At 61.3% G+C, this 88,695-nt stretch carries 67 protein-coding genes, 1 tRNA gene, 1 rRNA gene and 1 other RNA gene; 55 read left to right on the forward strand and 15 right to left on the reverse strand.

The window, feature by feature from the left end; all coding sequences use genetic code 11:
- A 5S ribosomal RNA gene (gene rrf, locus AB5Z14_RS04835) occupies positions 1-109 on the forward strand; the annotation flags it as partial.
- A gap of 133 nt (positions 110-242) precedes the next feature.
- Here the strand turns inward: rrf and AB5Z14_RS04840 are convergent.
- Positions 243-710, reverse strand: a complete 468-nt coding sequence (locus tag AB5Z14_RS04840) for a hypothetical protein (protein WP_368130511.1) — start codon at positions 708-710, stop codon at positions 243-245.
- Between the two features lie 277 nt (positions 711-987).
- Here AB5Z14_RS04840 and AB5Z14_RS04845 point away from each other — a divergent pair, with 277 nt between their 5' ends.
- Positions 988-1,419, forward strand: coding sequence for an Hsp20/alpha crystallin family protein (locus tag AB5Z14_RS04845; RefSeq protein ID WP_035138719.1), 432 nt, complete (start codon positions 988-990; stop codon positions 1,417-1,419).
- Positions 1,420-1,501: 82 nt separating this feature from the next.
- Here AB5Z14_RS04845 and AB5Z14_RS04850 read toward each other — a convergent pair whose 3' ends face one another.
- Positions 1,502-2,311, reverse strand: a complete 810-nt coding sequence (locus AB5Z14_RS04850; protein ID WP_368130512.1) for an MBL fold metallo-hydrolase — start codon at positions 2,309-2,311, stop codon at positions 1,502-1,504.
- Between the two features lie 48 nt (positions 2,312-2,359).
- On the opposite strand from AB5Z14_RS04850, the gene tilS reads away from it, so the two are divergent.
- From tilS to AB5Z14_RS04875, 5 genes are all read left to right on the forward strand, one after another.
- Positions 2,360-3,901, forward strand: coding sequence for a tRNA lysidine(34) synthetase TilS (gene tilS / locus AB5Z14_RS04855; RefSeq protein ID WP_368130514.1), 1,542 nt, complete (start codon positions 2,360-2,362; stop codon positions 3,899-3,901).
- A 147-nt stretch (positions 3,902-4,048) separates the two neighbouring features.
- Positions 4,049-4,597 carry a hypoxanthine phosphoribosyltransferase gene (hpt, locus tag AB5Z14_RS04860; protein WP_117774133.1) on the forward strand — a complete coding sequence of 183 codons (549 nt, stop codon included), beginning with the start codon at positions 4,049-4,051 and terminating at the stop codon, positions 4,595-4,597.
- 61 nt (positions 4,598-4,658) lie between these two features.
- Positions 4,659-6,737 (forward strand): ATP-dependent zinc metalloprotease FtsH, encoded by a 2,079-nt coding sequence (gene ftsH / locus AB5Z14_RS04865; RefSeq protein ID WP_368130515.1) that lies wholly within the window; start codon positions 4,659-4,661, stop codon positions 6,735-6,737.
- A gap of 171 nt (positions 6,738-6,908) precedes the next feature.
- Positions 6,909-8,099, forward strand: a complete 1,191-nt coding sequence (locus tag AB5Z14_RS04870; protein WP_368130517.1) for a pyridoxal phosphate-dependent aminotransferase — start codon at positions 6,909-6,911, stop codon at positions 8,097-8,099.
- Positions 8,100-8,258: 159 nt separating this feature from the next.
- On the forward strand, positions 8,259-9,080 hold the full coding sequence (locus tag AB5Z14_RS04875) for a phosphatase (RefSeq protein ID WP_368130518.1): 822 nt from the start codon (positions 8,259-8,261) through the stop codon (positions 9,078-9,080).
- 66 nt (positions 9,081-9,146) lie between these two features.
- On the opposite strand, the gene rlmD is transcribed toward AB5Z14_RS04875, so the two are convergent.
- Positions 9,147-10,541, reverse strand: coding sequence for a 23S rRNA (uracil(1939)-C(5))-methyltransferase RlmD (gene rlmD, locus AB5Z14_RS04880; RefSeq protein WP_438265652.1), 1,395 nt, complete (start codon positions 10,539-10,541; stop codon positions 9,147-9,149).
- A gap of 389 nt (positions 10,542-10,930) precedes the next feature.
- Here rlmD and AB5Z14_RS04885 point away from each other — a divergent pair, with 389 nt between their 5' ends.
- From AB5Z14_RS04885 to AB5Z14_RS04900, 4 genes are all read left to right on the forward strand, one after another.
- Entirely contained in the window at positions 10,931-11,791 is an 861-nt protein-coding gene (locus tag AB5Z14_RS04885; protein WP_368130519.1) for a transporter substrate-binding domain-containing protein, read from the forward strand.
- Positions 11,791-12,444 carry an amino acid ABC transporter permease gene (locus tag AB5Z14_RS04890; protein ID WP_368130521.1) on the forward strand — a complete coding sequence of 218 codons (654 nt, stop codon included), beginning with the start codon at positions 11,791-11,793 and terminating at the stop codon, positions 12,442-12,444. Before AB5Z14_RS04885 ends, AB5Z14_RS04890 begins: the two co-directional genes overlap by 1 nt.
- A complete protein-coding gene (locus AB5Z14_RS04895; RefSeq protein ID WP_118081730.1) occupies positions 12,437-13,201 on the forward strand; it encodes an amino acid ABC transporter ATP-binding protein in 765 nt (254 codons plus the stop codon). The genes AB5Z14_RS04890 and AB5Z14_RS04895 overlap by 8 nt, the downstream gene beginning before the upstream one ends.
- A 310-nt stretch (positions 13,202-13,511) precedes the next feature.
- The gene (locus AB5Z14_RS04900) at positions 13,512-15,587 is read left to right on the forward strand and encodes an elongation factor G (RefSeq protein WP_368130522.1); all 2,076 of its coding nucleotides are present in this window, start codon (positions 13,512-13,514) and stop codon (positions 15,585-15,587) included.
- A gap of 135 nt (positions 15,588-15,722) precedes the next feature.
- On the opposite strand, the gene AB5Z14_RS04905 is transcribed toward AB5Z14_RS04900, so the two are convergent.
- Both AB5Z14_RS04905 and AB5Z14_RS04910 read right to left on the reverse strand, forming a co-directional pair.
- Positions 15,723-16,703 (reverse strand): DNA/RNA non-specific endonuclease, encoded by a 981-nt coding sequence (locus tag AB5Z14_RS04905; protein WP_368130523.1) that lies wholly within the window; start codon positions 16,701-16,703, stop codon positions 15,723-15,725.
- 119 nt (positions 16,704-16,822) lie between these two features.
- Entirely contained in the window at positions 16,823-17,833 is a 1,011-nt protein-coding gene (locus AB5Z14_RS04910) for a LacI family DNA-binding transcriptional regulator (protein WP_040359542.1), read from the reverse strand.
- A gap of 415 nt (positions 17,834-18,248) precedes the next feature.
- On the opposite strand from AB5Z14_RS04910, the gene AB5Z14_RS04915 reads away from it, so the two are divergent.
- The 6 genes from AB5Z14_RS04915 to AB5Z14_RS04940 all read left to right on the forward strand — a co-directional run bounded on the left by AB5Z14_RS04915 (position 18,249) and on the right by AB5Z14_RS04940 (position 24,245).
- Positions 18,249-19,721 carry a PTS fructose transporter subunit IIC gene (locus AB5Z14_RS04915; protein ID WP_368130524.1) on the forward strand — a complete coding sequence of 491 codons (1,473 nt, stop codon included), beginning with the start codon at positions 18,249-18,251 and terminating at the stop codon, positions 19,719-19,721.
- A gap of 144 nt (positions 19,722-19,865) precedes the next feature.
- Positions 19,866-21,140 carry a class II D-tagatose-bisphosphate aldolase non-catalytic subunit gene (locus AB5Z14_RS04920; protein WP_368130525.1) on the forward strand — a complete coding sequence of 425 codons (1,275 nt, stop codon included), beginning with the start codon at positions 19,866-19,868 and terminating at the stop codon, positions 21,138-21,140.
- Between the two features lie 124 nt (positions 21,141-21,264).
- Positions 21,265-21,948, forward strand: a complete 684-nt coding sequence (gene fsa, locus AB5Z14_RS04925) for a fructose-6-phosphate aldolase (protein ID WP_368130527.1) — start codon at positions 21,265-21,267, stop codon at positions 21,946-21,948.
- Between the two features lie 64 nt (positions 21,949-22,012).
- Positions 22,013-22,843 (forward strand): transketolase, encoded by an 831-nt coding sequence (locus AB5Z14_RS04930; RefSeq protein ID WP_368130528.1) that lies wholly within the window; start codon positions 22,013-22,015, stop codon positions 22,841-22,843.
- Positions 22,843-23,781: a transketolase family protein gene (locus tag AB5Z14_RS04935; RefSeq protein ID WP_368130529.1), complete on the forward strand. Its 939-nt coding sequence runs from the start codon at positions 22,843-22,845 to the stop codon at positions 23,779-23,781. The genes AB5Z14_RS04930 and AB5Z14_RS04935 overlap by 1 nt, the downstream gene beginning before the upstream one ends.
- An 11-nt stretch (positions 23,782-23,792) precedes the next feature.
- The gene (locus AB5Z14_RS04940; RefSeq protein WP_368130530.1) at positions 23,793-24,245 is read left to right on the forward strand and encodes a PTS sugar transporter subunit IIA; all 453 of its coding nucleotides are present in this window, start codon (positions 23,793-23,795) and stop codon (positions 24,243-24,245) included.
- Between the two features lie 307 nt (positions 24,246-24,552).
- On the opposite strand, the gene larE is transcribed toward AB5Z14_RS04940, so the two are convergent.
- Positions 24,553-25,431 (reverse strand): ATP-dependent sacrificial sulfur transferase LarE, encoded by an 879-nt coding sequence (gene larE, locus AB5Z14_RS04945; protein ID WP_368130531.1) that lies wholly within the window; start codon positions 25,429-25,431, stop codon positions 24,553-24,555.
- Positions 25,432-25,596: 165 nt separating this feature from the next.
- Between larE and AB5Z14_RS04950 the strand changes: the two genes are divergently transcribed.
- The 4 genes from AB5Z14_RS04950 (at position 25,597) to AB5Z14_RS04965 (ending at position 30,463) form a co-directional block, all read left to right on the forward strand.
- Positions 25,597-26,247, forward strand: coding sequence for an HAD family hydrolase (locus AB5Z14_RS04950; protein WP_195535445.1), 651 nt, complete (start codon positions 25,597-25,599; stop codon positions 26,245-26,247).
- A 219-nt stretch (positions 26,248-26,466) separates the two neighbouring features.
- On the forward strand, positions 26,467-27,951 hold the full coding sequence (locus AB5Z14_RS04955; protein ID WP_368130532.1) for a rhamnulokinase: 1,485 nt from the start codon (positions 26,467-26,469) through the stop codon (positions 27,949-27,951).
- A 198-nt stretch (positions 27,952-28,149) separates the two neighbouring features.
- Positions 28,150-28,980: a rhamnulose-1-phosphate aldolase gene (gene rhaD / locus AB5Z14_RS04960; RefSeq protein WP_368130534.1), complete on the forward strand. Its 831-nt coding sequence runs from the start codon at positions 28,150-28,152 to the stop codon at positions 28,978-28,980.
- A 55-nt stretch (positions 28,981-29,035) separates the two neighbouring features.
- Positions 29,036-30,463: an arabinose isomerase gene (locus AB5Z14_RS04965; protein ID WP_368130535.1), complete on the forward strand. Its 1,428-nt coding sequence runs from the start codon at positions 29,036-29,038 to the stop codon at positions 30,461-30,463.
- A gap of 107 nt (positions 30,464-30,570) precedes the next feature.
- Here the strand turns inward: AB5Z14_RS04965 and AB5Z14_RS04970 are convergent, their stop codons facing one another.
- Entirely contained in the window at positions 30,571-31,221 is a 651-nt protein-coding gene (locus AB5Z14_RS04970; RefSeq protein WP_368130536.1) for a LacI family DNA-binding transcriptional regulator, read from the reverse strand.
- A gap of 186 nt (positions 31,222-31,407) precedes the next feature.
- Between AB5Z14_RS04970 and AB5Z14_RS04975 the strand changes: the two genes are divergently transcribed.
- The 10 genes from AB5Z14_RS04975 to rhaM all read left to right on the forward strand — a co-directional run bounded on the left by AB5Z14_RS04975 (position 31,408) and on the right by rhaM (position 44,958).
- Positions 31,408-32,661 carry an oligogalacturonate lyase family protein gene (locus AB5Z14_RS04975; protein ID WP_368130538.1) on the forward strand — a complete coding sequence of 418 codons (1,254 nt, stop codon included), beginning with the start codon at positions 31,408-31,410 and terminating at the stop codon, positions 32,659-32,661.
- 535 nt (positions 32,662-33,196) lie between these two features.
- The gene (locus AB5Z14_RS04980; protein ID WP_368130539.1) at positions 33,197-34,771 is read left to right on the forward strand and encodes an MFS transporter; all 1,575 of its coding nucleotides are present in this window, start codon (positions 33,197-33,199) and stop codon (positions 34,769-34,771) included.
- Positions 34,772-34,964: 193 nt separating this feature from the next.
- Positions 34,965-36,659, forward strand: a complete 1,695-nt coding sequence (locus AB5Z14_RS04985; protein WP_368130540.1) for a polysaccharide lyase family protein — start codon at positions 34,965-34,967, stop codon at positions 36,657-36,659.
- Positions 36,659-38,581 carry a GDSL-type esterase/lipase family protein gene (locus AB5Z14_RS04990; protein ID WP_368130541.1) on the forward strand — a complete coding sequence of 641 codons (1,923 nt, stop codon included), beginning with the start codon at positions 36,659-36,661 and terminating at the stop codon, positions 38,579-38,581. The genes AB5Z14_RS04985 and AB5Z14_RS04990 overlap by 1 nt, the downstream gene beginning before the upstream one ends.
- 88 nt (positions 38,582-38,669) lie before the next feature.
- Positions 38,670-40,250, forward strand: a complete 1,581-nt coding sequence (locus AB5Z14_RS04995; protein ID WP_368130543.1) for a GDSL-type esterase/lipase family protein — start codon at positions 38,670-38,672, stop codon at positions 40,248-40,250.
- 90 nt (positions 40,251-40,340) lie between these two features.
- Positions 40,341-41,459 carry a beta-galactosidase BglB gene (bglB, locus tag AB5Z14_RS05000; protein WP_368130544.1) on the forward strand — a complete coding sequence of 373 codons (1,119 nt, stop codon included), beginning with the start codon at positions 40,341-40,343 and terminating at the stop codon, positions 41,457-41,459.
- Positions 41,460-41,473: 14 nt separating this feature from the next.
- Positions 41,474-42,304, forward strand: coding sequence for a sugar phosphate isomerase/epimerase family protein (locus tag AB5Z14_RS05005; RefSeq protein WP_368130545.1), 831 nt, complete (start codon positions 41,474-41,476; stop codon positions 42,302-42,304).
- A 10-nt stretch (positions 42,305-42,314) separates the two neighbouring features.
- Complete coding sequence (locus AB5Z14_RS05010; protein WP_368130546.1) at positions 42,315-43,208, forward strand: polysaccharide deacetylase family protein; 894 nt, start codon at positions 42,315-42,317, stop codon at positions 43,206-43,208.
- A complete protein-coding gene (locus AB5Z14_RS05015; RefSeq protein ID WP_368130547.1) occupies positions 43,208-44,551 on the forward strand; it encodes a glycoside hydrolase family 28 protein in 1,344 nt (447 codons plus the stop codon). Before AB5Z14_RS05010 ends, AB5Z14_RS05015 begins: the two co-directional genes overlap by 1 nt.
- 65 nt (positions 44,552-44,616) lie before the next feature.
- The gene (gene rhaM / locus AB5Z14_RS05020; RefSeq protein ID WP_368130548.1) at positions 44,617-44,958 is read left to right on the forward strand and encodes an L-rhamnose mutarotase; all 342 of its coding nucleotides are present in this window, start codon (positions 44,617-44,619) and stop codon (positions 44,956-44,958) included.
- Between the two features lie 75 nt (positions 44,959-45,033).
- Here rhaM and AB5Z14_RS05025 read toward each other — a convergent pair whose 3' ends face one another.
- Positions 45,034-46,146, reverse strand: coding sequence for a LacI family DNA-binding transcriptional regulator (locus tag AB5Z14_RS05025; protein WP_368130549.1), 1,113 nt, complete (start codon positions 46,144-46,146; stop codon positions 45,034-45,036).
- A gap of 556 nt (positions 46,147-46,702) precedes the next feature.
- On the opposite strand from AB5Z14_RS05025, the gene glmS reads away from it, so the two are divergent.
- Positions 46,703-48,550: a glutamine--fructose-6-phosphate transaminase (isomerizing) gene (gene glmS / locus AB5Z14_RS05030; RefSeq protein WP_368130550.1), complete on the forward strand. Its 1,848-nt coding sequence runs from the start codon at positions 46,703-46,705 to the stop codon at positions 48,548-48,550.
- A gap of 113 nt (positions 48,551-48,663) precedes the next feature.
- Here the strand turns inward: glmS and AB5Z14_RS05035 are convergent, their stop codons facing one another.
- On the reverse strand, positions 48,664-49,365 hold the full coding sequence (locus AB5Z14_RS05035) for a GntR family transcriptional regulator (RefSeq protein WP_050766156.1): 702 nt from the start codon (positions 49,363-49,365) through the stop codon (positions 48,664-48,666).
- Between the two features lie 193 nt (positions 49,366-49,558).
- Between AB5Z14_RS05035 and AB5Z14_RS05040 the strand changes: the two genes are divergently transcribed.
- The 3 genes from AB5Z14_RS05040 (at position 49,559) to AB5Z14_RS05050 (ending at position 52,738) form a co-directional block, all read left to right on the forward strand.
- On the forward strand, positions 49,559-50,593 hold the full coding sequence (locus AB5Z14_RS05040) for a YeiH family protein (RefSeq protein ID WP_368130551.1): 1,035 nt from the start codon (positions 49,559-49,561) through the stop codon (positions 50,591-50,593).
- Positions 50,594-50,860: 267 nt separating this feature from the next.
- The gene (locus tag AB5Z14_RS05045; RefSeq protein ID WP_368130552.1) at positions 50,861-52,078 is read left to right on the forward strand and encodes a helix-turn-helix domain-containing protein; all 1,218 of its coding nucleotides are present in this window, start codon (positions 50,861-50,863) and stop codon (positions 52,076-52,078) included.
- A gap of 84 nt (positions 52,079-52,162) precedes the next feature.
- Positions 52,163-52,738, forward strand: a complete 576-nt coding sequence (locus AB5Z14_RS05050) for a hypothetical protein (RefSeq protein WP_368130554.1) — start codon at positions 52,163-52,165, stop codon at positions 52,736-52,738.
- 176 nt (positions 52,739-52,914) lie between these two features.
- Here AB5Z14_RS05050 and AB5Z14_RS05055 read toward each other — a convergent pair whose 3' ends face one another.
- Positions 52,915-53,436 carry a nitroreductase family protein gene (locus AB5Z14_RS05055; protein WP_368130555.1) on the reverse strand — a complete coding sequence of 174 codons (522 nt, stop codon included), beginning with the start codon at positions 53,434-53,436 and terminating at the stop codon, positions 52,915-52,917.
- A gap of 294 nt (positions 53,437-53,730) precedes the next feature.
- Here AB5Z14_RS05055 and AB5Z14_RS05060 point away from each other — a divergent pair, with 294 nt between their 5' ends.
- The 4 genes from AB5Z14_RS05060 (at position 53,731) to AB5Z14_RS05075 (ending at position 58,432) form a co-directional block, all read left to right on the forward strand.
- Positions 53,731-54,021: a CDP-alcohol phosphatidyltransferase gene (locus AB5Z14_RS05060; RefSeq protein ID WP_368130556.1), complete on the forward strand. Its 291-nt coding sequence runs from the start codon at positions 53,731-53,733 to the stop codon at positions 54,019-54,021.
- 181 nt (positions 54,022-54,202) lie between these two features.
- On the forward strand, positions 54,203-54,703 hold the full coding sequence (locus AB5Z14_RS05065) for a MarR family winged helix-turn-helix transcriptional regulator (protein WP_368130558.1): 501 nt from the start codon (positions 54,203-54,205) through the stop codon (positions 54,701-54,703).
- Positions 54,703-56,427 carry an ABC transporter ATP-binding protein gene (locus AB5Z14_RS05070; protein ID WP_438265650.1) on the forward strand — a complete coding sequence of 575 codons (1,725 nt, stop codon included), beginning with the start codon at positions 54,703-54,705 and terminating at the stop codon, positions 56,425-56,427. The genes AB5Z14_RS05065 and AB5Z14_RS05070 overlap by 1 nt, the downstream gene beginning before the upstream one ends.
- A 1-nt stretch (position 56,428) precedes the next feature.
- Entirely contained in the window at positions 56,429-58,432 is a 2,004-nt protein-coding gene (locus tag AB5Z14_RS05075; RefSeq protein ID WP_368130560.1) for an ABC transporter ATP-binding protein, read from the forward strand.
- A 111-nt stretch (positions 58,433-58,543) separates the two neighbouring features.
- On the opposite strand, the gene cysE is transcribed toward AB5Z14_RS05075, so the two are convergent.
- Positions 58,544-59,248, reverse strand: a complete 705-nt coding sequence (cysE, locus tag AB5Z14_RS05080) for a serine O-acetyltransferase (protein WP_117635598.1) — start codon at positions 59,246-59,248, stop codon at positions 58,544-58,546.
- 224 nt (positions 59,249-59,472) lie between these two features.
- On the opposite strand from cysE, the gene AB5Z14_RS05085 reads away from it, so the two are divergent.
- Positions 59,473-60,120 (forward strand): DedA family protein, encoded by a 648-nt coding sequence (locus AB5Z14_RS05085; RefSeq protein WP_368130561.1) that lies wholly within the window; start codon positions 59,473-59,475, stop codon positions 60,118-60,120.
- Between the two features lie 290 nt (positions 60,121-60,410).
- On the forward strand, positions 60,411-61,463 hold the full coding sequence (locus AB5Z14_RS05090; RefSeq protein ID WP_022093821.1) for a branched-chain amino acid aminotransferase: 1,053 nt from the start codon (positions 60,411-60,413) through the stop codon (positions 61,461-61,463).
- 584 nt (positions 61,464-62,047) lie between these two features.
- On the opposite strand, the gene AB5Z14_RS05095 is transcribed toward AB5Z14_RS05090, so the two are convergent.
- Positions 62,048-62,599, reverse strand: coding sequence for a LemA family protein (locus AB5Z14_RS05095; protein WP_089573514.1), 552 nt, complete (start codon positions 62,597-62,599; stop codon positions 62,048-62,050).
- Positions 62,600-62,811: 212 nt separating this feature from the next.
- Between AB5Z14_RS05095 and AB5Z14_RS05100 the strand changes: the two genes are divergently transcribed.
- Positions 62,812-63,396: a TetR/AcrR family transcriptional regulator gene (locus AB5Z14_RS05100; RefSeq protein WP_117757518.1), complete on the forward strand. Its 585-nt coding sequence runs from the start codon at positions 62,812-62,814 to the stop codon at positions 63,394-63,396.
- Positions 63,397-63,399: 3 nt separating this feature from the next.
- Here AB5Z14_RS05100 and AB5Z14_RS05105 read toward each other — a convergent pair.
- Positions 63,400-63,489: transfer RNA gene (locus AB5Z14_RS05105), tRNA-Ser, on the reverse strand.
- Positions 63,490-63,540: 51 nt separating this feature from the next.
- On the opposite strand from AB5Z14_RS05105, the gene tadA reads away from it, so the two are divergent.
- From tadA to AB5Z14_RS05135, 6 genes are all read left to right on the forward strand, one after another.
- Positions 63,541-65,322 (forward strand): tRNA adenosine(34) deaminase TadA, encoded by a 1,782-nt coding sequence (gene tadA, locus AB5Z14_RS05110; protein ID WP_368130562.1) that lies wholly within the window; start codon positions 63,541-63,543, stop codon positions 65,320-65,322.
- An 85-nt stretch (positions 65,323-65,407) separates the two neighbouring features.
- Positions 65,408-65,503: signal recognition particle sRNA small type (gene ffs, locus AB5Z14_RS05115), an RNA gene on the forward strand.
- A gap of 341 nt (positions 65,504-65,844) precedes the next feature.
- Entirely contained in the window at positions 65,845-67,719 is a 1,875-nt protein-coding gene (locus tag AB5Z14_RS05120; protein ID WP_368130563.1) for an ABC transporter ATP-binding protein, read from the forward strand.
- The gene (locus AB5Z14_RS05125) at positions 67,720-69,579 is read left to right on the forward strand and encodes an ABC transporter ATP-binding protein (RefSeq protein ID WP_368130564.1); all 1,860 of its coding nucleotides are present in this window, start codon (positions 67,720-67,722) and stop codon (positions 69,577-69,579) included. It begins immediately after the preceding gene.
- Positions 69,580-69,901: 322 nt separating this feature from the next.
- The gene (gene bilS, locus AB5Z14_RS05130; RefSeq protein ID WP_368130565.1) at positions 69,902-70,453 is read left to right on the forward strand and encodes a flavodoxin family protein BilS; all 552 of its coding nucleotides are present in this window, start codon (positions 69,902-69,904) and stop codon (positions 70,451-70,453) included.
- 873 nt (positions 70,454-71,326) lie between these two features.
- Positions 71,327-75,355, forward strand: coding sequence for a fibronectin type III domain-containing protein (locus AB5Z14_RS05135; RefSeq protein WP_368130567.1), 4,029 nt, complete (start codon positions 71,327-71,329; stop codon positions 75,353-75,355).
- A 430-nt stretch (positions 75,356-75,785) separates the two neighbouring features.
- Here AB5Z14_RS05135 and AB5Z14_RS05140 read toward each other — a convergent pair whose 3' ends face one another.
- Positions 75,786-78,086, reverse strand: a complete 2,301-nt coding sequence (locus tag AB5Z14_RS05140; protein WP_368130569.1) for a sulfatase-like hydrolase/transferase — start codon at positions 78,084-78,086, stop codon at positions 75,786-75,788.
- A 214-nt stretch (positions 78,087-78,300) separates the two neighbouring features.
- On the opposite strand from AB5Z14_RS05140, the gene AB5Z14_RS05145 reads away from it, so the two are divergent.
- The 5 genes from AB5Z14_RS05145 (at position 78,301) to AB5Z14_RS05165 (ending at position 84,060) form a co-directional block, all read left to right on the forward strand.
- A complete protein-coding gene (locus tag AB5Z14_RS05145) occupies positions 78,301-79,176 on the forward strand; it encodes a nitroreductase family protein (RefSeq protein WP_368130571.1) in 876 nt (291 codons plus the stop codon).
- A gap of 169 nt (positions 79,177-79,345) precedes the next feature.
- Positions 79,346-81,373 carry a KUP/HAK/KT family potassium transporter gene (locus AB5Z14_RS05150; RefSeq protein WP_368130572.1) on the forward strand — a complete coding sequence of 676 codons (2,028 nt, stop codon included), beginning with the start codon at positions 79,346-79,348 and terminating at the stop codon, positions 81,371-81,373.
- 61 nt (positions 81,374-81,434) lie between these two features.
- Entirely contained in the window at positions 81,435-81,605 is a 171-nt protein-coding gene (locus tag AB5Z14_RS05155) for a hypothetical protein (protein ID WP_368130573.1), read from the forward strand.
- A 111-nt stretch (positions 81,606-81,716) separates the two neighbouring features.
- Positions 81,717-83,342, forward strand: coding sequence for a sensor histidine kinase (locus tag AB5Z14_RS05160; RefSeq protein WP_368130575.1), 1,626 nt, complete (start codon positions 81,717-81,719; stop codon positions 83,340-83,342).
- Positions 83,343-83,346: 4 nt separating this feature from the next.
- A complete protein-coding gene (locus AB5Z14_RS05165; RefSeq protein WP_195534825.1) occupies positions 83,347-84,060 on the forward strand; it encodes a response regulator in 714 nt (237 codons plus the stop codon).
- A gap of 93 nt (positions 84,061-84,153) precedes the next feature.
- Here AB5Z14_RS05165 and rlmKL read toward each other — a convergent pair whose 3' ends face one another.
- Positions 84,154-86,724 (reverse strand): bifunctional 23S rRNA (guanine(2069)-N(7))-methyltransferase RlmK/23S rRNA (guanine(2445)-N(2))-methyltransferase RlmL, encoded by a 2,571-nt coding sequence (gene rlmKL, locus AB5Z14_RS05170; protein ID WP_368130576.1) that lies wholly within the window; start codon positions 86,722-86,724, stop codon positions 84,154-84,156.
- Positions 86,725-86,799: 75 nt separating this feature from the next.
- Here rlmKL and AB5Z14_RS05175 point away from each other — a divergent pair, with 75 nt between their 5' ends.
- Positions 86,800-87,627 carry an HAD-IIB family hydrolase gene (locus AB5Z14_RS05175; RefSeq protein ID WP_368130577.1) on the forward strand — a complete coding sequence of 276 codons (828 nt, stop codon included), beginning with the start codon at positions 86,800-86,802 and terminating at the stop codon, positions 87,625-87,627.
- 210 nt (positions 87,628-87,837) lie between these two features.
- Positions 87,838-88,542, forward strand: coding sequence for a transaldolase (locus AB5Z14_RS05180; RefSeq protein ID WP_368130578.1), 705 nt, complete (start codon positions 87,838-87,840; stop codon positions 88,540-88,542).
- The last annotated feature ends 153 nt before the right edge of the window (positions 88,543-88,695 follow it).

An 88,695-nucleotide genomic window follows, 5' to 3' on the forward strand; every position in this document is an offset into this window, starting at 1 on the left:
GCCAGAGCATGGGGGGCACGCCCGGTCCCGTTCCGAACCCGGAAGCTAAGCCCCATCGCGCCGAGAGTACTGCGGGGTCAGCCCGTGGGAGGCCAGGGCGCCGCTGACCGGTGGACGGCACCGAGCCGTCGGATGACTTGAAGAAGGGGGAGGCCTCGCGGCCTCCCCCTTTTTTTCGTTAACACTTCACAATATAGTTGCATCTCACCTGTAACCCGGTTGGGCTTATGGGTAATGAGCTTTTATTTAAAGACAATAAATCGAATCACAAGGGCAACTGCTATGACCACAATGATCAAAAGTAGGAATTGGAGTCGATGCTGCTTACGTCGTTTGCTTGATGAAACGAAGATCGTTTTCCCTTGTTTTGGCGTTTCGAGATAACGAGCCGAATGCGTTAAGGTTTGCTTAGGTCGGGGACCTCTTTGCTGCCGAGTTATGGGCGTTTTCGTCGGGTCGTCATTGATTGCGCTGTTTTTTGATAACGGTGCATCTTTCAGATATACGGGATCGCTCGATGCGACGCCCATGTGCTTACGTCCCGTTTGGGCATCCTCGAGCGTTTGATATCGATTTCTCGTCACATATTCGGGCTCTGCATCATTAATGGGCTCTTGCGAGATGTGGGGGCGATGGAACCGTGGCGGCTGCGTGGAAATATCTTCCCCCTGCGTCGGCATAAACATATTGTTCTGGTTTTGGTCGTCCATGATGCCCTTTAGCTCGTTACCAACAACGTATACGCGCCCATTGTAAGCCCCTTGTTATTTGTGGCTGCGGACATACTCGTTATTTAAGCTCTGGTTCAAAGAACCTTAACCTTCCTAATACCTGAGTCATATGCACTTAGATATGCTTATAGTATTGGACTTAAAAAACTTTATAGTCGATGTATATATAAGCACCGGGTGGGCATATATAAGTGCGTCAAAAGAAGTCCCAGTCACCTAGAAGATGACTCGGCAGTCCTATAAAGGAGTGGTAAACATGGCAAGCATGGTTCCTTATCGTTCGGTTTTTGGCGTTCGTCCCTCTGCAAGCTCGCTGTTCGATCTGTTTGATGATATGAGCGACCTAGCGAACAGCTCGATTGCCTCTAAGGCGTTCCCCGTTGACGTTGAGGATAAGGGCGATGGCTATGAGGTCAAGGCTTATCTGACCGGCGTCGCCAAGGACGATATCGATGTCGAGCTTAACGAGGGCCGTCTGTCCATTAGCGTGAATGTCGAGGAAGACGAGGAGAACGAGGGCAAGAACTTCCTGCAGAAGGAGTTCAGCTCGTACAGCGCGACGCGTGGTGTGTATCTCAAGGATGCTTCGAGCGAGGGTCTCTCGGCTAAGTACGCCGACGGCATCCTGACCGTTACGGTTCCCAAGATTGTCGAGAAGAAGAACGTTACGAAGATCTCCATCGACTAACTTCGTTGGTGTTCTGCGCTATTAAAAGATAACAAAAGGGGCTGGGAAGCGATTCCCGGCCCCTTTTGCTGTCTAGGACAGTCTATTGAATGGTTGCTGGCCGATACTGGCTTGCGGGGCGTATCGAGAGATTTCGCGATCCTTGGAGAAGGGTGGCGGAGCTGCCGACCCCGTCATCCAGGGTTGCGGCTAGAGCTTTGGCATAGCTTTTGACGGTAAGACTCGGGCGATTGTTATCTTGGCTGATATGCATGGCAATGAGCTGTTCGGTGCGATCGGTAACAAGCTCACGTGCGGCTTCGGCGGCCTGATCGTTGGACAGATGCCCTTTTGTAGATAGGATGCGCTCCTGAAGAAAGCGGGGATATTCTCCCTCGCGCAGCATGGTCACATCGTGGTTGCTTTCGAGCGCGAGGACTCGACAATCTTTGAGGGTGTTCATGGCCTGGCTCGATAGCTCTCCGGTGTCGGTGGCAAAGCCGATGGAATCATCGAGGGCGTCGAATCGATAGCCGACTGGATTTATGACATCGTGTGATGTTGAGTAGGTTTGCACCTGGATGCCGGCAATGGATAGGGTGTCACCGGGATCGAATTCCTCGACAGGCAGATGCGAAAGATTTTCTTTGCTCGAAAGTGTGCCCCTGCTGGCAAAGAGGGGGCCGTGCCAGTGCTTGCACCAGACATCGAGGCCCTTGATGTGATCGGTATGCTCATGAGTAATGAGAAGAGCCGAGACGTTGTCTGCCGAGAGCCCCAGTTCTGTCATGCGCTTTAATGTCTCGCGGCGAGAAAGACCGTCGTCAATCATGATGAGCCCCCGGGGGCCTTCGATGAGCGCGCAGTTGCCTTTTGAGCCGCTGCCAAGGATATGAAGGTGCAGACGAGACATAAGATTCCAAAGGATACAATGGGTGCGAACGAATAGAGGAGGAAGCAAATGCCAACGGTATCTCAGCATTATGGACACCATGCTGCATCGTGGGCTGATGATAAAGCTCTGGCAACGCGGCAGACGGCTGCCCCCGTGGTGCTCATGGTATCAGGTGGTGCGGACTCGACGGCTTTGCTCCTTATGGCGTGCACATCAAAGTTGGATATTCAGGATGGGCGTGGTGTAGCTCCCATCGCGCGCGAGCGACTGCACGTGCTGCATGTGAACCATCATCTGCGCGGTGAGGCATCCGATGGCGACGAGGCCTTTGTGCGCGGCCTATGCGCACAATATGGCTTGCCGCTGTGTGTTGAGCATGCCTATTTTGATGATGAATCGGGCAATATCGAGGCGGCTGCCCGCGAGGTGCGCTATGCCGCGGCGCGGAGGTATGTTCGTGAGCTCTGCGCCCAGACGGGGGCACCGCGAACGGCGGCTCGTATCTGCACCGCGCACACGTCTTCGGATCGCGCGGAAACGTTTTTGATGAACGCGATTAAGGGTTCGGGGCCCGCTGGTCTATCGAGCATTCCTCGCCGGAGGAATATCGTGGTGCGTCCCTTGCTCGACCTGACTCATGATGAGCTCGTGGGCTATCTGCAGGTGCATGGTCAGCCGTGGCGAGAGGACGAGAGCAACGAGGACGTGTCGTACTTGCGTAACTACGTGCGTCATCGAGTGATGCCGGTGGTGGCGCAGCGCAACGCGAGCGTCTGTAAGACGATTGGCGCCGCTTGCGAAATTCTGGGCGATGAGGACGCCTTTCTTTCCCAGCTTTCCGCGCAGGCGTTTCGAAGCTGCCTGCGCAAGGAGGCGGCGGGTGCACTGGTCCTTGACGCTCGCCGACTGGCCGCGGCCGAGGTGGTGATTGCTCGGCGCATGGTACGACTGGCAATTAAGCGTATCGACCCCGACGCTCGCCCGGAGATGCGGCATGTGGAGCGCGTGCTCGCCTGTGTCGCCGAAGGCTCGGGTTCGGTCACGCTGCCGGCGGGAATCGATGTGCGCGTGGAGTTTGGCATGCTGTCATTCAAGGCCCCGGCGGCGCGCGAGGGGTTAGTTGCCGATTGGGTCACCATTCCCGGTCGATTGCCGCTGGGGGCGGGCCGCATCCTGGTGGCAGAGCCAATGGCCGTCGAGCCGGGGTGCGATATTGTGCGCCGTGCCCGCGAACTCGCGGGTGCCGGAGGGGTGGCCGCTATGGTGGATGCCGCGACGCTGGGCTTTGCCGATCGCGATAGCGAACGGATGCTCGCCGGCTCGCGCGGGGAGATTCCCGCCGAGGCGCGTTTGGCACGTCTGTGGGTAGACGGACCCGCGCCGGGGGATGTGATGTGTCCGTTGGGCATGAGTGGGCGAAGTAAGAAGGTGTCCGACCTGCTCAACGAGGCTCGTATTCCCGTCTCTGAGCGCGCAGGCGTTCCTGTGGTGAGAACGGCTCCGGGAGGTGCCGTGGTATGGGTCGCAGGCGTTCGCACGGACGAGCGTTTTAAATGCACGGCCGCAACGCGCGTGGCGTATCTGCTTCGTGTGGTCGATGCGGAATAGCATCCCACGCCAGCTATTCTGTGCGACGTTGACGGTATTCCCGCGCTGATGGCGTACGGGCTGGAAAATATACCCCGTGCGCTGCTAGAATGTGAAGTTCGCGTCCATACGGCGGTGTGTGGGCGATAAGCACAAGAAAGGGTTGTCATGGCTTCTCAACATCCGGATATCGAGAAGGTTCTGTTTACGCAGGAGGATATCGACGGTATCGTCTCTCGCCTAGGCGAGCAGATTACTCGCGACTACGCGGGTAAGGATCTGGTGCTGATTGCGGTCCTGCGCGGCGCCGTGGTCTTTATGGGCGACCTGATGCGCAAGATCGAGCTGCCGACCAACATCGATTTCATGGCTGTTTCGAGCTATGGCGACGGCGTGAAGTCCTCGGGTATCGTGCGTATCATTAAGGACCTGGATATCGACATCCGCGGTCGCGACGTGCTGATCGTCGAGGACATTCTGGACTCGGGCCTGACGCTCAAGTATCTGATGAAGAACCTCGAGAGCCGCAAGCCAGCTTCTCTGGAGGTCGCCGCCTTCCTGTGGAAGGACGTTGAGGACCGTACCTCGGCCATCACGCCCAAGTATGTTGGAACCCATTGCCCCGATGCCTTTGTGGTGGGCTACGGCCTCGACTATGCCGAGCGCTATCGTAACCTTCCGTATCTGGGCATTTTGAAACCGGAGGTTTATTCGTAAGATGCCCGACGACCGTAACGATAACAATTCCCAGACTCCCCGGGAGCCTAAGATCCCGGGGATGCCCGGAGGCAAGAAGCCCACGCGTACGGGCTGGCTGTATTTTATTTTGGCTTGCGCGCTCCTGGGCTACGCCTTCTTTAACATGGGCTCCGGCTTTGCCAATTCCAGCAATACCGTTAAGCTCGCGACGAGCGAGATGGTGAGTGCCATCAAGCAGGATCGCGTCGAAGATTTGACCTATACGGTTCAAGACGGAAGCGTGACGGGTCATTACTGGAAGACGAAGAAGGACAAGGGCGATACGAGCGAGCTCAAGAGCTTCTCCTCGACCTATGTCGGCTCCGATTCGCTTGCCGAGCTTATGGCGGAGCACCCCGATACCAAGTACATCGTCAACACCAACGATCCCGATTTTTGGGGCGACCTGGCGATGAGCGTGCTTCCGACGATCGCCCTGATCGCCATCATGTTCTACTTTATGCGCCAGATGATGGGCGCCAACAACAGGAACATGCAGTTTGGCAAGACCAACGCCAAGACCAACGAGGCCACGCGCCCCAAGGTCAAGTTTGAAGACGTTGCCGGCGTGGACGAGGCGGTCGAGGAGCTCGAGGAGATTCGCGACTTTTTGAGCGATCCGGATCGCTATCGCAAGCTGGGTGCCAAGATCCCGCGTGGCGTGTTGCTGGTGGGCCCTCCGGGCACCGGTAAAACGCTGCTGGCCAAGGCCGTTGCCGGCGAGGCGGGCGTGCCGTTCTTTAGCATCTCGGGTTCCGACTTTGTCGAGATGTTCGTGGGTGTCGGCGCCAGCCGTGTGCGCGACCTCTTTAAGGAGGCCAAGTCCCAGGCCCCGTCGATCATCTTCATCGATGAGATCGATGCCGTGGGACGTCAACGCGGAGCTGGCTTGGGCGGCGGTCACGACGAGCGCGAGCAGACGCTCAACCAGCTGCTGGTCGAGATGGACGGTTTTGAGGAGAGCGAGTCGGTCATCCTGATCGCTGCGACCAACCGTCCTGACATCCTGGATCCGGCATTGCTGCGCCCCGGTCGTTTTGACCGTCAGGTTACGGTCGACCGTCCGGATGTGAAGGGCCGCGAGCAGATCTTGCGCGTGCATGCCGAGAACAAGCCGATGGACGAGGACGTGAAGTTTGAGAAGCTCGCCCAGATGACCGTTGGCTTCACCGGCGCCGATCTGGCAAATCTGCTCAACGAGTCTGCGCTGCTGGCTGCCCGCCGCCATCGTTCCGTGATCTCGATGGACGAGGTCGAGGAATCGATGGAGCGCGTGATTGCCGGTCCGCAGCGCAAGGGTCGCGTGATGACCGAGGCCGAGCGCACCACGATTGCCTACCACGAGAGCGGCCATGCCCTGGTGGGCCACATCCTGGAGCACTCCGATCCGGTTCACAAGATCTCGATCGTCAGCCGCGGCCAGGCGCTGGGCTACACGCTGCAGCTTCCGCAGGAGGACCACTTCCTTAAGACCAAGAACGAGATGCTCGACGAGCTTGCCGTGTTCTTGGGCGGTCGCGTTGCCGAGGAACTCATGTGCGACGACATCACGTCGGGCGCGAGCAACGACCTGGAGCGCGCGACCAAGATGGCGCGCGAGATGGTCACGCGCCTGGGCATGAGCGAGGAACTTGGAACGCAGGTGTTTGGTGAGGCGCAGCATCAGGTATTCCTGGGCCGCGATTACGCCGATCACCAGGATTACTCCGAGGAGACGGCGCGCCGCATCGATATCGAGGTTCAGCGCATCATGCGCGAGGCCCATCGTCGTGCGGTCGAGATTTTGGATGCCCGTCGCGACCAGCTCGATTTGATGGCCAAGGTACTGCTTGAGCGCGAGACCGTCGAAGGCGACGCCGTGAACGCCCTGCTCGACAACGAGTGGGACGCCTACCTTGAGCGCGAGGGCGATATCCTGGCGGCCAAGGAGGAGCGCAATGCCAAGGCGGCCGGTATGCCGACCAAGAAGCGCGCGCCTCGTATGAGCGAGGAGGAGCTGGCGGCTGATGCCGCAGCCTTTGCGCAGGCGGCCATGCAGGAGGATGCCGAAGCCGCATCCGATGATGCCGGCGATGACTGTGCCGCCAATGCCGGTACCGACACCGACGCCGACAAATAGCCTTTGTGGCGAAAGCCTCTGCGGGGAAACCTGGGGAGGCTTTTTCTTTTTGTTGATTGGGGACAGACTTAAATGAGCGTTTTCACCCATTTAAGTCTGTCCCCAATCAACATTGCTGCGGCGCTTTGCCCGACTAAAGCGTACAATAGCGCCTATGCGAAAGGGGAACAGATGATCAACGAAACTATGTATGCTCGCGGTGCGGAAAGCTCCATCATCCGCGAGATTTTTAGCTATGGCCTTGAGCGTAAGGCGCAAATCGGCGCGGAAAACGTGTTCGATTTCTCGCTGGGCAACCCGAGCGTTCCGGCGCCCGCTGCCGTCGCGAAATCTATCAAAAAGGCGCTTGAGCTGCCGAGCGATCAGCTGCATGGCTACACGCCCGCACCGGGCCTGCCGCAGTGTCGCTCCGCCGTGGCCGAGTCGCTCAACCGTCGCTTTGACACGAGCTATGAGGGCAAGGACGTCTTTATGACCGTGGGTGCGGCGGCTTCGCTCACCTGCACGCTCAACGCCATCACTAATCCGGGCGATGAGGTTATCGTTATCGCGCCGTATTTTCCGGAATACTGCGTGTGGATCGAGAAGGCTGGCTGCACGTGTGTCGAGGCGCTTGCCAACGAAGACACATTCCAGCTGAGCGTGGGCAACGTTCTTAAGGCCATTACCGACAAGACGGCAGCGGTCATTATCGACTCACCCAACAACCCGACCGGCGCCGTGTATACGCGCGATACCCTGACGCGCCTGGCTAATGTTTTACGCGAGGTCAACGCCAAGCGCGATCCCGAGAACCCGATCATGCTGATCTCGGATGAACCGTATCGCGAGATCGTCTATGGTGCCGAGGTGCCGTGGGTGCCTTCGATCTACGAACACACCATCGTGTGCTACTCGTATTCCAAGTCGCTTTCGCTGCCGGGCGAGCGTGTGGGCTGGATTCTGGTTCCCAATACGAACCCTCAGGCAGCTCGTCTAATGCCCGCCGTTGCCGGTGCCGCCCGTACGCTGGGCTTCGTGTGCGCGCCGGCGCTCTTCCAGCGCGTAATTATCGACTGCATCGATGAGCCGAGTGACGTTGAGGCCTATGCACGCAACCGCACCGCGCTTACCGATGCACTAGCGGAGTACGGCTACACCTATGTTGAGCCGGATGGTGCATTCTACCTGTGGGTGAAGGCGCTGGAGCCCGATGCGAACGCTTTCTGCGAGCGCGCGAAGAAGTATGAGCTGCTCGCGGTGCCCTCGGACAGTTTTGGCATGCCGGGCTGGTTCCGCTTGGGCTACTGCGTGAGCTACGAGACCATCGTCAATTCGTTGCCTGCCTGGAAGCAACTGGCCGACGAATATCGTCGAAAGTAAAGCGCTCTGCTTACAATGTTTTACGTGAAACGGGGTTTGGTGTTAAGCCGGACCCCGTTGTCTGTGCCGTTGTGTGATTGGGATGAAGCGGTTTTACGACTGCCGAAGGCTATGCGTACAATGAATATACGCGACGGCCATACTGGACAAGGAGACCTGATGCCCTACCTTCTTTCTTGTGATATTCATACTCATACGTTGTTCTCCGCGCATGCGTACTCAACCATTGAGGAGAATGTGTACTGGGCGGCGGAACGTGGCCTGCAGGTGCTCGGATCTGCCGACCATCTGAGCTCGATGGTTACGGCTTGCCCCAACGACCTGCGCAGTTTCCAGTTCTTTATTAACCAGGATATCTGGCCGCGTATTTGGAGCGGCGTGCTGGTGCTTCGCGGCGCCGAGGCCGATATCGTTTCGCTGGACGGAAGCCTGTTTGGCGAGGACATTCCCGTGTCGCTCGATATTGCCGGCGATTCGTACAGTCACCAGCATTCGCTGTTCGATTTGGTGACGCGTAATTTGGATTATTTGGTGGCAAGCGTGCATAATCCGCAGTTTGCCGAAGGCGCGACGCTCGCCCAAACGACCCAGATGTATATCAATGCCCTGGAGCATCCCAAGGTGTTCATGCTTGGGCATACGGGTCGTTCGGGCGTGCCGTTCGATATCGATGAGGTGCTACTGGCGGCCAAGGCCAAGCACAAGATTATCGAGATTAACAACCATAGTCTTGAGCATGGTGCCGACACTGAGCATTGGGCCGTATGTCGCAAGATCGCCGAGCGCTGCGCCGAGCTGGGCGTGGGTATTGGTGTGTCGACCGATGCCCACATTGGTATGGCCATTGGCAAGCTCGAGCACGCCCGCAAGTTGCTCGACGAGATTCACTTCCCGCTGGACCTGATCGTGACGCGCGATCGCGAGACGCTACTGCACGAGATGGCGGCAGCCGGCGTGTGCGACCTGCGCAAGGGGATGTAACGAGACTCATATGCCCAATGAAAGGGGGCGGTCCAGGCGGGCCGCCCCCTTTCCCGTGCCGGAGAATTAGCGGCGCTCGAGGACCGCGACGGTCTCGGTGTGGTCGGTGTGGGGGAACATGTCGACCGGCGTGATCTTGAGCAGTCGGTAGCCACCGTCGAGGAGCTGGTGTAGGTCGCGCTCTTGGGTGGCGGGATTGCAGCTGATATAGGTGATGCGGCGCGGCTTAAGTGCGCAGGCGGCCTCGAGGAACTCGAGGGTAGAGCCGGCGCGCGGCGGGTCGATGGAAAGGACGTCGACGCGCTCGTTGTTATCGGCGGCATCCAGGATGTAATCGGTGGCATCGTCGGCCATAAACCAAGCGCTGCGGGTGAGGCCGTTGAGCTCGGCATTGCGACGTGCGTCGGCAATGCCCGCCGGGTTGCGCTCCACGCCGAGCAGCATAATGCCGACACCTCTGTCCTGGGCATCCTTCGCGGCGCACAGACCGATGGTGCCGCTGCCGCAGTAAGCGTCCATAAGAATGTCACCCTTCTGCAGGTCCATGCCGTCAATTGCGAGCTGATAGAGCAGCTCGGTCTGCTGCGGATTGGTCTGATAGAACGCGGTGGGGGAGATATCGAATTCGCAACCGAGCAGCTGGTCGCGCATGCACTCGGCGCCATAGACGACACGAGTCTCCTCACCCAAGATGGCGTTACCGGGACGGCCATTGATATTTTGGGCAACGGTGACGATATGCGGATCGATCGCCGCGACAGCCTCAAAGAACTCCTGCGCATGCGGTAAGTCACGCTGGGCGGTCACGAGCGTAACCATGACCTGGTCTGTACGCCAGCCGCAGCGGACGACGGCATAGCGAAGCAAACCAAGATGCTTGTCCTCATTAAAGGCGGGAATATGCAGCCGCTCAGCTTCGCGTGCGATGCCGTTGAGAATCTGACGGGCACCCGGCGCCTCGACAGGACACTCGGGTACGGCAACGATCTTGTGCGTGCCGCGCTCAAAGAAACCGCAACGGACAGCGCCCTCCTTACCGGGAGCAAAGGGGGTGGCAGCCTTATGGCGAAAGCCACGCGGCGCAGGATATTTACCCGGATCGCCCAGGGTGACGCCCATACCGCGAATAGGGTCAACGGCGATACCCTCACGCTCACAAAGCGAAGCAAAAAGCTCCTCCATAGCAGCCTGCTTAGCTGCCAGCTGCTTTTTATAAGGACGATTGAGCGCCGTGCACCCACCGCAAGATTTCATGATGGAACAAGGCGATTTGGGATCCACGGTTTTACGAGTAGGCTGAGCCGAATCCTTGCGCGAGCCCTTGGAACGAACGTGAGACGCCTTATCCCCGCCCTGACGAGAGCCAGAGCGCTTGGCCTTAGCCGACTTGCTTTTTGCAGCTTTAGAAGACTTGGATTTCGTAGAAGATTTCTCCTCCTTCAACCCCTCAGCCGCCTCCACCAAAGCACGACGAGCCCTACGCTCCGCACGAGATTCTGCCATCAATAACTCCACTAATTTATAAATTGAAATCTGCAAGCATTGTACCGTGCCAAGCTAGCAGACGATATGCAAGCGTCCATTTCATGTCAGTGATAAGTCCAGCGATGTTTGCCCGGCGTGGGCGGGGAGCGGCGCGTAATTAAGTTTATCGCGAGTTCCGCACGCAAAGGAAAGCACTTAATGTGCTTTCCGTCTTGCGCAGGACTGTAGAGCAGGAAACTTAATTACGCGCCGCTCCCCGCCCACGCCGGGCAAGCCCTCCCTTGTACTCCATCTCACTAAAGTGTATGATTCTGAACGTTACATGACTCACTTTACCTAACTAAAGTGCTATCAAGGGGGATACCATGAATACCGATATGTCTCGTCGTCAGTTCGTTGGTCTAGCCGGCTCACTCGCCACGGTGCTTGGCCTTGGTCTTGTCGGCTGCGGCGGTGGTGCCGGCAAGGGCTCCGCTGCCGGTTCTGCCGCAGCCAAGGACGTGAAGGGCGCTGCGGAGTCCAAGAAGCTCGTCGTGGGCTTTGACAAGTCCTATCCTCCGTATGGCTTTGTAGGCAACGATGGCGAGTACACCGGTTTTGACCTCGACCTTGCCAAGGCCGTTGCCGACAAGCAGGGCTGGGACGTTGAGTATGAGGCTATCGACTGGGATGCCAAGGACACGCTGCTCAACTCGGGTGCCATCAACTGCATCTGGAACGGCTTTACCATGGAGGGCCGCGAGGACGACTACACGTTCTCCGAGCCTTACATGCTTAACGGGCAGGTGCTCGTGGTCAAGAAGGACGCGGGTATCAAGAGCTGGGACGATCTTGCCGGCAAGACCGTGATTACCCAGACTGATTCCGCCGCACAGGATGTGCTCGAGGGCGACCAGAAGGATCTGGCCGCGACGTTTGCCACGCTCGATACCATCGGTGAGTACAACACGGCGTTTATGCAGCTTGAGAGTGGTGCAGTCGATGCCGTTGCCTGTGACCTCTCGATCGCCCAGTATCAGCTTGCCGCCAAGCCCGATGCTTATACGCAGCTCGACAAGCCGCTGTCCAGCGAGCACTACGCCGTTGGCTTTAAGAAGGGCGACACCAAGTCGGCCGACGCCGTGACCGAGTCGCTCAAGGCACTCTACGAGGATGGCACGGTCAAGGACCTCTGCGATAAATATGCAGATTACGGTCTGTCTTTCGATAATTGGGTGCTCAAGTAATGTCTATCCAAGTCATGATGCAGATGCTTGGCCAGGGATTCTTGGTCAGTCTGCAGTTGTTTGTGCTAACGCTGCTGGGGTCGATTCCGCTGGGAATCCCCGTTGCGTTTATGCGCATGAGCAGAATTGCGCCGCTCCGTTGGATCGCGCGCATCTATATCTCGATTATGCGCGGCACCCCGCTCATGCTGCAGATGTTCGCCATCTACTTTGCCCCGTACTACGTGTTTGGCATTTCGCTCACGCCCGATTCCAAGTGGACGGCGTGCGTCGTGGCGTTCATCATCAACTACGCCGGTTACTTTGCCGAGATCTATCGCTCGGGCCTGCAGTCCATCCCGCGCGGCCAATACGAGGCTGCCGAGGTACTGGGCTATTCGCGTATGCAGACGTTTCTGTATATCGTGATGCCCCAGGTCGCCAAGCGCATTTTGCCGGCAATGGGCAACGAGATTATCACGCTGGTCAAGGACACGTCGCTGGCGTTTGCTATCGGCGTGGGCGAGATGTTCTCGACGGCCAAGGCGCTGGTTGCCTCGCAGGTGAGCATGGTGCCGTTTGCGATCGCGGCGCTGATCTACTGGGTCTTTAACTTTGTGGTCGAGATGCTGCTGGGTGCTGCCGAGAAAAAATTGGATTACTACCATGATTAATTCGGTAATGAATATAGCGAACGCACGCAAGGCGTTTGGCGGCAATGAGGTGCTCAAGGATATCTCACTCGAGGTCAAGCGTGGCGAGGTCGTGGCGATTATCGGACCTTCGGGTGGCGGTAAGTCCACGCTGCTGCGCTGCGCCACGCTGCTCGAGACGCTCGACGGCGGCTCGCTCTCGTTTGGCGACCTTGCCGTCGCGACGGATGCGGGTTCGGGCGCGGTGTACGCAAAGGGCGATGTACCCAAACAGGCGCGCTCGCGGTTTGGTCTGGTGTTTCAGAACTACAATCTGTTCCCGCACTATACCGTGATGAAAAACATCACCGATGCGCCGATTCGCGTGCTTAAGCGTCCGCGCGAGCAGGCGGAAGCCCGCGCTCACGAGCTGATTGCGCAAATGGGGCTGACGGGCAACGAGAACAAGGTGCCGTGTGAGCTTTCGGGCGGTCAGCAGCAGCGCGTGAGTATTGCCCGCGCCCTGGCGCTCGATCCGGAAATCCTATTCTTTGACGAGCCGACCTCGGCGCTCGATCCGGAGCTGACGGCCGAGGTTCTGCGCGTCATTAAAGACCTTGCCGCGCAGAATATGACGATGGTGATCGTGACCCATGCGATGCAGTTTGCGCGCGATGTTGCCGATCGTGTGGTCTTTATGGACGGCGGCCGCATTGTCGAGGAGGGGCCTGCCGAGCAGGTCATCGATCATCCGCGCGAGCAACGTACCCGTGAGTTCTTGAGCCGTATCGAGGGGTAGGCTCAGCTATTTGCTCAACTATTAATTGAGGCGAAGCCGCCGCAGGTCTTACGGCCTGCGGCGGCATTTTATTTGCATCGGCGGGGTCCAATAATCGCCTCGCATACTCGCCTCCTCCTCTCGCCGCCCGTATTCATACGCGTGCCGAAAGGTCTGCATGGACAGGCGACTGCAAGGGTAGGGTGGTGGCATAGGACATTTGGAGGGTGAGTCGGCTCGGCTGCCGACCGTGCTGCTCCCGGGACGGCATCGACCGCGAACTCTCCCCGTTGGCGTCGCGCATCGCGCGCGACCCTGCAAGGAGGTCATCATGGGTGCTCCCAAGACCGGCAACGTAAGGAACGTGGTTCTCGTAGGCCAAGGCGGGGTGGGCAAGACTTCACTCGCCGAGGCCATGCTCCACCTTTCCGGTAAGACCGCCCGCCTGGGCGGCCACGACGGCACCAAGCCCACGCTCGACTATGACCCCGAAGAGGTCAAGCGTTCATTCTCCATCTCGACGACCATCGCGCCGATCGATTGGAAGGGCGCCCGCATCAACGTGCTCGATGCCCCGTGCTACCCCGATTTTATCGGCGACGCCTTTGCCGCGATGAGCGTCTGCGAGACGGCGCTGTTCGTGGTCGACGCCGAGGCCGGCCCGCAGCCCACGACGGTTAAGCTTTGGTATGCAGCCGAGGACCTGCGCCTGGCGCGTGCGGTGTTCGTGAACCGCCTGTCGCGTCCCGAGGCCAGCTTTACGACCACGATGGGCCTGCTGCAGGAGCGTTTTGGTACGCGTTTGGGTGCCGTGACCCTCCCCTGGGGCGAGGGCGAGGACTTTGACGGCATTATCGACCTGGTGCGTATGAAGGCGCGCCACTGCAACGGCGCCGAGGCAGTTGAGTCGGAGATTCCCGAGGAGTATCGTGCCCAGGCCGAGGAAGCCCACGACCATCTGTGCGAGCTGGTGGCCGAGGCCGACGATGAGCTGATGATGAAGTACCTGGAAGGCGAGGAGACACTGACGCAGGAGGAGCTTGAGGGCTTGCTGTCGAAGGCGATTGCCGAGCGCATCTTTGTGCCGGTCTTTGCGGGCGATTGCATTAAGGAGCAGGGTGTCAACTCGCTGATGGACGACATCGCGACGTACTTCCCGGCGCCGACCGACTACGGCGAGATGCCGCTTATCGACGGCGATTCGCTCAAGATTTCGAGCGACGATGACCGTCCGGTGGCGTTTGTGTTTAAGACCCTGGCCGATCCGCAGCAGGGTCGCATCAGCTTTATCAAGGTGCTGACGGGTACGCTTGAGCCGGGTCTTGAGCTGATCAACGCGCGTACCCGCAAGGGCGACCGTCTGGCTCACCTGTATGTGATGTGCGGCCGCGACATGACCGAGGTCGGTCACGCCTATGCCGGCGACATTATCGTGGCACCCAAGCTGGCGGCCGAGACGGGCGATACGCTCTCGATTACCGGCAAGGTCGAGGCTGCGGCGTTTAAGTTCCCCAACTCGCAGTATCGCATCGCTATCGAGGCCGAGAACCGCGGCGACGAGGAAAAGCTCTACACGTTTATCGAGAAGGCCTGCAAGGCCGATCCGACCATGAGCATCGATCGCGACGAGGAGACGGGTCAGACCATTATCTCTGCTGTGGGCGAGGCGCAGGTATCGGTGCTGCTCAACCGCCTGGAGGACCGCACCAAAGTCGCGGCCAAGAGCGTACCGATCCGCATCCCGTACCGCGAGACTATTCGCCGCACGGCGAGCGCTCAGGGCCGCCACAAGAAGCAGACCGGCGGCGCCGGTCAGTATGGCGACTGCTGGCTGCGCGTGGAACCGCTCACTGGGCCCGACGGTACGAGTGACGGCTATGAGTTTGTGGACGAGGTCGTGGGCGGCCGCATCCCGCGCTCGCTGATTCCCGCCGTGGACAAGGGTGTTCAGGAGACCATGAAGGACGGCATTATCGCTGGTTATCCGCTTACGGGCATCCGTGTTGCCGTGTATGACGGTTCGTATCACAGCGTCGACTCCAACGAGATGGCCTTCCGCGCGGCGGCCCGCATCGGCTTGCGCAAGGCGTGCGCCGACGCCGATCCGGTGGTGCTGGAGCCCATCGAGGAGGTCACGGTGACCATCCCCGAGAGCTATGCCGGCGCCGTGATGGGCGACATCTCAGCCTCGCGCGGTCGCGTAACGGGCATGGAGACCGACGAGCGCGGCGATACCGTGGTCATTGCCCAGGCGCCTCTTGCCGAGCTGACGGATTACTCGACACGCCTGCGTTCCATCACGCGCGGCACGGGCGACTTTACCATGAAGCCGGCTGGCTATGAGCAGGTGCCCTACGACGTTCAGGCCAAACTGGTCGAGCGCTACGAGGAGGGCCGCGCTAAGTAGCGTGTGATTTTGTCTGAACCATAAGTGCTGACAATAAGGCCGCCCTGGGTAACCGGGGCGGCCTTATTTGGTCCCTTGGGGACGGAGGAAAACGGATCATTTTTGGCTTTGGATGATGTGGCGGCGTGGTCGACTCTAATCCCCCGAAGCCTGATTGCGGCCAGTGCCGTAGTCGATCTGCACGTGCGGCTGCAAGTTATAGCAGTACACGTGGAAGCAGAGCGTCTTGCCATGGTCCTCGACCGATTGCGCCTCCAGACGAACGCCACGGCAGACAAGTTCCTCTTCGTTATACATGGGCGTGACGCGGTAGAGCACGTGGTTACCTGTCTCGCGGATATAGCCGAGAATCTGCTCCTCAAACGGCAGCATGCCCGTCTCGTTGAGATAACGCGTGCCGGTGAGGAGATTCTTGCGGTTGGCGTTTTCGCCGCAGAGCGACCAGGCGATGAGGTGGCAGCGGTTGTAGAGGCTCTGGCCTGGAATAAAGTCGTAGCGTTGCTGGCGCCAGCCGGCGGGGTGGATACGCGAGATGTCGCCGCGCTTGCCCTGTCCGAGCGACTCGGGGCCCACGCAGGCGAGCGCCTTGCGGGTGCGGCCCAGGCTGTCGAGTTTGGAGAACTTCTTAAAGCAGCCTTCCTCCGTGGCGCGCTCATATTCGTCGAGCGTAAACGAGGGCGTGCCCAGCGGGTGGGTGCTATCGGCACGCAGGGTGACGTAGGGGTTGCCCGTATAGTCGGGGATGCTGCTGAGGTATACGCCGCGGGCGCGGTTGAGGTCGGGGTTTTCGACCTCGTCGATGGGGGTGGCGGCGCTATTCGGGGCAGTGTCGCCGGTGTCGGTTGTGGTGGCCTCAGTGCCATCGCCGGTGTCCTCGCCGCCATCGGAGTCCGCGGAGCTCGCTGTTCCCGATTCGAGTCGGGCGACCAGGTCGGCCTCGTCGTCGGTGCGGCTGGGGCTCTCGTTTTGCTTTTCGGCCAGAGCCGCCGCCTGCTCATCGCTTTGCGGCGACAACAGCTTGGGCGCTCCGTCGATCGATCCCGTAAACAGCGCAAACCCCAGCACCACGGCGGTGCCGATGGAAAGTACTTGCTTGTAGGTGGACTTGCGCGACATTGAGGCTCCTGGATGGACGGCTGGGAATCTACCAGTCTAGCAGGAGCCGCCGAAGGTCGTTCTATCGAACAAATACTCAAGATTTGGGATAGACGCTACTGATTAATTTGTCCCGCGGTCTAGATCGAGGTGGAGTCGAGCCAGTTGAGCTTGCACTCGAGAATGCGCTGCTCGCCGGGTTCGCTGCTGCCGTCAAGTAGGGCGAGCAGCATCTCGGCTGCTTCGCGACCTTCCTGGTCGACGGGCTCGATGATGGTGGAGACGGTCGGTGTGGTGAGGTTGGTCCAGTCTTCGCAGTTGAGTCCCAAAAGGCCGATTTGCTGCGGAAGCAGATGGGCCATGGGCTGAAGTGCCTTGTAGACGCGGGGGAGCGCCCATTGGTTTTGGACAAAGATGAGCGTACGCTTGGCGGGATTGAACTTGAATTTAAAGTACTCGGTAAGCTCGTTGATTGACGGCTTGTTGTGGTCGATGGGAATCGCTTTGTAGAGCTGTCCGTTCGCTGCCAGTGCCTCGGCATACCCCTGAAAACGCTCCATGCGGGTGCGCATCTCGGTCATGTTGGCGGCAATGGAAAAGAAATCTTCGTAGCCGGCGTCGAGGAGTGCCTGTGTGGCGTTGTACACGCCGTCGTAAAGGTTGGTTTTGATCCAGCTGGTACCTGGGCTATAGATGGCCGCATCGAAAAAGACGACCGGCTTGCCGGCGCGTCTAATGCGGTCGTGCACGGCTTTGAAGTTTGCCGTGGGCTGGATGATAAAGCCATCGACGCCCAGCGAGAGCATCTTGTCGACGTACATTAGCTCGGTCTCGGGGTTAAAGTTGCTCGTGCAAACGACCGTCTGGTAGCCCGCGGGGAGCATGACCTGCTCCATGCCATTGAGAACGAGCCCCGCCCATTTGTTGGTGTTATCCAAAATGATGATGGCGATGACGTGGGTTTGTTTGCCGGTGAGCGTTTGCGCCTGGGCATTGGGAACGTATCCGAGTTCCTTAATGACGCGCGCGATTTTGTTCTGCGTCTTTTCGCTAAGTTTTTCTCGTTTGTCGTTGAGGTAATACGAGACGCTTGCCGTCGAGGTTCCCGCCTCTCGAGCGACGTCTGCGATCGTAACGCGCTGTTTTGCCACAGCGACTCCTTCCGACAGATGAGCATTTTCCAACATGATGACTTTGAGTCTTGGTGAGGGATACGCTTCGGTGAGCGACCCTTTCCTTTCATATGAGTATGCAACAAATGAGGTATACGGGTGGGGTCGAAATTTGTGACCGGCATGCGCATCTGCCGTCTACCGAGAAAATCAAATACTTCTTGACTTTTGAAATCGAGGGTAAAATCGCAGGATTCATTTTTGGTTAAACGCATAACTAAATCGCATAACCAACGCTCTGACCTGCGCGTTTACCGAAATAAGCTGGCATTAAGAAAAACGAGCACCTATATTGGTCTTGTCGAAAAGACAGCAAGTCCAAACGGCAGGGGATGCTCCGGAGGCCTCCGCAAACGGTGTCTTGCGCACGCAACTCTATGAAAAGAGGGAAGCAATGAAGATCGTAGGCGTTGCCGCCTGTACCGTGGGTATCGCCCACACGTATATGGCCCAGAAGGCGATTCAGGATGAATGCGCCGCCCGTGGCATCGAGTGCAAAGTTGAGGCTCAGGGTGGTCTGGGTATCGAGAACGAGCTGACGCAGGAAGACGTGGATTCCGCCGACCTGGTGCTCGAGTCCGTCGACGTGGGTGTCGAGAACGAGGACCGTTTTGAGCAGAAGATGGCCGAGGGCAAGTTCCTGAAGGTCGGTACCTCGGATGTGATCGCCGATCCGGTAAAGATTATCGACCAGGCCGTTGAAATCATCAAGGCGACGGGCGGCGCCGTTGACGCGCCCAAGGCCGAGGCCAAGGCAGAGAAGAAGGCCGTCTCCGCTGCCCCGCAGGCCCCGACACCGGCGTCCAAGCAGTCCATCTTTGCCGATCCTGGCAAGACACTGCTCAATGCATTCAATACCGGCGTTTCCTATTTTATCCCCATTGTCGTTATCGGCGGCGTGTTCCTTGCCTTCTCGCTGGCATCCGGCACCGCCGGCGCCAATGGTATGGAGGTCACGAACCCGCTGATGGTGAGCCTTAACACCATCGGTATGGCCGGCATCTCCATGATGATCCCGGTGCTTGCGGCATATATCTCCTACTCGATGGCCGGCAAGCCCGCGCTCGCCCCTGGTTTTGTCTTGGGCTATCTGGTCAACAACGCGGTCGTTACCCCTAGCGGCAACAGCGTTTCGACTGGTTTCCTGGGCGCCATGATCATGGCGGTCATTTGTGGCTACTTTGTTCGCTGGATGAAGACCTGGAAGGTCAACAACACCATCCAGACCATCATGCCCATCCTGATCATCCCGATCCTGACCTCGCTTGTTCTGGGCATGGCCTATATCTACATCCTGGCCACGCCGCTTGGCTTTGTGATGGACTGGCTTACCAGCGTGCTCGGCAGCCTGCAGGGCGGTTCCGCCGTTGTCCTGGGTCTGGTCATTGGCGTTATGACCGCCTTCGACATGGGTGGCCCCATCAACAAGACCGCCTCGACCTTCACCATGGCCATCATGGCCTCCGGTATCTACGGTCCTAACGGTATGTTCCGCGTCGCCGTCGCCGTTCCCCCGATCGCCTGTGGCCTCGCTGCGCTCATCGCCAAGAACAAGTTCGATGACGCTGACCGCCAGATGGGCATCTCCGCGCTGTTCATGGGCTGCATCGGTATTACCGAGGGCGCTATCCCCTTCGCGGTCAAGGACCTCGGTCACACCCTGCCCGGCATTTGCATCGGCTCTGCCGTGGGTGCGGCACTTGCCGCCTTCCAGGGCATCGACTGCTACGTCCCGCACGGTGGCTTTATCGTCGCCCTTGCCACCAACAACGTCGCGCTGTTCTGCCTGGACATCGTGATTGGCGCCGTGGTCGCCGCCGCAATCCTGATTGCCATGAAGCCCACGCTCGATAAGCAGGCCAAGTAAACCTTTAAGGACTCTGGTTGTGCGGAGGGATGGATTTGACTCCGCACAACCGCTCCTACACAACAAAATCCATCTGCACTGATAGGGCCCGTATCTGGGTCCCAGGGAACTTTTGTCAATAAACCTCTGGAGAAGGAGAACAAAATGTCCAATCTCACCATCCGTCAGGCCGTTCAAGGCATGCTCAAGCTGCAGGACAGCGGCGATCACGCAACTATGGTCGGCATTGGCCCCATGAGCCCCAATCTGATCCAGGCCGTGTTCGAGCTTGCCCGCGACGAGGACTTCCCGCCCATGTTCATCGCCAGCCGCAACCAGGTCGATATGGACGAGATGGGCGCCGGCTACGTGAACGGTTGGGACCAGACGCGCTTCGCCGCCGACATCAAGAAGGTTGCCGACGAGGTTGGCTACACCGGTCCGTACTACCTGTGCCGCGACCACGGCGGTCCGTGGCAGCGCGACGAGGAGCGCAACGCCCACCTGCCCGAGGATGAGGCCATGGAGCTTGCTCGCAAGTCCTTTGTCGCCGACATGGAGGCCGGCTTCGACCTGCTGATGGTGGATCCGACCAAGGACCCCTATCAGATCGGTAAGGTTATCCCGCTCGACGTGGTGCTTCGCCGCACGATCGATCTTATCGACTACCTTGAGCAGTACCGTCGCGAGCATAACCTGCCCGAGGTCGCCTATGAGGTCGGTACCGAGGAGACCAATGGCGGCCTGACCTCCACCGACAAGTACGAGGAGTTTATCTCTCAGCTGCAGCCCGAGCTCGAGAAGCGCGGATGCCCCATGCCCACCTTCATCGTCGGTCAGACCGGTACCCTTACCCGCTGGACGGAGCAGGTTGGCCACTACAACTTCAAGAACGCTCGCGAGCTTGCCGATATGGCCAAGCGCTACGGCGTGGGCCTGAAGGAGCACAACGCCGACTACCTGGACGACGCGACGCTGCTCGAGCACATCCCGGCACACGTGACCGCCTCCAACGTCGCTCCGCAGTATGGCACCGAGGAGACCCGCGCCTACCTCAAGCTCTGCGCCACCGAGCAGATCCTGGTCGACAACGGTCTGTGCGATGACCCCTCCGACCTGTACCACACCCTGCTGGTCAAGGCCATCAAGACCGAGCGCTGGCGCAAGTGGATGACTGGCGACGACGTCAACCTGCAGGTCGACGACATCCTTGCCGACGATGAGCTCAGCCTGAAGATCCTGGATGTTTCCGGTCACTATGCGTTCAATGACCCCGAGGTCAAGGAGCAGGTCGAGAAGCTCTATCGTAACCTCGCCACTCAGGACATCGACGGCAAGCGCTTTGTGGTCGAGCACATCAAGCGTCCGATCAAGCAGTATGTCGTGGGCCTGAATCTTAAGGGCGTCACGACCCGCATCGAGGCCGCTCTTGCCGAGTAAGTAGCTTTTCCTACGCGACGCCGGGCCTGGGGCAAGTCCCAGCTGCAGGCCCAGCACATGGGACAAAGGGGCAGTTCCTTTGTCCCATTCTTTTGAGTTTTAGATTCCTTTGAAGGGGTTCACCATGAAGTTCTTTATCGATACCGCCAACCTGGACGAGATCGCCGAGGCCAAGAGCTGGGGTTGCCTGGCCGGTGTTACCACCAACCCGTCCCTGTACGCCAAGACCGGCGGCAAGCTTGCCGACTTTGAGCCTCATATGCTCAAGATCGCCGAGCTCTGCGAGGGCCTGCCCGTTTCCGCCGAGTCTACCGCTACTACGGCCGAGGGCATGATCGAGGAGGGCAAGCGCCTTGCCGCCCTCGCCCCCAACATCGTGGTCAAGCTTCCCGTGTGCGAGGCCGGCCTCGCCGCCTGCCGTGCACTGGCCGATGCCGGTGTGCGCGTCAACATGACGCTCGTCTTCTCGCCCACGCAGGCCCTTATGGCCGCTAGCGCCGGCGCTCGTTACATCAGCCCGTTCGTCGGTCGTTTCGACGACATCGCCGAGGACGGTATCTCGCAGCTCGACAACGTCGTGACCTGCATTAAGAACTACGACTGGACGGGCAAGAATGTCGACGACACCGTCGAGATCATCACCGCTTCGGTCCGTACGCCCAACCACGTGACCCAGGCGGCTCTCCTTGGTGCCGACATCGCGACCGTGCCCATGGCGGCTCTTAAGAAGTGCCTGCACCATCCCCTGACCGATCAGGGCCTCGCGAGCTTTGAGGCCGACTGGCAGAAGGTCGTCAGCGCCCAGTAACGATGGTTTCGCCTGCCCGGCATTTGTCCATGCCGGGCAGGCGCGCTCAAGAGAGGAAATCCCCATGACCAATCAGGAGCTGGCGAAGGTCGCCAATGAGGTCAGGAAGGGCGTCGTCACTGGCGTGCACGCCGCCAAGTCGGGACACCCGGGCGGATCGCTTGGCGCTGCCGACATCATGACCTATCTCTATTTTGCAGAGATGGATGTCGACCCGGCGGATCCCCGCCGCGCCGACCGCGATCGCTTCGTGCTTTCTAAGGGCCACTGCGCCCCCGCCCTCTACGCCGTGCTTGCCGAGCGCGGATTCTTTGGCAAGGAAGAACTCGAGACGCTCCGTCATATCGGCAGCCGCCTGCAGGGTCACCCCAATATGAACGACACCCCGGGCGTCGACATGTCCACCGGCTCGCTCGGCCAGGGCATTTCCGCTGCGGTTGGAATGGCCCTTGCCGCCAAGCATTGGGGCGACAGCTACCGTGTCTACACGCTGCTGGGCGATGGCGAGTGCGAGGAAGGACAGGTGTGGGAAGCGGCCATGTTTGCCGGTAACCATGCGCTCGACAACCTCGTGGCGGTCGTCGACCACAACGGCTTGCAGATTGACGGAACGATCGACGAGGTTAACTCGGCGATGCCGCTCGCAGATAAGTTCCGCGCCTTTAAGTGGTATGTGATTGAGCTGGCCGATGGCAACGACATGGAGCAGATTGCGGCTGCTTTCGCCGAGGCTCGCGAGGTGAGCGGCGCGCCTGTGGCCATCATCGCCGAGACGGTGAAGGGCAAGGGCGTCTCCTTTATGGAGAACCAGGTGGGCTGGCATGGCAAGGCGCCCAATGACGAGCAGTTCGAGCAGGCTATGGCCGAGCTCACGGCAGCAGGGGAGGAGCTCTAATGGCAGAGGTCAAAAAAGTCGCCACGCGCGTAAGCTACGGCGAGGCGCTTGTCGAGCTGGGCAACGAGCGCGATGACTTCGTGGTTCTCGATGCCGACCTGGCGGCCGCCACGCAGACCGGCAAGTTTAAGGCCGCCCATCCCGAGCGCTTCTATGATGCCGGCATCGCCGAGAGCAACCTGATGGGCCTTGCCGCCGGCATCGCGACCACGGGCCGCGTCGCCTTCGCGAGCACCTTTGCCATGTTTGCCGCCGGTCGCGCCTACGAACAGGTCCGCAACTCCATCGGCTACCCGCACCTCAACGTCAAGATCGGCGCTACTCATGCCGGCATTTCGGTGGGCGAGGACGGCGCCACGCACCAGTGCTGCGAGGATATCGCACTCATGCGCACGATTCCGGGTATGACGGTGGTCGTTCCCGCCGACGACGTCGAGGCTCGTGCCTGTGTGCGCGCCGCCTATGAGTTTGAGGGCCCGGTTTACATGCGCTTCGGCCGCCTGGCAACACCGGTCATCAACGATCACGAGGACTATGAGTTCAAGATTGGTCGCGGCGTGGTCGTGCGCGAGGGGTCCGATGTGACCATCATCGCTTGTGGCCTTATGGTCGCCGAGGCGCTTGAGGCTGCCGAGGCGCTCGCTGCCGATGGTATCGATGCCGAGGTCATCAACATGCACACGATCAAGCCGCTCGATGAGCGCCTGGTGGTTGCCAGCGCCAAGAAGACTGGTCGCGTGGTCACCGCCGAGGAGCATTCGATTATCGGTGGTCTTGGCGAGGCTGTGGCCTCGGTGCTCGCGGAGCAGTATCCGGTGCCGATGCGACGCGTCGGCGTGCGCGATGTGTATGGCGAGTCCGGCCCTGCGGTCGATTTGCTGCACAAGTACGGTTTGGACGCCGACGGTATCGAAGCTGCGGTCAGGTCTGTGTTGTAAGGAAGGTTTCCATGGGATTTGTATCTGCCAACCAAGTGACGATAGGGTATACCGCCGCCTCGCGCGAGGACGCCCTGCATTATTTGTCCGAGCAGGCTGTCGAACTTGGCTTTGCCGATGACGCGTCTGCCGTAGAGGCCGCCTTTATCGCTCGCGAAAATGAGGCCGAGACCGGTCTTGTCGCTGGCTTTGCCGTTCCGCATGCCAAGAGCGATGCGATTCATACGCCGGGCGTGGCCGTGCTCAAGTTGACCGAGCCTGTTGAGTGGCCAAGCTTTGATGGCGTGCCGGTCGACGTGGCGCTCGCGCTGTATGTTCCTGCGGGCGAGGCTGGAACCACGCATCTGCGCCTGCTTTCCAAAGCAGCCGTGATGCTGATGGACGCCGGCTTCCGCGACAAAGTGCGCGAAAGCACCGATCCTGTCGAGATTGCCGAGCTCATCAACGCCGGCCTCGAGGGCTAGAACGGTCTTTCCGTTCAATCAATCGATCCTTCTCCAAGGAAAAGGGCCGCGACGCCGTATGGGTGTCACGGCCCTATTTGCGTTTCCCCAGATAAAACCTGCCAAAATAAACCTGTCCCTTATTGACAGGTCAGTTAACGCAGTCCAGGTTGAGCATATGCGAGCGAGCGGGCTCCGGGTGCGGTAAGGTGACGTGAAACAAGCGGGCGCTGACCTTTTGGTCGCGCCCGTGAAGTTGAACGTCAGATTGTCGTGCCCGGGGCCTGCGCAGCGCCGAGCAGTTACGCCGTTTGTAAAACGGCGTAACCTAAAGGTTCATGTTGCCGTGGATGTAGGGGGTGACCTCGGGGGAGATGTCGTTGCAGCCTAGACTGCGTAGGGCCGACTCGATGGCGGCGGGCAGCGGGGTTTTGCCCTCGGCATCGACCGCGGCGCCACCGAGGGCGGCGATTTTGGCGACGTCGGACGGGGCGGCCTCGATATGCATGCAGCCGCCGACCAAGCGTGCGCGGACCTGCGAAAGGTCAAGGTCGTGCAGGTAATCCTCGCAGGCGCGGATCAGGTCGACCTTCTCGCGCGTAAGCTTCTCGCCCGTGGGGATGCGCGTGGCAAGGCAGGCGCCGGCGGGTAGGTTCCAAACGGGATAGCCCCATGCGCGCAGCAGCTCGCGCTCCTCGTCCTTGGTAAAACCGACCTCCATAAGAGGCGAGCGTACGCCGAGTTCCTCAGCAGCGCGCATGCCGGGGCGGTAATCGCCACGGTCGCTTGCGTTGCTGCCGTCGATGACGGTGGGGAAACCCAGTGACTTGGCGTGGTTGACGATGGCGGTGAAGCCGGCGCGCTTGCAGTGATAGCAGCGGTCGGCGTCGTTGCAGGCAACCTGCGGAAGTTGGAGCTGGTCAACCGAAAGATTAAGCACCGGAAGCTTAAAATGCGGGCCCTCATCGGCTTGTCCGTCAACAGATCGCTCAAACGAAGCCTGCTCGGGCGTGCCGATGAACGGCGTGGTGAGATGGACGAGAAGGGTGTTAGCGGGCATGATGCGGGAGCAAACGGCAGCCAAAAAGCTGCTGTCGACGCCGCCGGAAAAGCCGATGGCGACGCGTCCATATGCCAAAAGCAGCTCTTCGAGTGCTGCGAGTTTGTTCTGAAGCTCCTCTGCGGGTGCGGTGGTGTCTGAAAGCATGAAACGTTCCTTACAGTTAAAAGCTCGGACGAAACTATAATCCTACCGAGCCGCTCGCCATAAGACATCTATCTATGTAACGAAAGTGCAATATGTATATACGTTATATACAAGTTTGTAAAGTGCGGTAGAGTAGCGGCAATGCAAGCCGATGGGGGGACCGAAATGATCAAGGCTGTCATTTTTGATATGGACGGAACGCTCGTGGACACCGAGCGCTTGGGTATTAAGGCGTGGAAAGCGGGTGCCGTTGAGCTGGGACTCGCGATTGATGAGGCGCTGATTCATCAGTTTATTGGTCGCACGCTGCCCGATGTCATGGGCATTCTCGAGGAGCATTACGGCAGCCACGAAACTGCCGACGCGCTCTATGTTCGCCACAAGGAGATTCGCGACGAGATGGTCAAGACCGAGCTGGAGCTTAAGGCCGGCGCTGCCGAGTGCCTGGACGATCTTTTGGCTGCGGGCTATCACGTGGGCCTTGCGACGTCTTCGCGCCACGTTACCGCCGAGCGCAACCTTAAGGCGTTCGGTCTCTTTGACAAGTTTGAGACCGTGACTTGCGGCGAGGACGTCGTGCACGGCAAGCCCGATCCCGAGATGTATCTGCTTGCCTGCAAGCGCGCGGGCTTTGCCCCCGAGGAGTGCGCCGTGGTCGAGGATTCGCGCAACGGCTGCGTCTCGGGTATCACGGCGGGCTGCCATGTCTTTGCCGTGCCCGATATCGTCCCGCTGCCGCAGGACGTGGTGGACGGTTGCGACGCCGTGCTCGACACGCTGTTCGATCTGACGGCGGCGGTCAAGGCCGTGCGCTAGCGCTGGCATACCATCTATTTCAATTTCATTTTAAAAGGCGGTCGTCCGCGTTATGCGGGCGGCCGCCTCTCTGTCTGTGTGGAAGATTCTGACCCAGAACTACCGTTCACCGGCTAGAAACAACCGCTCGCCGGACTGAAATTGACTCATATTGAAATTGAAACGATTCAAATAATAATGAAAACCGTAAATGAACCGCTTCAAAAAAGGGGAAAGCACATGGAGAGTCGCATCGAGTCCAAGCATTACGCAGCGGTCGATATCGGTGCTTCGAGCGGTCGTGTTCTTGCCGGCTGGGTCGAGGACGGCAAGATGTCCTACCAGGAGGTCTACCGCTTCGTTAACGAGCAAAAGCGCGTTAACGGACACGATTGCTGGGATGTCGAGGCCCTGTTCGACCACGTTGTCGCAGGCCTGCGTGCCGTTAAGGACCAGACCGGACAGGCTCCTGCCACCATCGGCATCGATACCTGGGGCGTCGACTTTGTGCTGCTCGACGAGCATAACGAGATCGTCGGCGACACGGTCGCCTATCGCGACGCCCGCACCGATGGCCTCTACGAGGTTGCCGACCAGATTATGGACCCGGCCGAGGTCTATGCGCGCACCGGTATTCAGCGTCAGCCCTTCAATACCCTCTATCAGCTGCTTGCCCTTAAGAATGAGCATTCCGAGCAGCTCGAGGCCGCACGCACCTTCCTGATGATTCCGGATTACCTCAACTGGCGTCTGACCGGCATCAAGGCCAACGAGTACACCAACGCAAGCACCACCGGCATGCTCGATGCCGAGAAGGGCACGTGGGACACCGAGATCCTCTCGCGCTTTGGCATCCCCCAGGGCATCTTCCTGGAGCCTACCATGCCCGGCGCGGTGCTCGGCGAGATCACGGCCGACATTTCCGAGAAGATCGGCTACTCCGCAACCGTCGTGCTGCCCGCCACGCACGACACCGGTTCCGCCTTTTTGGCCGTGCCCGCCAAGGACGACAACGCCGTCTATATCTCGAGCGGCACGTGGAGCCTGCTGGGCGTCGAGAACCAGCACGCCATTACCAATGAGCTCGCCCGCAAGCAGAACTTCACCAACGAGGGTGGCTATCTCAAGCGCTACCGCTTCCTCAAGAACATCATGGGCTTGTGGATGAACCAGTCCGTACGTCGCGAGGTCAACGGCGTCGACTACGTCGAGGGCAAGACCTCGCACAAGGCGCTCATGGACCACAAGGTCGGTTTTGACGAGCTCCGCACGCTCTGCCGCGAGGCCGAGCCCTTCGAGTCCTACGTCGATGTCGACGACGACTGCTTCTTGGCTCCCGATTCCATGATCCAGGAGATCAAGCGCGCTTGCGCCGAGGGCGGAGAGCCTGTCCCGCACACCGTGGGCGAGATTATGCGCACCAATTACTGCAGTCTGTCCCGTTCGTATGCCAAGGCCATCGAAGGCCTGCGCGAGCTTTCGGGTCACGATTACACGAGCATCAATATCGTGGGCGGCGGCTGCCAGGATTACTACCTCAACCAGATGACGGCCGACACCTGCGGGCTTCCCGTGTTCGCCGGCCCCATCGAGGGTACCTGTATCGGCAACTTTATCGTGCAGATGATCGCCGGCGGCGACTTTACCGACCTAGCCGATGCCCGCGCCTGCGTTGCCCGCTCCTTCGATGTTAAGCGCATCGACCCCAAGGGCACCCAGGCCTAACCGAGAGGGGAGATACGCCCCTCGTTACGTACCTACTCCCAGCCCCGCGGACGGCAATTGACTCCTGCTGTACACGAGCGGCTCTCTCCGATGACATACGGCGCGGAGGCCCTACACGACACCATGCTCCGCGCCGCCGTCAATCGGCTTATCACGTTTTTTCAATTGGGCCTGCGGGCCCCGGAGAGGAGAAAAACAATGGCAATGGAAGATCTGGCGTTCATCAAGGGCTTTTGCCGCCTGTGCGACGATGGCTTTAAGCAGGGCTGGCATGAGCGCAACGGTGGAAACCTCACCTATCGCATGACCGATGAGGAGGTCGCCGAGGCCAAGCCGTTCTTTGAGGAGCCCCGCGAGTGGGTCAAGATGGGCGTGCGCGGCGAGAACCTCGCCGGCCAGTACTTCGTGAGCACCGGCTCGGGCAAGTACATGCGCAACGTCCTGGAGGATCCGCATGCCAACATCGGCATCGTCGAGATCAACGAGACCGGCGACGCGTTCCGCATCGTCTGGGGCCTTGCCAATGGCGCCCGTCCGACCAGTGAGTTCGAGAGCCACTACATGAACCACTGCGTGGCTGCCGCCCGTACCGATGGCGCCGACCGCGTGATCTATCACGCTCACACCCCCGGCATCATCGAGATGTCCTTCGTGGTGCCGCTGGAGGATCGCGCCTTCACGCGCATCCTGTGGCAGATGATGACCGAGTGCGTCGTCGTCTTCCCGACCGGCGTGGGCGTTGTGCCCTGGATGGTCCCGGGTGGCCCGGCCATCGCCGAGGCGAGCTCAGAGCTCATGAAGACCTACGACACCATCGTCTGGGCTCACCACGGTCTGTTCGCGGCCGGCCCTGACTTCGATACGACCTTTGGCCTGGCGCACACCGTCGAGAAGGCCGCCGAGATCTACCTGGCCGCACGTGCTGCCAACGGTGGCTCGGACGACTTCCTCAACAAGATTAGCGACAAGGGCCTCAAGGACACCTGCCACGACTTCAATATCGCCATTAACGAAGCATTCGTTGACTAACAGGTAAGAAGTCCCGCCTGCTTGCAATCATTACCTTTTCTCATTGGAGGAAATCATGCTCGTTAATACCAAGGCCAAGGTTGGCGTTTTCTCGATCGCCCTCGGCGCCTATCTTCCGCAGTTCCCGCAGCTCGTTCCCAATTTTGAGCAGCAGTACGAGGACTTTAAGGCCACGCTGCCCACGACCGTCGAGCTTATCGACGGCGGTATGGTGACCACCAAGGAGCAGGCTCAGGTCGCGGGCGACAAGTTCCGTGCCGAGGATGTCGACCTGGTCATCCTGCAGATGCTCACCTATGCCACGAGCTACAACGTGCTGCCGGTCGTGCGTGACCTGGACGTGCCCGTCGTCGTGGTCAACGTGCAGAAGAAGGCTCAGCCCGATTACGCCAACACCGATATTCCCACGTGGCTGGGCGACCTGTACGCCTGCGGCGCCCCCGGCGAGGTCGTGGCCGACCTTAACCGCGCCGGCAAGCGTCACGCCGTGGTGACCGGCGTCGTCGAGGGTGGCGACCCGGCTGTGGCCGAGCAGCTCGAGCAGTGGTGCCGCGCCGCTCAGGTCCGCCGTCGCCTGCGTCGCACCAACATCGCCCAGATCGGCCGTCCGTACCCGGGCATGATGGACCTCTACATCGACGAGACCAACCTGTACAACCGTCTGGGCCTCTACACCAAGCAGTTCGACTGGGAGAAAATGTGGGCTATCGCCGACAACATCGACGACCAGGCTGCCGTGGACGCCAAGGCCGCCGAGATTCTCGACACCTTTGACGTCGAGGGCGGCGCCAAGGTTTCCGACGAGCCCATCCAGGAGATGGCCAAGTACGTCGTCGCCTTTGAGCAGTGGGTTAAGGACGAGGAGATCGGTCTGGTCGCCAGCCACTACGACGGCTACGCCAAGGGTCAGGCCGGCGTGCTCGACTCCATGCTCATCCCGGCGTTCTCTATGCTCATCAAGCAGGGCACGAGCTGTGCCGTCGAGGGCGATATGAAGGTCGCCATCGCCATGAGCATCCTCAAGACCATCTCTGGCACCGGTCAGCTCTCCGAGATGTACTCCATCGACTTTCCCGAGGACATTGTCATCATCGGCCACTCCGGCTCCGGCGACGCCGACATCTCGACTGCCAAGAAGCCGACACTCAAGGTCGTGCCCGTGTTCCACGGCAAGACCGGTGGCGGCTACCTCACCCAGTTTTACCCCGGCCACGGCACCATCACCTTCTTGGGCATCACTCAGGACGGCGACGGCAACTTTAAGTTTGTGGTTGCCGAGGGCGAGAACGTCGACGGCCCGATCTTTACCTTCGGCGACACCAACATGCGTATGAAGTTCTCGATCGGCGCCCGTGAGTTCATGGACCGCTGGAATGAGACCGGCCCGACCCACCACATGGCCGCCTGCCTGGGAAGCCAGACCGACACGATCCTCAAGGTCGCCAAGATCCTGAACGTGCCTGTGGATGTCGTCTGCCGCTAACTGACAGACGTGCGGGTTTAGTTCCGTCCGCACCGAGAGCTGTATAGCCACACGCTTAGCGCCCGACAGGCCTTATGACCTATCGGGCGCTTTGTCTGTTTACCCGGTTATGTGCAATGTTGGAAGCCCGGGCGTGGACGGTGTTGGGTTAAGCGGATGGGGGGGGGGGGGAGCCTGTCCAGGATCTGATCGAGATCTGCGTCGATGGGAAGGATGGCAGTGGGGACGACGGTATCCACGGGGTCGCCGTCTGCTTCGAATCCGACGAGCAGTGCGGCGATGATATCGTGCGGGCCAAAGGGGCTGGGCGCGGCGGCGAGGTCCTTCACCTTCGCGACCCTGTTCGGCTGGACGATGAGGGCTTCGCTTCCGCGTGCGTGGCACGCATCCACCGTGCGCGAGAGCAGCGATGCGACGCCTGGCTCGGCGATATCGCGAACGACGATGCCGACGCACGGAGATGCCCCGTGGCCTCGTGACAGGGCGCTCGCCGCTGCGTTCGGCCGGTAGCCGGTGAGGGCGATGGCCTTTTTGATGCGGGCTTTGGTAGGATTGGACAGCAGGTTCGTCTGGCCGTTGATGTAGCGGGAGACCGTGGTCTTCGAGACGCCGGCTGCCGTCGCGACGTCGGTTATGGTGGCATGTTCCCGTTTCATGGCGGGCAACCTCTTTTCCGGACGTTGATGGCGGGCCTGCTCCTGCAGCCCGTTCCTTCGAACTGTCGGATTCCATGATAGTCGGTCGATGGGCGCCGGCATCGCGTGCGCTCCGTCGGCGGGCGTAGGCGAGCGGCAACGGTTGGCCTGCAACGATTGAAACCGGTTCCATTCTTAGGGAGTTCCATGCCGTTTGCCGAGGCGGATGAGACGGGGCGCTGGGCAGGGAAATTGTATTGCGGGATATTCATCGAACTATGAACAATTTGAGGAAGCGAGGGAGTACCGATGTCATCGGTGATTGGAAAGATCGTCCGCGGCGAGTTCACGCCGCATAAAGATATCGAGACGGATGCCCAGGTTCTGCGCCTTACGTGCGGGACCCATACCTGCCACCACATCTATCCGACGATGCGTTCGACGACGAGCGACGGGATGTTCTTGCTGCACTTTCGAGAGCTCGGGCGGCGGCGTCAACTCTATGCGATGAATCTGGAGACGGGCGACTCGCTCCAGCTGACCAGCGGCCGCGATGTGGACGATTACCATGCGGCGTTCTCATGCGATGACCGCCATATCTTCTTCCTTCAGGCAAACACCATCTGGAAGATGGACGCGCTCAACCTGATACGCGAGGAGCTCTACCGGCCCCGGGGCGATTGGAAGGTCCGCGAGTTCAACTTTACCGATGACGACCGCTATATGGTGACCTGTGAGGTCTTGGCGGGGGGCTATGAGGTGTCCCTGTCGGGTTTGACCGACTGGAGCACCTTCGCCCTCGATTCGCTCCGCGCGCCGCGCAACCGCATCGTACTGATCGATCTGCAGAGCGGCGAAGCGTCCGTGCTCGTCGATGAGGAGTGCTGGCTCGGCCGGCCCTGTTTTCGCCCGGGCGACCCGACTACGATCATGTACTGCCATGAGGGTCCATACGACATGATCGATGCGCGGATGTGGCTCGTCCAAAGCGATGGCACCGGCAAGCGCTGCTGTCGCTCGCAGGACAACGACACCGTCCTCACTTCGGAATTCTGGTTTCCCGATGGGTCGGAGTTGGGTTTTCTCTGCTGGCGTCCGCATTCGGACGAAGCCGAGGAGCTCCATGCCATCGATCCGGTGACACTCGAGGAGCGAACCGTCTGCACATGCCCGGCCTATGCGCATTGCGCGGTGGGTCCAAACGGGAAACTGATCGTGGGCGATGCCCTCTCGACCAACGATCCCGTGCATATCCATGCCTCGGCCGTATCGGGACGCGTCTCGGCATTCGGGGAGGATGACGATTTCATCTACCTGTCCGATCTTGGGACGGGGGAGGCCATCAGACTGTGCCACCACGGGTCCTCGTATCTGCCAAAGTACGGAAGGGTGTTCGACTCGGAGCCGCACCCGGTCTTCTCGCGCGATGGCCGCTCGATCATCTACGTCTCGGATGCCGAGGGACGTCCGAGTATCTACCGGGTCAAGCTGGCGCGCTTCCTGTGGGAGCGCGCGGCGAAGCGCGACGAGTCCTACGCCTATGGGATCACGGCGACGTTCTAGCCGGTCGCGGTTGGGCCCGGTCGAACGGCCGGCGGCTTGGGAAGCATGGGGCGGGTTCGTCTGAATGGGATCGTTCCCATATCTGTTTGACCGAGAAAACGGGACGGCGATGGGTGGCTTGCTGTTGCGTAGTGTCTACAACATAGAGTCCATGCGAGGAGATAAACCGGTTTATTCACCACCCACCCCTTACATCGCCTCGGGCGTCTCCCTGTCGCAGGGCGTCAACTTCGCCTTCGGTATCGCGTTCGTGCTGCTCTTCATGTGGGTAAACAACAAGGTCGGCGCGCCGCGCACGACCGTTCGCGGCCGTTTAGCGGTCCGTGCGGTTTATGGGAACGGTTACATTGCCGGTCACGGAGTGAAACGCTTCATACATGGAAGGGTCCGTTCTACGCCTGCGAGTCCACCATATAGTAAAGCCGTCAGATAAACCGGTTGACTACTGGGTTGCACTGGGAGGTGCCCCAGCGGGTGGGGACGGTGGGCTCGGCCTGTGCCCGACTATCCGGGCTTTCCAAGGAGGGAATACGGTATGGCAAATAAAACGGTAACGGACCTCAAGGGCAAGTTGCCCTGGCAGGCCAAGCTCGGATATGGCGGCATCGGCCTCCATACGATGGGCACCGTCATGTTCTCGACGTGGCAGATGTACTTCTACACGACGTTCGCAGGTCTCGACATCCTGGCTGCCGGCACCATCGCCTCGGTCGGCACCATCCTCGCGGCCTTCACGGCGCCGGTCTGGGGTTACATCTCCGACCGACTCTACGCCACCAAGATCGGTCGTAAGTATGGGCGTCGTCGCCTGACGCTTGCCATCTCGCTGCCGGGCCTCTTCTTCAACCTCGCGCAGTTCGTCCCTGGCCTGCCCGCACTGGCCTATGGCATCACCAACTGCCTGGCCATCATGCTCACGGCCGGCATCTCGACGGTCCAGTACGTGCTTCCGTCCGAGATGAGCTCCAACCAGCAGGAGCGCGCCCAGCTCGTCGGTATCAACCAGATCACCGTGGCTGTGGCCAACATCATCGTCTCCATCACCAGCACCCTGCTGTTCAGCGTGTGGGGCCAGGACCACTGGACGACGTTCTTTTGGATGCTGCTCATCTACAGCGCCGCTTCGGTCGTCGTCCTGATCGTCACCATCTGCACCATTCGCGAGCGTCCGTTCGACGAGACCACCGACCTCGCCCAGGCCGACTCGAACACCGGCTCGGGTGACGAGAAGGTGCCGCTGCTCAAGCGTATCCCGCTCATCGTCTGGAACTACGTGTCCGCCTTCTCCGTCAAGGAGTTCCGCAACTATCTCGGTATGTACCTGTGCCAGGCCCTGTTCCGTTCGGTCCGCGGCGCCATCCTCACCTACTTCCTGATCTTCGTGCTCGGGCTGCAGGCATCCGACGTCTCCATCTCCCAGGGCGTGAGCTTCGCTTTCGGCATCCTGCTCGTCGGCTTCTTCATGTGGCTCAACTCCAAGATTGGCGGCACGAACTCCTACCGCTTGGGTGCCCTCGAGACCATCGTGGTGTTCCTGCTCATGTTCGCCCTCGCCAAGTTCCACACTTCGATCGGCCGTGCCGGCACCGTCACCCTGTGGATCGTTCTCACGCTGGCGCTCAACTTTGGTATCACCGGCGTCGTGAACGCCTGCGACCTGCACTTCTCGTTCATGCCCGACGTCGACGAGATCCTCACCGGCAAGCGCCGCGAGGCCCAGTACGCCTCCATCAACTCGACGATCGACAACATCTTCTACTCCATCGAGAAGATCGCCATCGCCGCGGTCCTGGCCGGTGTGGGCTTCGTCGAGAACGCCACCAGCCAGCCTGAGCCCGTGGTAAACGCACTCACGATCATCTTCTGCTTCGTCCCGATCGCGCTGTGCTTCGTCGGTCTGTTCTTTAGCTTCCGCGTAAAGCTGAACGACGACAACCGCAAGATCCTGAGCGCCGAGATCGAGCGTCTGCGCAACGGCGGCTCCAAGGACGACGTGACCCCCGAGGCCAAGGAGGTCGTCGAGACCCTCACCGGTTGGAAGTACGAGCACTGCTGGGGTAACAACCGTGTGGTGAACTTCACCAGGCGGATTGAGAACCCCGCGAAGTAAGTTAGATTCCCCTTACGCGCGGGACGGCTGCTCCCCAAGCCGTCCCGCGCCTCCGTCGTCCGTGTGGAGCTGCCCGGCGACAATAGGTTGCATGCGCGTCTCGGCGCATCATGGGTGCACCGAGACGCGCATGCAACGTGCTGCCGTGCTTTACGGCCGGCATGTATCCGCTTTTGTATGGAAAGGACCAGTCATGGCATCGCTTGCGATCGAGGGAAACGCCTGCACCATCGAGAACGACCTTTTAGCGGTGAGGTTCTCGGAGGACGGGAAGGCGACGTCCGTGGTATATGACGGACGCGAGCTGCTCAAGAACCTCTCCGGCGCGGCGGGCGACCCCGATCGCGAACATTGCTTCTACTGCGACTACCATGTGAACGGCAAGACGCGCAATCTCGTCCCCACGCGGCTCGAGGTGATCGAGGACACGCCGGAGCGCGTGCACGTGGCCTATGTCGATGATGAGAGCGCGCTCAAGCTCGCCTACCATCTCGTCGTGCTCGAGGGCGAGCCGGCGGTCTACGGCTATGTGGTCGCGGCTTGCGATGAGTCCGAAGTCACGATCAACGAGCTGCGCACGGTCTATCGGTTTGACTCGAGCCTGTTCCTCACGGGGTACACGGGCCGCAGGCAGGGGTTGCAACCTCAAGCCGAATACATGGCCGCGGTGGGCGAGAAGCTGCAAGACGAGACGTTTCGCTTTGCCGACGCCTGCCGCTACACCAACTCCGACGTCTACTCGAAATACGATTATGCGGGCTATTTTGCCGACAACGATCTGTGGGGCCAGTACTCCGGCGATCGCACGGATGACGAGTGGGGTGCCTGGTTCATCCCGCTCGACAAGAGCTGTTACCCCGGCGGGCCGCTCAAGCAGGAACTGCTCGTGCACTATGACGGCATCATCCTGAACTACATGACGGGCGCCCACTTTGGAACCGGCGACTTCGACGTGCCCGAGGGATGGCGAAAACTCTACGGCCCGTGGTGTGTCTACTTCAACCATGGATGCGGTGTCGTCGCGGACGCTCAGAAGCGTGCCGCGGCTGAGCGCGCCGCGCTGCCCGCTGCGTGGCTGCCCGATTCCGAGCTTTACACGAGCTCCTATGCGAGCCTCTCCGGAACGCTTGCCCTCGCGACGCCCGTCGAGCACCCGCGCGGATTGACGGTGGTGGCGGCGAGCGAGCCCGGCGATTATTTCGAGCAGAAGGCCGGCCGCATCTATTACGCGACGGCGGAGGACGGTCGCTTCGAGCTCTCCCGGATGCAGCCCGGCCGCTATTGGCTGCACGCCCGTCTCAACGCGACGTCAGACGAGCATGAGTATGACCTTGGATGCTTTGAGGTCGCTCCTGGGGAGGCCCGTGAGCTGGGCGTGCTCTCGGTCGACAACCGCCCGCTGCCCGTGGTCTGGCAGCTTGGCTATGCCACGGGGACCACGGAGCCGTTTACCTTTTGGGATCAGCCGCGCAACTATGTGTGGATGAACATGACGCCCAAGAATCTGACGTGGCGCGCCGGGTCGGATGACACTTGGTGCTACCTGCAGCGCGCCGGGGGCACCTGGTCCATCACGTTCCCGCGTCCTGTGGACGGGGCCGACCGATACGTGCTCACGGTGTGCCTGGCGGGCGCCACGGCCGGCACCATGGTCTCGGGCCGCGCGGACGTGGGATTCGCGGTGTCCTTGAACGGCGCGCTGCTGCGCGACTGCTCCTTCGAGAACGATCGCGCCGCATACCGCTCGTCGGTGACGGGCGGACACGGGCAGACGGTGCGCGTCGAGATCCCGGCGGCCGATCTGGCCGACGACAACACCGTATCCTTCGAGACGACCGGTTACGTGATGTATGACATGGTCAAGCTCGAGGCGGAGGTCGATGCGTGATGAACGCCGGGAAATTGCCGAGCGGCTACGAGGCCGTCGGGCGCTCCTTTGGCGAGGATTTTGGCTGGAGCGAGGGGATTTTTTCCGACCGCGCCGTGACGGACGAGCTTGTTCCGGAGGAGCGCGGCCCGCGCGGCGGTGTCGTGCTGAGGACGCGCCGTTGGGTCGAGGACTCACCGTCGCTCGATGGGACGCAGGCGACCGTCGGCACTTATGATCGCGTGGAGGGCACGCTCGTGCGTTGCCCGTCGCGCGCCGTGAACGTCGAGGTGCGGGCGTGTCTGGCATCGGCTGACGGGAATGCGCAGACCGGCAGTCTGATGGTCGATGGCTTTGCGGTCGCGTCGTGCACGGTTCCCGCGGAGGGAGTCGTCGAGGTCGAGGCCACGGCGCCGCTCACGCGCCGCGCCTGTGAGGTGACCTGGGCTCCGGAGCTCGGTCCGTCCGCTGGAGACGCTGTGTCCTCCCCCGTGCGCGATGAGGCCGCGGCGGTCGTCGAGCTCGTCTCCCTCTCGGTCGAGGAGCGCCCGCGCGAGATGGCGGGGGAGCGTACGGTCTTTATCGCCTCGGACTCGCTTGCGCAGACGTATACGGATGCGGTGCGCCCTCAGGCGGGCTGGGGCGAATACCTCGCCCGCTATCTTGGGATCGAACCCTGCTTGGTCGAGCATGACGCACGGTTTGGCTATGCGGCAGCGACGCGCTACACGGGCGGGGACGGCACGCGGTCCGTGGTCAACGCGGCCATGGCTGCGCGGAGCGCGCGTTCCTTCATCGCCGAGGGAAAACTCGGACAGGTGCTTTCGCTCCTGGGGCCCGGGGACGTGCTGCTGATCCAGTTTGGGGCGAACGACGCGACGCGAGCCCGTCCCCTGCGCTATTCATCGCCAGCGGAGTTCATGGCCTTCCTTGAGCGCTACATCGACAGTGCCCGCGACCGTGGGGCGATTCCGGTGGTCGTGACGCCGCCGCCCCGCTATCGCTTCGATGCCGCGGGTGCGCCGCTTGCCGATTTCGTCCCGTATGCCGAGGCCGAGCGCGAGCTCTGCCGCCGCACGGGTACGCCTTGCATCGATCTTGCGGCTGAGGGCGCCCGGGTGCTTTCCGAGCTCGGTCCCCAGCACGCCCGCGCCCTGTATCTCAAGCTCTCGGCGGGACAGTATCCCGCCTATCCCGAGGGCGTGGACGACTCGACGCATCTCTCGCAGCTCGGTGCGCGCGTCTTCGCTCGCATCGTCGCGAAGGGGGTCTCCGGGTCCGCCGATGGGTTTGAATTCCACGACGAGGAGGCCCCGGCGGCGTTGGAGGCCCCGCGTCATCTTGCCGCCCGCTCGCACGACGACGGGGATGACCCGTGTCTCGACCTCTCTTGGGAGGGCGTCCCGGGTGCCGCGTTCTATACGGTCGCGCGTCGCGGGGGCGATGCGGGATGCGTTGTGGTGCTCGAGCCCCGTTTTCGCGACCAGGTCGAGCCGGGCCGCCCCGATGCGGTGACGTATGAGGTCCAGGCTTGGCGCGGGCGGCTCTCGGGCCCGGCCGCCGTGATCGAGGCGGTGCATGCGTTTGCGGCGGAGGGTCGTGACCGCGCCCGTCATATCGTGGGCGTCGACCTTTACGAAGTCGATGCCGCGAACATCGCCGACAGCATCGGCTTCTCGGTCCGCTTCCGCGCGCTTGCCGGGGTGTCGGGCTACCGCGTGCTCGCACGAAACGCGCAGACCGGCCAACGTCTGGTGCTGGGGCGGATCGCAGTCGACGAGGTCGACGGGCTGCACGGCTATCGGGTTACCCGCGAGCCGGGCTGGCGCATCTTCGTGGAGGGCGACGGAAAGGACGGTCTGTGCACTTCCGACGAGATTGAGCTGCCGTGGGCCCCGCCCGATGCCGAGCATGCCCGCGCGAGCTGGGAGGTTCCCTTTTAACGGATGGTCCCGACCGCATACTGAACGGCCTGCGCGTCGCTTGCGCTCGCGGGGAAGAGTTCGAGAATGAGATTGAAAGGAGATGTGCATGCATACGACCGATTGCTTTGGTAAGACGCTCAAGATGGTCGAGCGCGCATATCCCGACCCGGCGCAGGGATGGGTGGACGGCGCGCACCTTCGCCGCGAGGCGCATCTGGCCACGCGGCCGGTCCGCTTTGGCGCCGAGGGCATAACCCTTGTCGCCCGTCGCTTTGCCGAGGAGTCCGAGCCCTTAAACGGGGTTGCGGACTCCATCGCGCGCGATACCTATTACGAGGGGTCGTTCGTGCGCATGCCGATCGAGGCGCGCGATTGGTACTTGGCTTTCGAGGTGGCGGGTGCCGAGCGCGGCCAGCGCCTGGCCCTCGTGGTGAACGGGGAGGAGCGTGCGCGCTTCGACCTCGCCGCTCGTGCGGTTCGCAGGCTGGAGGTCACCGTGCCGCTGACCTCCCGGATCCTCGAACTCGGCTTTGTCCCCGCTGATGACTTGCCGGGGACCGAGATGTCCGAGAAGGCCGCGGTCGTGCTCCGCGCGCTCGAAGCCACCGCGGTGGAGCGCGAGCCGGCGCCGTCTCCGCGCATCCTCATCGCGGGCGACTCGACCGTGCAGACGTATTTCGACGAGGAGCGACCGCAGTCCGGTTGGGGCGAATGGCTCGCGTGGCATCTCTATCGCGATCATGCCGCGACCGTCGCGAACGATCCGTCGAGCGACGCCAAGCAGGCGCGCGTCTTCACGGGCACGGGGCCGACGGTCTTCAACCGGTCGCTCGGGGGGCGCGGATTTCGCACCTATCTATCCGAGCATCGCTTCGATAGGCTGCTCGGCGTGATGAGGCCCAAGGACATCGTGCTCATCCAGTTCGGCCTCAACGATACCTCGAAGGAGCGCCCGCAGCGCTATATTCCTCTTGCATCGTATGCCGGCTGGATCGACCGCTACGTGGCGAGCGTCGTCGACCGCGGCGCGACCCCGGTGCTCATCACGCCCCAGCCGCAGTACCGCGCCCCCGGCCGCGAGGACGGCCGCTCGGTGTTCGACGACTACGCCGACGTCCTGCGCTCCTATGCGCGGGAACACGATGTGGCCCTGATCGACCTGCGCGCGGAGGCTGCCGCGTATCTCGCGGAAGTTCCCGCCGAGAACCGCTCGGCGTACTACCTGCAGGCCGACCCCTTCCAGTGTCCCAGCCATCCCGACGGCGTGCGCGACAACGTGCACCTGAGCTGCTTGGGTGCCTTCGTCTGCGCAGGCATCGTCGCCCGCCGTCTTGCGGAGCTTATGCCTGGGCTGGATGTCGAGATCGAGCCGCAGGCGGAGCCCGTGCCGGTTCGCGGCCTTACCGCGACGAGCGTGCGCGGCAACGTGGGCCTGGAGACCGACCTACGTTGGGAGCCCCAGGGCCCCGATGCCTATTACGTGGTGAAGAAGCTCAACGCGGCGACGGGACGGGTCTATCGGCGCGCCGTGAGTGTCCAGTCGCGCTATCTCGATCTGCCGCTGCCGGGCCAGGCGCGCGATGTGGTGTATACCGTGACCGCTTGGGTCGCCGGGCACCACGCCGATCCCGTTCGCATTCCCTGCGCTCTACCGCCCGACGATGATATCGTCTGCGATCTGTCCTAAACGAACCATCGTCCCGCTGGCTTCGGCCGGCCGATACCAGCGGGACGCCCGACCATCGACTTTTTACTCCCAAACAAGAAAGGATCCGGCATGGAAACCGCCTGCAAGCCCACCGTCGCCCTGCCCAGCAAGGAGCAGCTCGAGAAGACCATCGACCTGCTGCTCAACTGCCTCACCAAGATCGACGACACCTCGGGCGACTACCTGCTCGACTTCGACGGTCTCAAGGTCGACGACAAGAGCTGGTGCGTGTGGAACTGGCCCCAGGGTGTCGGTCTCTTTGGAACGTACATGAACTACCGAAACACCGGCAACGCGAAGGCGCTCCGAATCGTGACCGAGTGGTTCGAGGCCCGCATGCGGGAGGGCGCACCTTCCAAGAACATCAACACCATGGCGCCGCTGCTCACGATGGCCTGCCTCTACGAGGACACGGGCGACAGCCGTTACCGTCCCTACCTCGAGCGCTGGGCGGACTGGGCCATGCATGACCTGACGCGCACCGACGAGGGCGGCTTCCAGCACGTGACCTACGGCCCGGCGAACACCAACCAGCTGTGGGACGACACCCTCATGATGGCGGTGCTGCCGCTTGCCAAGATTGGCAGCCTGCTCGGTCGCCAGGACTATATCGACGAGGCCCGCTATCAGCTCATGATCCACATCAAGTATCTCGTGGACCGCAAGACGGGCCTGTGGTTCCATGGCTGGAGCTTTGAGCGCCGCGACAACTATGCCGAGGCGCTGTGGTGCCGCGGCAACTGCTGGATCACCATCGCCTTCCCCGTGCTGATCGAGGTGCTCGACCTCAAGCCCGAGGACGAGCTCTATCGCATGATCGTCGAGGTGCTGCGCGCCCAGATCGCCGCGCTCGCGCGCTACCAGGACCCCGAGACCGGGCTGTGGCACACGCTGATCGATGACGCCGATTCCTATCTGGAGACCTCGGGCTCCGCGGGGTTCGCGTTCGGTATCCTCAAGGCCGTGCACATGCGTCTGGTTGATCCGTCCTATGAGGACGTGGCGAACCGTGCCGTCAACGGCGTGATTTCGCAGATGGGCGATCACGGTCAGCTTGCCGGCGTGTCGGTGGGCACGGCTCTTGCCGACGACCTTGACTACTACCGTACGGTCGACTTGACCGACATGCCCTATGGCCAGTCGCTGAGCGTCCTCGCGCTGACCGAGGCGCTTGTCTCGTATTGCTAGGGGTGTAGGGCCGTATGATCGATTTCGGTTGCCGCGGACACGACGTCGCGTTCGACGGGACGCCCGATGGGCTGGGTGCGGCGCTTGAGTTCCAGGGCGTGCGCAACGTGCAGCTCGCGCTCGCCCGCTCGTTTCCGCAGGAGGCGGACCCGGAACGTCTGAGCCCAGGCTTGGGCGCCACGATCCGCCGTGCGCTCGCCGCCCACGGAGTCGAGGTCGCGATCCTCGGGTGCTACGTGAACATCATCCATCCCGATCTTGACGAGCGCGAGGCCGCGCTTCGTCGCTTCGAGGCCTATCTGGCGCATGCGCGTTTCTTCGGCGCGCCGATCGTTGCGACGGAGACCGGGTCGGTCGACCCCTCCTTCGCCTACACCGAGGACAACTTCACGCCCGGGGCGTTCGAGGCGGCCGTCGCCTCGATTCGCCGCCTGTGCGCGACCGCGGAGCGCTATGGGGTGGTCGTCGGTATCGAGCCGGGTGTGAATCACCCTATCCACGACGTGGAGACCACGCGCCGCCTCATCAAGCGCGTCGACTCGCCCGCCCTCGGCATCGTGCTCGATCCCACGGCGCTCATCACGCCGCAGCTTGCCCCGCGGCAGCTTGATATCGTGCGCGATGCGCTGGAGAGTTTCGGCGATCGCGTGGTGGCGACGCATCTGGTCGACTACCGTGTCGAGGGCAGTGCGATCGAGCGTTGCGATATCGGTGCGGGCGTGCTCGATGTGGAGGGCGTGCTCGCTCAGGTTTGTGCGGTAAAGCCCGGCGGGTACGTGATCACGGAGTTCACCGAAGGCGACGCCATCGGTCGCGTGGTTCGGCGGTATGGAGATCGCTTCTGAGGGGATCGATATGCTCAGGTTACGCGAGGATATCCCGCTTTGGCCGGGCGGCCGCATGAAGTGCTGCACGCTTTCGTTCGATGACGGGACCGTCGAGGATGTCCGTATCGCCGAGATGCTTCGGGAGCGGGGGCTGCGCGCCACGTTCAACCTCAACACGGGGCTCATGGGCCGCTCCGACCATCTGGAGCAGGCGGGGTTCGCGGTCGAGCACAAGAAGTTGCCGGCCGAGCGCATCGCCGATGTCTACAGGGGTTTCGAGGTCGCCGTGCACGGTCACACCCATGCGCACGTGGGATGCGTGCCGGCGTCCATGGCGACCTATGAGATCGGCCGCTGCAAGGCGGAGCTCGAGGAGCTCGTGCATGCGCCCGTGCGGGGCATGGCGTGGCCCATCAACTACCGCGAGCGCGATGACGCACGGGCGGCTGCGGCTGCATGCGGGATCGTCTACGCCCGCACGACGCGCCGCACCTATGATTGCGTCGGCCTGCCCGATGACTGGCTGGCGTGGGACGCGGCCTGCAGCTATGTGCAGCCCGAACTCGACGTCGTGGTCGAAAAGTTCCTCGCCCCGCTCGATGCGGCTGTCTATCGCGAGCCGTATCTGCTGTACGTGTGGGGTCACGGCTATGAGGCCACCGGGCGCGGGGCATGGGGTGCGCTCGAGCGATTCCTGGACCGCGTCTCCGGCCTCGACGAGGTGTGGTACGCCACCAATATCGAGGTGTACGACTATGCGCAGGCGGTGCGGGGGCTCGTCTACTCGTCCACGGGCGCTTATATCTACAACCCCGCGCGGATCGACGTTTGGATGCTCATCGACGACACCCCGCTGTGCATCCCGAGTGGTGAGACCGTGACGGTCGAAGATCCGACGTCTGATGGAAGGATGGCGATGTGATGGCTAAAGAGGCGAAGGCTCCCCCGGCCACGGGCGAGGCCGCGGCCGCCGGCGGCACGCCTGATGTCTGGCCGGACGGCACGCCCATCGATGCATGGTTTGCGTGCACCGATGGGCCCCGGCTGGAGGACCTTGGTGCGCGCTACGTCCTCACCAAGCACGGCATCTTGGACGACGGGCGCATCCATACGGCCGAGATCCAGACGCTGATCGACCGGGCCGCGGCCGCTGGCGGCGGCGTCATCGTGGTGCCGCCGGGTGTTTATCTCACCGGGTCGCTCTTCTTCAAGCCGGGCGTGAACCTGTATGTCGCCGCGGGTGGCATGCTGCGCGGCAGCCGCAGCCTCGACGACTACGCCATCGGTGAGACGCGCATCGAGGGCGAGACCGCGATCTATGTCCAGGCGCTCATCAACGCCGATGGCTGCGACGGGTTCACCATGACGGGTCCGGGCACCATCGACGGCGCGGGGCTCGATGCGTGGCGGTCTTTTTGGCATCGGCGTACCTGGAACCCCGATTGCACCAATAAGGACGAGCAGCGTCCGCGCCTCGTCTACATCTCGAACTCGAGTGACGTGACCATCGCGGGGCTCTGCTTGCAGAACAGCTGGTTTTGGACGACGCATATCTATCGCTGCGACCACGTGCGCTACCTGGGGTGCCGCATCTTCTCGCCGGTCTCCCCGGTCAAGGCGCCGTCGACCGATGCCATCGACATCGACGCCTGTACCGATGTCCTGGTGCGCGGCTGCACGCTCGAGGTGAACGACGACTCGGTGGTTCTCAAAGGCGGCAAGGGCCCTTGGGCGGATATCGCCTCCGAGAACGGCTCTTGCGAGCGGATCCTCATCGAGGACTGCATCTATGGGTTCTGCCACGGTTGCCTGACCGTTGGATCGGAATGCGTGCACGCGCGCAACGTGCTCGTGCGCCGCCTGACCGTGCGCGATGGCAAGAACCTGCTGTGGATCAAGATGCGCCCGGACACGCCGCAGCGCTACGAGTACATCACGATGGAGCAGGTGCGCGCTACGGTGGACAACGGGTTTGTCGTGCGGCCGTGGGCGCAGTTCTTCGACCTTAAGGGACGGGATGACCTGCCTCCCTCGGTGCTCGAGAACGTGACGTTGCGCGATTGCGACCTCGAGTGCGCGGTTCTGTTCGACGTGCACGAGAGCGACCGGTATTCCCTGCGGGATATCACTCTTGAGCGCCTGCGAGGCACCGCGTGCGAGCGGGGTGCCGATCTCTCCAACGTGGAGGGTGCACGTGTCGAGGACGCCACGGTGTGTATAACCGGCGAGCCGCTGTCCGAGCGCGCGCTGGAGCCCCAATACTGACCGGGGCCTATCGAAAAACAACAACTCTTCCGCACCGGCGGGGGATGGAGTGAAAGGAAGATATCATGACGGTTCGTAAAACGGGCGAGGGCAAGACCATCAACGGCTTCAAGATGAAGCTCTATCCGGGTTTTGCCGATGAGTACGAGAAGCGTCACAACGAGCTGTGGCCCGAGATGGCCGATATGCTCCACGAGTACGGTGGCCACAACTACTCGATCTTTGTCGACGCCGAGACCAACACGCTGTTTGGCTATATCGAGCTTGACGACCCCGAGCGCTATGCCGAGAGCGCCAAGACTGAGGTCTGCAAGCGTTGGTGGGACTTCATGGCGAGCGTTATGGAGACGAATCCGGACAACTCCCCGGTTTCTGTTGATCTGCGTTGCGCCTTCCACCTGGACTAGCGTAGACGACTAGCTTAGAAAGGCCCGCTTGGCTGTGATGCCAAGCGGGCCCTTTTGTTAATGTCGGTGGTTGGGTTACAGATATGCGCCGAGGTTAATAGCGGTAGCCTCGGCTTGTTCGCTTCCTTGCGTGCTGGCGCGCTCGAGCAAAAACGGGCGTACGATTTCCTGGCGGTTGATGTCTTCGGTGGCGGTGACGGCGGTCACGGTTCGGGCGGCAGAGCCGATACGGATGTGCTTGGTCTTGGCCGGCGCCTTGTTCTCGATTTGCTCCATAAGCAGCTGGACGCCCTTACGGCCAATCTCGTAGCCCGGGGGCGCCACCGTGGTGAGCGGGACCGAACCGCTCCAGGCAAGCGGGTTGCCGTCGCAGCCGGCGACGAGAATCTGGCCGGGAACGGAGATGCCCTTGTCGACCAGCGCCGAGATGATGCCCGAAGCCAGTACGTCGGTGAGGCCGATCACAAAATCGGGACGCTCGTCGGCCGCGCGCTCGGCAATTTGCGCGCCGATGCTATAGCCGTCTGCCGCGGTGTTCCATTCGCCGGCATCGATGACCTCGATTTTGATATCGGGGCGCATCGCGAGCGCCTTGTGAATGCCAAGGACGCGCAGGGTGAGCTGCATAAAAGCGGCGCGACCGACGACGACAATGTGGCGTGCGCCGCGAGTGATGGCGAGCTCGGCGATAATGCGGCCCTGTGCCTCGTTGTCGGCGGCAACGTAGTAACCGGGCTCCAAGCAGTGGATGTCCAGATGGACGATGGGGACGGGCATCTTGGCCATGGCGGGGTGCCAGTCGGGGGATGCCATGGGCTGCACCATGACGCCGGACATCTGGGTGCCCATAAAGTAGCGCAGGTAATGGTCCTCGAGAATGTCGTCGTTGTCGGCGTTGGCGATGAGTAGGTCATAGCCGTGCTTGCGTGCCTCGTTGTGGGCGCCGCTGGCGATCTGGAGCGAAAAGCCGTGGTCGAGGCGGGGGAGCACCAGGCCAAAGGACTTGGTGGTACCGCCGGCCAGCTGTCGGGCGCTTTGGTTGGGCAGGTAGCCTAGGCGATTGATGGTTTCGTTGATGAGTTTGAGGGTCTCGGGGCGCAGCTTTTCGGGATGGTTGAGCGCGTTGGAAACCGTGCCCAGCGAAACCCCGGCCTCGCGCGCGACGTCGCTGATTTTTACCTTTGCCATAGCGGCCCCTTTGATGCGTTTCAAGTACAAGCCAGATTGTAGCATCGCCCGCCCCTGAGGTGTCAAAACCTGCCAATTAGGGACAGGTTTATTTTGGCAGGTTTTATTTGGGGAAACACAGCTGCCAGCTCGACCACCACGAAGGGGGCAGGGGGGCAGGCACCTTTGTGGTGGTTTTTGCTGTTCCGGCCTTCAATTGTCTCGATCTGTAACATCTGGACGGTGAAACCGGCTCTACGTGTTACAGATTGAGACAAAACGTCGAGGTCGGACGGAAAATCTCGATCTGTAACAGTTAGCCCGCTTTCGGAGCCCTAGATGTTACAGATCGAGACAAATTGCCGGGACGGGCCGCCGCCCCGGTCCAAACCACCACGAAGGTGCCTGTCCCCTTCGTGGTGGTTTGAGCATGTGTGCATCGGGTGGTATCCAAGTTGAGATACCACTTCTGGTATATCAGCTTGCGTTTGCGTGAGTACAATACTCGAACGTTGTACGTCTCAGCGCCCCTTGTGCGTGGACGTCTTGCAGTCACGCGAACGAAGGGATTTATCCTATGTGCGGAATCGTCGGCTACACCGGCTCTGATATTGCAAAGAACATCCTGGTCACGGGCCTCAAGCGTATGGAGTATCGCGGCTATGACTCCTCGGGCGTCGCGCTCGAGGTGGGCGAGGGCGCCGCGGCACACCTCGACGTCATCCGCCGCGTGGGCAAGGTCGCGGGCCTGGAGAGCGAGCTTTCCAACATCGACAGCGACGCTACTTGCGGTATCGGCCACACCCGTTGGGCCACCCACGGCAAGCCCTCCGTCGTTAACGCTCACCCCCACACCAGCTGCGACGGTCGTATCGCCATCGTCCACAACGGCATCATCGAGAACTTCGCCGAGCTGCGCGAAGAGCTGGAGGGTCGCGGCCACCACTTTAAGAGCGAGACCGATACCGAGGTCTTCGCGCATCTGATCGAAGAGGCTTATGCCGAGACGCACGACCTGATGGCCTCCGTGCGCGAGGCTTGCACCCACGTGGTCGGTGCCTATGGTCTGGCCGCCGTGTGCGCTGACGAGCCCGGCGTGATCGCCGTAGCCCGCAAGGATTCCCCGATTGTGGTCGGCGCAGGCGAGACCGGCGCCTATGTCGCCTCCGACGTCATTGCACTCATCGACGCCACCCGCGATGTCGTGGTGCTCGAGGACGGTCAGTTTGCCAAGCTCACGCCCGCAGGCGTCGAGTACACCGACGAGGCCGGCAACGTTATCGAGCCCAAGGTCACCCACATCGACTGGGACCTGGACATGGCCGAAAAGGGCGGTTATCCCGACTTTATGCTCAAGGAGATCCATGAGCAGCCGCGCGTCGTGCGCGATACCCTGGTGGGCCGCATGACCCCCGCCGGTGAGCTCGATATCGATGAGCTGGGCCTTTCGCTCGAGGAGCTCAACGATATCGATCGCGTCTACGTGATCGCCTGCGGCACCAGCTACCATGCTGGACTCATTGCTAAGAATCTCATTGAGGGCTGGGCTCGCATCCCCACCGAGGTTGAGGCGGCCAGCGAGTTCCGCTATCGCAATCCCATCATCACGCCGACGACGCTTGTCGTGGCCGTGTCCCAGTCGGGCGAGACGGCCGACACCCTTGCCGCCATTCGCGACGCGCGCATCAAGGGCGCCAAGGTCTTCGGCATCACCAACGTGGTGGGCAGCCCCGTGGCGCGTGAGAGCGACGGCGTCATCTACACCAAGGCCAACAAGGAGATCGCGGTCGCCTCGACCAAGAGCTTCATCGGCCAGGTCGTGAGCCTTACGCTGCTGGCTTTGCTGTTGGCGCAGGTTAAGTACCGTCTGACCACAAAGCAGGCGCGCATGCTGTTCCGCGAGCTTTCCGATACGGCCGAGCAGATCCAGTGGATTTTGGATACCCAGACCGAGGCCGTTCATGAGGCCGCCCTGCTGTGCAAGGACGCGCAGTCGGCGCTGTTCGTGGGCCGCGGCATGGGTGCCGCTATTTCCTACGAGGGCGCGCTCAAGCTCAAGGAGGTCAGCTACCTGCACGCCGAGGCCTACGCCGCCGGCGAGATGAAGCACGGCCCCATTGCCCTGATCGACCCGGGTTTCCCTGTCATCGCTGTGGCCACCAAGAGTGCCACCTACGACAAGACCGTGTCGAACCTTATGGAGTGCAAGGCGCGCGGCGCCAAGGTCATCGTCGTTGCCACCGAGGGCGACGAGGAGATCAACAAGATCGCCGACTGCATCATCCACGTGCCGGCAGTCCGCGACGTGTTCAGCCCCATCACAGCGAGCGTCCCGCTGCAGCTGCTCGCCCGCGAGGTCGCCGTCCTGCGCGGTTGCGACGTTGACCAACCTCGAAACCTTGCTAAGAGCGTCACGGTAGAGTAGTTGGTTCCGCCGTTCTAACGACTAAGGCCCGGCTCCGCGTCAAGACGGAGCCGGGCCTTGTTGCATTTGCCCAGATAAAACCTGCCAAAATGAACCTGTCCCTTTTTGGCAGGTTAGCGGAGCTTGCTGGTCTCGAAGTACTCGGGGAACTGGTCCAGAACCTCGGTCTGGTTGCGGAACATCATGTGCAGGTGCTTGCTGACCAAAAAGCTCGCTTCGATGGGGTCGCGACCGGCGATAGCGCGGCGAATCTGCTTGTGCTCGTTCACGATGTCCTGATTGTCGAGAACCTGCGTGGCGGCGCGCAGCCAGCGGAAGCGCTCCAGGTCGGCATTGGTCTCTTCGAGCCACGACCACACGGTGCTGCGACATGCGATGCTAAAAATCATGTGATGCATGAGGTTGTCGCTCAAAAAGAAGCCGATGCGATCCTCCTCGGCCATGGCCTTTTCCTGCAGCACGATGGCGCGGTCGAGCTGCTCGATGCCGGCCGACGTGGCGCGCGCACAGCACTCCACAATCACCTGCTTTTCCAGATGCTCGCGGATGTAACAGGCACTCTCGGCAAGGGTGAGGTTGATGGGTGAGACGTAGGTGCCGCTCTGGGGCACGGTGCGCACCAGGCCTTCCTGCGCCAAGCGAACCAAAGCCTCGCGCACGGGCGTGCGACCCATATCTAGGTCGTCGCAAAGCTGCTTGACGCCCAGCTTTTCGCCCGGCTTGTAGTCCAGGTAGACGATTTTGCGTCGAATGGTGTGATAGGACTGGTCCTGTAGGCTCGTTTCCTGCTCGCCGACGTGCATCGATTCTTCCATAGCGCCTCGCAACTGTTCTATCAAACTCATATGTCAGTTGTTAATTATGCCGCGAATCAGCTCTCCGCGGTGGGTAATTCGGCTGTTGCCTGAGAACTATTGCGGCATCTTAGTCTGTGTTTGCGCAAGGCTGCGCTCAATGTTGCCGTATCATAAGCCGTCGCAAACGTGAAATAGAAAGAAGGAATCCCATATGCAACTGGCAAACATCGTACGCGAGCGCTGGAAAGGCGTCTTGTTCTGCCTGATCATCGCCATTCCCGCGACGTTGCTCGGCAAACAAATTGAGGTGGTCGGCGGTCCGGTATTTGCCATCCTCTTTGGCATGGTCCTGGCGCTCGTCTTTCCCAAGAATCGTCGCGAACAGCTCACCGCCGGCGTTACCTATACGTCCAAAAAAGTCTTGCAGTACGCGGTTATCCTGCTTGGCTTTGGCATGAACCTCTCCCAGATTCTGTCCAAGGGCGCCCAGTCGCTACCGATTATCGTGGCAACAATCTCGACCTCGCTTGTCATCGCCTTTGTGCTCTGCCGCGTTATGAACGTGCCGGGCAAGATCGCGACGCTTGTGGGTGTGGGTTCGTCGATTTGCGGCGGTTCTGCCATCGCCGCGACCGCGCCCGTCATCGATGCCGACGATCGCGAGATTGCTCAGGCCATCTCGGTCATTTTCCTGTTTAACGTTATCGCGGCGCTCGTGTTTCCGACGCTCGGCGGCATGCTCGGCCTGACCAACGAGGGCTTTGGCCTGTTTGCCGGTACCGCCATCAACGACACCTCGTCCGTCACGGCGGCGGCGAGCGCTTGGGATAGCATGCATCCCGGCGCCAATGTGCTTGAGAGCGCCACGGTGGTCAAGCTCACCAGGACGCTGGCCATCATCCCCATTACGCTGGTGCTCGCATTTTGGCAGATGCGTCAGGCGCGCAAGGCCGGCGGCGACGCCAAAAACACCTTCTCGCTTAAGCGGGCGTTTCCGATGTTTGTGCTGTTCTTTGTGCTGGCGAGCGTGATCACCACGGTGTTCCAGCTACCCGCAACTGTCACGGCGCCCATCAAGGAGCTGTCGAAGTTCTTTATCGTGATGGCCATGGCGGCTATTGGCTTTAATACCGATATCGTCGAGCTGGTCAAAAAGGGTGGAAAACCCATTGCGTTGGGCTTTTGCTGCTGGATTGGCATTGCGTGCATGAGTTTGGGAATGCAGCACGTGCTGGGAATCTGGTAGGCAAGGCAGCCGATTTGCGTGCCACATGCTGGCGGCCGCACGCCTGCGGTGGAGCGATAGGAGCTCTTGCGGGTATGGCTTGTCCGCAGGTTTATAAGTCCCGAAGAGCTCTTATCGCCCCGCCAGGATGGCGATGCGGGGCAACACCTATACTCGCAGGACGGTGCCTTCTGCCCTATAGTGTTTGGTGAGCAATATCGTTCAATTTTGAAACACGCAACCGTGCAGCTGTCGGCGGTCGCACGGCACCGAGGACAGGGGCGAAACATGGACAGCGATGCCAAGCTGAATATCTTAATCGACGCCCTGGCTGCTGCCGGGGCGTCGGCATTAGCAATCGATGCGCGTGGGGACGTCGCGATCTCGACCATGGATGACGCGGCACTTGAGCGGGATGTTGCGGCTTTTGTCGCCGAGCGCCTTGACCGTATAGGAGACGGCGCACGTCTGGTTATGGGACGTGCGGGTACGCGCCTGAGCCTGACCGTTCGCCCTGCTGACAAAGAGAGCGTAAGCCTCTGGGTCGTCGTGGTCCGTGAAGTGCGCGGCGCCGCGGCGCATGCGGGCATCGAGTGGCTGAACGCCGACGAGGTGGAGGCCCGCTACGAATCGAGCGCCTACGGCATCGTCGAGGGTGCCGCTGCGGTAGCTGCGCCCGTCGCCGAGAGCTATGCGCGCGGCGTGCCCCTTATGCTCGAGGGCGAATTGGGCGCGGGCCAGGTCGAGATCGCCAAGCGCCTTTACTTAGATGGTCCTTTTGCCGATCAACCCTTTGTTTCCGTTGCGCTCGATGAGCTCACAGATCGCGGCTGGCGTCATATGCTCAAAAGTCCCGAATCGCCGCTGTTCCAGACGGACCTGACTCTGTGCATGAGCGGCTGGCATGCCGTTGAGCCCCAGCGGCTGCGCGAGCTTGTGTCCACCATGGGCGGCACGGCGCTTGCTGCGCGGTGCCACGTGGTGCTGACGGCAAATGATATGCCGGGCGGCGGCGAAAGCGATCAGGCGGCCTTTGTGACCGAACGCTTGGCCTGCGCGGTGAGCGTGGCGCCGGCGATTGCCGAGCAGGGCGGCGCGACGAAAAAGATCGCGCGCTATTTGGGGTATTTGGCCGATATGTTTGGAACGGCAGCCCCCATGCTGGCGCCCGCGGCGGTAAAGACGCTCGATGCCTACCGGTGGCCGCGAAATTATCTACAGCTTCGCGAGGTCTCGGAACGACTGTATATATTGGTGGGGGCAGGCACGGTGGATCGCACCGTGGCAGAGGAAGTGCTCGCCCAAGAGGACGTAATTAAGACCGCAACCTTTGGCGCTCCGACGCTCGACAGCGATCTGTATATCCTGCGACCCCTGGCCGATACCGAGCGCGATATCGCGCGGCTGGTCGTAGACCATCTCCACGGCAACCGAACCCGTGCGGCGGAGGTGCTGGGTATAAGCCGTACAACGCTGTGGCGCTTGCTGAAGGGCGACGACCGTTGAGCGAGGCGCCCGTGACCGCGCGCGATGCGTGTGCTACAGTCCAAAGCGTTATTGTTTCGATTTGGTTACGGCGTGCGGGGGCATATGGCTGAGACTGCAAAACCGAGCCGCAGAAGGCGGAGTGCCGCGCCGGTCAACCGACGCACAGCATCGGTGACGTGGGGCAAGCATGCCTCTGGCTTCGATGGCTCATTTAAGCGTACGAAATACGGCTATCCGTCGGCGAGCGCCCGTTTGGCCATGCAGGCCGAGTCGTCGCTGTGGGGTCGTAAGCGCGTGGTGGGGTCAAAGCTCAAGCACGACGGAACGCTCGGCTACATTAGCCGCGGGGCAGCTCGTCGCAGTGGGCTCAATCCGGCTGGTTGGCATCGTTATGTTCCGATTGCGGTCGTCGTTGCAGTGATCGTCATCGCGCTCGCAGCGCTCGGCTACGCCGGCGGCGGTGCCAACCTGGACGCAATGTTCAAGTCGCCCGAGCTCGCCCATGCAGGTACAGAGGTTGTCGAGGGGGCACAGACTCAGACGGGTGTCGCACCCCAACGAGGCATCGTTGCGGCGGCCTCCACCATCGCCGATGCTCAAAAGGACGAGGGCGAACAGGGCGACGATACCGAAGCGACTCAAACGGACGAAACGGCAACAACCCCATCGACAATATAAGTTGCGGTGGAATACGGACTAAATGGGCTCATATAGAGCCAAAACAGTCCGTATTTCACCGCAACTGCAGAGGGCCGGCAGAAGGGGACGTTCCTTTTCTGCCGGCAGTTGACTAGCGAGTGGGGTAGCTAAAAGAGCCCCGTCCTAAATTAGCTACCCCTGCTGGCGCTCCTGTACTACTTCACGTAGACAACGTTGTCGCGGCGGGGTTTGGCTTCAGGAAGCACATCCTCGGCATAGCCCAGGATGCAGTTGCCCACGCCGCGCAGGTTGCCGTCGGCGGGCAGGCCCCAGCTGGCCAGCAGCTCCAGGCCCTCGGGCGAGTCAAAGACCTCGTGCGCGCGGTGAATCCAGCACGAATCGACACCCAGTGCATAGGCGGCGTTGAGCAAGTTGCCCATGGCGAGCGAGCCGTCTTCCAGATACGTGGGCACGCTGCGGTCGACCAGTACCACCACAACGGTCTTGGCGCCATAGAAGGGGTCGCTGTTGCTGCCCATGACCTGGGCGTTGAGCTGTGAGAGACGCTCGACGGTCGCGGGGTCGGTGACGGCGACAAACGTCACCGGTTGGCGGCCCATGCCGCTCGGTGCATATTGGCCGGCTTCGATAATACGTGCAAGTTTTTCGGCCTCGACGGGACGATCGCTGTATTTGCGGCAGCTGCGGCGGTGGATGAGCGCTTCGATAGTCTCCATGGTGTCTCCTTGTAGTGGCGTTGCAGATGCCCCGTTCATACCCGTCGGGCTCAAACGATAGACGGTCAATTGCCCGGCCAAAAGGATAGATTCCAATTAGGAAAGTAGGTTTGCATAAAAGTACCTTCAGAATGTGACAAACAAATGGGATGGTTAAACGTTTTATCCCGTCTACCCTGCGGTTTTTTACCACTTGCCTAAATGACGAACGCATAACCTCTGATAAAGGTTTTACTAAAGGAGTACCAACGTTTATCAATGCGCCGTGGTGGCGCCGGGCCAGGAGGTAACATCATGTTCCAGGCTGGAGATGTCGTCGAGACCGACTTCGAAGGATTTCTGAATCTGCTGCGTTCCAAGACGCGCGCTTTTGTGACGATTGATGATCACGAGTACTACATCACGCACACCGATGGCTATTGGCGTGTTCAGGATTGCGAGGCCCTCAACGACAAGGGCCACTTTACTGACTGCTCCGAGCTGGTCAATACGGTCTGCGAGGTCGTCGAGCTGCCGTGGATTGCCGGCAAGAGCCTGCATGACAGCTTCTCGGGCGCTACGGTCTATGAGGCCGTCGCCGCTTAACGGGCAATAAAACCCGATTTTCACGTGACCGCTGGCGCTGCCCCCGAGCCGGCGGTCTTTTTCTGCCGATAGGCCATAAAAGTGCAAGCATTTGCGGAGAGCCTGTTGACGATAGTCAAAACTCGGACTAATCTAGAGATACAAAATTGGTCAAAAATCGGACAATCGAATGGTGGGATAGATGAATAGTGCGGTTACGCTGGTCGACTTCGACCGGTTGCTCAATGGACTCGACCATATCTATTCGGAGTTCTCGCGCGCCTGCGGTCTTTCGGACTGCGCTTACTGGATGCTCGTCGATACCAGCACGGCGGGCGGCAGTATTGCCGTAAGCCGCCTGACGAGCGAATGGTTCTACAGCAAGCAGACCATTAACTCGGCAATTAAAACTTTGACGGCACGGGGTTTCGCGACATTGGAGTTTGCCGAGGGCAGCCGCAAGAACAAGGTTGTGCGTCTGACCGAGGAAGGCATGTGGTTTGCCGAGCAATATGCGCTGCCGGCGCAAGGGGCCGAGCAACGTGCATTCGAGACGCTTGAGCCGTGGGAGCAGCGCGAGATTATGCGCTTGATCGGCAAGTTTTCCCAGGCGCTCGGCGACGAGTGCGACGCATTCAAGCAACAAGTGGCGACCACGGGCCAGGCAGAGGATCAACGTGAGGGGGAGTCGTGCGACTCTTAATGAGGTTTATGAAGCCGTACCGTAGGCTTGTCGCGGTGACACTGCTGGTGCTGCTGATAGACAACATCGGCACCCTGCTGGTGCCCACGATGCTGGCGAACATGGTCAACACCGGCATTACCACGGGCGATGTCGACTACATTTTGCGCAATGGCTTCTATATGCTTATCGCGACCGGCATGGCCAGCGGCGGCGCGGTGTTGGGCTGCTACCTTTCGGCCCGCCTGGCGGCAAACGTGGCCTGCGATATTCGCAATGCTGTCTACGACAAATCGCTCGAGCTGAGCGCTAGCGATTTTGAGCGCTTTGGCACGGGCTCGATGATCACGCGCTCGCTCAACGACATCAATGTGATCCAGCAGGCGATTCTGCAGACGATTCAGCTGGTGCTGCCCGTGCCGTTCCTGGCCGTGGCCGGCATCATCTTTGCTTGGTTTATCGATCCCGCCATGGGCACGCTTTTGGGCGTGGTGGTTGCGATCGTGCTGGTGGCGGCGGTCTTTACGGTTGCCAACGCGGCGCCGATCTTTATGCGCCTGCAGAGCTTCATCGACCGCATGAACGTGGTGCTGCGCGAGAACATCGTGGGCGTGCGCGTCATTCGCGCGTTTAACAAGGAGCGTCACGAGGAACAGCGTCTGGACGAGGTGTTTAGCGATTACGCGACCAACGCCATCAAGGTTAACCATCTGTTTGTGGGACTCGACAGCTCGAGCTTCTTTTTGATGAACATCGCCGAGGTGGCAGTGCTGTGGGTGGGCGGTAACCGTGTGGGCGCCCATACTATGCAGATCGCGAGTATCTCGGCGGTGCTTGAGTATGCGCTTCTGATTCTGTTCTTTGTGATGATGGCCCAGATGGTGGTGCTGACGCTGCCGCGCGCCGCCGCGTGTCTGAACCGTGCGCAGCAGGTGCTGGAGATTGAGCCGAGCATCGTGGACGGCAAGCGCACACTGGGTGAAGGTGTGCCCGCCCCCGAAGACGGCGCCGACGCGGTTGCCGTGTTCGACCATATGTCGTTCCGTTTTGACGATGCCGATGAGGACACGCTGTACGACCTGAACTTTGTCTGCCGCCGCGGGCAGACCACGGCGATTGTGGGCTCGACCGGCTCCGGCAAGTCGACGGTGGCAAAGCTGCTGCTGCGCTTCCACGATGCCACGAAGGGTGCCATTCGCCTGGATGGCGTCGATCTGCGCGAGCTTTCGCAAGACGAGATCCGCGGGCGCATCGCCTACGTGCCGCAGAAGGCATGGCTGTTCTCGGGCACCGTGGCGAGCAATCTGCGCTTTGGCAACGAGGACGCGACCGAGGCGGATATGCTGCACGCGCTCGAGGTTGCCCAGAGCACGTTTGTGCTTGAGCAGCCGCAGAGGCTCGATGCGCCGGTGGCCCAAGGCGGCACGAACTTCTCGGGCGGTCAGCGCCAGCGCCTGGCCATCGCCCGCGCGCTCATGAAGCGCGCCGACCTGTATATCTTCGACGACAGCTTTTCGGCATTGGACTTTAAGACCGATGCGGCCCTGCGTCATGCGCTGCAGGACGAGACGAGCGATGCCGCGGTGCTCATCATCGCGCAGCGCATCTCGACGATTTTGCATGCCGACCAGATTGTCGTACTCAAGGACGGCGGTGTTGTGGGCCTGGGCACGCACAGCGAGCTGATGGAGACCTGCGAGGTGTACCGCGCCATCGCGGAGTCGCAGATGAAGGGAGGTGAGTAGCATGACCGAGGAGCTCAAGAAGCAGGGTGGCGTTGATGACGCCGCTGTTGCAGGGGCAGTCGAGGAGACGGCGGCCGTGCCCAAGCTGGACGCTGCCGCCAAGGCCGCGGCCGAGCGCGAGGCCCGTCGCCAGGCGCTCTACGAGGAAAACGAACGTGCCGAGGACGAGCGCGCCCGCGCCGAGGCAGAACGCATGCGCGACGTGGACGACGAGGACGAGGACGAGACACCCCGCGACACCTGGGCGACGGTGCGCCGTCTGTGGAGCGAGGCCGCCGGCGATCATTGGCGCTTCTATATCGTGTTCGCGAGCATCGTGTTCTACGTTATTTTTAACACCGCCGCGCCGGCGTACAGCGCTCTTGTCATCGACGAGCTGTGGGAGCGCATACAGGTGGCGTTTGCCAGCGGGACCACCTTCAGCATCACCTGGGATCAATGCGGCAGGACTATCTTCATCTACTTTATGATCTGGACGGCCGCCGCCTCGTTCTACGCGCTCCAGAGCTTTTTGATGTCGAGTGTTGCCGAGCGCCTCAACCTGCGTCTGCGTAACCGCATCGCGCAAAAGCTCAGCCGCCTGCCGCTTGCCTACTTTGATGCGCATCGCCCCGGCGAGGTGGTCAGCCGCGCGACCAACGACTTGGACAAGATGTCCGAGAGCATGCAGCGCGGATTGCTGCAGCTGTTGGTGTCGATCGGTACCGTGTCGGGTGCCATCATCATGATGTTCGTCTATAGCGTTCGGCTCACGCTGGTCTTTTTGGGTTTTACGGCAGTGTCGCTGCTGGTGACCAAGGCGGTCTCGGCCCGCACACATGCCGTGACCGGCGAGCGCCAGGAGTGGGTCTCTAAGATCACAAGTGCGGTCGAGGAGGGCTATTCGGGTCGTCTGGTCATTCGTGCGTTCAACCGCGAGCGCCAGAGTTCTGCCGAGGTGCACGAGGCCTCGGGCGAGCTGGCGCGCGTGAGCACCAAGGCCGACTTTATGATCAATGCCGTTGGCCCTGCGGTTCGCTTTATCGGCCGACTGGCGCAGATCGTGATCGCGCTCGTGGGCTGCAACATGTTGGTGGCTGGCCAGATGACCGTCGGCGTGTTCCAGGCGTTCTTCCAGTTTATCTACGGAGCGTCCGAGCCCATGACGCAGCTCTCGTTTACCTTCAACTCGCTGCAGAGTGCGCTGGCGAGCGCGGAGCGCGTGTTCGATCTGCTCGATGAGCCCGAGATGGAAGCCGACCCGCTGCCGAGCGAGGCTGCCAAGCTGCCGGGTCGCGTGGAGGGCCGCGTTAGTTTTGAGCATGTGCGCTTTGGGTATACGCCCGACAAGCCGCTTATGCGCGACGTTTCGTTTACCGCTGAGCCGGGTCAGAAAATCGCGGTGGTGGGAACCACGGGCGCGGGCAAGACCACGCTCATCAACCTGCTCATGCGCTTCTACGAGATCGACGGCGGTCGCATCACGCTCGACGGCGTGGACACGAGTCGCATGGACCGCGGCGAGCTGCGCCAGCAGTTTGGCATGGTGCTGCAGGATGCGTGGCTGTTCGATGGCACCATCGCCGAGAACATCGCCTACGGCTGCCCCGAGGCGACGCGCGATGAGGTCGTGGCGGCTGCGCGCGCCGCGCAGGTCGACTTCTTTGTGCGTACCATGTCGCAGGGCTACGACACGCGCGTGGCCAACGATGCCGAAAGCATCAGCCAGGGCCAGCGTCAGCTGCTGACCATCGCGCGCGTGCTGCTCAACAATCCGGCGATCCTCATTCTGGACGAGGCGACGTCGAGCGTGGATACGCGCACCGAGCTTGCCATCGGCCGCGCCATGGACGCGCTCATGCGCGGGCGCACGAGCTTTGTGATTGCGCACCGCCTGTCGACGATTGTGGATGCCGACCTGATCTTGGTCATGGACCACGGCAACATCATCGAGCAAGGAACGCACAAGGAGCTGCTGGCAGCCGAGGGCGCCTACGCCGACCTCTACCTGAGCCAGTTCGCATAAGGTGACAAAGGGACCGTCCCGCATGTCACATCGAAAAGAAGGCGCGCCGGGGACGGATTCCCTGGCGCGCCTTTTGTATTGGCGTTCATGTCGTGGCGGCTGCCCGCGGCCTTAGCGCTCGTCCACGAGTTTGGCGACGAGCGCCTTGAGCTCGGCGACCTCTTGCTCGAGTTCCTTGACGCGACGGGCGTTCTCGGTGATGCCCTGACGGTTAAGGGCGCTCTGCTCGGCAGCGTCGTCGGGCATGTACTCGCGATGCTGCTTGGCGTCGAAGCTCTCCTCGAACACGCGGCAACCGTTGCGCTTGATGATGCGCCCGGGTACGCCCACGACGGTGCAGTTGTCGGGCACGTCCTTGACGACGACCGAGTTGCCGCCGATCTTGACGTTATTGCCGATGTGAATGTTGCCGAGCACCTTGGCGCCCGTGCCTACGGTGACGTTGTTGCCCAGGGTGGGGTGGCGCTTGCCAGTCTCGTTGCCGGTGCCGCCGAGCGTGACGCCCTGGTAGAGCACGCAGTTGTCGCCCACAATGGTGGTTTCGCCAATGACGACGCCCATGGCGTGGTCGATAAAGAAATGCTTGCCGATCTGCGCGGCGGGGTGAATCTCGACGCCGGTGATATGGCGGGTGAGCTGCGAGAGCACGCGGGCGAGTGAGCGATGGCCGTGCTCCCAGAGCCAGTGCTCGGGCACATGATTCCACTTGGCGTGCAAGCCGGGATACGAAAGGAAAATGACCAAGCCGTTTTGCGCAGCGGGGTCCTGCGCCTGGACGGTCTTGATGTCCTCGCGAATGGTATTGATAAAGCTCACCGGCCGCCCTCCCTTAGCGCCGCGACAGTGCAATTCAATAAAGTATAGCGATTCGCTAGGGATTAGGAAGGGCAATCTTGCATGGCTTTACGTGACAGGTGTCAGTTATGCAAACTTGCTGGGAATGAAGTCGCACTTTTGTGGGATTACGCCCGCGTCCGCGCCATAACCGTATACTGGTCAACTTGGACGTGTCCGCGCCCACAACTGAGAGGTTTTACTTCATGGGTTTCATCAATTTTATCGCCGAGCTGCTTAAGGATCCGCGCACCGCGATCGCCAGCTGGATCGCCGCCGGCCCGCTTATGGCCTACGGCTGCGTGTTCCTGATTATCTTTATCGAGACGGGCGTCGTGTTCTTCCCGTTCCTCCCTGGCGACTCGCTGCTGTTCGCCTCGGGCTTCTTCGCCCACAACGGTGGCTTTAACATCGTGGCGCTTTTGGCCACTGCGTGGGCCGCTGCTATCCTGGGCGATCAGTGCAACTTTATGATCGGACACTTCTTCGGCCGCAAGATCATCGCCTCGGGCAAGGTGAAGGCCATGACGCCCGAGCGCATCAAAAAGTCCGAGGACTTCCTGGACAAGTGGGGTCATCTGGCCATTTTCCTCGGCCGCTTCTTCCCGTTCATCCGCACCTTTGTGCCCTTTATCGCCGGCATGGGTGGCATGCACTGGCGCAACTTTGTCATCTTTAACGTGCTGGGCGGCATCACCTGGTCGACGGTCTTTACGCTGCTGGGCTACTTCTTTGGCGGCATCCCCTTTGTGCAGGAGCACTTTGAGCTGCTGATCGTCGGCATCGTCGCCGTGTCGATCATCCCGACTGTGGTCGGCCTGGTTAAGTCCAAGCTCGGGAAGAAGAGCGCCTAGTCCGCGACTACTTTCGAGCATTGATTCAAAGGCCCGTCACCTATTGCGGTGGCGGGTCTTTTTATGTCTGTAGCAAATGAAAATACTTTACTTAGTTAAAGAAAAGCGTTTTATCCAGGGCGCGCGGGGAGTACAATCTCCTGCATGCGAATCGACGTGCCATCGGCTTTGATGCTGTCCGCGTGTCCCGTCCGGCTCTACGCTCCGGGCGTGCGACGTTGCGACGCGGTCGGCCCCGGTCCTTGCGTGCGGGTTCGCGAGTATGCAACCGTGTATGTAAGGAGCGACATATGACTGTCGAGAAGAAGGATATCGATTGGGGTAGCCTCGGCTTTGGCTACATGAAGACCGATTACAGCTACGAGGCCCATTGGAAGGACGGCGAGTGGGACGAGGGCGGCCTGACCACCGACCACACCCTGCATGTCTCCGAGTGCGGCGGCATCTTCCACTACTGCCAGGAGGTCTTTGAGGGCCTGAAGGCCTACACCGCCGAGGACGGCAGCATCGTCTGTTTCCGTCCCGACATGAACGCCGAGCGTATGTACAACTCCGCCCAGCGTCTGGAGATGCCCCCGTTCCCCAAGGACAAGTTTGTCGAGGCCGTCAAGCAGGTCGTCTCTGCCAACGCCGCATGGGTTCCGCCCTTCGGCTCTGGCGCAACCCTGTATGTGCGTCCGTTTATGATCGGCTCCGGTGACGTGATCGGCGTGGCTCCCGCTCCTGAGTACACGTTCCGTATTCTCGTGACCCCGGTCGGTCCGTACTTTAAGGGTGGCCTCAAGCCTGTCAAGCTGCGTGTTTCCGAGTACGACCGCGCCGCACCGCACGGCACCGGCAACATCAAGGCCGGCCTCAACTACGCCATGTCCCTTAAGCCCACGATGGAGGCCCACCGCGAGGGCTATGCCGAGAACCTGTATCTCGACTCCGAGTCCCGCACCTATGTCGAGGAGACCGGTGGTGCCAACGTCCTGTTCGTGAAGGAGGACGGCACGCTTGTCGTCCCGCAGTCGCACACCGACTCCATTCTTCCCTCCATCACCCGTCGTTCGCTCGTTCAGGTCGCTGAGGACCTGGGCATGACCGTCGACCAGCGTCCCGTCGAGTGGGCTGAGGTCAAGGCCGGCACCTTTGTTGAGTGCGGTCTGTGCGGCACCGCTGCCGTTATCTCCCCGGTCGGCGAGATCGACAACAAGGTCTACGGTGCCGACGAGACTGTGACCTTCCCGGCTGGCTACACCGAGATCGGTCCTGTGATGAAGAAGCTCCGCGAGACCCTGACGGGCATCCAGTCTGGTGCTGTTGAGGATAAGCACAACTGGGTTTACACCGTCGCGTAGTCCGTCTTACGGATATGTCCGGCCCGAGGGCAGCCTTCCTTTCCAGCGCGTCCTCGGACATGAAAGAGCCTCCGCTGCGTACTTCGTGCGGCGGAGGCTCTTTCATCCTGCGGAGTGCGCTGGAAAGGAAGGCTGCCCTCGGGCCTGCGTTACCTTGGTATCGCCGTGCGGGCAATGATTAATCTGAAGTAAAGATGGTGCGCGGCCTTTCGGCCGCGCCTTTTGTATTTTTTAGCCGCACGATACCTGTCGTGCGCTACGTGGGTGTGGGGGCGGCGTGCATTTTTGGGAGTATTCTGCAGCCGAAGGTCCTTGCATACTGGCTATCGGGCAAAAAACGGTGTCTTGCGATGCCTTTTGCGAATATCGAGCGGGGCTATGGGCTGCCGAGGATCGAGCTGCAGGGATATTCGCCGCCTTAGGCCTTTGCTGCGGCCCTCGGAGCCCTTGGATTTGCTGAATACTCCAAAAAATGCACGGCGCCTTGAGGGGGACCTTCGCGAGAAAGGAAACCGCCCCGTCGAAGTATGCATTCGACGGGGCGGTTTGTGCATTTAGGCAATTAAGGGCGTACTGCCAACCTGCTAGAACTTGACGGTCGGTGCCTGGCGGGCAGCTTCGGCGGCCTCGAAGCCCTGGCGCTCCTTAAACTGGAAGATGCCGGCAAAGATGACGGCCGGGAAGGTCTGGATGGCGTTGTTGTAACTAAGCACGCAGTCGTTGTAGCTCTGGCGCGCGTAGCTCACCTTGTTCTCGGTGTCTTCGAGCGTGGCCTGGAGCTGCGTAAAGTTGGTGTTCGCCTTAAGATCGGGGTAAGCCTCGGCCACGGCGAAGAGCTGGCGCAGAGCGCCGGTCAGCACGTTGTCGGCTTCCATCTTGGCTTCGGGCGTGGTGGCGCTCACGGCGGCGTTGCGCGCGTTGACCACGGCGGCAAGCGTGTCCTGCTCGTGTTTGGCGTAGCCCTTGACGGTCTCGACCAGGTTAGGGATCAGGTCGTTGCGGCGTTGCAGCTGCGTGTCGATGTTCTGCCAGGCGTTATCAATGCGATTGCGCTTGGTGACCATGTTGTTGTAGATGCCGGCGATGGCGCAGACAATCACAACGACAACAACGATACCGATGATGACGGGAATCATGGTGTCTCCGTTTCGAATGGCCGCGGCGTCTTCCGCCGGCTGCCGTTGGTGTAACGCTACTAGTATACCCGCAACCTTTGGCGATACCGAACTTTCCGGTAAGCGTTATGTTTCCACCAAGGTGAGGCCATTCGCCAGAGGGCGGGCGATACAGGTGTAAGATATGCGACAGATTAGTGAGTGCTGTCTTTTCCTTGAGGAGGGCGATACGTATGGACCTTCGCATCAAGAAAACCTATCGGGCTCTGTTCGAGGCCTTTACCGAGCTGCTCGAAGAACATCGGTTTGAGGACGTGACGGTTGCCATGCTGTGTGACCGCGCTATGATTCGTCGGACGACGTTCTACAAGCACTTCCGCGACAAAAACGATTACTTTGCCTTCTATATCGATGAGCTCATGTCGGGCCTGCCGCAAAAGCGGGCCGATGCGGATGGCGCGGAGGGCGCCGAGGACGTGCGCGCGCTTCGCCACGAAGTGTTCGCCGATGCCATGGATCTGATTCTGGCGCATGAGCAGCTCATGGATAACATTTTGGCGAGCAGCATGTCGGGTATGCTGACCAGCATGATTTGCGACCGCATCGCGCGCTCCATACGCGGGCGCGTGATGAGCGCGCTTGACGAGGACGCGCTCGCGCCCGTATCGCTCGAGACAACGTCTGAGTTTGTCGCCGGTGGCATTATTCGGCTTTTTACCATGTGGTGGGAATCGGGCCACGTACTAGAGCGCCGATCCGAAATCGCCGACGTGGTCGATGCACTGTTCGAGCGGACCATGACGCCGGTGAGTCACTAAGAGTGGCGGAGAGAGGGGGATTCGAACCCCCGGAACGCTCTCGCGCTCAACGGTTTTCAAGACCGCCGCATTCAACCGCTCTGCCATCTCTCCGTGAGTCGTAATGATAGCATCGTTTTGGATTTGCAACAGGGGAGGCGAACGATGACGAGCATCGAAATCGATGAGAAGTTCATGCGCGAGGCGCTGGTGGAGGCGCGCGCCGCCGCTGCGGTGGGCGAGGTGCCGATTGGTGCCGTGGTAGTGCGCGCGGGTGAGATTGTCGCGCGGGCGCATAATCGCCGCGAGCTCGACCAGGACCCTTCGGCGCATGCCGAGTTTTCGGCCCTGTGCGCCGCCGCGCAGTCGCTCGGTCGTTGGCGCCTTTCCGATTGTACGGTCTACGTGACGCTCGAGCCCTGCTGCATGTGTGCGGGGCTTATGGTTAACGCGCGCGTGGGGCGCTGCGTGTACGGCGCGGCTGATGCTAAAGCGGGCGCTCTGGGATCGCTATACGACCTCAATGCCGATTCGCGCCTGAATCATCGGTTTAATGTGACCGCCGGCGTCCTGGCAGACGAGTGTCGCGCGGTGCTAAGTGGTTATTTTAGTGGGCTGCGTGGCGCCGATGGTGCTGGCTGCGGTTGTGGGGCCGATCTTGAGGCGCATGCCGCTCATGCCGAGGCGCTCGCGTGTGTCGAAGATACTGCCGTTGAGGCGGTCGATTTTGGTGCCGCGTGCCGCCGGCCCCGCCGTGTGCTGCTGGCGATTGATTCCTTTAAGGGCAGCGTTTCGAGCGCGCAGGCGGAGGAGGCCGTTGCCGAAGGTGTGCGCCGCGTGTGGCCCGATGCCCAGGTAAGCGCGCTGCCGCTGGCGGATGGCGGCGAGGGAACGCTCGATGCCGTTGCCGCGTGCGGCGGTGAGCTCTCGACCTGCGAGGCTGCAGGCCCCTTGGGCGACCGGGTGTCTGCCCGGATGCTGGTGGACGGCGAGCGCGAATCTGCTGTTATTGAGATGGCCGAGGCGGCGGGTATTGGGTATTCGCCTTGCACGGAATCGGCGGCGCTTGCGGCTTCGACCTATGGCGTGGGTGAGCTGATGCTCCGTGCGGTTCGTGGCGGGGCAAAGACTATCTATATTGGTTTGGGCGGCAGCGCCACCAACGACGGTGGCGCCGGCATGCTGCAGGCGCTGGGCGCGCACGTTGTCGATAAGCGTGGCTGCAATATCGCCCCCGGTCTCGCAGGCCTTGAACACGTGGCGAGTATCGATTTGGCACCAGCGCTTCGGGCGCTGAATGGCGCGCGCGTCGTGGTGCTTTCCGATGTCGAGAATCCGCTCGTGGGGCGTCGAGGCGCACTGGCGGTGTTTGGTGGGCAGAAGGGCTTGCCGACGGATGACGACGAGGTGTTGCGCAGGTACGACAGCTGGATGGTCGGCTATGGTCGCCTGCTCGATGCGGCGATTGCTAAGGCGCGGGCTCAGGGGTTGCTGCGCGCGCCCGAGGGCGCGCGGACATTTGGATCGGTGCTCGGCGTGCCCGGTGCCGGCGCCGCCGGCGGCCTGGGCGCCGCGCTGCTAGCGCTCGGTGCGGAGCTACGCTCGGGCGTGGAGACGGTGCTTGACCTCGTGGGGTTTGACGAGCGCGTGCGCGATGCCGACCTGGTCATAACGGGCGAGGGCAATATGGACGAGCAATCCGCAGCCGGTAAGGCGCCGGTGGGCGTGGCCCGTCGTGCGAAACGCTATGGCAAGCCGGTTGTTGCCGTCGTGGGCGGTCGTGCCGACAACCTGGATGCGGTGTATGGGCAGGGCGTCGACCTGGTTTTGCCGGTCTGCCGCAAGCCCATGGGCCTTGAGCTGGCGCTCGATCCCCAGGAAGCCACAACCAACCTCATCTGCGCCGGCGAAGCGGCCGCCCAAGCCTACGACCTTGGCCGCATCTAAAAGTAGTCAAAAAAGCCCCGTCCCAAATTAGCTACCTTGCCCCATCGGGCGGGAGCGGGTAAGATATATCGAGCGCCTAGCGCGTTCGATGGGTTCGGATGACGACATGTTCCGAATCTGGTCAGGTCCGGAAGGAAGCAGCCATAAGGAGCCTCTGTCGGGCATCCGAATCCATCGAGCGCACGGGCGCTTTTTGGTGCCGTGGCATGGCCCGGCCGGCGACGAGGTATTTGGTGTCTCGCTGGTCCTCGGCTGCGCCTGCGGGATCGCTCGACTACCAAATACCTCGTCGCCGGCCGGGCCCCGTCGTCCAAAAATCACCCGTAAGGGCGCGTTTATCTGAACAATTCAATCCCGTGCTTTGTGGAGCTCGCTGGCTTTGCCAAAGCATTGGCGGCTACGGACCTTGGGCGCTAGTGACCGTTGCCCTTACATCTGTAACGAGTTGCTTACGCATCTCCAGGGTTCTCCGTACTATCATGAATCAGATTGAATAGAGATGATGATAGGGAGCGCCTTTTTATGATTGAGTTGCTTAGGCGTTTTGGCGGTAAGTTTCGCCGGTATATGGTGATTGGCCCTGCGTGCAAGCTGATCGAAGTGATCTTTGACCTGCTGACGCCGCTCGTGATTGCCCAGATGATCGACAAGGGTATCGGCGCGCACGACGTGAGTGCCGTCGTCCACTACGGCATGGTGCTCGCCGCCATGGCTGTGATCGGCATCTCGTTTACGCTCGTCTGCCAAAAGATGGCGGCGCTCACCTCGCAGGGCATGGGCACCGACATTCGCGGCGCACTCTACCAGCACATCAACAAGCTGAGCTATGCCGAGCTCGACCGCTTTGGCACGCCGTCGCTCATCACGCGCATTACCAACGACGTTAACCAGGTGCAGCTCGCCGTGGCGCTGGGCGTGCGCATGCTCATCCGCTGGCCTTTCCTAGCGGTGGGCTCCATGATTGCGGCCCTTGCCATCGACCTTAAGCTCGGCATGATCTTTTTGATCTGCACGCCCGCCATCGGCCTGGTGTTTTGGTTTGTCATGGCGCGCTGCATTCCGTACTACAAGCAGCTGCAGGCAAAGCTCGACCGCATCGCGCTTATTTGCCGCGAAGGACTTTCGGGTGCTCGCGTGGTCCGGGCGTTTGTGCGCGAAGACCACGAGCGCGAGCGCTTTGCCCAAGCCGCCGACGACCAGGCCCATACCGCCATCGCGGTGGGCAAGCTCTCGTCGGTCCTTAACCCCGTAACGTTTTTGGTGATGAACCTGGGTGTGTGCGCCATCCTGTGGGTGGGCGGCATCCAGGTCAATGTGGGTGAGCTCACGCAGGGCCAGGTCATGGCGTTTGTGAACTACATGACGCAGACCCTGACCTCCATCGTGTATGTCGCCAACCTGGTCGTGGTCTTTACCAAGGCGAGCGCCAGTGCGTCGCGTCTCAACGAGGTGCTCAATTGCGTGCCGAGCATTACCGACGAGGGCAACCAGCCGGTTGCGCTGCCCGAGCCGGGCGAACTGGCGGGTGGCGCTGTTCCGGTCCCGGCGCTGAGCTTGAGCCATGCGAGCTTTTCTTTTGGCGCCGGCGCTGCCAACGCCGTCAACGATGTGACCCTGGAGCTCCCGCTGGGCAAAACGCTCGGCATTATCGGCGGCACGGGCAGCGGTAAGTCGACGCTCGTCTCGCTCATCCCGCGCCTGTACGATGCGAGCACCGGCCGCGTGAGCGTAATGGGTGCCGACGTGCGCGCCTGGCCGCTCGATCAGCTGCGCCATGTGGTCGCGACCGTACCGCAGCGCGCGTCGCTCGTGAGCGGCACGATCCGCAGCAACCTAACCTGGCGCGACGAGTCGGCAACCGATGAGGAGCTGTGGGCGGCGCTCGATATAGCGCAGGCCAGCGAGTTCGTGCGCAACAAGCCGCAGGGGCTCGACGCCCCGGTCGAGGCGGGCGGCAAGAACTTCAGCGGCGGCCAGCGCCAGCGCCTGACCATTGCGCGCGCCCTGGTGGGCTCGCCGCAAATTCTGATCATGGACGACTCCGCCTCGGCGCTCGACTTTAAGACCGATGCGGCGCTTCGCCATGCCATCCGCGAGCGCAGCGTGCGCGGCGCCGCTGAGGGCGGGCTGCCGCTGACGACGGTGATCGTGAGCCAGCGCGTCTCGACCGTGCGCGATGCCGATATGATCTGCGTGCTCGACCACGGCTCGGTCGCGGGCTTGGGCACGCACGACGAGCTGTACGCAAGCTGCCAGCTCTACCGCGAGATCTGCCAGTCGCAGCTTCGCCGCGAGGAGCTCGAGGGCCAGCAGGGGAGCGTGGCGGCCGTGTCCGCCCCAAGCCTTGCGTCCGCCTCAACCGCTTCCGCATCCGTCTGCGCAAAGGAGGGCTGCTAGATGAATCCGTACACTTCTTCCGGTTCGGTCGCCACGATGACGGCCAACGTGTCCGGTAACGATAACCTTAACGACCTGGGTGACGGTCCGCGTCAGCCCGGCGACCCCGAGCGCTATCCCGTGGGTGCGGTGACTCGACGCCTGCTGGGCTATGTGCGCCCGCACCGCATTTCGTTTACGGCGTCGTTTGTGAGTGCCGCCATCTCGGTGATCTTGCAGCTCTACACGCCCATCCTCATCGGCGAGGGTATCGACCTCATCGTCGCCGCCGGACAGGTGGACTTTGACGCGCTGCTGCCGCTTGTCACCAAGCTCGCGATCGTCGTGGTTGGCGCTGCGACCTTCCAGTGGCTGCAGGGCTACTGCGTCAACCGCCTGTCCTACGAGACGGTGCGCGACATGCGCGTGGAGGCGAGCGACAAGCTCAGCCGTATGCCGCTCAGCTTTATCGATAGCCATGCCCACGGCGACCTCATGAGCCGCGTGGTCAACGATGTCGATCAGGTGGGTGACGGCCTGCTGCAGGGCTTTACGCAGCTCTTTACCGGCGTCATCACCATCGTGGGCACGCTCGCGTTTATGCTCTCCATCAACCTGACCATGACGCTTGTGGTGGTGCTCGTCACGCCGCTTTCCATCTTTGCGGCCGGTGCCATCGCCAAGTTTTCCAATAAGAGCTTCACTGCTCAACAGCGCATCCAGGGCCAACTCGGCGCTCATATCGAGGAGTATGTGGGTGAGCAAAAGCTCGTGGACGCCTTCGCCTACGGCCCGCACGCTCAACAGCGCTTTGATGTTCTCAACGCCGATCTCTATACGGCGGGCGAGCGCGCGCAGTTTATGGGTTCGCTTTCTAACCCCGGTACGCGCTTCATCAATAACATCATCTATGCCATGGTCGCCGTAATCGGCTGCGCGGGCGTGATCACGGGCGTGCCTGCGGCGCTCACGGTGGGCGGCGTGCAGATTTTCCTGTCCTACGCCAACCAGTACACTAAACCGTTCAACGAGGTCACGAACGTCATCACGCAGATCCAGACCGCGTACGCCTCGGCGCGCCGCATGTTCGCGCTGCTCGATGCGCGCGAGCAAGAGCCCGATGCCGTGGATGCCATTGAACTCGCCGCCCCGAAGGGCGAGGTTTCGTTTGAGCATGTGGACTTTAGCTATGTGCCCGAACGCAAGCTGCTGCAGGATATCTGCATCGATGCCAAGCCCGGTACGCGCTTTGCCCTCGTCGGTCCCACGGGCTGCGGAAAGACAACGCTCATCAACCTGCTGCTGCGCTTTTACGATATCGATGCCGGACGCATCATGGTCGATGGCCGTTCCTCGCGTGACTACACGCGCGCAAGCCTGCGCCGTGCCTTTGGCATGGTGCTGCAGGACACCTGGCTGTTCGAGGGCACCGTGGCCGAAAACATCGCCTACGGTTGTCCCGATGCCACACGCGAACAGGTTATCGAGGCGGCCAAGCGCGCTCATGCGCATAAGTTTATCGTGCAGCTGCCAGGCGGCTACGATACGGTGATCGGCGAGGACGGCGGCACGTTTAGCCAGGGCCAAAAGCAGCTGCTGTGCATCGCGCGCGTCATGCTCACCGACCCGGCGATTCTGCTGCTGGACGAGGCAACCTCGAGCATCGATACCCGCACCGAACTACAGGTGCAGGCGGCATTCGACGAGCTCATGGCCGGCCGCACGAGCTTTGTCGTGGCGCACCGCCTGTCGACGATCCGCAACGCCGACTGCATCCTGGTCATGCACGACGGCGAGATTATCGAGCGCGGCACGCACGATGAACTGCTCGCGGCAGGCGGCTTTTACGCCGAGCTCTACCGCAGCCAATTCGCCCAGTAAGCAAGACGCGGGGCAAATGAATCGGGTTTGTTTGTCCCATAGAGCGATCTTGTTATATAGCGTTTTACCAGCGCGTGAAACATTTTGACGATACTCCGTGACACAATTTGACGGCGTTTTGTGAAACAGTTTTTCGGCCATTCGTGAAACGTTCTGCGGCGGTTTCAATCCGAAGTACATACTGTTCGAAATCTGTCCAAAGATGTCGTCTGCGTCGCCAATCGACAGACGGTGGTTTACATCTGTCACGTTAGTACTAAGATATTCATCTAATAAATTGCATTAGTGGCTTTAGTTTTGGGGGAAACGAGGCAACGTGACTATGACGTGCTCTTTGGTGGTTAACAGCAAGAGCGGTAATACCAGGATGGTTTCGGGCGCGATCAAGCGCGCTCTGCAGGCTGCGGGCGTTGAGTTTGTCCATGCCGCGGCGTTGAGCGACGATGCGGATGCAGATCAGGTTGCGCTCGAGGCGCAGGGCGCCTGCGCGGCCGACACGGTGCTCGTCGGTTTTTGGTGCGACAAGGGCGCGTGCACGCCTTCGGTCGCGGCGTTGCTCTCCGCCTTGCACGGCAAGCGCGTTTTCCTCTTTGGTACCTGCGGTTTTGGCGCCGACCAGAGCTATTATCAGCAGATTATCAATCGCGTGACCTCCAATTTGGCCGAGGATGCCGAGCTTGTGGGTTGGGCAATGTGCCAGGGCAAGATGGGTCCCGCGGTCAAGCAGCGCTACGAGGCCATGCTCGAGCAAGATCCCGACAACGCCCGCGCTAAGTTGCTGCTCGATAACTGGGTCGCCGCAAAGGATCACCCCACCAAGGAAGATCTGGACAACATGGCTGCAGCCGCCAAAAAGGCCGTGCTGGGGGAGTAGCTCCCATCGCTGACGGCGGTCGGTCCATCTTTCTAAATGAAACGTCCTCCCGGGCGTCGGGGCACGAAGTTCCCTGCTCTACAGTCCTGCGCAAGACGAAGGCCACATTAAGTGGCCTTCTTTGCGTGCGGAACTCGCGATGAACTTCGTGCCCCGCCGTCCGGGAGGACGCCTCTTTATTGATGGGAGGCCTGATAGGTCGATGGTTCCGTGCCCGGATGCGTCCAAAGTGGGACGGGCTTTCCGGATGGGCAGGCTTTCGAAAAATGCGTCCCGGAATTTGCCTTTGGAATGGGACGTAGTTTCCCGTTGAGGTGCTTTGCGGAAAGTGCATCCCACTCTGGGCGGTCGAAGTGGGACACACTTTCCCAAAGGCGCTCCAACGGGAAATTGCGTCCCATTATTCGGTCAAGAAACGGGATGTATTTTCCCAATGAGAGCAAAACCGGAAAATGCATCCCACAATCCGCCCTCAAAGTGGGACGCCGTTTCCCAATGAGGCTCAAGCGGAAAAAGCATCCCGGAATTTGCGCTCAAAGTGGGATGCGGTTTCCGGTTGAGGGTCTAAGGGGAAAGTGCGTCCCAGAATCGACGCTTGAAATGGGATGCAGTCTCCCGATGAGGCACTCGACGGAAAATACATCCCAGAAATGGCCTTTGAGCTGGGATAAGATTTCCGCGGCATCTCGGATTCTCAAAAATGAGACACGCCGTTGGCGAAAATGAGACACGTGATATCGGGCGTCGGACGTATCATTTGCAAAAATGAGCCGACTCCACTTGAGTAAAGCGAGGCCTCCCATGTATGTTCCACACCCCCACATTCGTCGGTTGTCGAAAATCCCGCTTGTTGGGACGGCGGCGCTTGCTGCGTTGATCGCAACGAGCGTCGCCTGTTTCACGGCGGCTCCCAACGTCGCCCAGGCGGCCGACACGCCTGAGATCACCGATATGACCGAGCAGGACTATAGCGACCTGGGCCTGGGCACGAGCGAGGACATTCCGGCCGATACCGTTGGCCCCTATTCCACCGATACCCCCACGACGTTTGCCACGCGCAGCGAGGTCTATATGGCAGCTAACGGTAGCCATGGCAATCGCTACACTCTGCGCGACAAGCTCGAGAACGTCGAGCGCGGCGATATTGGCGGCAGCAGCAAACTCACCGATGGCTATGGAAGTGTGTGGGGCGCCGCAAAGTTCTGGCAAAACGTCAACAGCTTCGATACGAACAGCGACCTCTACAAGCACAGCGATTATGGCGGCGGCGACTGGTCGTACCTGAGCAACAACGGGTCCTCGACGGTGCTCGCCAACGACAATAACGGCTTCTCGGGCATTCACGCCACAAGTGTTGAGTTCTGCAGCGATGCCAGTACAGGCAAAAAGAGCCGCGTTGCCGAGCTTCGTGCCTACGGCGATAGTTCTTCCACGATGATTGACGGCAAGTCGTACGCCGGAAAGGTTGAGCTGGTCCTCTATTCGTTTAGCAACGGGCGCACGCGCAGCCTTGATACGCGCCTGCCGGTGACGGTCAACACCAATATGATGGACGGAGGCCGTTTTAAGTATCTGAACGCCGGCTACCTGCAAGAGCACGACGCCGTCTTTGATGTCGAGGCGGGCGATGTCGATGGTGACGGCGTGGACGAGCTTTTTGTCTATGCGGGCTGCTATGTCGACGAGAGCGGCGTGCGTAAGGCTGTAGTCGATATGTACGACCTGGAGGGCGGCAGCTGGAGGCAGAGTGTCGTCAAAATCGACGCCGGTAACGCCGCGGACTACACCACGCACAACGAGGGCGGGAACGACTCTTGGACGCAGCTGCAGTCAGCTCCTGTCGTTTCGCTGGCTGCCGGAGACCTCGACCGCGATTTTTGCGATGACCTCGCCATCGTGGTCTCGGCACCCTACGGCAAAAAGAATATCGCCAAGTCAACGCATTGCGAGCTGTTCTCGTGGGATGCATCCAAGGGTGCACTCGTCCATGTCGATGCTCTGGGTGACGCGGGCGCAATCTCCCTCTCCTCGAACGGCAAGACCATGGTCGCTGCGAATGCGACGTTCGGCACGTTTGCCGCCTACGATGAAGAAGGAAAGAAGACGGGTGAAACCGTCACGGGCCTTATTCTTGCGGGCTATGACTGGCAACGCAGCGCTTTTGATTACGACGCCTATGACGGCAGCAAGGCGCTGTACGGCGCGCTGTACCGCTACGCGTATTTTGACTCGGAGTCTGGCGAGTTCAAACTTTCCGATTGCAAGGAATACAGAGACGGGCTCCTCGCCTCCTATGGACTGATGCATGTGCCCAACAGCGCATGGAAGGATAGTGCTCAGGATAAGCGCTATCCGTGCACCTTGGCGCCTATTGCCCTTGCCACTGCCAACCTTGACGGTCTGTCCGAGCAGCCGGCGGTCGACGAGGTGCTCGTGGGCGGCGATGTGTTCCGCGACTTTGCCTGCAACACGGCGCAGAGCGGGGCCCAGGGCTTGGGTTCCATGGTCGGAACCATGAGCATGAGCGGCCAGCAATACAACAGTAGCAACAAGCATGACCACAAGGGTATCGAGCAGGTGTGGATCAGCGACGTTAAGGCGGGCAGCGTCTCGGGTTCGGACCGCTATAACGAGAGCTTTATCGCCGTGGTGGGCAAGCACCGCGACGAGGACCTGCGCAAGAACGATGACTACTATTGGATGACCGCCTCGCATTTTTCGCTCGACGAGAACGGAAAGGTGCGCCGCGGCGAGGAGCAGGTGATTAGCGAGAGCAACCGTCGCGGCACTACCTACGGCACATTTATCTCGCTCGCGCTGCCCGATGTCGACAACGACAGCGTCAAGATCACGTACAAGGACCGCTACAAGGTCTATACCAACCCGCGCGTGCTTGCTGTGCTGCAGGATGCGCCCTATGTTGAGGATCTGGAGCAGGCATACGGCTATCTGGTGTTGGGCGGCACGTCATACGGAGAGGAAAAGGGCACGGGGACATCCCAGGGCTATACCATTGGCGCCGAGTTGGGCGTTGCCGTCGAGGTGCAGACCGGTCCGCCCCTGGTCGCGATGAATGCTTCAGTCGATTTTGCCGCCGAGGGATGCTATGACTACCGGAGCGAGCGCACAGTGAGCGCCAGCGTAAGCTATGAGTCGCATGCCGGCGAGGGTGACAAGACCGTGCTCTACACGATTCCGATGGTCTATTACGAGTATGAGATCGAAAATGAGGAAACTGGTGGTAAGGGCGTGATGGCGGCGCCCGTGTCGCTCGGCGCGCAGACCTCGGTCGTTAATGTCGAGGCCTATGACCGCATTGCCAAACAGCACAATATGACGCCGCTCAGCTACTTTTTGACCAACCGGTCGGGAGAACCCGGAACCTATCAAACGACGCTCAACGGCGAGACTCCCGTTGGGGATTCCTTTGGCCTGGGCAAGCCTGGCGTAACGCGCGCCTACACGCACGATGGGTTTAACGGCGCCGTCGCGCAGTCGGGAGCGAGTATTGAGCAGACCATCGAAGTCGAGGAGGGCGAGGAGCAGGAGTTTGAGTACGGCTTTACGCTGAACGGCAGCGTTGTCATGGGCGCGAAGCTTGCAAAGCACGAGTTATTTGGCGGCCTGTGCTTTGGTGCCAACGCCGGCTTTACTACGGGTAACTCCTCGAGTGAATCGACCGAATACGGCGGCACCGTCGACAACCTGCCCGAGGCCGCGAAGGATAAGTACGGCTTTGCGTGGCGCCTGGGCGTCAACGCGGTGGATGTCGACAAGTTCGAGGCAGACTCGGGCGACAAGCTCGGCACCAAGGACACCGACCAGTTCTGGATCGTGGGCTATGACGTTAAGGACGTCGAGATGCCCGACGCGCCGGCCGTGACGGGCTTTACGGCAAACGCCGTCGATTCGACCAGCGTTACGTTTAGCTGGGACGATGTACTCGCAAACAAGAGTGGCTTTAGCTACGGCGTGGGCATGCTGCAGAGCAATGCGGCGGATGCGGTCGTCAATAGCTGGAAGATTGCCGACAACACGCAGACCTCGCTTAAGTGGGACGGGCTGTTGCCGAATACGGAGTACCGATTCGCCATTGCCGCCGTTAAGAACGGATCTACGATTGAGACGGGTATTCGCTCGGCAATCATCACGGTCAAGACCATGCCCGATGGCATGACGATGACCGTGAGCGGACCTGCGGCGGATACAGCGGAGAGGTCGGCCCTCGAGTATGACTCTTCGGTCGAGTGCGCGGAGGGAGACAAGCTGACGCTCTCGGCGATTGGCCATGTGACGCAGCGCAATGCCGACGGAAGTGAAACGGAGCTGGCACCGTCGTATATCTGGTACCGCAAGGGCCGTGGCGAGACCGCGTTCCAGCTCGTGGGCGCCGACGGCAACCTCCAAGCCGGAACGGCCTCAACGCTCGAGATTGACCTGACCGCAGACGATGACGGCGCGCAGTACTACTGCCACGTGGGATACACCAACGTTGGCCTCGATACCGGTGTGACACTGGTGAACATCGCGGCCGAGGAGACGAAGCCCACAACGGTGAACGCCGCTCCAATCCGCACACGCCGCCTGTTCTCGCAGGCAAGCGCGGGTGCCAAGAAGTTCTTGGACCATACGCTGGTAAACACTGCCGGCCCCACCGACTCCGAAGGCTCAAAGGACCCCGAGACTCCAGCAACCCCTGAGACCCCTGAGACCCCGACGAATCCGGACAAGCCCAAGACGGATGACGGAACCAAGACCGGCGCCAAGGCCACGACCTCAGCCAAGAACCTCGCAGGTACCGGTGACCAAACGTTCGCCATGGTCGCCACCGCAGCAGCAGCGGGTGTAACGCTCGTAGTAATAGCCCTCATCATGCTGATCAAGCGCCGCAAGAACCACTAGGAGTCAGTCGAACATATCGACAAACCAAAACCCGGGTAGCCAAACAACTGGCTACCCGGGTTTTCTTGATCGAGAACTCCGCATGCGGAAATCCCATCCCAGAATCCAAGCTCAAAACGGGTCGCAGTTTCCCAGCTGACCCCCAAGGGGAAACTGCATCCCATTCCAGACATGAATTCCGGGTCGCAATTTCCGCAAACAAAGAAGGCCACATAACGTGGCCTTCAACTTATATATGTTCGGCGGATGCTCCCATGACAAGCCGCGCTCCAACAACAAGGCGTCTGCCCGGGCGGCGCGGAATGTAAGGTTCATCGCGAGTTCCGCACGAGCCGGAGAGCACTTAATGTGCTCTCCGTGCGAGCAGGACTGCCCGAGCAGGGAATCTTACACTCCGCGCCGCCCGGGCAGACGAATCGGGATGGATCCGCTACTTGATCTTGGTCGTGCCCGGCGCCAGGTTGGGGTCGGTCTCGTTGGCCTCGGTCTGGAAGTGCTCGGTGTACACGTTCTTGCCGTCGCGGAACATCTCGTAGTACTGCATCTTGGCGTAATCCTCGCGCGCCTTGGTAGCAGCGGCGGCAACGGCGTCATCGCCAGTGACGTTGGAGGAGAGCGCCCAGCGCAGGCTGGCGTCCTCGTAGCCCACGGAGTTGATGGCGGGCAGCGACTCGCGCAGCGTCATGTGCGCCTTCTGGTAGTCGGAAAGCGGGGCGCCGATCAGCTGCATGAGCTGGGTAGACAGGTAGTTGGTGGACAGGTCGTCGGTCTCGCTCGTCTGGTCGCAGCCGGCGACATCGTAGTTAGCCCAGATGATGTAGTCGGTCTGCCACAGGCGCTCCTGGTGCGTGGCGTCGTCCTCGTCGGTAAACCACTTGTCGTTGAACTTGGACGGGAAGAACGGCTGGTGGTCGCCCCAGAACACTACGACCACCTTGCGGTCGAGCTTGCTCAGGGCGTTGAGGAAGTAGCGCAGCGCCTGATCTGACTGCTCGATGCACGAGACGTACTCGTCGACATCGGACAGCGTGCCGTCCTCGACGGTCTTGGCGTCCAGGTCGGTCGTGTCGATGTCCAGATGCATCTGCTTGTCGACCGGCAGCAGGCCCGTGTCGTAGCCCGAGTGGTTCTGCATGGTCACGTCGAAGATAAACTGCGGGTCGGCGTTCTGGTTGAGCAACTCAAGAATCTTGTCGTAGGTCGCCTGGTCGGTCACCATGCCGCGCAGGGTATCGGCGCCCTGGAAGTCGTTGATGGACAGGAACTGGTCAAAACCAAAGTCCTTGTAGACGTTCTCGCGGTTCCAGTTGGTCGCGTGGTTGGGGTGCATGGCCGTGGTGGCATAGCCGAGCGACTTGAACTGCTCGGCCAGATTCTCGGTCGTCTCCATGTTGTAGATGGTGTAGGGGTACACGCCCGAGCCCAAGTTGGTCATGGAGTTGCCGGTCAGGAACTCAAACTCGGTATTGGCGGTGCCGCCACCGTAGGCGCTCACGTAGAGCTTGCCGCGGCTGAGGCAGTTGGACAGGCTCTTAAAGTACTGCGGGCCCTCGTAGCCGGCGCGCATGTTCTGGTAGATCGACAGGTCCGAGAACGTCTCGTTCATGATGGCGATGACCGTGGGCTTCTCGCTATCGAACTGCTCCTTGGCTGCGGCGCGCTCATCGCTCTTGGCGGCGTCGGACTTGTCGTAGGCCTTGGCGTATTTTTTGAGCGTGGCTTTGGCGTCGTCGACGGAGTAGTCGGCGGGTTTGGGCGGCTTGATGGACTGCGCCGCACTAATAAATGCGGGTAGGTAGCCCTCGCGCCAGTAGCTCTCGAGCGGGCGCCAGGTGTAGACGGTGATGCCGAGGGTGTTGTAGTAGTCGATGAGCGTGACGTGTGCGGTCACGCCGCCCAAGCACAGCACGGCCACGAGCAGGTTGGTGAGCAGCATACGCTTGGCGTTGGCGGCGCCCTTCTGGCGGTGCGGCGCCACGATGCCGGCGTACTCGCACAGCAGCATCGAGATGGCGGTAAAGCCCATGGACAGCACACAGAACAGCGAGATCGAGAAGGTGTAGCCGTTGCCGGCGACTGCGGCGGCGGTGGAGATGGCCGAAAGGTCGCCCGGCTGGATGGGCATGGATTTAAACGTGATGACGAAGAACTCGGCAATGCCCAGGACAAAGAGGGCGAAGGCCAGGACGGCCGGAGCTGCGCCGTGGCGCTGGAACAGGAAGAACAGGCCGGCCATGAGCGCGGTGATGATGGCCCACTCGAGCAGGATGCACAGGGGGTATACCCAGGTAAAGTCGTGGTTGGACGAGACCTCCATGCCCAGCAGTGCAAAGACGCCGGCAAACAGCAGGCACAGCACGGCGGCGACAAGCGGCTTGCCCACAAAGGCGCCGCGCAGGCGGGCGAGCTTGCCCGTGGGGGCGGGGACGTCGGGCGCGGCGAACGCAAAGACGCGCGGTGCGATGCGATCGCGGGCGATGCTCGCCCAGGCGCAGCCGGTGAGAATGGCGTTGGTCAGGATGAGCATCACAAAGGCGAGCGGCTCGTTCTGTGCCACGAGGCCAATAGCGCCCCAGACGGTCAAAAAGAGCTGGAACAGGCCAAAGGCGACACTCCATCCAAGAGCGCTTTTGGCGACGGTGCCCGACTGAGCGCGAATGGCCTTGGCCTCGCGCAAAACAAGGTAGACGGTCGCCGCAAGACCGACGAGCGAGATGGCGGCTGCGAACATGCTGAGACTCCTCACAAACTTAAAACCTACGAAAGCGGGGGTTTACCCGATTGTTACCAAGATATGCGCAGCATTTGAGGGCTGCGTACAACAACCAGCCATAATAACGCGCGGGTGTGGCGGTGTTGCGCAATGGAGTGTCGACCTGCGCGATAATGGACGGGAATTACACGGAAACGTAAAGGCTTCTTAAAGAAATGGCGAGGATGAGGCGATGAACGAGCAGGTTTGCAAGACGGACGTTGAGTGCTGCGGCGGTGCCGTGGGCGTGGACGCCGGCGGCTATCCGGTCGAAGCTACGGGCAATGCGGTGCTGGACATCTTGGAGCACCGTTCTTCCACGCGTGCCTTTGCGCGCGATGATGACGATCGCCCCGTGGCGGTGACCGACGAGCAGCGCGCGGCAATCCTGCACGCGGCGAGTCGCGCGCCGTCGGCAGGCGCCATGATGATGTACTCCATCGTGAGTATCCGCGAGCAGGCTACGCTCGACCGCTTGGCCGACCTGTGCGACCACCAGCCCATGATCGCCAAGGCCCCGTGGGCACTTATATTTGTGGTCGACTACGCCAAGTGGATCGATCTGTTTGAGCATGTGGGCTGCTTTGAGCCCGAGTTTGTGGAGCGCACGGGCAAGCAGCCCCGCCGCGCGCCGGGTCTGGGCGACTTTGCCATCGCGGCGCAGGATGCCGTGATCGCCGCGCAAAACGCCGTGGTTGCCGCCGAGGCCCTGGGCCTGGGGAGCTGCTATATCGGCGACATCGTCGAGAACGCCGAGGAGGTTGCCACGCTGCTCGATTTGCCGCCCTACACCATGCCGCTGTCGATGCTTATCATCGGCACACCCCGCAAGGAGCGCCCGGCGATCGCGCATCCCGTGGTGAACCTGGTGCACGAGGAGCACTACAGCCGCGCCGATGCCGCGACCATGGATGCGCAGGTGGCCGAGATGGACGCGATGTTCCGTCCGCATGCCCGCGAGGTGGGCGAGCGCGTCGTGGATATCTACACCCGCAAGCATACGAGCCCCTTTATGGCCGAGATGAGCCGCTCCATGGAGTGGTGGTTCAAAAACTGGCTCGGCAAGTAACGGATGCGATGAATGTGACAAAGGGACAGCCCCTTTGTCACATTGCATATCGCCGCGGTGGCCTAAAGGCCGCATAAATGTTTATTTAGCTGGGCAAACAGTGCCGTACAACCATGGGTCGATTACCTATAATTCCTTCGAATATTAAAGTTGGGAAGGAAACCGGCTTATGGAACAAAAGACTAAAGAGGCGGCATCGCACGCTGCGATTCCGGTGAGCATCTCGGCGATGCTCGTCACGCTGGGCGTGGTGTACGGCGATATCGGCACCAGCCCCATGTATGTAACCAAGGCGCTCGTTGCCGGCAACGGCGGCATCGGGAGCGTCACGGAGGAGTTCGTGCTCGGCGCGCTCTCGCTTGTCGTGTGGACGGTTACGCTGCTGACCACCATCAAGTACGTGCTCATCTCGCTGCGCGCCGACAACCACGGCGAGGGCGGTATCTTCGCCCTGTACAGCCTGGTCAAGCGCTGCGGCAAATGGCTCATTATTCCCGCCATGCTGGGTGGCGCCGCGCTGCTCGCCGACGGCATTCTGACGCCGGCCGTTACCGTTACCACGGCCATCGAGGGCCTGCGCACCATTCCCGCGGTCCATGCCGTGCTGGGCGACGACCAGGGTCGCGTCGTCGCCATCACGCTCGCCATCATCATCGTGCTCTTCTTGGTGCAGCGCATCGGCACGGCCAAGATTGGCCATGCCTTTGGCCCCATCATGACGCTGTGGTTCCTGTTCCTGGGCGGCACGGGCCTGTTCTTTGTCTTCCAGCATCCCGCGGTGCTGCTGTGCCTCAACCCGGTGCGCGGCATCGCCTTTTTGCTGAGCCCCAACAACCACGCGGGCATCATGATCTTGGGCAGCTGCTTCCTCGCCACCACCGGCGCCGAGGCGCTCTACTCCGACATGGGCCATGTGGGCCGCGGCAACATCTACGCCACCTGGCCGTTCGTTAAGTGCTGCCTGTTGCTGTCTTATATGGGCCAGGGCGCTTGGCTTATCAACAATGCCGCCAACCCCGAGCTCATGGGCATTGCCGACCTCAACCCGTTCTACCAGATGCTCGCCCCCGGCCTGCGCCCGTTTGCCGTCGGCCTTTCCACCGTTGCGGCCATCATCGCCTCGCAGGCGCTCATTACCGGCGCGTTCTCGCTGGTGTCCGAGGCCAGCCGTCTGGACCTCATGCCGCACATGCAGGTCTTCTACCCGGCCGAGACCAAGGGCCAGCTCTACATTCCCATGGTCAACAACGTCATGCTTGTGGGCTGCGTCATCGTGGTGCTGCTGTTCCAGAACTCCGCGCACATGGAAGCCGCCTACGGCCTGGCCATTACGCTCACCATGATGTGCACCACGCTGCTGCTCTTCTTCTACCTGCACGAGGAACGCAAGCTTAAGGTCGCACCGTGGATCTTCGTCGCGTTCTTCCTTTTGCTCGAGGGCTTCTTCTTTGTGAGCTCGCTCACCAAGTTCTTCCATGGTGGCTACTTCACCATCCTCATGGCCGCACTCATCATGGGCGTCATGGTGTGCTGGTACAACGGTACGGCGGTCGAGCAGCGCCAGTTTACGCTGCTGCCGCTGCGCAGCTATCTGCCGCAGCTCAAGCGCCTGCGCGACGACGATCGCTACGAGCGCATGAGCGACAACATCGTGTACCTGACCAAGGACACCCATACCGACTACATCGACCGCGACATTGTCTACTCGATCCTGGACAAGCATCCCAAGCGTGCCCGCGCCTGGTGGTTCGTCAACGTCGAGACCATGGACGAGCCGTATACGTTTGCCTACTCGGTTGAGACATTCGACACCGACTACGTCTTCCGCGTGCATCTGTACCTGGGCTATAAGGTCAACCAGCGCGTCAATGCCTACCTGCGCCAGGTCGTTCAGGACCTTGCCGCCACCGGCGAGCTGCCCGCGCAAAAGCACGACTACTCGGTCTACAAGGATCCGGGCAACATCGGTACGTTCAAGTTCGTCATGATCCGCAAGCTGCTGGCGCCCGAGAGCGACGTGGAGCCCAGCGAGCGCACGGCCATCACGCTCAAGTACATCATCCGCCGCGCCGCCGGCACGCCCGCGCGCTGGTACGGCCTGGAGAACTCCAACGTGAGCTTTGAGTACGTGCCGCTGTTCACCAAGTTCAAGGCCGTGAACAAGATGCAGCGCCTGGCTCCCAACGAGCGCCCGTAGACGTCGGCGGGCTAAGCAGAGTTGATGATCGATGGATGAAATGAAAGCCGGGGAGGTAAACATGGATGCAAGGACACTCGATGTCCGCGAGGCGGGCATCGATGCCGCCGAGGACCAGTTCTTCACGAATCGCGCCAACATGGACATGGCCGATCGCGTGATCTCGGTCGTGGCGTTGGTATTTGCCGCGGCGTGCGTTTGCGCCCTGCTCGCGCACGTGCTGTTTGTCTAGCGACTGCCGGTAGTAAAGGCTTTACACTTAGAACCACCACGAGGGAACCACCACAAAGGTGCCTGTCCCCTTTGTGGTGGTTTTTGTTTTTGAGGGAGGGGCGCGGTGCCGATGGACGTTCGCGCGGACGGTGATCTTGCCGATAACTTTTGGTGGAGGCGTACGACACTGACGCGGCGCGGCCCACTGTACGATCTTGGCATTTCGGCGGGGTTGCTGCTGGCGGCGACGGTTATCGGCGCGCTGCTCGACCACCCGGGTCTCGCACCCAGCATCATGATCGTATACGTGCTCGCGGTGCAGCTGTGCGCGTTTTTCACCTGGAGCCGCCTGTACTGCTTGCTCGCTTCCGCCGCCGCCGTGGCGCTCTACAACTTTTTGTTTATCGACCCTCGTTATTCGCTGACGTTCATCGACCGTATCTATCCTGGCATGTTCGTGATCATGTTCGTGGTCTCGCTCGTTTCGAGCTCGATCGCACTGGCCCTGCGCCGTGCCCTGGCCCAGGCCGCCGCGAGCGATCGCCGCACGCAGATGGTGCTCGAGACCAACCGCATGTTGCAGCGCTGCGCCGATCAACCGCAGATTGTGCACGCCATGGCCACGCAGCTGGCGCGTCTTTCGGGCTGCCCAGTCGTGTGGTACAGCGCCGATGCCGAGGATGATGACCTGCTGCCGCGCGCGACGTATACGGCGGTGGGCGATGCTGCGCCGGTGCACCATCTGGCGCCTCAGATGCCGCCGCTGCTCTCGGCTTCGGCCTACGTGGGAACGCCGCTCGATGCCACCTATGGCGGCTCGGCATTTTATGGCATCTACCTGACGGTGCGCTCGGGCGACAGCATCGTGCGCTCGAGCGACCCTGCCTCGGTGGTGGGCGTGCTGGCCATCGTTGCTGAGCCCGATGTGCTGACGCATGAGGAGCGGATGCTGGCCGACGCCATCGTGAGCGAAGGCGAGCTCGCGCTCGACCGCGCCCGCGCCATGGAGGCGCGCGAGGAGGCGGCGGTGCTCGCCAAAAACGAGCAGTTGCGCGCCAACCTGCTGCGCTCCATCTCGCACGATTTGCGTACACCGCTCACGAGTATCTCGGGCAACGCCGACGTGCTGCTCGACCAGGGTTCGACCGGTACTGCCGTGCTCGACGACCAGACGCGCCGCAACATGCTGCTGTCCATTCGCTCGGATGCGCTGTGGCTCAACGCTACCGTCGAGAACCTGCTCGCCACCACCAAGCTCGAAGGCGGCGGCATGCACCTATCGACTACGCTCGAGCTGATGGACGATATCGTCGAGGAGGCGCTGCGCCACGTGAACCCCGCCGTGCGCGAACACGACCTCAAGGTGGTTGCGTGCGACGAGCCGGCGCTCGTCAACGTCGACGCGCGCCTGATGGTGCAGCTGGTGGTGAACCTGGTGAACAACGCCATTACCTATACGCCGGCGGGTTCGCATATCGTGATCTCGATTGGCGTCGACGAGGGGCGTGTATCGTGCTCGGTGGCCGACGACGGGCCGGGCATCGCGCCCGAGGACCGCGAGCGCATCTTTGAGTCGTTCTACACCGTCAACCATGGTTTGGCCGACAGCCGCCGTAGTGTGGGCCTGGGGCTTTCGCTCTGCCGCTCCATTGCGCTGGCGCATGGCGGTAGCATAGAGGTTACCGCGGCGGATCCGCATGGCTCGGTCTTTTCGATTGAGCTTCCCGCTGCCGATGTTTCGTTTGATAAGGAGTAGCGCCGTGCCGAACTCTGCCGTGAAACCGCTCATCTTGGTTGTTGAGGACGATCCTGCCGTCCGCAACCTAATCGTCGCCGCGCTCGAGGCGCACGGCCTGCGCCATATGGCCGTGGAGACCGCCCATGCCGCCATCGCCGCCGCATCGTCGCAAGCGCCGAGCATCGTGCTGCTCGATCTGGGCCTGCCCGACATGGATGGCGTCAAGGTGGTGGAGTCGGTGCGCACGTGGTCGGGCATGCCGATCATCGTGGTCTCGGCGCGCAGCGAGGATGCGGACAAGATCCGCGCGCTCGATGCCGGTGCCGATGACTACCTGACCAAGCCGTTTTCGGTCGAGGAGCTGCTCGCGCGCATACGCACCACACTCAGACGCCTTTCGTATGCGCAGATAGGTGCGGGTTCGTCCGAGGGGACGTTCGATACCGGCGAGCTGCATATCGACTTTGATGCCGGCATCGCCACGATGGACGGCGAGGAGCTGCATCTGACGCCGATCGAGTACAAGCTGCTGTGCTTGCTGGCGCACAACGCCGACAAGGTGCTGACGCACCAGTTTATCCTGCACGAGATTTGGGGTACCGCGACCAAGAGCGACCTGGCGAGCCTGCGCGTCTTCATGGGCACTCTGCGCAAAAAGATCGAGTCCGACCCCGCACATCCCCGCTATATCCAAACCCACGTAGGCATCGGCTACCGCTTGGTCACCCAGGGCTAGCCCGTTGCCCACATCCCCATATGAGTTGCGGTGAAATAGTTCCTGTTTATGCCTTTATGGGGGCTTTTTAGGAACTATTCCACCGCAACTTTTTTATTTGCCCTTGGGTTTGCTGGCGTAGAACTTCTTCTTTTTGGGTTTGCCGGCAGGGGAGGGTTTGCCGTCGCCGTGAGGTTTGTTGTTGCCGGCGTGCGCATGGCCAGGCGCTGCTGCGCGAGGCTTGCGAGCCTCGGGGTTGCGCAGCTCCTCGACGCGCTCGGCAATTTCCTCGGCACTAAAGCCGACTTCGGCCATGGCGTCCTCGATGGGCAGACGGCGCACGATATAGCAGTGGTGCACCTTCTGGTTGCGTGCGAAGTCCTCGGGAATGGTCTGCGAGGTGATGTCCTCCAGCACCACGCCCGCGCGTGCAAGCTTGCGCGTCTCGGGGCGGAAGCCGCGCAGGTTGCAGCTGAAGATGGCGTGGCCACCCTGCGTGAGCAGGCGCGATACGCCGGCCAGCAGCTCGACGTGGTCGCGCTGGACATCCCAGGTGCGTCGGCCCATCTTGGATGAGTTTGAGAACGTGGGCGGATCGACAAAGATCAGGTCCCAGCGGTTGCGCGTCTGGCGCTGGTCGCGAATCCAAGCGAGCACGTCGTCGCGCACAAAGTGATGCTGCGGGCCCACAAAGCCGTTCTGGCGCATGTTGCGCTCGGCCCAGTCCAGGTAGGTGTTGGAAAGGTCGACCGTCACGGTCTCCTCGACGCCGCCGTCGGCCGCGTAGCAGGTGGCGGTGCCGGTGTAGGCGAACAGGTTGAGGAAGCGGCGCGCCTGTTTGGCGTGCTCGCGCACCAGGTTGCGGGTGACGCGGTGGTCCAGGAAGATGCCGACGTCCAGGTAGTCGTCAAAGTTGACGGCAAAGGTGAGGCCGCCCTCTTCGATGAGCGGCAGACGACGGCGTGCGATGTTGGCGCGCTCGCTCGAGCCGCCCTTGCCGGCGTCCTGCTTGCCGTACTGCGAGCCGCCGCGCGAGCGCATGCGGGCCTTGGCGTGCACGTGCTCGGCCGGAACATCCAGGATACGCGGCGCGATGGCCAAAATGTCGAGCATGCGGGCCTGAGCCAGTGCGGGGTCGATGGTCTTGGGCGCAGCGTATTCGGCGATGACGAGCCAACGGCCCGGCGTCTGCGGGCAGCCCTCGTACAGGTCGATAGCGGCAGAGTAATCGGGCAGGTCGGCATCGTAGACGCGGTAGCAGCTCACGCCCTCGCGCTTGGCCCACTTGCGGCGCAGACGGGCATTCTTGCGCAGGCGGTTGGCGAACTGCTCGGACTCGGGGATAAGCACGGGCAGCGGCTTGCCGTCGCCCAGGTCGAGTGTGGCAGCGGGCTCGGGCATGGCGGGCGCAGCGCTGCTCACATCATCGGCATCGCCGGCATCCGCGATCTCCCCCGTGGCATCCGCGCTGGTCGCGGCTTCAAATGCCGCGGAGGCGTGGTCGAGCGAGGGCCAAACCTCGACGGTGGCCTCTTCATTGTTGGGCATGACGGCGATGGAGCGCTCGGGCTCGGCGTGGAGCGCACGGGCCATGAGGCCATCGCGGGTGAGCGCGGCGACCGGTGCCGAAGCAAGCTCGGGCGCGCGGCGCAGTTCGCCGACAAGTGTCATGGCATCGTGCATGAGCGAAAGCGGGGTCTCGGTGGTGTCCGCGACGATGGCGGCGCCGGCGACAGCGCCCGCGTGATCCAGCACGGTGGCAGACTTGGCGGCGCAAAAATCGACAAAGCGCCTGTAGCCGGCACACTTGACCATGCGCTCGGCGGTCTTGCGGGCGGTGGGGTCAATGTCCATGGCCACGATGCGCGCCTGGCGCTCGCGCGCTGCCGCCTCGCGCTCGCGCGCCTCGGCAAGCAGCTGCTCCCACAGAGCGGCGTCGTGTAGCTGCCAGCCCTCAAAGCCCCAGCGCTCGCGTGCGGCGCCCGGGGCGCGGTCGGTCAGAATGTTCACGGCTTCCAGCAACAGGCCGCCGCCGGCGCACGAGGCATCGATTAGCGTGGGAAGGGCTTCATTCTCGTAATCGTCGGCCGTCAACTCGCGCTCGCACAGTGCGGTCCAGCCGACCTGCGCCAGCACTAGGGCGGCGTAGTCGGGGCGCAACACGTGCGCACCCTCGCCGGCACGGGTCGCCGCGGGCGGCAGGCGCTTGAACAGCGGGTCGCCCGAAAGGTCCAGGCTGATGCTCGCGCGGCGCTGGCGCAGCGAAAGCAGTAGGTGAACATCGGGGTCGGCGGCATCGACGTCGGCGCGACGGCCCGTGGCCTCGGCCAGACGGTCGCACAGCGCGTCCTTGGCGCGCAGGGCCGAGAAGCGCGTGTTGCGCAGCTGCTCGGTCACGCCGCGGGCGGTGATGGCGATGGTGGCGCCGGGGCGGACGATGCCTTCCCAGGCGATGTCGTAAACGCCGTCGTACAGTTCGTCGGCATCCTGCGCCTCAAAGCGCCCGAGCACCACAAACACGCGGCTGGCCAGGCGCGACCACAGGCACGCGCGCAAGCCTTGCTCAAGCTCGCCCTCAAACGTGGCGCGGCCCTTCAGCCGGCGAACATGCGAAAGCCCGAGGTGTTTAAGCTCATCGGCGAGTGCGGACTCAAAGCCCTCGGGGCAGCTTGCGTAAAATTCCATGGGTGACCTCTCTGGTTGCGTCGCTCCATTATATGATGGATGCTTCGTTTACTCTCGCCCCCGAAAGGAACCTATATGATTGATGCGTGCCCCGATTCCGCCGTGCTCTTTTTTGACGTGGACGGCACGCTGACGTCGTTCGACCCCGATGACATGACCGATAAGGATTTTTCGGCGGTCCGTCCTTCGCAGGCGGTAATTGAGGCCTTCCACGCGCTGCGCGATGCGGGCCATAAGGCGTTTATCTGCACGGGCCGTCCCCTGTGGCTCATCGCCGACAGCCTGCGCGAGCTGGATCCCGAAGGCATCGTTGCCATGGCGGGTGCTACGCTCGAGGTCGAGGGACGCGTGGTGCACGAGGACTGCTTTGCCGAGGACGTAGCCGAGGAACTTGCGCACCGCATTATCTCGGCAGGATTCGAGGCCTTTTTCGAGACCAATGGAGCAACCTTTGCTCTAGAGCCTGCGGGTGTTGAACAGTCGTCTCTGATCGGTACCACTGTGGTGCATGGCGCCGATGAGATGCGCGTCGACGGCCGCCTTTGCGTGGGCAAGGTGTGCCTGAACGCGCCCAACCTGGCTCGCGTGGTCAACGACGACGGCTTTATCGAGCGCCACTTTGAGCTGTGTAACACCGGCGGTTCCAATCGTGAGCTCAGTCCCAAGGGCATCGACAAAGGCGTGGGCGTGGCGCGAGCGCTGGAGCATCTGGGCCGCGCGGGTAATACGCGCACCTTTGGCTTTGGCGATTCGGGCAACGACCTGGGCATGCTCGCCGCCGTCGAGACGGCCGTGGCCATGGGCAACGCCATGCCCGAGGTCAAGGCGGTTGCCGATTACGTGACCGACGACGTCGCACACGATGGCACCGTTACGGCCATGCGCCACTTCGGCTTAATTTAAGAGGCCCGCTCAGCTACCGTTCGTCCGCGGCGGACGGCTCAAGTCGGCCCGCCCTGCAAAATCGTTTTGCCGCTGGAGCGCATGGTCAAAAACGCTAAAGTGTTTATACCGTTCACCGAGAAGGTAAATAACTGCAGTTCACGCCTTGATAAACATAGGTAAAGTGTTTAGCAGTTTACCGGCCTTATGCAAACGGAAGGAATCAGGCAGATGGCAATCAAGGTGTTCGCTGACGGTGCAAACCTCGAGGGCATGCTCGATATGTACGAGAACGGCAACGTTCAGGGCTTCACGACCAACCCGTCCCTTATGAAGAAGGGCGGCGTGACGGATTACCGCGCGTTTGCCAAGGAGGTCCTGGCCCACATCACCGATGTGTCCGTGTCGTTTGAGGTCTTTGCCGACGACGTCGAGACCATGGAGGTCGAGGCCCGCGAGATCGCTACCTGGGCCGATAACGTCTACGTCAAAATTCCGTGCGTGACCACCAAGGGTGAGTCCACCGCCGAGCTGGTCCGCACGCTTTCTGCCGACGGCATCAAGGTCAACGTCACCACCATCTTTACGCCCGAGCAGGTCGACGAGATGGTCGAGGCCGTTGACGCCGAGACCCCGTCCATCATTTCGCTCTTTGCCGGCCGCATCGCCGATACCGGCGTCGACCCCATTCCGTTTATGACGGAGTCGGTCAAGAAGGCCGCCGCCAAGCCCAACTGCGAGGTCCTGTGGGCGTCCACGCGCGAGCTCATCAATATCTACCAGGCAGAAGCCTGCGGTTGCCAGATCATCACGGTGCCCAACAGCATCCTGGCCAAGCGCAAGAACATCGGCCGCGACCCGTACGAGGTCTCGCTCGACACCGTGCGCGGTTTTGCCAAGGATATCGCCGCTTTGGGCTTCCATATCCTGCCGTAAGCAAGGGTACCCCCTGTAGCGACGTGCAAAATTGAGAGTATTCAGCAAGGTAAAGGTCTTTATCAGTTAACCGAAGGGTAGCGCGCAGAGATGTGGTGTAAGAGGCGGGGCATGCCCCGCCTCTTCCCTTTCTTGAAAGGGAGGGGACACCGC

Source organism: Collinsella aerofaciens, assembly GCF_040910265.1.
In the GTDB taxonomy this organism is placed as follows: Bacteria; Actinomycetota; Coriobacteriia; order Coriobacteriales; family Coriobacteriaceae; genus Collinsella; species Collinsella aerofaciens_BK.

What these genes read in the sequence shown, in the direction of transcription:
- AB5Z14_RS05005 (WP_368130545.1), top strand. Translation starts at nt 41,474, where the DNA reads ATGATCGATTTCGGTTGCCGCGGACACGACGTCGCGTTCGACGGGACG.
- AB5Z14_RS05120 (WP_368130563.1), top strand. Translation starts at nt 65,845, where the DNA reads ATGATTGAGTTGCTTAGGCGTTTTGGCGGTAAGTTTCGCCGGTATATG.
- AB5Z14_RS04850 (WP_368130512.1), bottom strand. Translation starts at nt 2,311, where the DNA reads ATGTCTCGTCTGCACCTTCATATCCTTGGCAGCGGCTCAAAAGGCAAC.
- AB5Z14_RS04990 (WP_368130541.1), top strand. Translation starts at nt 36,659, where the DNA reads ATGAACGCCGGGAAATTGCCGAGCGGCTACGAGGCCGTCGGGCGCTCC.
- AB5Z14_RS05050 (WP_368130554.1), top strand. Translation starts at nt 52,163, where the DNA reads ATGGCTGAGACTGCAAAACCGAGCCGCAGAAGGCGGAGTGCCGCGCCG.
- AB5Z14_RS05040 (WP_368130551.1), top strand. Translation starts at nt 49,559, where the DNA reads ATGCAACTGGCAAACATCGTACGCGAGCGCTGGAAAGGCGTCTTGTTC.
- AB5Z14_RS04895 (WP_118081730.1), top strand. Translation starts at nt 12,437, where the DNA reads ATGATTAATTCGGTAATGAATATAGCGAACGCACGCAAGGCGTTTGGC.
- AB5Z14_RS04980 (WP_368130539.1), top strand. Translation starts at nt 33,197, where the DNA reads ATGGCAAATAAAACGGTAACGGACCTCAAGGGCAAGTTGCCCTGGCAG.
- AB5Z14_RS05095 (WP_089573514.1), bottom strand. Translation starts at nt 62,599, where the DNA reads ATGATTCCCGTCATCATCGGTATCGTTGTTGTCGTTGTGATTGTCTGC.
- AB5Z14_RS05100 (WP_117757518.1), top strand. Translation starts at nt 62,812, where the DNA reads ATGGACCTTCGCATCAAGAAAACCTATCGGGCTCTGTTCGAGGCCTTT.
- bilS (WP_368130565.1), top strand. Translation starts at nt 69,902, where the DNA reads ATGACGTGCTCTTTGGTGGTTAACAGCAAGAGCGGTAATACCAGGATG.
- larE (WP_368130531.1), bottom strand. Translation starts at nt 25,431, where the DNA reads ATGCTTTCAGACACCACCGCACCCGCAGAGGAGCTTCAGAACAAACTC.
- AB5Z14_RS04970 (WP_368130536.1), bottom strand. Translation starts at nt 31,221, where the DNA reads ATGCCGGCGCCCATCGACCGACTATCATGGAATCCGACAGTTCGAAGG.
- AB5Z14_RS05035 (WP_050766156.1), bottom strand. Translation starts at nt 49,365, where the DNA reads ATGGAAGAATCGATGCACGTCGGCGAGCAGGAAACGAGCCTACAGGAC.
- AB5Z14_RS04905 (WP_368130523.1), bottom strand. Translation starts at nt 16,703, where the DNA reads ATGTCGCGCAAGTCCACCTACAAGCAAGTACTTTCCATCGGCACCGCC.
- AB5Z14_RS04950 (WP_195535445.1), top strand. Translation starts at nt 25,597, where the DNA reads ATGATCAAGGCTGTCATTTTTGATATGGACGGAACGCTCGTGGACACC.
- AB5Z14_RS04935 (WP_368130529.1), top strand. Translation starts at nt 22,843, where the DNA reads ATGGCAGAGGTCAAAAAAGTCGCCACGCGCGTAAGCTACGGCGAGGCG.
- fsa (WP_368130527.1), top strand. Translation starts at nt 21,265, where the DNA reads ATGAAGTTCTTTATCGATACCGCCAACCTGGACGAGATCGCCGAGGCC.
- AB5Z14_RS05060 (WP_368130556.1), top strand. Translation starts at nt 53,731, where the DNA reads ATGTTCCAGGCTGGAGATGTCGTCGAGACCGACTTCGAAGGATTTCTG.
- hpt (WP_117774133.1), top strand. Translation starts at nt 4,049, where the DNA reads ATGGCTTCTCAACATCCGGATATCGAGAAGGTTCTGTTTACGCAGGAG.
- AB5Z14_RS05010 (WP_368130546.1), top strand. Translation starts at nt 42,315, where the DNA reads ATGCTCAGGTTACGCGAGGATATCCCGCTTTGGCCGGGCGGCCGCATG.
- AB5Z14_RS04940 (WP_368130530.1), top strand. Translation starts at nt 23,793, where the DNA reads ATGGGATTTGTATCTGCCAACCAAGTGACGATAGGGTATACCGCCGCC.
- AB5Z14_RS05180 (WP_368130578.1), top strand. Translation starts at nt 87,838, where the DNA reads ATGGCAATCAAGGTGTTCGCTGACGGTGCAAACCTCGAGGGCATGCTC.
- AB5Z14_RS04875 (WP_368130518.1), top strand. Translation starts at nt 8,259, where the DNA reads ATGCCCTACCTTCTTTCTTGTGATATTCATACTCATACGTTGTTCTCC.
- AB5Z14_RS05025 (WP_368130549.1), bottom strand. Translation starts at nt 46,146, where the DNA reads ATGGCAAAGGTAAAAATCAGCGACGTCGCGCGCGAGGCCGGGGTTTCG.
- AB5Z14_RS05155 (WP_368130573.1), top strand. Translation starts at nt 81,435, where the DNA reads ATGGATGCAAGGACACTCGATGTCCGCGAGGCGGGCATCGATGCCGCC.
- AB5Z14_RS05175 (WP_368130577.1), top strand. Translation starts at nt 86,800, where the DNA reads ATGATTGATGCGTGCCCCGATTCCGCCGTGCTCTTTTTTGACGTGGAC.
- AB5Z14_RS05085 (WP_368130561.1), top strand. Translation starts at nt 59,473, where the DNA reads ATGGGTTTCATCAATTTTATCGCCGAGCTGCTTAAGGATCCGCGCACC.
- rlmKL (WP_368130576.1), bottom strand. Translation starts at nt 86,724, where the DNA reads ATGGAATTTTACGCAAGCTGCCCCGAGGGCTTTGAGTCCGCACTCGCC.
- bglB (WP_368130544.1), top strand. Translation starts at nt 40,341, where the DNA reads ATGGAAACCGCCTGCAAGCCCACCGTCGCCCTGCCCAGCAAGGAGCAG.
- AB5Z14_RS05150 (WP_368130572.1), top strand. Translation starts at nt 79,346, where the DNA reads ATGGAACAAAAGACTAAAGAGGCGGCATCGCACGCTGCGATTCCGGTG.
- tilS (WP_368130514.1), top strand. Translation starts at nt 2,360, where the DNA reads ATGCCAACGGTATCTCAGCATTATGGACACCATGCTGCATCGTGGGCT.
- AB5Z14_RS05045 (WP_368130552.1), top strand. Translation starts at nt 50,861, where the DNA reads ATGGACAGCGATGCCAAGCTGAATATCTTAATCGACGCCCTGGCTGCT.
- rhaD (WP_368130534.1), top strand. Translation starts at nt 28,150, where the DNA reads ATGGCAATGGAAGATCTGGCGTTCATCAAGGGCTTTTGCCGCCTGTGC.
- AB5Z14_RS05070 (WP_438265650.1), top strand. Translation starts at nt 54,703, where the DNA reads ATGAGGTTTATGAAGCCGTACCGTAGGCTTGTCGCGGTGACACTGCTG.
- AB5Z14_RS04840 (WP_368130511.1), bottom strand. Translation starts at nt 710, where the DNA reads ATGGACGACCAAAACCAGAACAATATGTTTATGCCGACGCAGGGGGAA.
- AB5Z14_RS05055 (WP_368130555.1), bottom strand. Translation starts at nt 53,436, where the DNA reads ATGGAGACTATCGAAGCGCTCATCCACCGCCGCAGCTGCCGCAAATAC.
- AB5Z14_RS04965 (WP_368130535.1), top strand. Translation starts at nt 29,036, where the DNA reads ATGCTCGTTAATACCAAGGCCAAGGTTGGCGTTTTCTCGATCGCCCTC.
- rhaM (WP_368130548.1), top strand. Translation starts at nt 44,617, where the DNA reads ATGACGGTTCGTAAAACGGGCGAGGGCAAGACCATCAACGGCTTCAAG.
- AB5Z14_RS05075 (WP_368130560.1), top strand. Translation starts at nt 56,429, where the DNA reads ATGACCGAGGAGCTCAAGAAGCAGGGTGGCGTTGATGACGCCGCTGTT.
- AB5Z14_RS04920 (WP_368130525.1), top strand. Translation starts at nt 19,866, where the DNA reads ATGTCCAATCTCACCATCCGTCAGGCCGTTCAAGGCATGCTCAAGCTG.
- tadA (WP_368130562.1), top strand. Translation starts at nt 63,541, where the DNA reads ATGACGAGCATCGAAATCGATGAGAAGTTCATGCGCGAGGCGCTGGTG.
- AB5Z14_RS05090 (WP_022093821.1), top strand. Translation starts at nt 60,411, where the DNA reads ATGACTGTCGAGAAGAAGGATATCGATTGGGGTAGCCTCGGCTTTGGC.
- AB5Z14_RS04845 (WP_035138719.1), top strand. Translation starts at nt 988, where the DNA reads ATGGCAAGCATGGTTCCTTATCGTTCGGTTTTTGGCGTTCGTCCCTCT.
- AB5Z14_RS05140 (WP_368130569.1), bottom strand. Translation starts at nt 78,086, where the DNA reads ATGTTCGCAGCCGCCATCTCGCTCGTCGGTCTTGCGGCGACCGTCTAC.
- AB5Z14_RS04890 (WP_368130521.1), top strand. Translation starts at nt 11,791, where the DNA reads ATGTCTATCCAAGTCATGATGCAGATGCTTGGCCAGGGATTCTTGGTC.
- AB5Z14_RS04870 (WP_368130517.1), top strand. Translation starts at nt 6,909, where the DNA reads ATGATCAACGAAACTATGTATGCTCGCGGTGCGGAAAGCTCCATCATC.
- AB5Z14_RS04930 (WP_368130528.1), top strand. Translation starts at nt 22,013, where the DNA reads ATGACCAATCAGGAGCTGGCGAAGGTCGCCAATGAGGTCAGGAAGGGC.
- glmS (WP_368130550.1), top strand. Translation starts at nt 46,703, where the DNA reads ATGTGCGGAATCGTCGGCTACACCGGCTCTGATATTGCAAAGAACATC.
- AB5Z14_RS04985 (WP_368130540.1), top strand. Translation starts at nt 34,965, where the DNA reads ATGGCATCGCTTGCGATCGAGGGAAACGCCTGCACCATCGAGAACGAC.
- AB5Z14_RS04900 (WP_368130522.1), top strand. Translation starts at nt 13,512, where the DNA reads ATGGGTGCTCCCAAGACCGGCAACGTAAGGAACGTGGTTCTCGTAGGC.
- AB5Z14_RS05145 (WP_368130571.1), top strand. Translation starts at nt 78,301, where the DNA reads ATGAACGAGCAGGTTTGCAAGACGGACGTTGAGTGCTGCGGCGGTGCC.
- AB5Z14_RS04955 (WP_368130532.1), top strand. Translation starts at nt 26,467, where the DNA reads ATGGAGAGTCGCATCGAGTCCAAGCATTACGCAGCGGTCGATATCGGT.
- AB5Z14_RS05160 (WP_368130575.1), top strand. Translation starts at nt 81,717, where the DNA reads ATGGACGTTCGCGCGGACGGTGATCTTGCCGATAACTTTTGGTGGAGG.
- AB5Z14_RS05015 (WP_368130547.1), top strand. Translation starts at nt 43,208, where the DNA reads ATGGCTAAAGAGGCGAAGGCTCCCCCGGCCACGGGCGAGGCCGCGGCC.
- AB5Z14_RS04915 (WP_368130524.1), top strand. Translation starts at nt 18,249, where the DNA reads ATGAAGATCGTAGGCGTTGCCGCCTGTACCGTGGGTATCGCCCACACG.
- AB5Z14_RS04975 (WP_368130538.1), top strand. Translation starts at nt 31,408, where the DNA reads ATGTCATCGGTGATTGGAAAGATCGTCCGCGGCGAGTTCACGCCGCAT.
- AB5Z14_RS04995 (WP_368130543.1), top strand. Translation starts at nt 38,670, where the DNA reads ATGCATACGACCGATTGCTTTGGTAAGACGCTCAAGATGGTCGAGCGC.
- ftsH (WP_368130515.1), top strand. Translation starts at nt 4,659, where the DNA reads ATGCCCGGAGGCAAGAAGCCCACGCGTACGGGCTGGCTGTATTTTATT.
- AB5Z14_RS04885 (WP_368130519.1), top strand. Translation starts at nt 10,931, where the DNA reads ATGAATACCGATATGTCTCGTCGTCAGTTCGTTGGTCTAGCCGGCTCA.
- AB5Z14_RS05065 (WP_368130558.1), top strand. Translation starts at nt 54,203, where the DNA reads ATGAATAGTGCGGTTACGCTGGTCGACTTCGACCGGTTGCTCAATGGA.
- AB5Z14_RS05125 (WP_368130564.1), top strand. Translation starts at nt 67,720, where the DNA reads ATGAATCCGTACACTTCTTCCGGTTCGGTCGCCACGATGACGGCCAAC.